Here is a 100,418-nt window from a genome sequence, read left to right on the forward strand (position 1 = left end):
AATCGAGATCGACTCGCATGAGCGCATGCTGCTCGACGCGCTGGTGAAACTCAAGGCGCTCGACGAAACGCTGTCGTTCCGCCGTTCGTGCCGCGAAGGCGTGTGCGGTTCGGACGCGATGAACATCAACGGCAAGAACGGTCTGGCGTGTCTGACGAACCTGAACGACCTGCCGCAGAAGATCGTGCTGCGTCCGCTGCCGGGGCTGCCGGTGGTGCGCGACCTGATCTGCGACTTCACGCAGTTCTTCAACCAGTATCACTCGATCAAGCCGTACCTGATCAACGACACGCCGCCGCCGGAGAAGGAGCGTCTGCAGTCGCCGGAAGAGCGCGACGAGCTCGACGGTCTGTACGAGTGCATTCTGTGCGCGAGCTGCTCGACGTCGTGCCCGAGCTTCTGGTGGAATCCGGACAAGTTCGTGGGTCCGGCGGGTCTGCTGCAGGCTTATCGTTTTATCGCGGATAGCCGTGATGAGGCGACCGGCGAACGTTTGGATAATCTGGAAGACCCGTACCGTCTGTTCCGTTGCCACACGATCATGAACTGCGTCGACGTCTGCCCGAAGGGGCTCAACCCGACCAAGGCGATCGGCAAGATCAAGGAATTGATGGTTCGCCGTACTGTCTAGAGTGAAGTGAATAACCCACGCTTCGTGTCGTTGGCTGCCCGAAAGAGCGGTCGGAGCGCCGCGGAGCGACCCGGCAAGTATTGACATGAACGATGCATCGCATCAGTCCGATCCTCTCCGCCGCGCGCGTCTTCGCTGGCGCGCGCGGCGGGGCCTGCTGGAAAACGATCTGATCTTTGAACGTTTTTTCAGCCGATATGAGCATGACCTCAGCGATGCCGATGTGGGCGCACTTACGCGCCTGCTCGAGCTGAGCGATAACGACCTGATGGACTTGCTTCTCGCGCGCAAGGAACCTGAAGGCGAGCTTGCCGACCCCGATGTGATTCGGGTCCTGGAGCTGCTGCGCAACGCTTGAGCGCCGCGAGTGCGTTGTTCCAGGCGTGCAATTATCGAAACCCTGTTTACATACTTCGATTGAGGATGTGCTATGACCCCGTCAGATGTTAAAGCCACGCTATCGTTCAGCGACAATTCGCCGAGCGTTGAAATGCCGATTTACAAGGGCACTCTCGGCCCGGACGTGATCGACATCCGCAAGCTGTACGGCCAGACCGGCAAGTTCACGTACGACCCGGGCTTCATGTCGACGGCGGCGTGCAATTCGGCGATCACCTACATCGACGGCGATAAGGGCGAACTGCTGTACCGCGGCTACGCGATCGACAACCTCGCGCAAAACGCCGACTTCCTCGAAACGTGCTATCTGCTGCTGAAGGGCGAACTGCCCAACACGGAGCAGAAGGCCGAGTTCGTGAAGACCGTCACGAATCACACGATGGTGCATGAGCAAATGCACTTCTTCTTCCGTGGTTTCCGTCGCGACGCGCACCCGATGGCGATTCTGGTTGCCGCAGTCGGCGCGCTGTCGGCGTTCTATCACGACTCGCTGGACATCAACAATCCGCGTCACCGTGAAGTGTCGGCCATTCGCATGATCGCAAAGCTGCCGACGCTGGTCGCGATGGCGTACAAGTACAGCATCGGCCAGCCGTTCGCGTATCCGCGCAACAACCTGTCGTACAGCGCGAACTTCATGCATATGATGTTCTCGAACCCGTGCGAGGAGTACGAGGTCAACGACGTGCTGGTGCGCGCGCTCGACCGTATCCTGATCCTGCACGCTGACCACGAACAGAATGCGTCGACGTCGACCGTGCGTCTCGCCGGTTCGTCGGGCGCGAATCCGTTCGCGTGTATCGCAGCGGGCATCGCCTGCTTGTGGGGCCCGGCGCACGGCGGCGCGAACGAAGCAGCGCTGAACATGCTGGAAGAAATCGGCTCGGTCGACAACATTCCTGAGTTCATCAAGCAGGTGAAGGACAAGAACTCGGGCGTGAAGCTGATGGGCTTCGGTCACCGCGTCTACAAGAACTACGATCCGCGCGCGAAGCTGATGCGCGAAACCTGCCACGAAGTGCTGAACGAACTGGGCCTGCACGACGACCCGCTGTTCAAGCTCGCCATGGCACTGGAAAAGATCGCGCTGGAAGACGAATACTTCGTGTCGCGCAAGCTGTACCCGAACGTCGACTTCTACTCGGGCATCGTGCAGCGCGCGCTGGGCATTCCGACGTCGATGTTCACGTGTATCTTCGCGATGGCGCGTACGGTCGGCTGGATTGCGCAGTGGAACGAAATGATCGCCGATCCTGAGCAGAAGATTGGCCGTCCGCGTCAGTTGTTCATCGGCGATACGCCGCGTGAAGCGAAGCCGATCGGGCAACGCTGAGCGGTTGAGTCTGCCTGGCCTGCTACGGGCTTGAGTGGGCTTCAACGTTTGAGATAGAAAACGCCCCAACGGGTACACCGTTGGGGCGTTTCCGTTTTCGACGCGTATTGCGATGGGTGTTGCGTGCGGCGAGCCGTTCGTCCTGGAAGCTCATTCGCGCCGCTGCCGCCTTCCCGATCTCTCGAGCGAAGGCGGACGCATCTGCAAATTATGCGGCGTCGCGGCTGCGTCTTTCGCGGTCCGGCCATGCGTCTCGAAGAAGCGTCGATACGCGCTCGGCGTCATGCCGCGCGCGGACAGAAACTGTCGATTGAAATTGGCCAGATTCGCAAAGCCGGCCTTCGCTGCGATCAGCGCGATGGGCCATGTCGTGTCCGTCAGTTGACGCGTCGCGTAGCCGATCCGCAGACGGTTCAGATAGCGCCCGACGCTTTCGCCGAGATGCCGCACGAAGTAGCGGTGCAACGAGCGCTCGGACAGGTTCGCTACCTCGCACAGTTCGGTGATCCGCAGCGGCTCGTGAAAGCGCCGGTCGAGCAGATCGAGGACGCGGTTCAGCCGCTCGGCTTCGGACGCGCTTGCGCCCGGCGTGACGGTAACGCCTCCGACGGGGCGACGCGTTCTTGATTCTGCTTCACCTCCCGCTCCCGCCTCGACGGAATCGGCCGGTCGGCCCGCCCCGGCAAATCGCACGGCGCTATACGTTGACGCACCGCCTCGCTTCGTTGCACTCCGATACGCCGCCGGCGACGCCAACGGCTCCGAAGTGCCTTCCGCAAGCCGCGCGAGCACGTCGAGCACAGCGCCAAGCCGCACGCGCGGCGACGGGTCCAGCAACGCCTCCATTCGTTCGCGCATCGACGCAGCGGCCTCGCTCGGAAAGCGCAGCCCCGGCGCGGCGCGCCGCAGCAGCGTGCGCAGCGACGCGAACTCCGGGCAGCAGTCCGCGATTCGCCGCGCCCAGTCGCCGCTGAACCACACGACGATCGCCACCTGAGGCGCGCTTGCGTCGATCGGCGCCGTCGACGCCCACGTATGCGGCATGTCGGGCGGCACGAGCACGAGATCGTCGCCGCTGTAGTCCGCGATGTGGTCGCCGATAAAACGGCGGCCGCGGCTATTCATCGTCAGCGTGAGTTCGTATTCCGGGTGGTGGTGCCACTCGAACGGTATCTGCGCGAGCTGCCGATGGTAGACGCGGATCGAGCAGCCGTCCGGAATGGTGACGCGTTCGTATTGAGGTTTCACGATAGGCAGCCTGGCCGCACTGGGGAGCCGGAAACGGCGGCGAATGTCTGGATTGTATCGGTATGTGGCCGTAAAGCATGCTTGGCGATGGCCGAACATCCTTAATCTGCAGGAAGGCCGTAGCACACAGATCATCTCAAGGAGACAAAACCATGCCGCTCGTCATCGACAATCTTCCCGAGGCTATTCGCAGCACCAAGCGCACGTTGCGCGCCGCGCTGCCGAACCACAAGCAAGTGTTCGAGCAGGTGGAAGGCGCGATCCGCCAGCAGATCGACGCGATTCACCGCGACCGCGCGCAGGGGCGCGATGCGATTCCCGTGTTCGATTATTCGTCGATTGTGTCCGGCGCTGTCGATCAGGCGACGATCGCCAGCATCAAAACGCGCGGCGCATGCGTCGTGCGCGGCGTTTTCGACCGGCAGCAAGCAAGCGACTGGAACGACGAAATCGCCGAATATGTGCAGCGTAACGACCTCGACGCCAAGCTGGCGCATCGCGCGGAAGACAAGTATTTCGGCAACCTCGCGTCGAGCAAGCCGCAGATTTACGGCGTCTACTGGTCGAAGCCGCAAACGGCCGCGCGCCAGTCGCCACAGCTAACTAATACGCGCGTGTTCCTGAACCGCCTGTGGACGTCGGAGAGCGAAGGCCGGCGGCACTTCGATCCCGAGCGCGTGCCGGTGTACGCGGACCGGATTCGTCGCCGGCCGCCGGGTTCCGAGTCGCTCGGTTTGTCGCCGCATGTGGATGGCGGCTCGGTCGAGCGCTGGCTCGACACGAATTTTCAGCAGGTTTATCGGCATGTGCTGTCAGGCAACTGGCGCGCGTATGACCCGTTCGACGCCGCGTATCGGCCGGACGTGCAGGAAATTCCGTCGCCGGCCGTGTGTTCGATGTTCCGCACTTTCCAGGGCTGGACTGCGCTAACGCCGCAAGGCCCCGGCGACGGCACATTGCAATTGATCCCGATCGCCAACGCGATGGCTTACGTGATTCTGCGAGCATTGCAGGACGACGTTCCCGACGACGAACTATGCGGCGCTCACCCCGCCCGCGCGCTGTCGATCAAACCTGAATGGCACGGCCTGCTGCTCGAAGCAGTCACGCCGATTCCGCACATGCAGCCGGGCGACGCGGTGTTCTGGCACAGCGACGTCGTGCATTCCGTCGAAGACGCGCATCGCGGCAGCGGCTACAGCAACGTGATGTACATCGCTTCGGCGCCGTGGTGCGCGAAAAACGAGGCCTACCTGAAGCGTCAGTTGCCGAGCTTCTTGCGCGGCGAAAGTCCGCCCGACTTTCCCGCCGACCACTTCGAAACGGACTTCGCCGGCCGCGCTCAGGAAAGCGATTTGACGCCGCTTGGCCGCGCGCAACTCGGCTTCGATCTTTCGCGCTAAAGCATCGGATGCCCGCCGGCGACGACTCGGTTTATTCGCTTGCAGACCAGAGCCGACTCCGGGCGGGCGCGTCGCGTCACCGCCAGGCGCTCATGCCCGGCGCCGCACGATTCCATAAATGACCAGCAGCACGATCGCCCCAATCACCGACGCCACCCAGCCTGCCGGCTGCCCCGGCTGATACCAGCCCAGCGCACGTCCGACGTAGCCCGCAATCAGCGAGCCGGCAACACCGAGGATGATGGTCATGATGAGACCCATGCGGTCGTCGCCTGGCTTCAGCGCGCGCGCAATCAATCCGACGACCAGCCCTACGATCACTGTACCAATGAAGGAAAACATGCTGACCTCCCAAAGAGTGTGAGTACTTCAGTCTTCTTTACTACGAGCTGCCGCTTTCCCGGCGACGCTTTTCGGAGCATACGCGAGACGCGGGATAGGACCAAAAAAGGCGCATTGGTTTGTGCATCGCGTGCGCCGTCGCAACAATCGCGCCCAGGTCCAGGCGCGACTAGGACGTTCGGGAATGTCCCGCACTTGCCGTTGAGCACTGCATTGGACTGTCGGTGATGCGGGTATCGATTGTCGGCTCGACCTGGCCGCGCGATAGGCGAATTGCGTTCGAGCCCGACGGCGTGGAAATCATCGCGGAACCAGGAGCCGCCGCCGCAACGTCGGACGAAGCGCTTAGCGCTGCTGTCCCTCAGCGCGCCAACTCGTCCGTCTCGTCCGCAGCGTAGATGATCTGCGTGCCGTTATCGCCGAGCCACTTTGCGAAGTCCTCGGTCAGGCCCCCGTCGGTGACAAGATAGTCGATCCTGTCCATCGCCCCGAACGCCGCGAACTCGCGTTTTCCGAACTTGCCCGAGTCGGCGAGAAGGTAGACGGTCTTTGCCGCATCGATCATCGCCCGCTTAACGTGCAGGTCGATGAAGTCGGGGTACGAAATACCGGATTCTTTCGACACACCACCGGCAGCCAGAAACAGCTTGTCGACGAACATGCCCTGGAAAAAGGCCGACGCCTTTTCTCCCGAGACCGCAATGGTTTCCGGCTTGAATTCGCCGCCCGTCAGCATGATCCGGTTGGTAGGCTCCGCGCCGAGAATGATCGCGATGTTGAGCGCATTCGTCACGATCCGCAGGTTCTGACGATCAAGAAGATTTTTCGCAAGTTCGGTCGTCGTCGCACCGCAATCCAGAATGATGGAGTCGCCGTTCTTGACGAGGCTCGCCGCCATCCGTCCGATCAGCGCTTTTTCCGGACTTGTGGGAAGGATGTTGGCCCGATCGACAAAATGGCGCCTCGGACCCGCCTCCGACGTGACCAGGCGGACGTTGCCGTGCACGCGTTCAACGCGGCCCTGCTTCTGCAGCTCATCAATGTCTTTTCGAATAGTTGGCATCGAAACGCCAAACTCGCTGGAAAGCTCGGAAAGCTTTACCAGCCTGGCGGCCTGCACTTTCTCAAAGATCTTCTCTGTTCTTGTCCGTTGGTCCATTTGCTCATCCCGCAAAGCGTCGGTGCGGCTTCACAACACCCGTCGATATTGTGCCCTAAACGGCAGCAGTATGGCCCGGCCAGGGGTTTTCCCGCTTTCCATCTATTTCTCTTTGACTTTCTAAAGAAAGTAACAGAAACTGAATCTCAAGCAAACGGGAAGTTCGGGAGTTGGGAATGGAAAACCCCTACAAGCAGTCTGGCGACGCCCTACATCGGCGGGCGCAGGAAATCCGTAAAAAAATCTGCGTGATGAATTCCGCTGCGAAGAGCGGCCATACGGGCGGCGACATGTCCGAGGCCGATGTGCTCGCGGCCCTGTACTTCCATGTGCTCCGCTACGAGGTTCAGTCGGACCGCACCGTCAAATGGCACGACGAATTCATCCTCAGCAAAGGACACGGCGTAGGCGGCCTCTATTCCTGTTTTGCCGAACTCGGCTGGCTGGCTGACGAAGAACTTCTCACGTATCTCAAGGACGGTTCGCGTCTGCCGGGACATCCGGTCAGGCAAAAGCTGCCGTCGCTGGTGACAGTCAACACGGGCGGGCTCGGACACGGCTTCCCGATCGCGGCAGGGCTCGCGATGGCTAAGCGGCGTCATGCCGCTAACACGCAAGGCTCGGTCGGCCGCGTTTTCGTTCTCACAGGCGACGGCGAACTGGAAGAGGGTTCGAACTGGGAAGCCGCAATGGCGGCGGCGCATTTCGAACTGGCCAATCTCGTGGTGATCGTCGACCGCAACCGGCTGCAACTGGCGGACTTCACCCACAACATCATGGACATGGACCCGCTCGACGAAAAATTCCGGGCCTTCGGCTTCGAAGTGCACGACGTCAACGGCAATCAGGCCGACGCCATCTGGAAACTGATCGAAAGTCTGGACTACGAAAACGGGAAGCCGAAAGTCCTCATCGCTCATACGATCAAGGGCCGCGGCGTGTCGTTCATGGAGAACGTGCCGGCATGGCATCACAAGGTCCCGGACGAAACGCAACTGAAGCAGGCATTGGAGGAACTGGACCATGCGTGAGTACGCCGATTTGCGGGACGGTGCGGTCAGCGCGCTCGGACGGTTGACGGCCGAAGGCCGCGACATTGTCGTGATGGTCGCGGACTCCACGTCCACGTCGAAGATCAGCCCGTTTCTCGAGACGTACCCCGAACGGGTCATCAATGTCGGCATCGCGGAACAGAACATGGTCGGTATGGCCGCGGGCCTGGCCCTGGGCGGCCATGTCGTCTTCACGGCCAACGCGGCGCCGTTCCTCGTGGCTCGCGCTAACGAGCAGGTGAAGAACGACGTCTGCTATAGCGCAACAAACGTGAAGATGCTGGGCCTGAACGCCGGTGTCGCGTACGGCCCGCTGGCCTCGACGCACCATGCCATCGACGACATATCCATCATGAGCGGATTCGGCAACGTGCAGATTCTTGCGCCGTGCGACGGGATCGAAGTCGTGCAGATGATCGAATACGCCGCGGCCGTCGAAGGTCCCGTATATATCCGGCTCGATAACGCGAAGTTCCCGATCGTTCACGAGGCGAGCTACCGTTTCGAGCCTGGTCGCCCGGACGTGGTGATCGAGGGCAGCCGCGTCGCGGTGATTGCGTTGGGCTCCGTGGTCGGCGAGGCGCTCGAAGCGTGCGAGTCGCTGAAGGCAGAGCATGGCATTGCGCCGACGCTCGTCAACCTCTCTTCGATCAGGCCGCTCGATGCCGATGCGCTCGCAAAAATCATTGCGGCTCATGACTCGATTGTCACCGTTGAGGAACATTCGCTTCATGGCGGCATCGGCGCGCTTACCGCTGTGCTGATGGCTCGGCGTCAACTCTCGAAACCGCTGACCATGCTCGGCATCACCGAAGGCGAATTCGCAAACTACGGTACGCGCAAAGGCATCCGGCGCCATTACGGAATCGACGCGGCAGGTATCGCCGACGCAATTCGCGCCCAGTGCGCGCATTGAACGTATAGCAAAGACCTCAAGGAGACACTGGAATGGCAATTCAGTACGACATGTCGCTGCGTCATGGCGTCGACTTCGACTTCCGGCTCGACGGCAAGGTCGCCGTCGTCACGGGTGGTCTGGGCGGTATCGCGATGGCGACGAACGCAGCGCTTATCGCTAAGGGTGCCCGCGTTGCGATCTTCTATCCGAGTTTCGAAGAGCCGCGCGTGCAGGCCGCGATCGAAGAACTCGGGGCCACTAACGCCCGCGCGTTTCCATGCGACGTCGCTAACGAGGCCGACGTCGAAAAGGCAATGAAGGCTGCGCTCGGCCACTTCGGCGATCTTCATCTGCTCGTCAATGCTGCCGGCTGCATCACGCTGACGGCAGCCGAAGACATCGGTGTCGACGAGTGGCAACAGCAGATCGGCGTGAACCTCACGGGTCCGTTCCTGTGCGCGAAGCATTTCGCGCGGCATGTTCTCGCGAGCGGCCACGGAGGCAAGATCGTCAATATTGCTTCGCAGGCTGCAACCGTGGCGATCGACAAGCATTGTGCGTACACGTCGGCCAAAGCCGGGTTGATCGGTATGACGAAAGTGCTGGCGAAAGAATGGGCGTTGCGCGGAATAACAGTGAATACCGTTTCGCCGACCGTTGTACTGACGCCGATGGGCGCAGCCGCTTGGGAGGGCGAAAAGGGCGAAGCGATGAAGAAGCTAATACCCGTCGGACGCTTTGCGTACACGGATGAGATTGCCGCGGCCATTCTGTTTCTGCTCTCGAATGGAGCGGACATGATCACCGGCGCTGACATCATGATCGATGGGGGATACACCATCTGCTGATGCAGTTCGAGCGCAGCCGGTCCGAGGCTGCAACACGTTAAGAAAGAGATCAATCTGGAGACAAAAAATGCTGAAGAAGATCGCACTTGTTGCTGCCGTCGCTGCTTCGTTCGCAGCGGTTCATTCCGTCGATGCACTCGCCGCTTCGAAAGGAACCATCGCCATTCTGGTGAACGCGCTCGACAATCCGTATTACGCCGCCGAAGCCAGGGGCGCCGACACCGAGGCGAAGAAGCTTGGCTACGACACCATCGTGCTGTCGCACGGCGAGGATGTGAACAAGCAGAATGAACTGGTCAATCTGGTGATCGGCAAAGGCGTGAAGGGGATCATTCTCGACAATGCGGATTCGAACAGTAGCGTCGCCACGGTTCGCACCGCGCAGGAAAAGAAGGTGCCGGTCGTGCTGATCAACCGCGAGATCCCGAAGGATGGCATTGCCATCGCACAACTGAGCCACAACAATCTGCAGGCGGGTACCGAAGTCGCGCAGAAGTTCGTGGAAGCGATCGGCGAAAAGGGCGAATATGTGGAGCTCACCTGCAATCAGGCAGACAAGAATTGTGTGACCCGTTCGCAGGCTTTCCACCAGGTGCTTGACCAGTATCCGGACCTCAAGATGGTTGCGCGTCAGGATGCGAAGGGCGCGCTGCTGCCCGGCAAGCAGGCAATGGACTCGATCCTGCAGGAACATCCGAACATCAAGGGCGTGATCTGCGGCAACGGGCCCGTGGCCCTCGGCGCGATTGCGTCGCTCGAGTCCGCCGGCAAGAAAGACGTTGTCGTGATGGGTATCGACGGCAGTAATGACGAGCGCGATTCGCTGATGCAGGGCAAGTTGAAGGCAAGCGTCATGTTGCAGGCGCAAGGCCTTGCGATTCACGGCGTCGACCTGCTCAACAAGTACATCACGACGGGCAAGACCGGCGAACCGGAGCGCCAGCTCACGCGCGGCATCCTGATCACGAAGGACAACGCGTCGCACGTCAAAGACTTCTACTACAACAAGTAAGCGCGCCAGCTTTTCAAGTAGGCGGGTGCGGCCGGCGCTGCACCTGTTGACGTGTCGTCAGGAGAGGTTGTCATGGTTTTTTCCCCATCTGTAGCCAGGTTCGCGCTGGTGGTCGTCGCTCTCGTTTCAGTTGCCGGGTGTCACGTCGTGACGGATACCGAGCTGGCCCAGATTCGCAGTCAGGGCCAGCATCAAGGCCCGGACCCGGAAAAGATCCTGAATGAACAACTGATTCCGTATGCGGACAAGAATGCCAGGCCCGCTGCACAGGTGATCGGCGCTGCCGGTCAGAACTTCGATAACGCCTGCAAGGAGTACGGCTTTCGCCAAAGCGCGGCTTTCCCATGCAACTTCTGGATACGCGTGCAGGGCAAGGTTATCAAGGTCGACACTTCGTCGCGCGTTGGGAAGGTATTCGTCGATGTCACGCCCGCTTCGGGCGGCGAGCCCGTCCATGTCGCACTCGAGACGGGGCCGGTCGTGATCGGTACTGGCGTGCGCGACGGATTCCCCGGCGTCAAGTACAGCGACTTCGACGATCAGACGCGTTTCGCCGTATTCGGACAGGACCTGAACAAGCTGGTGGTCGCGCGAGCGCAAAAGTCGCTCAAGCCTAAAGTGGGCGACACGGTCGACGTAGCCGCGGTATTCAGCAGCTGGAGCGAACCGACGGGCGAAATCCGCGCAATTCCGGTGACATGGAAATGAACCAACCGCACACCATGAATCCCGCCAACGTGATCGAGACGCGCGGACTGTCGAAAGTCTATCCGGGCACCGCTGCGTTGGTCGAAGTCGACTACAAGGTGCGACGCGGCAAGGTCAATGTGTTGATCGGCGAAAACGGCGCCGGCAAATCGACGCTGATGAAGCTGCTCGCCGGTGCCGAGACGCCGACATCGGGAGAGATATGGGTCGATGAAAAGATTGCCCACATCACGGACGTGCGTACCGCCGAAAAGCACGGCATCGGCATCATCTTCCAGGAATTGAACCTCTTTCCCGATATGACCGTGGCGGAGAACATCTTCGCCGGGAACGAGTTGACGAGTTCCGGCGTAATCCGCACGAAGGACGAGAACCATCAGGCGAAAGTACTGCTTAACCGTCTGCAGATTCCAATCGACCCGCGCATGCGACTGGGCGATCTCTACGTCGGGCAACAGCAACTGGTCGAAATTGCAAAGGCGCTCTCCAAGCACATCAAGGTGCTCATCATGGACGAGCCGACTTCCGCGCTCTCGAAGACGGAAGTCGAGATTCTCTTCAAGATCATTGCGCAGCTCAAGGAAGAGGGCGTCACCGTCATTTACATCTCGCATCGTCTCGAGGAAATCATGGCGATCGGGGATTGCATTACGGTATTGCGTAATGGGCGCCTCGTCGCAGAAGACGACATCGCGAATATCGACATTCCCTGGATCATCGAAGCGATGGTCGGATCGTCGAAGAAGCGTTTCGCATTCGAGCAGCACGCAATCGGCGAGGAAGTCCTGAAGGTCAAGGACCTTGCGCTGAAGCGCTCGAATGGCATCTACGCGGTTGACCATGTTTCGTTTTCCGTCAGGGCCGGAGAAGTCATTGGAATTTACGGCTTGATGGGCGCCGGCCGCACTGAACTGCTCGAGTCTTTACTCGGCGCGCAGCCGCTGGCTCTCGGCGAAATAGAACTCGCCGGCAAGGCAATCGAAGATCTGCCAATTCCGAAACGGATCGAGGCGGGCATTGCGCTCGTACCCGAAGACAGACAGAAGCAGGGGATGGTGCAGCTCATGTCGATCCTCGAAAACATGACGCTGTCCAGTCTGTCCAGATTCACTCGCCGTCTCGCGTTCGGTGCACTGCGACGCGACCGGCAGCTCTCTGCGTCCAACGATATCGTCAAGCGCCTCGCAATCAAGGCGTCGTCGGTGGATGCGCCGATCACGTCGCTGTCGGGCGGAAACATGCAGAAGGTGGTGATCGGCAAGGCATTGCTGACGTCGCCGAAAGTACTGCTGATGGACGAGCCGACGCGGGGAATCGACGTGGGTGCAAAAGAGGACGTGTACAAGACGATCAGCGTGCTCGCGCAGTCTGGCATTGCAGTCGTGTATGCGACCTCGGAACTGGACGAGGCAATGGCTGTTTCCAATCGGGTCTTCGTGATGGCCAGCGGCAAGCTGACGGCGATCATGGAACGTGCACAGTTTGACAGCGAGCGCATCGTGCGCGCGTCAACGCCCGCGACAGCCGTAGTGTGAAGCACCTTGAGGTGGAAACCATGACTACTCAGAACAGCAGCACTCCTTCGATTCAACCGGTTCACGGCAAGCACAACCGGCAATCCGCTTACATGGCTTCGCGCATGGCGGTGAACCTGCTCAAGCTGCGAATCTTCATTGCGCTCTTTGCGATCATTATCGTGTTCTCGCTTGCAACCGAGAACTTCCTGTCGACAAGCAACATGCTGATCATGGCGAAACACGTGACTATCGTCGCGATTCTGTCGATCGGCATGACGCTCGTGATTCTGACGGGCGGCATCGACCTGTCCGTGGGTTCCATTGTCGGAATAAGCGGGATGGCGGCGGGCTATCTTCTGCTCGAAGGCGTGAAGATCGGTCATCACGTCGTGTTCTTCAACCCGTGGGGCGTGACGCTGATTGCATGCGCGCTGGGCGCGATCATCGGTGCGGTGAATGGTTATCTGATAACGGCGCTCAATGTCGCACCGTTCATTGCAACCCTCGGCATGCTGTATGTCGTACGCGGCGCAGCACTGCTCGTGAATAACGGCAGCACGTTCGCCGATCTCGGAGGCAATCCGGCTCTGGGCAATACGGGCTTCGAATTCCTCGGCAACGGCACAATTCTCGGCCTTTCCATGCCCGTGTGGATTCTCGTGATTCTTGCTGCCATCACCATTTTTGTTGCGAAGCGTACGCCGCTTGGCCGGCGCATCTATGCGATCGGCGGCAACGAGCAGGCGGCGCGCTTCTCGGGAATCCGCACCAACCGCGTGAAGCTGTTCGTGTACATGTTCTCGGGATTCTGTGCGGCGATCGTCGGACTGGTGATCACTGCGCAGTTGCAGACCGCTCACCCATTGACCGGCCAGACGTTCGAGCTGAACGCGATTGCCGCGGTCGTATTGGGAGGAACTGCGTTGATGGGTGGCCGCGGTACGGTCTTCGGTTCGGTCGTCGGCGCCTGTGTGATCAGCATTCTCGGCGACGGCATGGTGATGTGCGGCATCAGCGATTTCTGGCAGATGGTGATCAAGGGCCTCGTGATCATCTTCGCTGTCGTCATCGATCAGTTGCAGCAGCGCCTGCAAAGCCGCATGGTTTCGCTCACCGCGTGAGCGTCACGAGTTGAGCCGTCTTCTGGAAAGCAACATGCAATATGTTCTGGCAATCGATCAGGGCACGAGCGGTACGAAAGCACTCGTGTTCGATGCGGAAGGGCAGGTGCACGCTCGCGGTTTCGTGGCCGTACCGTGCACGCATCCGCGCAACGCATTCGTCGAGCAGGACCCGCAGCTGATTTATGAGTCGGTACTGCAAGCGGTTTCCATTTGCCTCGGTGAATTCAAAGGCGACCGGAAAGAGATAGCAGGTGTCGGCATCTCGAATCAGCGTGAGACGGTCGTGCTGTGGGATGACGAAGGTCGCCCGATCGTTCCGGCAGTGTCGTGGCAGTGCCAACGTTCTCTCGCGATATGCGAGCGTCTAAAGCAGGAAGGCAGGGCACAGGTCATTGCAGAGAAGACGGGACTATTGATCGACCCGTACTTTTCGGGAACGAAGCTCATCTGGCTTAACGAAAACGATGAGCGGGTGCGCGCGCATATCGCCGCCGGCACCGCTCGCTTCGGCACGGTCGATAGCTGGCTTCTGTACCGTTTGACAAACGGCGACGTGTATCGCACCGATTACACGAACGCGTCGCGAACCATGCTGTTCAATCTTGCAGGACTTGAATGGGATCGCGAACTGCTCGCCGATTTCGGTTTGCAGAAACTGCGGCTGCCTGAACTGCGCCCGTCGGCATCCGATTTCGGCGCGAGCGATTTCAACGGCATTTTCGATCGACCCATCCCGATCGTATCGATGATCGGCGATTCTCATGCGGCGGCCGTTGGCGAAGGCTGCCTCAGTCCCGGATTTGCCAAGGCAACAATGGGAACGGGCTCGTCGATCATGATGAACGTGGGTGGCAAGCCGTTGCCCGCGGACCACGGTCTCGTGTCGACGCTTTGCTTTGCCACCGAACAGCGGGTGGATTACGCGCTGGAAGGCATCGTCATTAGTGCCGGGTCAACGCCTTCGTTCCTCAAGGAAAAACTGCGCATCGTAAAGGATTTCGCGGAAGCGGAAGAGGCGTTCACGGAATATGACAACGGCGGCGTGTTTCTTATTCCGGCTTTTTCGGGAATCGGTTGCCCGCACTGGAAATATCCAGGCGGCGCGCAGATCGTCGGGCTGAATTTCTCGACGTCCTGGCAAAACGTCGTGCGCGCAGCTTATGAATCGATCGTCTATCAGATCAGGGACGTGATCGCAGTCATGGAGCGCGCTGCCGACGTCCCGTTGCGCGAACTCTTTCTCGACGGAGGACTGGTTCAACGGCCATTCCTTCTTCAATACCTGGCGGACACATTGAACCGGCCGGTGAGCACGCTGACGCTGAGCGAGATATCCGCTGCGGGCGCAGCAGCGCTTGCCGCGTTGAAGCTCGGGTTAATCAACTCGCTCGATGCCTATCGCGAGACTCGCGTGGTGGCACGACGCGTCGAACCAGGGCCAGGCGTCGAAGCGGCTGCAAGAAATCACGAGCAATGGTTGCAATGGATACGACGGCTTTAAGCTCCGTCGATTAGTGGAGATCGGCATATGGCATTCCAGCAGCGTTTCGAAAACAAGGTGGTGGTTGTCACTGGCGGCAGCCGGGGTATCGGATTGGGCATTGCCAGGCGCTTTGCGCAGGAGGGCGCGAAAGTGTGCGTGTCGGCGAATGAAAAAGCCGTGCACGACGCTGCCGCGCAGCTACGCGATTCCGGCTTCGAGGCCCTCGCCGTGCAAACCGATGTCACGAGCAAGGAACAGGTTGTCGCGCTCTACGAGGAAGTGGCGGCCACGCTAGGTGAGGTTGATGTTTCAGTCCAGAACGCGGGCGTCATTACGATCGCGAAGCTGGAAGATCTGACCGAGAAGGAATGGGACAACGTACTTGCGGTGAACACCAAAGGCGTTTTTCTGTGTTGCCAGGAAGCGGCGAGACGGATGCTGCGTGCCGGGAAAGCGGGCCGTCTGATCAATACGGCGTCGGGACAGGCCAGACAAGGTTTCGTCTATACCCCGCACTATGCAGCCAGCAAGTTTGGCGTTCTGGGCATCACGCAGAGCCTCGCGAAAGAACTGGCGCCCACGGGCATCACAGTGAACGCGTTCTGCCCCGGCATCATCGCGACTGACATGTGGTCGTATAACGACGAAGCGTGGGGCAAGCTGCTGGGCAATTACAAGCCTGGCGAACTCATGGCCGAGTGGGTCGAGAACATTCCCATGAAGCGTGCGGGTAGCGACAAGGATGTAGCAGGTCTGGTCGCGTTCCTGGCGTCCGATGACGCGTCATACATCACGGGGCAGACCGTGAACGTCGATGGCGGAATGTTCATGTCCTGAGGCCGCGTTCGCAGGTCGCGAGACACGTTGCCTCGCGACTTTCTATCGGACTCGGTCCGCGAGTCTCAGGCGGTCTGCAATAGCGAAAGCTTATTCACTGTGTCGCCGCAAGCGCGCGCCACTTCTGCGCCCTTCACGACGAAGTGCTCAGTGAAGAACTTCACATGCTCTTCGCCGTGGTGGAAGTGGTGCGGCGTCAGCACAGCAGAGAACACAGGAACACCTGTTTCGAGTTGAACCTGCATCAAGCCTGAAATGACCGCTTGAGCGACGAATTCATGGCGATAGATGCCCCCGTCGACAACAAGTCCGGCCGCAACGATGCCAGCGTATCGACCGCTCTGTGCCAGCCGTTTTGCGTGCAGCGGGATTTCGAACGCTCCGGGTACTTCATAAAGATCGATGTCGCCGCTCGCATAACCAAAGTCTTCGATGACCTTAAGGAAAGAGGTTTTGCATTGGTCGACGATGTCGCGGTGCCAGCACGCCTAGACAAAAGCGATGCGACCGCGGTTGCTGCCGGAAACGAATGCTGCTTGTGCTTCGATCGAGTGAGATGTGTTCATGGAGTTCAGCCTGTTTTGTGTGAACAGGGCGAAGAACAGCCGTCTCCCGCCAGTGCGGGCATTGTGGCTGTTCTGTTCTCTTTCATCCGGACTATACCGTCGGCCCCGGAATCCAACCGGGTCTGCTGACCTCTGTTATCGCAGCAATATCGAAACAGAGCGCTCGCGGGCTACGTCTGCAAAAGACGATTACCGCCGGTGGGGAATCGCACCCCGCCCCGAGAACGTGTTCTTGAAGAACGGTGCGTAAATTACCACGTATCCGGCAAATCTGCTGCGCCACCCGCACCACATTTCACTGCGTGCCTGCCTGAAATTGTTGCCCTCCAGGCAACATGGTGTACGCATTCGCGATGCTACTGGCGCTCGTCCTCGCTGACTACTATCTGTCACACGCTCCTTCGAAATGCAGGCAATACGGAGCGCGTGACACTCGTAGTCGTGCTCGTGAACCGCGTCGCGCGGTGCAGTGCGGCTCACCCCACTTAATCAATTGGACTATTGAACATGAGCGAAACAACTCGCAATATGCGGCCGGTTATCGCCAACGTCGGCAAAGAAGGGTCAGGCGAACTCGTGTCTTCCCGCTACGGCGTGCGCGTGGGCGACGTTGACGTCGTGCTGATCAGCGATGGCGTTCTGCCGCTGCCCACCTCCACCATGTCGACTAACGTGAGCGAAGCTGACCGCAACGAATGGTTCGATGGTCGTTTCCTGCAGCGCGATATGTTCGACTGGGCGCTAAATATTGCGCTCGTGCGCAGCGGCGACCGCCTGATTCTGATCGACTCGGGCGTGGGCGACGGTTTCGAATACTTCACGCGCGCCGGCCGCTCGGTAATGCGCCTGGAGTCGGCGGGTATCGACTTGGCTGCGATTACCGACATCGTGATCACGCATATGCATATGGACCACGTCGGCGGCCTGAACGTTGCCGGCGTCAGGGCCAAGCTGCGCCCGGACGTGCGCATTCACGTGTCGGCGAAGGAAGTAGAGTTCTGGAAAAATCCGGACTTCAGCAGGACGGTGATGCCGGAAACTGTTCCTCCGGCGCTACGCAAGGCTGCTGCGACGTTCGCGGAACTCTACCGCGAAAACATCGTGCAGTTCGATCAGACCGTGGAAGTTGCCAAGGGCGTGTCGGCGCGCGTGACGGGTGGACACACGCCGGGGCATTGCGTCGTGGACGTCGCATCGAACGGCGAAAAACTGACGTTCGTGGGCGACGCGATTTTCGAGGTCAACTTCGACCATCCCGACTGGCAAAACGGCTTCGAGCACGATCCTGAATTGGCTGCGGACGTGCGTATCGCGCTACTCAATGAAGCCGCTGAAACCGGCGCTCTGCTGGCCGCAGCGCACGTCGCGTTCCCATCCATCGGTCACGTTGCGAAGACGGACAACGGCTTCCATTTTGTGCCGGTGGTGTGGGACTACTGATCGGTGCCCGACGATCAACCATCGCCGTATAGATTGCACTGACGTTTGTCAGAAAACCGCCACGAGCGCACAAGGCTCACGGCGGTTTTTTGCAAACGGTCACTTGCCCTGGTGTGACCGCGGCAGATCAATGCGGTGCCGTTGATACCGGTTGCACGCATCTTTCATCCTTCAACGGAGCGCATCATGAGAGTGAAGAGTTTGTTGCCCGCAATTTTATGCACGTCGATGGCGCTGGCGGTCATCCCCGCGATAGCCGGCGCCGAGCCGTTCACGATCAGGGTCGACGACCTGCGTGACGGGCACTTTTCGAACGAGCAGGTGTACGGAGGTTTTGGCTGTCACGGTAACAACGTTTCGCCGCGCATTTCATGGGCTCACGTTCCGCGCGGCACGAAGAGCATTGTCGTGACCATCTTCGACCCTGATGCGCCGACTGGCGGGCTCGGCTGGACGCATTGGGAGATCGCCAATATTCCACCTTCCGAGTCGTCGCTCGAAAAAGGCGCTTCCGGCAATTCGAAGCTCTTGCCGGCAGGCGCCATTGAGACGTTGACGGACTTCGGCGAATCCAGATACGGCGGACCGTGTCCGCCTAAAGGGGAATCGCATCGATATGTCGTGACGGCGTCTGCTCTCGACGTGGCGCAGATCGATGTCGCCCCGGCGGCGAGTCCCGCAGTCGTCGCCTATCAGATGCATGGGAAAGTCATTGCTCAGGCGAAGTATGTCGCCAGATATCATCGCGCGTCGACTAACGATTAACGATTGACGCGTGCAAGAACCAGGATATCGGCAACCGTTCCTGGCAGCTCGGCTGCCGGTGGGACGGTTGCTGCATTTCAGATGCAAATCCTTTGCACGCCGTTCAATTGCACGATGCGTCGCTTATCGAGCGCAGGCTGATTGAGTTGTTCTCGTGCATAGATTCTTTCCGAAGCTGCGAGCCGATAACGAGGCAAGTCGTCCGGTCCGGGCTGGATGTGCAGCATGTGCTTTGCAACCAGACCTTCAACTACGTCTATCGCATTCGAAAGATCGCCCGTTCGGTTCGTTCCGTTCGCCACCGCCGCGAGAACGGCATCGAGCGTTGCGGGCTGTTCAAACGACGACAACCGGCGGAAAGCGGACCTCTCCTCGTCCGACAGCAGCGCGTAACTCCATCCAATCGATGCGGCGAGACTCCGATGCCTCGCAGGCGCATTGCGGCATCCCTGCCATTGAAGACGTGAGCGGGTTCCGAGCAGCGTCATGGTGCCGGCCAGTCCAAACGTCGCGACGCGCGCCGCAGCAAGTTCGATTGCAAGCGCGACGCCTTCCAGTTCGCGGCACATCTCCGAAATGGCTGCATAGCTCTTGCTGGTCTGCGGGAATCTCGCGCCCGCTTCCAGAGCGCGTTGAATGAATACCTGCACGGCGGGATAAGTATGCGCATGTTCGATCGAAATCACCTCAGGTCCCGGCGGGACTTCGAGCGCAGGCAGGCGGCAGACGTGTTCGTATTTCACTCGTAGCGCCTCGCGACTTGTCAGCACGAAATAGGTCGCGGATGAGACCGCGAGGATTTGCGTTGTGAGGGACGTCACCTCGTCGATGACATGCTCGCAGTTGTCCAGAATGATCAGCGCGCGCCGGGTGCAAAGATAATTGGCGATGCATGCGACGGGTATGTGGTGAAGATCGCCTAACCCAAGCAGACGAGCGAGCGTGAGCGCTACCGTATCGCCATGAGTAACTTCGCTCAAATCGGCGACGTGGATCTCCGAAGGAAACACTCCGGACAGTCTCTTCGCGAGAGCAATGGCGACTGTCGTTTTGCCGATGCCTCCAGGTCCCACAATAGATATGAGCCGATGTCTGCTCAAGTCGGACGCAAGCGTTCGCAAGACCTCGTCGCGACCTTGCGGGCAGGCGGCTCCTGGTGTGAAGTCGCCGGAATGTACTCGGGAAGACGGTTCAGCAAACAACGAACTGGATTCGACAACGATCCGTTCACGCGTAAGCTGACCAACAAAGCAGTAGCCGATGCCCTGAACGTTTTTAATGTAGCGCGCACCGTCCTCGCCGTCGCCCAGTGCTTTGCGTAATCCAGCAATGTTCACGCGCAGGTTGCTTTCGTCCACGACGATATTCCGCCACGCATGCGACATCAACATGCGCCGCTCCACGACCTGTCCGGCGTTCTGAATAAGCGCAATAAGAATATCCAGCGCGCGGCTGCCTATTTGCACGAATGAACCTGACCGTTCGAGACGCCTCTCCGCCGGAAACAGCGTGAACGGCCCAAATGATATGGCCTCGCCGTAGTCCTGCCGGTCGGTATTTGTCACCACGCCGGAACGCAAAAAATCTTCCTTGGCATTCATCTTCTCAGCAGACTCCGGATTGCGCGATTCAGGTGCATTGGAATAGACCCATACCACGGTCTCTCCGCGGCGAAACATTGCGTCACAAGCAATCCTAGTTGCGCCGCCCAGAACATGGAAGACGCCGGCGGGATATCACAGTGTTGCCGCCAGGACAACATCGGGGCCATTGAGCGATTGGCGTACTAGCCCATTCACCGGACCTCATCTGCAGAAGCGGTTGATTGGGCATAGAGTGCCAGCGAGACCTGGTCTCGAACGAGGTTTGCGCCTCCGCGTGTGGTCTGCTGGTGAAGCGAGTAGAGAAGATTAGAGAAGAGTTGATGCGGCGAGAAGCGAGAAACAACATCCAACTGTGAGACATGCCATGACAAAGATATCGGTTCCCATTATTTGCCTCGAATGCAACCCGGACGGAAGCTCCGTAGGGAATTCCGTTCTTTCTTCTGTTTTGCTGGATCTTCGACCCGACGGCGACGGAAGGTATAGATCCGAGTGCTCGCGCGGTCATCAGCAGATCGTGGCATTGCGGCAGCAGAAGTTCGAGATTCTTTTTGAACTCGCCGCTTACGCGATACGCGATGGACACTATCGACAATCGGTATCGTCCTGCACCGCGAGTCTCGAAGCCTTTCACGAATTCTTTCTGCGCGCGATGGCGTACGAGAACGGAATAAAGAAAGAGCGTTTCGATGCCGCGTGGAAGCTGCTGGGCATTAGCCCGCAGAATCGCCAGGAAGCCTACTTGCTGAACTACCGGAACTTCTGCGCGCGGCGTCCCGTTCTACTCAGCCACCAACAGAACGACTGGAAAGACTCGGTCATGCAGAAAGGAAAAATGCCGACGCGCGAAGAATGCGTGAAGTTTGGCCAGGCCGTATTGCATGTATTGCAGACGGCGGTGGGAGACACGAGGGTTGCCTTTCCCAATGGCGTAAAGCAGGCAATGCAGGAACACGCGACTGCGGCTGAACAACATGCGTCCAGATCCGAAGTGCCGTGGAGCATTCGCACCATCGTGAATCTTGCCAAGGAGGATGGCGAACATCCCCATGCGACGCTCGAAGCCGAGCTCGCCAGAACGAATTGACGACATTGAAGCCGTCGATTGTTGTCGCCGAGACAACACGGTGATCTCCTTTGCGTGCCTACTGCCATTCGAGCACCAAGTCTACGATTTGTCGTGACGGCGGGCGGCAGATGAGTCGGCCGCCGCGATCATTAGCGATCGTCGCGCAGCGCAGCAGGGCTCGGTTTGTCGTGAGTTCCGGTGCACATCGTCAACTTGGCAATTTAAAAACTTAGGGCAAGAATCATGTCGCAGAAGATCTTGATTGTGGGTGCCGGCTTCGCCGGAGTGTGGGGCGCGCTTGGCGCGGCTCGCGTGCGCGACCGTGCCGGCGCAACGGCTGGCGACATCGACATTACGCTTATCTCGCCGAAACCCGAGTTGGAGATCCGGCCACGGATGTACGAAAGCGAGCCGCATCTGATGTCCGCGCCGCTTTTGCCTCTGCTTGACGCCGTCGGTGTGAACTACGTCGAGGGCAGTGTCGATGAAATCGCTGTCCGCGAGAAGACCGTGCGTGTGATAGCCGCGAGCGGCGCAACCCGCACGCTCGGTTACGACCGGTTGCTGCTCACGAGCGGCAGCAAGCTGAGCCGGCCGTCGATTCCAGGGCTCGCCGAGTATGCATTCTCGGTCGATTGCATGGAGGACGCATCGGCACTTGAAGGCCATCTGAAGGAACTCGCGAAGCTGCCCGATTCAAGCGCTCGAAATACCGTTGCCGTGGTGGGATGCGGCTTTACCGGCATCGAGATCGCAACCGAATTGCCTAAACGAATGCGCGCGCTATTCGGCCCGGATGCGGCGATCAAAGTGATCGTCGTCGGTTCGCAGGCCGACATCGGTCCCGATCTCGGACCTAACCCGCGGCCTTTCGTCGCCGAGGCATTCGCTTCGCTGGGCATCGAAGCGGTATTGGGTTCGAGTGTCGTATCGGTCGACGCGAGTGGCGTCCGAACCGCCTCAGGTAAACATATCGAAGCGCACACGGTTGTATGGGCGGGCGGCATGCGAGCGAGCACGCTTGCAGCGCAGGTTTCGTCGCGACTCGACCCGCTTGGCCGTGTCGAAGTCGCACCTGATCTTCGTGTGGAAGAGGCGCCCGGCGTGTTCGTCGCCGGCGATGTGGCGCGAGTGCGTAGCGACGATCAAGGGCACTACGCGTTGATGTCCTGTCAGCACGCAATGGTGATGGGCAAATTCGGCGGCCACAATGTCGCGGCCGATCTGATCGGCGAATCGACGCTTGCGTATACCCAGCCGTTTTATGCAACTTGTCTCGATCTGGGCGAGTGGGGCGCGGTCTATTCAGAAGGCTGGGACCGCCAGATCAAGCTGACGCATGCAGAAGGAAAAGCACGCAAGCAGATGATCAATACGCAGTGGATCTACCCACCGGCGCCGAATCGCGCCGATGCGTTCGCGGCAGGCGACCCGCTCGCGTCATTTGGCTAATGCGTTAGTACGTTAGTGCGTTCGGGCATCGCGGTTAGTCGTTCACCATGGCTCCGGGCGGGGGCGGCATGAGTACTCGTCAGGCGCGTTTTTCCCGTCGGAGCGTCCGTGAGCGATTCGCTGGTGTTCGGTTATGCCGTCGTTCTGATCGACGTGGCACTGTGGCGTTTCAAAGTGCCGAAGCAAGACGTTTCGCGTCTATTGCTTCGGCTAGCGATCTTTGCCGTGTTCACGGCGAGCATTTTCACCGCGGGCCTCAGCCCCTTCCGACAGGCTACGCATCTTGAAGCGTCGCTGCTTCACGAAGCGGCGCAGGCCCTGAAAATATTCTGGTGGCTGACCGGTGCCCGCCTGTTCACGCTTGCTCTCGACGCACTTCTGCTGCCGCAGACCTGGCGCAAACAGAGACTGTTTCAGGACGTATTCGGCGCCGTGGTGTTTCTTGCCGCGGCAGTAGCCGCGACGGGATTCGTTCTGGAAATACCCGTTCGCGGCCTGATTGCGACGTCGGGCACATTGGCCGTTATTCTTGGTTTGGCTATTCAAAGTACTTTGCACGATGTCTTTGCGGGCATCGTACTGAATTCCACGGAACCGTACCGCGTGGGTGACTGGATCTCGATTGACGGCGCCGAAGGCAAGGTGATCGAGATGAACTGGAGAGCAACGCATCTTCTCAATTCGCACGGCAATGTAACCATCGTTCCCAATGCCGCGGCGGCAAAGGCAAATATCACCAATACGAACCGGCCGCACGCTTTGCATGGCGTGACGGTGTCTCTGGAAATTTCGCCGGACGAGCGGCCTGCAACGGTGATTGCAGCGCTTGAATGCGCACTGGCTGCGGCGCGTTCCATTCTGCCGACACCGGCTCCCTTCGTGCAGGCGAGAAAATCGACGATACATTCCATTCAGTACGAAGCAACGGCTTTCGTGGATGACACCGCGAAAAAGACGCCATTGACGAACGAACTGTACGACCTCTGCTATCGACACCTCACCGCCGCGGGAGTCGCTTTGCGGCCACCAGGCGTGCCATCTGTCACGGCCATTGTGGCAAACGCCGAGGAGCGCCTGCTTAGACGCATCGAACTGTTCGCCGCCATCAGCGACGACGAGTTGAAGATGCTTTCCAGTTGCATGGTGCGGCATGAATACGACGCGGGGCAGGTGATCTTCACGCCGGAAGTGGTGCCCGACAGTCTCGCAATCGTCGACTCGGGCGTGCTCAGTGTTTCAACGGAGCAATCTACCGGGGCCGTCGAAGTGGTGCGTCTCGGACCTGGCGATACGATGGGCGAGACCGGACTACTCGCGGGTTTGCCGGTTCAGGTGAAGATCGTGACGCTTACCCGGAGTGTCATTTACAGATTGAGTAAGGATGCTGTGACGCCTCTATTGAGGGATAGTCAGGAAGTGACTCATCGAATGTGCCGGCTGCTTTCCCAACGGCAAGACATGTTGCACAAGATGGCGATGAAGAACGCCGCTCATGCAGACGATGAGCACGCCAGCTTCCATTGGCTTCTGGATAAGATTCATCGGCTGCATGCGTTGAAGTTCTGATTGTTAAGCGTCGTTAAAGGAAACGGCTATTTTTAGTTGGGTGTACGTAGAAAGATAAACGGAGTTTTGCAGCGCTTAACTGGGCCGATAAACGCGTCGTCGTTACTCTGAATACTCGACCGGTAAGCAAGCCAATTCCCTTATCTCCCGGTCGAATAATTCCTGGACTTGAGCCATGACTAAAGACTTGGGACACGTTTCCCCCGACGCAAAACGCCGCAACCTGCTGATTGGCGGAATCGCCGCAACGTTGACGACAACGGTGGCATCGGCCGCCGGCAAACAGTCAGGACCCGGCACGACGGTCGCGCACATGTCGTCCGCAAACCATACCGGTGACGTTATCCGCACCCGGGACGGAGTGAGCCTGTACTTCAAGGATTGGGGCGCGAAAGACGCTCCCGTCGTTACGCTGAGTCATGGCTGGCCGCTCAACTCGGATAGCTGGGAAAACCAGGCCTTCTTTCTGGCGTCGCACGGGTTTCGAGTCATCACACATGATCGCCGCGGTCACGGCCGCTCGAGCCAACCGTGGGACGGCAACGACATGGACCACTACGCGGACGATCTCGCGACAGTCATCGACACCCTCGGCCTGCGCGAGATAGCCGTTATCGGGTTCTCGACCGGCGGGGGCGAGGTCGCGCGTTATGTGGGCCGGCACGGTACGTCACGCGTATCGAAGATCGGATTGATTTCAGCCGTGCCGCCGTTGATGGTCAAAACGCCCGGCAATCCGACAGGTGTACCTATTGAATCGTTCGATAGCGTTCGGGCTGCGATGATCGCCAACCGCTCGCAATTGTTCAAGGACATTCCCGCCGGTCCGTTCTACGGCTTTAACCGGCCGGGCGCCAAGGTGTCGCAAGGTCTGATCGACGCGTGGTGGCGTCAGGGAATGAGCGGTGGTTTCAAGAACGTCTACGAATCGGTCAAAGCCTATTCCGAAACTGATTTCACGGCGGATCTGCTGAAGTTCGACCGACCGACGCTGATCATTCACGGCGACGACGACCAGGTCGTTCCTATGGATGTTGGGGCCCGTTCGAGCAAGAAACTCGTGCCTCACGCGATCCTGAAGATTTATCCCGGCGCGCCGCATGGATTGACTGATACCCACAAGGACCAGCTCAATCAGGACCTGTTGTCTTTCCTGCGAAGCTAGTTTGCGGAAAGCGTGATTCAAAGCAACCAAGGAGTGAGCCGTGACAAAAGACGATATCCGCAAACACGCTTTTTCGATGCCGCTGCACAATCCGGCATACCCGCGTCCGCCGTTCCGGTTCGTCGACCGGGAGTACTTCATTATTTCCTACGAGACGGATATCGAGGCGCTAAGAGCCGTCGTTCCCGAGCCGTTGAAGGTCGACAACGCGATCGTTCATTACGAGTTCATCCGCATGCCGGATTCGTCGGGGTTTGGCGACTATACGGAGAGCGGTCAGGTCATCTCGGTTCTGGACGAGCAGGGCAGAAAGGCGAACTACACGCACTCGATGTATCTGGACGACGAAGGTCCGATCGCCGGCGGCCGGGAAATCTGGGGATTTCCCAAGAAGCTCGCTTCGCCGCGGCTTTCGATTGATGGAAAAGACACCTTGCTCGGAACGCTCGACTACGGCACGCAGCGAATTGCCACCGGCACGATGGGCTATAAGTATCGTCCGCTCGACGCCGTTGCCGAGCAACACAAGCTCGCCGACACACCTAACTATCTGCTCAAGGTAATACCGCACGTCGACGGTTCGGTTCGAATATGCGAACTCGTCCGCTTCTTTTTGCGCGACGTTCAGGTAACCGGCGCCTGGGAAGGGCCGGCTGCGCTCGAGCTTCATCCCCACGCGCTGGCTTCGGTCGCGGACCTGCCCGTTCGCAAGGTAATCGGCGCGCGTCACGTCGTCGCCAATCTCACACTCGATGTGGGCGAGGTGGCGCACGACTACCTTGCCTCCGTCGATCCGATGAAACTCGTAGTGAACCAATAACTCTCCCGGAGGATATATGGCATTGAAAGACAAAGTGGCGCTCGTCACGGGCGCGGCGAGCGGAATTGGCGAGCAATGCGCACGCAAGCTGGCCGAGGACGGAGCGACGGTCGTCGTAGCGGATCTGAATCTCCCGAGCGCAACGAAAGTGGCCGAAGACATCGTCCGCAGCGGTGGCCGCGCGGTTGCTCTCTCCATGGACGTGACGAACGAAGAGGCGGTCAATGCGGGCATTGCCGATACGGTAAGCCGATTCGGCGGCATCGACGTATTGGTGTCGAACGCCGGTATTCAGATCGTCAACCGGATCGAGGACTACTCGTTCTCCGACTGGAAAAAGATGATGGCTATTCATCTCGATGGCGCATTCCTCACGACGAAGGCAGCGGTGAAGCATATGTACGCATCGGGTAAAGGCGGCGCAGTGATCTACATGGGTTCCGTGCATTCGCACGAGGCATCGCAACTGAAGTCGGCTTATGTGACGGCCAAGCATGGGCTGCTTGGGCTTGCACGTGTTGTCGCGAAGGAAGGCGGGCCGCACGCTGTGCGCGCGAACGTGGTGTGCCCTGGTTTCGTCAGAACGCCGCTGGTCGACAAGCAGATTCCGGAGCAGGCGAAAGTGCTGGGAATTTCAGACGCGGAGGTCGTGAAAAACGTGATGCTGAAGGACACGGTAGATGGCGAGTTTACGTCGCTGGCCGATGTCGCCAATACGGTCGCGTTTCTCGCCGGCTTCGAATCGAATGCGCTGACCGGCCAGTCCGTCGTGGTGAGCCACGGCTGGTTCATGCAGTAAGGGGATAACCGTGAGATCGAGTCAGCGCAAAGAGTTGCAGCAGCCGTCTCCTTTCAGGCTGCCCCGGTACGATGAAATCGGACTTGTGCTCCAGGGTGGCGGAGCCCTGGGTTCGTATCAGGCCGGCGTATACGAAGGGATTGCCGAAGTGGGTATTGAGCCGACCCGGATCTCCGGCATATCGATCGGCGCGTTGAACACCGCGGTGATTGCGGGGAACGCGCCGGAAGACCGGGTGGAGGCGCTACGCGGATTCTGGAACACGATAAGTCAACCCGCGGATCTTTTCTCGCATGTCCGTTCCCTGCTGCCCGTCTATCCGGGCTGTGAAGACATGGCGCGCAAGTGGTCGAGCGCGTGGGCGGCAACGCGCACGCTGGTCGAGGGACAGCAGGGATTTTTCTCGCCGCGTATGCGCACGCTTGCGGCCGATCTCGTGAAGAGGCGTCCCGACGAAGTCAGCTATTACGACACCACTGCGTTGCGTGAAACGCTGATGAAGTACGCCGACTTCGACCGGATCAACGATGGAGGCATCCGCGTTTCGGTCGGCGCTGTCAACGTACGGAATGGCAATCTCGTGTACTTCGACAACTCGACGATGCGACTGAAGCCGGAGCACTTCATCGCGTCCGGCTCGCTGCCGCCAGGGTTTCCCGCCGTCGAGATCGATGGAGAGTTTTACTGGGACGGAGGGCTCGTCTCCAATACGCCGCTGACGGAAATTATCAGGGAGAGTCAGCACAGAGACACGCTCGTTCTGCAGGTCGATCTGTGGAGTTCGCGCGGCAAGCTGCCGGGTGATTTTCTCGACGTCAACGAGCGTGTCAAGGACATCCAGTATTCAAGCCGTACGCGGGCCGTCACCGCCTTCATGGCGCAGAACCAGAAGCACGCTCAATTGATCAAGGCACTGCTCGAACATATCCCCGATTCCGCGCGTCGCGATCATGCGGTCATTCAGGAAGCGCAGAAGACGGCGGATGGCAGCGCGGTGAATGTGGTGCATCTGATCTACAAGAACAAGTCGTTCGAAGGCCACTATAAGGACTACGAGTTCAGCAAGGACACAATGAAGGAGCACTGGGCGAGTGGATTAGACGACATTCGCAATTCCTTCTGTCATCCCGAGTGGTTCGATATTCCCAGCCGTGAAGTCGGCTTTATCAGTCACGACGTGCATCGATACAGGCCGGGTGTGAAATCGTGACGCGGCCAATCCACTGCGGCTCGCTCGACGCGAGCCTGATCGCGCTTCTCGAGTTGCGCGCATCGCAAATCAACGGCTGTTTGCTGTGCGTTCAGCACGGCCTGCGCCTCGCGCTCCAGGCAGCCGTCGCCACATCGAAGATCGAGCATATCGGAAGCTGGCGGCGCGCCGATGTTTTCTGTCATGCGGAGAAGGCCGCGTTGGCCTGGACTGAACATCTTTCGGGTGTCAGCGAACAATCGGCGTCCGATGAAATCTGGTCGCGCATGCGGAAGTACTTCAACGAGACGCAAATCTCAGAGCTGTTCAGGTACTGGAGCAGCAGCGCATTGTGGTCGACCGGCGAGGTCATCCGTTGTTGCACCGCCGGTATCGCGGTCAATTCCGCTGTTCCCTGGCACGTCCAATAGCACCCGGCCGTTCCCGGGTCAGGAGGCAACGTGTTTTCCCATGAACTCATCGCGCAATACGGCGCGCTCGTCGTATTCCTGAGTGTGCTTGGCGCGTCACTCGGTCTGCCTGTGCCCGCTATGCCAACGTTGATTACCGTCGGCGCCAGCATCACGATTGCAACCGGTGCCCAGCAATCGGCAGTGTCGCATTTCGCGTCGACGTTAGGGGCTGCCGCGTTGGGCGGAGTGCTTGGCGATCTCGTCTGGTATGAAGGCGGAAGACGATTCGGCGAACGCACGCTTCGAACGGTTTGTCTCTTATCGTCGTCGCGTGATAGTTGTGTGAGAAAAACCGAGCGGTTCTTTGGGCGCTGGGGCGTGCGAGTTCTGATCGTCGCCCGTTTCGTCCCCGGCCTGTCGCTCGTTGCAGTGCCGTTGTGCGGGGCAATGGCGGTGAGGTTGCGGTACTTCATCGCCTGCGATTGCGCCGGAGTGGCCTTGTGGGCTTCCATCGCGCTCACTATTGGCGGAGCTTTCGCCGCGCAGATCGACCTGTTATTCGCGGTGATTTCGCATCTCGGCTGGCGGGCGCTGGGTATCGTCGCAAGTGCACTCGCGCTGTATTGCTGCTATCGCTATTGCCGGCATCTCATGCTGTCCAAAGCGCTCGAAACGTCGCGGATCGATGCAGTGGAGTTGCACGGTTTGCTAACCGACGAACCGCGGCCGGTTATCTTCGACATTCGTTCTCCCGAGAGGCGGACGCTCGATCCGTTCGTCATTCCGGGCGCCGTATTCGCCGACGAACGCAAATGCGGCGAGATAGTACGGGCGTACGACACGAACCGGACGTTCGTCATTTACTGCTCGTGCCCGGGAGAAGTGTCCGCTGCATGGATGGCCGGCCGTTTGCGGCGTGCCGGAATCAGACTTGCATTGCCGCTGACCGGAGGCATCGACGCATGGCGCGACGCGGGTTTCAACGTTGCCCCTGTACCAGCAGCCGGCGGCGAGCGCCGTGCGCAGTAAAGATTGGCGGAGGTGTCGGATTTCATGACGGTATACTGATCGGCGCGAATGATCGCGCGGGCGTATGTGCGCGGTTTGGTCATGCGTTTCTGCCACGGAAACGCAATAGATCCCATGTACTGTGCACAAGGACCGCTCCATGGACGACACCAGCGTTTTTGACAAGCTACGCCCGCGTTTGCAGGGCATTGCATATCGGATGCTGAGTTCGGTCGCAGAAGCGGAAGACGTGGTGCAGGACGTTTGGTTGCGCTGGCATTCGACCACACGGGAGACCATCGAGAACGCGGAAGCGTGGCTTGTCGCCGTGACGACGCGGATCTCCATCGACCGTCTGCGCGCCGCGAAAATCCAGCGCGAGCATTACACCGGCATCTGGCTTCCTGAGCCGCACGTTACCGACTATCCCGCAACGCCGGAGCAGGCGAAGGAGCGCGCTGACGATGTGTCCGTCGCCTTTCTGATGCTGCTCGAACGGCTGAGTCCTGAAGCGCGCGCGGCCTTCCTGCTGCGCGAAGTATTCGATGCCGACTACGATGAAATAGCAAAAGCCATCGGCAAGAGCGAAGCGGCGTGCCGGCAACTGGTGAGCCGCGCGAAGGCGCAGTTGCGCGACGATCGTCCGCGCTACGTCGTGTCGCGGGAGACGCATCATCGGTTGCTGCAGACTTTTGCGCACGCTTTGCAGCGCGGCGACTTTGCGGCGATCAATTCAATGCTTGCCGAAGATGCCGTGCTCATGGGCGATGGCGGCGGCCGGGTGCAGAGCTTTCCAAAACCGATGGTGGGCGGCCGGCGCATCGCGCAGCTTTTTTATGCGGCTGCGCTTCGCTACAAAAGCGGACTGCGCGTCGAACTCATCGTCCTCAACAGCCAGGCGGCACTGTTGCGCTTTTTCGACGGCGCACTCGAATCGGCGCAAACGTACGAGACGGATGGGGAGCGCATTGTGCGCATTCAGGTGCAGCGAAATCCCGACAAGCTGGCGCGCATCGCGGCCAGATTCGACGGCCGATGATCCGCGACCCCGCCAGGTCTGGACAACGTCCATACGATTAATTGCAATAGCAGCGAAATCGATGCCGCAACATTGCTGAACGGGAAGGGCGCGCCCGCCATCGCGCGGCTGAAATTGCGGGCGGACTGGCAGATTGTCTATCCCAGCGGATTCGTGAGCCGGGTTTGTCACAGATGACCGGGTTAAAACGTCTTGTCGAGTACGAAACCTTTAAATCGTGCCCGCCCATGTCCGACGATCATTCCGCCCGCCCCTTGACCGACAATTCGCTCGCGAGCAGCTTTGCCACGAGTTACGCCGGTGTCGTTTCGTTTCTCGCCGTGGCCAATGAAGGCAGCTTTGCCAAGGCGGGTGACCGCCTCGGCATTGGCCGCTCCGCCGTCAGCCGAAACGTGCAAAAGCTCGAAGCGCAGCTCGATGCGCGGCTTTTTCTGCGCACCACGCGCAGCACGTCGCTGACCCGCGAAGGCGAATTGTTTTATCAGAACTGCCATCCGGGCGTCGAACGCATCGTGCAGGCGCTCGAGGACATGCGCGAATTGCGTAACGGACCGCCGCGCGGCCATCTGCGTATCTGCTCGACACCCGGATTCGGCCGCAAGATCGTCGCGCCGCTGCTGCGCGGTTTTCGCTCGCGGTATCCAGACATAGCGCTCGAACTGTTGCTGAACGATCGTCCTGCCGACTTCATCGCGGATCGCGTCGATGTCGGGTTTCGCGACGGGCGTATGGAGGACAGCGAAGTCGTGGCAAAGCAGCTGATACCGATGCAGATGATCGTCTGCGCGTCGCCCCAGTACGCGAAAAAACATGGGGTGCCGCGTCATGTCGACGATCTCGCCCAGCATCGGTGCATCAACTTCCGCAGTGCGTCGGGGCGCGTAAGCGATTGGGAGTTCAAGGTCGACGGACTCATACAAAAGCAGTTGCCGCGAGCGCAGCACACGTTCAACGACATGGACCTCATCGTGCAGGCCGTGCTCGACGGCGAGGGCATCGCTCAATTGCCGGCCTATCAGGTCTGCGATCTGTTGCGGAAAGAGCGCCTGGTTTCCTGCCTCGCCCAATATGCGCCGGACGACCGCGGTCACTATGTCTGTTATCTCAGCCGCAAGCATTTGCCCGCCAGAATCCGCGTGTTCATCGACTACATGGCGGAACAAACGCGCGCGCTCGACCTGCAATGCCTGAGCACCATGATGGCGGTGCCGGCGCTCTGATTGGTGCTTTGGAGGCAACACGGTGCGTCGCCGCGCAAGCCTTCCCGACGGGCGGCCGCGCACCTACGATGCACTCATACGCTGACGGCGCATCCACGCCGGTCCGGCGCACTACCTACAGAGTCGCGAACTCACGCGCATGGTTCGACTGGTTGCGAGCCTCGGCGTGAGCCAACGGCTGTCGGACATACATGATGAGCCCTTTGCATCCGCCGCCCCTCACGCTGCTCGATAAGTACTTCGGGCCAGACTTTCAGTCACTGTATTCGACGACCGTGACCGCCACGGGCGGCGAGGCGAGTCATGGCCGGGCATCCGGCGTAGTCCAGTCGGACGACGGCCAACTCCACCTCGACTTGCGCCTGCCTGCAGCGCTCGGCGGTCCGGGCGGCGGGACGAATCCCGAGCAGTTGTTTGCCGCCGCCTACGCCGCGTGCTTTCACGGCGCGTTGAACCTGCTCGCCGCCAAGGCGGAGATAGCGATCGTCGACGCGAAGGTGGAAGTGACGGTCGATTTCGGGCGAGACCCCGTCGATGGCCTGTTCAGGCTGATTGCGCAGGTCCGCATTCATTTGCCGGGCGTTGAGCCGGCCATTGCGGAAGCACTCGTGCGCGACACCGAACGTTTCTGTCCGTACGCGAAGATGGCGCGCGAGGGGATCGTGAGCGTCGTCGCACTCGCGCGGCCGGACAGCGCGCCAAAGCGGTAAGCCGGCAGCGTCAGCCCGCAGCCATGAGACTCTAAAGCCAGAGGCGAAGCATTGTGCAGGCGATCGCCGCTGCAAGTCGCAGGAGAACCGGAGATGTGTGGACCCGACCCCTGGTCGCAAATTATCGGACGGCTGAGCGCGCATTGGCATGAGACTGCATCGGCGGTTTGCGAGGCGTCGGGGCGCCGCAACCGACGCAGCCGCCCGATGGCTGCGCATGCGGTGTTCAACGGCCGCCTGCCTACGATTCGAAGCATCGAATGGCAAACCGACACGACGGTGCTCGTTTCATGGAGCGACGCTACGCGCGGGAGCTATCTCGATCAGACCTGGCGCGCCGGCTATGCGCGCGTCAGAGGTGTTTGCGCGCTGAGCGGCATGTCCGTCAAGCGGGGCGATGTGGTGTTCCGGCCGTTCCACCGCGGCACCGCACCGCCGTCGAATGCGCTTGAGATGATCCTGGCTTCGGTGCTGACGGGGTATGCGGAGAGGCTGCTTGTGCTGGAGTGATGTGTGGCGCGATCGGCGCTGCATCGTTCGATCCCGGCACCAACGGCGGCATTAAACCTTGCCGGGTGCCGCCGATACAGGTATCGACACTACCACCCAACTCCCTGTTTTTTATCGCTTTTTTGCATGGTTGCGCGGCCCACGGCGTGACTTCGCGTGGCATAATCGACCGACACAGTCAGCCCGCAGTCATTACTACCCCCGCATACCATGGCACAGACTCTCTACGACAAATTGTGGAACACGCACGTGATCCACACGGAAGAAGACGGCACGACGATTCTCTACATCGACCGTCACCTGCTGCACGAAGTCACCAGCCCACAAGCGTTCGAAGGCCTGAAGCTGGCCGAGCGTCCGGTGTGGCGCATCAGCGCGAATCTGGCCGTGTCGGATCACAACGTGCCGACTACGGACCGCAGCCACGGCATCGCCGATCCGGTTTCGAAGCTGCAGGTCGACACGCTCGATTCGAACTGCGACGCGTACGGCATCACGCAGTTCAAGATGAACGACCTGCGCCAGGGCATCGTCCATATCATCGGGCCGGAGCAGGGCGCCACGCTGCCGGGCATGACGATCGTATGCGGCGACTCGCACACGTCCACGCACGGCGCGTTCGGCGCGCTCGCGCACGGCATCGGCACGTCGGAAGTGGAACACGTGCTCGCCACGCAAACGCTCTTGCAGAAGAAAAGCAAGAACATGCTGGTCAAGGTCGAAGGACCGCTGCCGCGCGGCTGCACGGCGAAAGACATCGTGCTCGCGATCATCGGCAAGATCGGCACGGCGGGCGGCACGGGCTACGCCATCGAATTCGGCGGCTCGACCATTCGCGCGCTCTCCATGGAAGGCCGCATGACGGTCTGCAACATGGCGATCGAAGCCGGCGCGCGCGCCGGCATGGTCGCTGTGGACGACACCACGATCGAATACCTGAAAGGCCGTCCGTTCTCGCCCGAAGGCGCGGAGTGGGACATCGCAGTCGATTACTGGAAGCAGTTCAAGTCCGACGAAGGCGCGCAGTTCGACCGCGTGGTCGAACTGAACGCGGCCGATATCGTGCCGCAAGTCACGTGGGGCACGTCGCCGGAAATGGTCACCGCCGTGGACGGCCGCGTGCCCGATCCCGAGCGCGAGAAGGACCCGGGCAAGCGCGAGGCGATGGAGCGCGCGCTCAAATACATGGCGCTCGAACCGAATGCGCCGATCGAGTCCATCAAGCCGGATAAAATCTTCATTGGGTCGTGTACCAACGCGCGCATTGAAGACATTCGCGCCGCGGCTTACGTCGTGAAGAAACTGGGCCGCCGCGTCGCGCCGAACATTCGCCTCGCGATGGTCGTGCCGGGCTCGGGTCTGGTGAAAGCGCAGGCCGAACGTGAAGGCCTCGACAAGGTGTTCACCGACGCCGGTTTCGAATGGCGCGAGCCGGGCTGCTCGATGTGCCTCGCGATGAACGCCGACCGGCTCGATCCGGGCGAGCGTTGCGCGTCCACGTCGAATCGTAATTTCGAAGGTCGTCAGGGCGCCGGTGGCCGTACCCATCTCGTGAGCCCCGCCATGGCCGCAGCCGCGGCTATCGAAGGGCATTTTGTCGATATTCGCAAGCTGGGATAAATCGCATGATGAAGAACATGAATCGCACTACTCTACTGCGCCGCTTCGCGCTCGGTACTCTGGCTGGGTTGCTGCTCGGCCTGGCCGGCTGCAACACGGTGCACGGATTTGGGCAGGACATGTCGCACCTCGGCAATTCGATCAGCAATCACGCTGAGAAATAACCGGTTTTTGATTTTTTGCCGGCGACGCAGCGAGCGGCTTTCGTGCCGCCACGCGCATCGCCGGTCCTGAAACAGGCGCAAGCGTCATGGATAAATTCATCGTACACACCGGCGTCGTGGCGCCGCTCGATCGCGAGAACGTCGACACGGACGCGATTATTCCCAAGCAATTCCTCAAGTCGATCAAGCGCACGGGCTTCGGTCCGAACGCGTTCGACGAGTGGCGTTATCTCGACCATGGCGAGCCGGGTCAGGACAATTCGAAGCGTCCGCTGAATCCCGACTTCGTGCTGAACCAGCCGCGTTATCAAGGCGCGTCGGTGCTGCTCGCGCGCAAGAACTTCGGCTGCGGCAGCTCGCGCGAACACGCGCCGTGGGCGCTTCAGCAATACGGCTTCCGCGCGATCATCGCGCCGAGTTTCGCCGACATTTTCTATAACAACTGCTTCAAGAACGGCCTGTTGCCGATCGTGCTGACCGAGCAGCAAGTCGATCACCTGTTCAACGAGACGTATGCGTTCAACGGCTTTCAGTTGACCATCGACCTCGACAAGCAGGTCGTGCGCACGGCGGACGGCGGCACCGAGTATCCGTTCGAAGTGGCGGCATTCCGCAAATACTGTTTGCTGAACGGTTTCGACGACATTGGCCTCACGCTGCGTCACGCCGACAAGATCCGCCAGTTCGAAGCCGAACGCATCGCGAAGCAGCCGTGGCTCGCTCACCGCATCGTCGGATAAGACTCGAAGTCTCGAAGAAATCACCAAGGAATTCGCATGAAGATCGCAGTGTTGCCGGGCGACGGCATCGGCCCCGAAATCGTCAAGGAGGCCGTCAAGGTTCTCAACGTGCTCGGCGAAAAGTTCGAACTGGAAGAAGCGCCGGTTGGCGGCGCGGGCTACGAGGCGAAGGGTCATCCGCTGCCCGATTCGACACTCGCGCTCGCGAAGGAAGCCGACGCGATCCTGTTCGGCGCCGTCGGCGACTGGAAATACGACAAGCTCGAGCGCGCGCTGCGCCCGGAGCAGGCCATTCTCGGCCTGCGCAAGCATCTGCAACTGTTCGCGAACTTCCGCCCGGCCATCTGCTATCCGCAGTTGACCGGCGCTTCGTCGCTGAAAGAAGAGATCGTTTCGGGTCTCGATATCCTCATCGTGCGCGAACTGAACGGCGACATTTACTTCGGCGCGCCGCGCGGCGTGCGTGAAGCGCCGGACGGTCTTTTTGCGGGCGCGAAGGAAGGCTTCGACACCATGCGTTATTCGGAGCCCGAAGTGCGCCGCATCGCGCACGTCGCGTTTCAGGCAGCGCAAAAACGCGGCAAGAAGCTGACGTCGGTGGATAAAGCGAATGTGCTCGAAACGTCGCAGTTCTGGAAAGACGTGATGATCGACGTCTCGAAGGAATACGCGGACGTCGAGTTGTCGCACATGTATGTCGACAATGCCGCGATGCAGCTCGTGAAGGCGCCGAAGTCGTTCGACGTGATCGTGACCGGCAACATGTTCGGCGACATTCTCTCCGACGAAGCCGCGATGCTCACGGGTTCGATCGGGATGCTGCCGTCGGCCTCGCTCGACAAGAACAACAAGGGCTTGTACGAGCCGTCGCACGGTTCCGCGCCGGACATCGCCGGCAAGGGCGTGGCGAATCCGCTCGCGACTATTCTGTCGGCTGCCATGATGCTGCGTTATTCGCTGAACAAGGCGGAGCAGGCGGACCGCATCGAGAACGCGGTGAAGAAGGTGCTCGAGCAGGGCTACCGCACTGGCGACATTCTCACGCCCGGTTGCAAGCAGGTCGGCACGGTGGCGATGGGCGACGCAGTGGTCGCAGCACTGTAAAAGAGGCTCGTGCATGTGGGGCGTAGATGGCCGCGCCCCGCGTTCAAGTCGGCGGTAATCAGGTCGTTAAAATGATCTTTAATACGCGAATCGGCCTGCAACAGGCCGATTCGTGCGTGTAATACGGGCGGCAGCGACGGTTAGGGACGTCGCCGGATTCCGGTTTTCGTGTATATTGTAGCGATGGCACAGATGGCTCAAATCTCCTCGATTTCGAAACTGCACGGCAAAACGGCCCGTGTGGTTGAGCTCGCCATTACCACCAAAGCGCTGATTAAAACGATTACCCCGAAAACGATCACGAAACGCTGATCGTCCGTCGTGCCCGCTCATCTTCCCCGCGCGGTCACTGCGGGCAAAGATGCGGGGAAGTTTCCACTCGAAGGGTATGAAGTCATGAACGTAGGTCTCGTAGGTTGGCGCGGCATGGTCGGCAGCGTCCTGATGCAGCGTATGCAGCAGGAAGGCGATTTCGACTTGATCGAACCGGTGTTTTTCAGCACCAGCAACGCGGGCGGCAACGCGCCGTCGTTCGCCAAAAACGAGACCAAGCTCAAAGATGCGACAAGCATTGACGACCTGAAGAAGTGCGAAGCAATCATCTCCTGCCAGGGCGGCGACTACACGAACGAAGTGTTCCCGAAGCTGCGCGCGGCCGGCTGGAACGGCTACTGGATCGACGCGGCTTCGTCGCTGCGCATGAAGGACGACGCGGTCATCATTCTCGATCCGGTCAACCTCGACGTGATCAAGAACGCGCTGGTCAAGGGCCAAAAGAATTTCATCGGCGGTAACTGCACGGTCAGCCTGATGCTGATGGCGCTCGGCGGCCTGTTCCGCGAAAACCTCGTCGACTGGATGACGGCCATGACGTATCAGGCCGCCTCCGGCGCGGGCGCGCAGAACATGCGCGAACTGCTGTCGCAAATGGGCACGCTGCACGGCGCAGTGAAGAACGAACTCGCGGACCCGGCTTCGGCGATTCTCGATATCGACCGTCGCGTGCTCGAAGCGATGAACAGCGACAGCATGCCGACCGATCACTTCGGCGTGCCGCTCGCCGGCTCGCTGATTCCGTGGATCGACAAGGATCTCGGCAACGGCATGTCGAAGGAAGAGTGGAAGGGCGGCGCCGAAACCAACAAGATTCTCGGCAAGCCGGCCATGGGCACGCCGGGTTCGATCCCGGTCGACGGCCTGTGCGTGCGGATCGGCGCGATGCGTTGCCACTCGCAGGCGCTGACCATCAAGCTGAACAAGGACGTGCCGCTTGACGAAGTGAACAGCATCCTCGCTTCGGGCAACGACTGGGTGAAGGTGGTGCCGAACGAACGCGAAGCGTCGATGCGCGATCTGTCGCCGGCAGTGGTGACGGGCACGCTGACGGTGCCGGTCGGCCGCGTACGCAAGCTGGCCATGGGCGGCGAATATCTGTCGGCATTTACTGTCGGCGATCAGCTGTTGTGGGGCGCGGCCGAGCCGCTGCGCCGCATGCTTCGCATTGTGCTCGACAAGTAAAGTAAACTACGCGCTCACGACGCGTAGAAAACTCAAGAAGCGTCGCGCTTGCGCGGCGCTTTTTTCATTTGTGTGCTCCGATTATCTTGTCTCTTTATAACCGCAAAAAAGGGCCGCGCGCTGACGCGCCAGGAGTCCCGATGAAACCTCGACTCTCTTCCCTTCGGGCCATGTTTGCGCGCCCACGTACCGGCCGCCTCGCGGCCACGGCCGCTTTGGCGTTGATGCTGACGGGCGCCGGTTTGGGCAGCGCGATGGCCGCGCCCGGCGACGCCGCGAGCGCGCCCGAAGGCGCCACGGCATCTGCGGCTCAAGCCGCGTCGGCCTCTTATTCGGCGGGTGGGCAATACACGGTCAAGCCGGGGCAGTCGCTCAACGACGTGGCAATTGCCGTCACCCAATCACACGATCGCGCCACGCTCGCACGCGCGGCACGCGCTGTCTTCGACGCGAACCCGAACGCCTTCATGGGCCACGATCCGAGCCGGATGCGTCTGGGGGCGGTGCTGACGGTGCCGCCGCTGGACGCGTCGGGCGCAGTGGTTGCGGCGGCGGGTGCAACGCCAGCGGCTGCTGCTTCGGGGCCGGCGGCTGGCAGCGGGTCGTCGTCGAATGCTTCGGTCGCGGCGGCCGCGAGCGGCGCCGCGCAAGGCAATGCGGCGGCGAGCGCGCCAGGGGCGGAAACTCCCGCGACGCAGGCTGCGCCGTCGGCAGCGCCTGCGGTTCAGGCCAACGCCAATGGGGCATCGGACGCGGGTTCGGAAGCGTCGGCCGGGGCCGGCGCCGCGTCGTCGGAGGCTGCTGCTGGTGCGCAGCCGACGTCCGCCGCGAGCGGCACGCATGTTTGGGCGGGGTCCGTCCAGCCGTCAGCGAGCGAAGCCGCCAGCGCGGGCACGGGTGCATCGCAGCCGCGCGCGCAGGTGTCGAGCTTGCAGCAACTGCTCGCGCTCAAGAATCGCGTGCTGATGGAGTTGCAGAAGCATGGCATCGGCGGCTCGCCCGCGGCGCCGGCTGTGCAGTCGTCGGCGAGCGGCGTGCAACCGGCGGCGGGCGCATCGGCCCCGGCTGTCGTGTCGGGTCATCCGGGCGCTGCTGTGTCGACGTCGAACCAGGCCGGCCTTTCGCAGACGAACCTCGCCGTGGGCGCGGCGGTCGGCGCGGCGCTGGTCGTGCTGCTGACTGCGTTGCGTCTCGGTCGGCGCAAGCGCGAGCGTTTGGCCGACGCGCAGCGAGCGGAGGCGTCGGAGGCATCCGAGAAGGCTGCGGCGGCCAATGACGCCGCGCCGGTAGTTCCGGCTGCTATTCCCGTTGACATCGCCAAACGCGAACCCGAAGCCGACGCCGAAGACGCCGCGACCGCGCGCCACGCCGCAACGATGGCCGAGACGGAGCGCGAAGCGGCTGAAGGCGACGCCGCCGCCCGGGAAATGTCGGAGCGCATCGCGGCCGAGCGCGAGGCGGAAATCCGCACGGCGACCGCACGCGAGGCGGAGGCGAGCGAAGCGGCGGAGCAGGCGGCTGCGCAAGGCGCCGTCGAGCGCGAAGCGGCAGAACGCGCGATAGCCGACGAGGCTGCGCATGATCGCATCGCGGCTGAACAGGACCTCGACGCAGCGCGCCTGGCGGCTGAGCGATTGGCAGCGGAAAACGCCGTAACTGGCGCTAGCGCCAGCGAGGAAACCGCAGCCCAGCAAGCCGCGGCAGACGAGGCAACTGCAAGGCAAGTCCAACTCGCGTCGGAGCAGCCCGCGGCTGAACGCGTAGCGGCGCACGAGCCTGCATCGGAACAGGCAGATCGAGCGGCGCCTCATGAACCATCGGCGGCTTTCGAATCACACTCGCCGGAACAACCCGCTGCCTTCGACCAAAGCGGCCTCGCACCAGAAGAACACCGCCACAACCTGGACGACGCGACGACAGCCGCGAGCCTCGACGCCGCCGCCGAACTAGGCGCCGACGCGTTGCCGCGAGCGCCGCTTCAGCCGTTCAACGAGGCGTGGGAGCCCGAGCCGGTGTCCCATCGTCTGGAATGGGATGACGAGCCGTTGCCGCCCGAGCCGATGGAGCCGTCAATCCCGGAAGCACCGGCAACGCGCGCCCAAGTCGATCACGACCAGCCGCGCGCGCCCGCATCGGCGGAATTCCCGCGCGACGCGCTCACCGCGTTCGGCAGCCTCGATATGCCGTTGCCGCCGCGCGTCGGGTCCGCAGCTGAGACCGTGGGCGCACCGCAGTCGCTGAGCAGCCAGCCTGTCGCGTCGCCGGAAGCCACCGCGCGTCAAGCGGTGCCGCCGCCACCCAACGCCGAACAAGCGCCGCATGCCGCCGACGAAATCGCGGCCGGCACCGCCGGCCGTGGCGCCGTAGCGGGTCTCGGCGCGGGCACATTGGGCGCAGCGGGTTTCGGCGCGCTCAAGCTCGACTTCGACTTGGAACTCCCGCCGAGCCCCGCGCAGCCGCTGCCCGCGTTCACGCCGGCGGATCTTGCCCGCATCGCGCGAAACAAGCTCGATCTGGCCGCCGAGTACATCGAGCTGGGCGATCTTGCCGGCGCGCGCACGCTGATCAACGAAGTGATCGAAGCCAACGATCCGGCCACGCGCAACGATGCCCGCGCGTTGCTCTCGACGCTCGCTCCGTTGTCGTGAAGCGCATTGCTTTAGGCATTCAGTACGACGGATCGGCGTTCTGCGGATGGCAGTCGCAGCCGCATGGCAACACGGTTCAGGACGAACTGGAACGGGCGCTGCGCGAGTTCGCACAGACGCCTGTGCATACCGTCGTCGCGGGCAGGACGGATACGGGCGTGCATGGCCTCGGCCAGGTCGTGCACTTCGATACCGAACTCGAGCGGGCCGACGTCTCATGGGTCCGCGGCACGAATACGTTTTTGCCCAAGACGATTTCCGTGCAATGGGCCAAGCCGATGCCCGAGGCGTTCCACGCGCGGTTTTCCGCGTTCGAGCGCACTTATTACTATCTGCTGTACGTGCATCCGGTGCGTTCGCCGATGCTGGCGGCGCGGGCGGGTTGGGTGCACACGCCGCTCGACATTGAAGCGATGCGGGCGGCGGCGGCTCATCTGATCGGCGAGCACGACTTTTCGGCGTTCCGCTCGTCGCAATGCCAGGCGAAGACGCCGATCAAGCATCTGCATCAGATCGACATCGAACAGCACGGCGACTTCGTGCATTTCCGTTTCCGGGCTAACGCGTTTTTGCATCACATGGTGCGCAACCTGATGGGATGCCTGGTGTATATCGGCAAGAAGCGTCGTCCGGTCGAGTGGATGGCCGAGGTGCTCGCGAGCCGCGATCGCGAGTCGGCGGCGCCGACCTTCATGCCGGACGGGTTGTATCTCGCGCAGGTGGGCTATCCTGAGCACTTCGACGTGCCCGCGCCGCAGACCGGCAGCGTGCCGTGGAGCACCGTATGGAACGAGCAGGCACACACATGAGTTCGACTGAAAACCTCGCAGCAGCGTCAGAGTCAGATACGGGCGCCGCACAGCAAGCCGTGCCCCGGCGCACGCGCATCAAGCTGTGCGGCCTGTCGAATCCGGCCGACGTCAACCACGCGATCGAGTTGGGCGCGGACGCCATCGGCCTCGTGTTCTATCCGCCAAGTCCGCGCTCGGTGAGCGTCGCGCAGGCTGTCGAAATCATGCAGGATGTGCCGCCGTTCGTGTCGGTAGTCGGCTTGTTCGTGAATCCGTCGCCGGAATGGGTGCGCGAAGTGGTCAGCAACGTCGGGCTGTCGCTGTTGCAATTTCACGGCGACGAGACCGCTGAACAGTGCGAATCGCTCGCCGGCATTGCGGGTTTGCCTTGGTTGCGCGCGCTGCGCGTTGCGGCGGATACTCGACCGGCCGATTTGGTAGAATCGGCTCTCAACTATTCAGGCGCCAATGGCTTTCTGTTCGACACTCACGTCGAAGGCTATGGCGGCGGCGGGAAGGTTTTCGATTGGTCACTTATTCCAGCAGAGCTCGCGCGTCGGGCCGTTTTGAGTGGTGGGTTGAACGCGCAAAACGTCAGTGATGCGATCCATCGCGTGCGCCCGTACGCGGTCGATGTCTCGAGCGGCATCGAAGTGCCGGGCGCCAAGGGCGTGAAAGATCACGCCCGGATGGCGGCGTTCGTACGCGCAGTGCGCGCGGCGGACGCCGGATGATTCCGCGGCGCGGCGCTCCAAAAAGCTCGCCGCGCGCCACGAAAAGAGTGATCCACATGTATAACTTGCCTGACGAAAGAGGCCATTTCGGCCAGTTTGGCGGCGTGTTCGTCGCCGAAACGCTGGTTCACGCGCTCGACGAGCTGCGCGCAGCCTACGAGAAATTCCAGAAAGATCCTGAGTTTGTCGCCGAGTACGAGCGCGAGCTGAAGTACTTCGTCGGCCGGCCTTCGCCGATTTATCACGCGCAGCGCTGGAGCGAGATGCTCGGCGGCGCGCAGATTTTTCTGAAGCGCGAAGACCTCAACCACACCGGCGCGCACAAGATCAATAACGTGATCGGCCAGGCGCTGCTCGCGAAGCGCATGGGCAAACCGCGCGTGATCGCTGAGACCGGCGCCGGGCAGCACGGCGTTGCCACCGCGACCATCGCCGCGCGTTTCGGCATGGAGTGCATCGTCTACATGGGCGCCGAAGACGTGCGCCGCCAGGCCGCCAACGTCTACCGCATGAAACTGCTGGGCGCGACCGTGGTGCCGGTCGAGTCGGGCTCGCGCACGCTGAAAGACGCGCTGAACGAGGCCATGCGCGACTGGGTGACCAACGTCGAAAACACGTTCTACATCATTGGTACGGTGGCGGGGCCGCATCCTTACCCGATGATGGTGCGCGACTTCCAGCGCGTGATCGGTGACGAGTGCAAGGTGCAGATGCCCGAGCTCATCGGGCGGCAACCGGACGCGGTGATTGCGTGCGTGGGCGGCGGTTCGAACGCGATGGGTATCTTTTATCCGTATATCGACGATACTTCGGTGCAGTTGATCGGCGTCGAAGCGGCCGGCGACGGCATCGAGTCCGGTCGTCACGCCGCTTCGCTGATCGGCGGCAGCCCCGGCGTGCTGCACGGCAATCGCACGTATCTGCTGCAGGACGAGAACGGCCAGATCATCGAGACGCATTCGGTGTCCGCCGGCCTCGACTATCCGGGCGTCGGGCCCGAGCACGCGTGGCTAAAAGAGAGCAACCGCGCGCAATACGTCGGCATCACCGACGAAGAAGCGCTCAAGGCGTTCCACGACTGCTGCCGCATCGAGGGCATTATTCCGGCGCTGGAGTCGAGTCACGCGCTGGCTTACGCCACGAAGCTCGCGCCGACGCTGGCCAAAGACAAGCACCTGCTGGTGAACCTGTCCGGCCGCGGCGATAAGGACATGCACACGGTCGCGGAGCGATCGGGCATCCAGTTCTGAGCGCCGCCACGATGCGCGACGAGTTCGACGAGCCGCAGCCGGCGACCAGTGAAACGACGCCGGCCGGCGAGCTTCTGGCGCCCGAGGCGCCTGCGCTGCTGTTGCCGCAGGTGCCCGCGGGCATCCAGTTGTTGAACCGCGATTTCCTGACCGATGTAGCGAATATTCCCGACGCGTCGATCGACCTGATTCTTTGCGACCCGCCATATGGGCTCGGCAAGGACTACGGCAACGACTCCGACATGCGCACCGGCGACGACTTCCTCGCCTGGACGCGTGGCTGGCTCGAGCTTGCTATCCCGAAGCTCAAGCCGTCGGGCTCGCTCTACATCTTCTGCACTTGGCAGTACGCGCCGGAAATCTTCAGCTTCCTGAAGACAAAGCTCACGATGATCAACGAAATCATCTGGGACCGGCGCGTGCCGAGCATGGGCGGAACGACGCGCCGATTCACCTCGGTGCACGACAACATCGGTTTCTTCGCGGTGTCGAAAGATTACTACTTCGACCTCGATCCCGTCCGCATCCCGTACGATGCCGTCACGAAGAAGGCGCGTTCGCGTAAATTGTTCGAAGGCAGTAAGTGGCTGGAGCTTGGCTATAATCCAAAGGACGTCTGGTCTGTATCGAGGCTGCATCGGCAACACGCCGAACGCGTCGATCATCCCACGCAAAAGCCTTTGGAGATTGTCGAGCGAATGGTGCTGGCCAGTTGTCCGAAGGGCGGCCGCGTGCTCGACCCTTTCATGGGCAGCGGCACCACCGCAGTCGCTTGCGCCCGCCAGCAGCGCGAATTCGTCGGCTATGAGATCAATGAAAGTTACTGCGCGATAGCGCGGGAACGCGTCAGCGCGGCTGCTGCCGCGCCCGCCGCGCGTCGGCCGGCCAAAGCCAAAACGCAACGGCAAGCCGAAGTGCAATAACCCGACGCGCAGCGCAGTAGCTCAATCGAGAACAACTCCATGTCCCGTATCAAGAACACGTTCGCCGCACTGTCCGAGCAGGGCAAAAAAGGCCTGATTCCTTTCATGACGGCCGGCGACCCCGACCCGGCCCGCACGGTCGAATTCATGCATGCGCTCGCCGCCGGCGGCGCGGATGTCATCGAACTCGGTGTGCCGTTTTCCGATCCGATGGCGGACGGTCCTGTGATCCAGCAATCGTCCGAGCGGGCACTCGCACACGGCGTGTCGCTGCGCCATGTGATCGCCGATGTGAAACGCTTTCGCGAAACCAACGACACGACGCCGGTCGTGCTGATGGGCTACGCCAATCCGATCGAGCGCATGGGCACCGAAGCCTTCGCGCAGGCGGCGAAGGAAGCCGGCGTCGACGGCGTGCTGGTGGTCGACTATCCGCCCGAAGAATGCGCTAACTTCGCCGAAAAAATGCGTTCGGCGGGGATCGATCCGATCTTTTTGCTGGCGCCCACGTCGACTGACGAGCGCATCGCCGAAGTCGGCAAGATCGCGAGCGGTTACGTCTATTACGTGTCGCTGAAAGGCGTGACCGGAGCGGCAAATCTGGACGTTTCCAGCATCGCGAGTAAAATCCCGGCGATCAAGTCGCGCGTGCCCCTACCGGTGGGCGTCGGTTTTGGCATCCGTGACGCGGAAACGGCGCGTCTCGTGGGCGAAGTTTCCGATGCCGTCGTGATCGGTAGCCGTATCGTGCAATTGCTCGAGCAGGCGGCCCCCGAAACCGCTGTCGAAACGCTCACGCGTTTCATCGCAGAGGTGCGCGAGGCGCTCGATAGCGTCGCGACTGCCCGATAACAGTGATTTTGTCGTCTGTAGTGTGAGCGGCGGGTTTGTCCCGCCGTTTGCGCAACCGTTGACCCCAGAAGGATTCAATATGAGCTGGCTCGATAAGCTGCTGCCGCCAAAAATCAAACAAACCGACCCGAAGAGCCGCAAGGGGATTCCGGAAGGCCTGTGGATCAAGTGCCCGTCGTGCGAAGCCGTGCTGTATCGCAACGACGTCGAGGCCAATCTGCATGTTTGCCCGAAGTGCGACCACCACATGCGCATTGGCGCGCGCGAGCGGCTCGACGGCCTGCTGGACCCGGAAGGGCGCTATGAAATCGGCCAGGAGATCGTTCCGGTCGACGCGCTCAAGTTCAAGGACAGCCGCAAGTACCCGGACCGCCTGAAAGAGGCGATGGACGACACCGACGAAACCGACGCGATGGTCGTCACGGGCGGCGCGATCCACACGTTGCCGGTCGTGGTGGCCTGCTTCGAGTTCTCGTTCATGGGCGGCTCGATGGGCTCGGTGGTCGGCGAGCGCTTTGCGCGCGGCGCGCAGAACGCGCTCGAGCAAAAGGTGCCGTTTATCTGCTTCACCGCATCGGGCGGCGCGCGGATGCAGGAAAGCCTGCTCTCGCTGATGCAAATGGCCAAGACCACGGCGATGTTGACGAAGCTGGCCGAGGCCAAGCTGCCGTTCATCTCGGTGCTGACCGATCCGACCATGGGCGGCGTGTCCGCGAGTTTCGCGTTTCTCGGCGACGTCGTGATCGCCGAACCCAAGGCGCTGATCGGCTTCGCCGGCCCGCGCGTGATCGAACAGACCGTGCGCGAAAAGCTGCCTGAAGGCTTCCAGCGCGCGGAGTTTCTGCTGACGAAGGGTGCGATCGACATGATCGTGGACCGCCGCAAGCTGCGCGAGGAACTCGCTCAATTGATGGCGCTGTTGAGCCATCAGCCGGCGGACGCCGTCGCGTAAGCTGCGAAGGCCAACGACAGACGTCTTCGTCGTCGGGAAAAACGCAAAAAACAGCGCGCCGCTTGAGCAATCAAGCGGCGCGCTGTCATTTCCGGGATAATCACGGTCTCACATACTGCGCGAGGCGCTGCGCCGCGCATGTTTGCCACACCGCTCAATGATTTTCTCGCGATTCACCCGATGACCACATTCCCCACCCTCGACGCGTGGCTCACGCATCTCGAATCCGCGCATCCGGTCGGCATCGACATGGGGCTCGCGCGAATCAGCCAGGTTCGCGACGCGATGCAGTTCTCGTTTGCGTGCCCGGTCATCACGGTTGGCGGGACGAACGGCAAGGGCTCGACCTGCGCGATTCTCGAATCAATCCTGCTGCGCGCCGGTTTCACGGTGGGCTGTCACACGTCGCCGCATTTGCTGTCGTTCAACGAGCGCGCGCGGATCAACGGCCAGATGGCGACGGATGCCGATCTGCTCGAGCACTTCGAGAAGGTCGAGGCCGCGCGTTCAAGCCTCGCCCAACCGGTGTCGCTAACGTATTTCGAATTCACGACGCTCGCGATCATGAGCCTGTTCGCGTCGCGCGGACTGGACGCGGTGATCTTCGAAGTGGGCCTCGGCGGGCGCCTTGACGCCGTCAATATTCTCGACACCGACTGCGCGATCATCACCAGTATCGACATCGATCACACCGAATATCTCGGCGACACGCGCGAGAAAATCGCGCTCGAAAAGGCGGGCATTTTCCGCCCCGGCAAGCCGGCGATCTGCGCGGACCCGGTGCCGCCGCAAACGCTGATCGACCACGCGGAGCAGATCGGCGCCGAACTGTGGCTATTCGGCCGCGACTTCCGCTACGAAGGCCAGGCCGGCAGCGAGCGTCAGCAATGGAATTACGTCGGCCCGACGCTGCGGCGCTCGGCGCTTGCCTATCCGGCGTTGCGCGGCGCGAATCAATTGATCAACACGTCCGCTGCATTGGCCGGACTCGAGGCGCTGCGCGACCGGTTGCCGGTTTCGGCCCAGGATATCCGGCTCGGGCTCGCGAACGTCGAGTTGCCTGGCCGTTTCCAGGTCCTGCCGGGCAAGCCGGCGGTCGTGCTGGACGTCGGCCACAATCCGCACGCGGCCGCCGTGCTGGGCCAGAATCTCGGCAATATGGGCTTTTTTCCGTACACCTACGGCGTGTTCGGCATGATGGGCGATAAAGACATCGCCGGCGTGCTCGCGCATCTGAAGGGCGAAATCGATCACTGGTGCGTGACCGATCTGCCCACGCCGCGAGCGGCCTCGGCCGGGCAACTGGAAGCCGCGTTGCGCGAGCAGGGCGTGGAAGACAGCGCCGACAGCAGCGTCACGCGTTACGCCAACCCCGCCGACGCGTACCAAGATGCGCTAAAGCGGGCGTCAGAGAATGATAGAATCGTGGTTTTCGGCAGTTTCTATACGGTAGCAGGCGTGATGGCCTACCGTAAATCGCAGCAACACTGAACGGGCGCCACGCTCGAACCAAGCGATTCATGGGAATTTTCTCGTTCGGCAAGAAAGACGACGCGCCAAGCCGGCGCGGCGCAAACACCAGTTCCACCCGGGCCGCCCGTAGCGAGCGCGTGGAGCGGCGGACCCGCCGCACCGAGCGCACCGTCGATGCCGATGCGATGCTGCTCGACCCCACGTTGCCGGAAAAGCAGCGCGCGCGGCGGCGGCTCGTCGGCGCGATCGCGATGGTCGTCGCGGCAGTGGTCGTCCTGCCGATGGTGCTCGACTCGCACCCCAAGCCCGTTACCGACGACATTTCCATCGACATCCCCAGTCGTCCCGCACCGAAACTCGCAAAGCACGAAATCGACACGCAGGCTGGCGTCGCGCCGGACAATCCGACGCCGGACGCGGCACTCGCCGCTTCGAGCCTCGCGCCGGCCGCGCAAGCGCCGTCGAAGGACACCAGGCGGGCCGACGCGAACGCAGCTTCGGCGTCCGCCGCGAAGCCTGCTACGAAGCCGCAGGCGCCCGCCGTCGCAGCCAACACCGCGCCGACACCGGCGCCCGCCACATCGACAGCGCCCGCCGTGACGGCGAAGCCGACCAGCAAGCCGGCAACCCGCAGCAATGCCACGGCCGCCGCGCCATCCGCGGATGAAAACAACGTCGCCGCGAGTGCAGACGCGAATTCGGGCACGCCAGCCTCGCCGCCAGGCAACCGTTTCGCCGTCCAGCTCGGCGCTTTTGCAAACGAAGCCAATGCGCGCAACTGGGCAAGCAAGTTGAAAGCGGCGGGAGTGCCCGCATATACCGAACATCGGAAGCAGGCTGACGGCTCGACGCTCACGCTGTTGCGCGCCGGACCATTCGCGGATCGCGCGGCGGCAAGCGCCGCCATCGCGAAGGTTCGCGAGGCAGGTCTGGGTTCGGGCACGAACAACGGCGCTAGCCAGTAAAGCGAGCGATGTTCACTGCCTTCGACTACGCTGTAATGGCGGTGATCGGTTTGTCGGCCTTGCGCGGCACATGGCGCGGGTTTTTGTCCGAGGTGTTCGGGCTGATCGGCTGGATCGCGGCGTTTTTCATTGCCTGCCGCTTCGTCGGTTATGTCGTGCCGTATATCCCGTCCACGTGGCCGGGCGGCGCGCTGACCCAGTGGCTGTTGGCCTTCGCGCTCGTGGCGATCGGCGTGGTGCTGGTGGCGAGCGTGCTGAATGCGCTCCTGAGCCGCATCGTGCAGGCTTCGGGCTTGAGCGGCGTGGACCGCTCGCTCGGTTTGATGTTCGGCCTCGTACGAGGGGTCGTTCTGGTGCTGATTCTGGTCGCCCTCGCAGGCCTGACCGAACTGCCCCAACAGGAATTCTGGCGCAACGCCTTGCTGCGGCCATATGCGGTAGAGGGCGTGCACGTAATGAAACCGCTGCTTCCGGAAACGCTCGCTGCGTACGTCCGCGTGTGACGATCAGTTAAGCGAAAAGGGAACGCGGCAGGACTCCGGCTCAAACCGGTTGCCTTGTCATCATGTCGCGAACCGTCGCGGCATATCGCGCGCGCTTCGCGAGGCACCGGCCGCTCTGACGAATTTCGTACCTTTGAAGGACATGCCATGTGCGGCATCGTAGGCGTAGTTTCCCATTCTCCGGTCAACCAGCTGATCTATGACAGCCTGCTGCTTTTGCAGCACCGCGGTCAGGACGCCGCCGGCATCGCGACAGCGAACGGCAGCAATTTCCACATGCACAAGGCCAACGGCATGGTGCGCGACGTGTTCCGCACGCGCAACATGCGCAGCCTGCCGGGCAACACCGGCATCGGCCAGGTGCGCTACCCGACGGCCGGCTCGGCGTCGAGCGAAGAAGAAGCGCAGCCGTTCTACGTGAACGCGCCGTTCGGCATCATCCTCGCGCACAACGGCAATCTGACCAACTGGCAGCAGTTGAAAGATGAGATGTTCCGCATCGACCGCCGCCACATCAACACCAATTCCGACACGGAAGTCATGCTCAACGTGCTCGCGCACGAATTGCAGCTTTCGAGCTCGGGCCTGCAGCTCGATCCGGCGGCGCTCTTCAAGGCGGTGTCGGGCGTGCATCGGCGGGTGCGCGGTTCGTATGCGATTGTTTCGCTGATCGCCGGTTACGGCCTGCTCGCTTTCCGCGACCCGTTCGGCATTCGCCCGCTGTGTCTCGGCAAGCAGGAGACGGCGGAAGGCGTCGAATGGATTCTGGCGTCGGAATCGGTGGCGATCGAAGGTATCGGCTTCGAATTCGTGCGCGACGTGGCGCCGGGCGAAGCGGTGTTTATCGACCTCGACGGCAACCTGCACTCGCAGCAATGCGCGACGAACCCGAGCCTGAACCCGTGCATTTTCGAACTCGTGTATCTCGCGCGTCCGGACTCGGTGCTCGACGGCGTGCCGGTTTATAACGTGCGTCTGCGCATGGGCGATTATCTCGCCGAGAAAATCAGGCGCGAATTGCCCGACGTCGCGATCGACGTCGTTATGCCGATTCCCGATTCGTCCCGTCCGGCCGCGATGCAGGTCGCGAAGAAGCTGGGCGTCGAGTACCGCGAAGGCTTCTTCAAGAACCGTTACGTGGGCCGCACCTTCATCATGCCGGGCCAGGCGGTGCGCAAGAAGTCGGTGCGCCAGAAGCTGAACGCAATGGGCATCGAGTTCAAGGGCAAGAATGTGCTGATCGTCGACGATTCCATCGTGCGCGGCACCACCTCGCATGAAATCGTGCAGATGGCGCGCGATGCCGGCGCGAACAAGGTGATCTTCGCTTCGGCGGCGCCGCCGGTGAAGTTCCCGAACGTCTACGGTATCGACATGCCGACGCGCGGCGAGCTGGTCGCGCATGGCCGCTCGGACGAAGAAGTCGCGCGCATGATCGGCGCGGATCATCTCGTGTATCAGGACGTCGACGCCCTCAAGCAGGCCGTGCGCGACATCAATCCGGCGCTGAAGGAGTTCGAGGCTTCGTGCTTCGACGGCAACTACGTGACCGGCGACGTGACGACCGAGTATCTCGACCGCATCGAAACCGCGCGCCTTGCGCCGTCGTCGCAATCGGATCGCGACGCCGCGAGCGAAGCCATCGACGGCGGCGGTCCCGCTCGCTCGCAGTTGCACTTGCAGTTGTCGGTAGGTTAAATGCCGACCGCGCGTTCGCGGCATCGCGTGCGTCGCTGCACGCCGCGCCGCGAGCGTGTTAGCATGATGGCTTGCGTCGATTTGATCTCAGCTTGCGGACGCGGGGCAACCCGAAACAGCTAAAGCGAATGGTGGAAAAGCCGCACTTGTCCGCCTCCGCTCCAGCTTTCCCCGCACATGAAGCCCGTTTGTACCGACGCAAAAAGCGCCGGCGCAAAGCGGGCTTTTTTGTTACTGCCGTTCGACCACGCGGTCTGGTTGCATGACGCAAGCCGCGCGCCGAATGCAGTCATGGAACTTTGGAAACCACAACGACTATGGACGACTCCCTGAACTTCGATACGCTGGCAGTCCGCTCCGGCACGGTGCGCAGCGACTTCAACGAGCATTCCGAAGCGATCTTCCTCACTTCGAGCTTCGTCTTCGCGAGTGCCGCGGACGCAGCCGAGCGCTTCAAGAAGTCCGAGGACTATTACACGTACTCGCGTTTCACGAACCCGACCGTCTCGATGTTCCAGGACCGTCTGGCCGCGCTCGAAGGCGGCGAAGCCTGCATGGCGACGGCTTCGGGAATGGCCGCGATCATGTCGGTGGTGATGTCCACGCTGCAGGCCGGCGACCATCTGGTCAGCTCGCAGGCGCTGTTCGGCTCGACGCTCGGCATGTTCTCGCAGATCTTCAGCAAGTTCGGCATCACGACGACGTTTGTCGATCCGACCGATCTCGATGCGTGGAAAAACGCCGTGCGTCCCGAGACGAAGATGTTCTTCCTCGAAACGCCGTCGAATCCGCTGACCGAGATCGCCGACATCGAGGCGATCAGCAAGATCGCGAAGGCGGCGAATGCGCTCTTCGTCGTGGATAACTGTTTTTGCAGCCCGGCGTTGCAGCAGCCGCTGAAGCTCGGCGCGGACGTGGTCATGCATTCGGCCACCAAGTTCCTCGACGGCCAGGGGCGCGTGCTCGGCGGCGCGCTGGTCGGCTCGAAGAAGTTCATCATGGAAAAGGTCTTTCCGTTCGTGCGCAGCGCCGGGCCGACGCTGTCCGCATTCAACGCGTGGGTGCTGCTCAAGGGCCTGGAAACGTTGTCGCTGCGCGTCGAAAAGCAGTCGGCGAATGCGCTTGAACTCGCGCGCTGGCTCGACTCGCATCCTGCCGTGAAGCGCGTGTTCTATCCCGGTCTCGAATCGCATCCGCAACACGCGCTCGCGATGCGTCAGCAGAAGGCGGGCGGCGCGATCGTTTCGTTCGAGTTGAAGGGCGACACGCCCGAGCAGATGCGCGCGAACGCGTGGCGCGTGATCGACAGCACGAAGATTTGCTCGATCACGGGCAACCTCGGCGACACGCGCACGACCATCACGCATCCGGCGACGACAACGCATGGCCGGGTGACGCCCGAAGCGCGAGAAGCGGCCGGCATCACCGAGGGTCTGATTCGTCTCGCGGTGGGATTGGAGAATCCGGCGGATATTCGCGCCGATCTGGAGCGCGGCCTCGCTGGCTGAGTGCTGAGTTATCGCAGAGAGTAGGTATAGGGCGCGCTGAGCTTATTGGCCAGCGCGCTTTTTTATGCGGCAAGGTTTGATGCTTCGATGCGGCAGCGCCTGAAGCGTCTGAAGCTCAACGCCCTCGACCCAAAACCGCTCAATGCCGCAACGCCCGCCATTGCCCAGGCGCTAACCCAAACCGTCGCGTGAATGCGTGCGTATAAGCGCTCTGATCGCCGAAACCGATGTCGAGCGCGATGTCGGCCAGCGAAAGCCGCGGATCGGCGAGCAGCGTGAGCGACGTATCGAGCCGCAGCCGCTGCAAATAGCGATGCGGCGTTTCGCCGAACGCGTCGATAAAAAGTTGATGGAAGCGCCGCATGCCGAATCCGCAATGCGCGGCAAGGTCGGCAATACGCAGCGGTTCGGACAGATGCGCGCGCAACCAGCGGTCGATCCGCGCGAAGTCGAGCCCGGCCGCGGGCGCTTCCGCGCCTTGGATGCCGGCGCCGGCAATCAACGCTGCGCCGAGGCGCGCAGCCGCGTCCCAATGAAAACGCCGCACATCGAGATCGTCCGCCGGCGCGTCGTGCGTGTCGTCCACGCCCTGCGCCGCGTGTGACGCAATGCGCTGCACGAGTTCGGTAAACGGCGCATCGACGACAACAGCCCGTGCCCGGTCGAACAATCGCTCGGGCACGGCGAGCGTCGCGGCCGGCAAGTCCAGCACCAACTGCCGGTTTTCGCCGAGCCCCGCGTAATCGTGCCGCGCGCCTGCTGGAATCAGCCACGCGCAGCGCGCGTCGATTCGTTGCGCGACGCCGTCCACCGCCATCACCATCGCGCCGTCGAGTCCGAGCACGACCTGGTGGAAGTCGTGCACGTCCGACGCCTGCGCCGCGCCGAAGCGGCGCAGCGAAACGCTAGGTGCGGTAACGGCGGCGTGCGTCATCGAAAATCAGGCAACAGACCAGCGGCGAAACGGATGGCCGAAGCCTCAAACGTCGAGCAGTTCGACTTCGAACACGAGCGTCGCATTCGGCGGAATCACGCCGCCCGCGCCGCGCACGCCGTAGCCGAGTTGCGGCGGAATGGTCAGCTTGCGCGTGCCGCCGACCTTCATGCCTTGCACGCCTTCGTCCCAGCCCTTGATGACCATGCCGCCGCCCAGCACGAACGCGAACGGATCGTTGCGATCCTTGCTCGAGTCGAACTTCTGGCCGTCGGTCAGCCAGCCGGTGTAATGCACGCTGACGGTCTTGCCAGCAACCGCTTCCGCGCCCGTTCCTTCAACGATGTCTTCATACTTCAAGCCGGATTCGGTAGTCACAGTCGACATATGTCGCTCCTTGGTTCACAAACGTAAAACCGACATTGTAGGCGCGTTGACGCAGGCCAGTCGAACAGCGCGGCGTGGCACGCGGATTGCGGCCAGCAATAGCCATCCGGCCAGGCTGGTGGCGTCCGGTGGCATGCCTATAATGGGACTTTCCCAATCATGATGCATTGCCTGAGAGGTCGATCGTGACAACGTCTACAACGGGAACGGCCGGGGCAACCGGGACCCAGCCGGCGGCTTCCGCGTTCGCCGTATCCGAACGCACCGCGCATCTGCGCGCCGAAGCCGCGCTTTTCATGCGCGACCATGTGCTGTCGCTCGTGTCGCACGACCTGCGCGGTCCGTTGAACGCTATTCATAGCTGGGCTTATGTGCTGGAACGCAAGCTCGATCCCAACGATCCGAATTCGCAGCGTGCGGTGACCGGCATTCGCAACGGTGTCGATCAACAGGTGAAGTTGCTCGAAACGGTCGTCGACGCCACCCGCGCCGAAACGAAATCGCTCGCGCTCGCGTATGCGCCGTTTCCGCTGCATCCGCTGCTCGACGAAACCGCGGAAGAAGTGCGCTCGGGCCTCGCGCGCACGCGCGGCGTCGAAGTCGTCGTCAATTCTCAACTCGGCACCGAGCAACTGAATGGCGACCGCGAGCGCCTCGCCGCCGCGTTATGGATGATGCTCACCTTTGCGGTCGAATCGAGCGCGCAAGACTCGGCTGTCACGCTTGAAGCGCGTGCGGATGCAACGGCCTGGCATGCCGCGGTCACGTACGAGGCGAGCGCCGCGCTGGTCGATGCGTCGCTGCCTCATCTGCTCGAAGCGTTTGCGCGGAAGCAGGCTCGCGAGCCGCGCGAAGCCAATCGCATCGCGTGGGTGCTCGCGCTGTGCAAGCGCGTCGCGGAAGCGCATGGCGGCGGCTTCGAGCAACAGGACGCCACCGACGCCGCTCCCGCCACCCTGTCGTTGCGCGTTCCGTTGAGCGCCCCGGCAGCGCGATGAACGCTTGCAGCGCTTACGGCGCTTACGGCGCTTACGGCACATACTCATGGCACGCGTCATCGGCGATTAACTTTTCGACGAGCTTTCACCCTCTATACTGACAACTTTTGTTGCCGGAGCCCGCCGCTTTGATCCAGGTTGTCGCCCTTCTCGGGGCATTGCTTCTCGTCGCCCTCAACGGTTTTTTCGTTGCCGCCGAATTCGGCCTGGTCAAGTTACGGCAGACGCGCGTGCGCAGTCTCGCCGAACACCACGGCATGCGCGGGCGCCTGCTCGCCAAGGTGCATGGCCGCCTCGACGCGTATCTGTCCGCGTGTCAGTTGGGCATTACGCTCGCCTCGCTCGGGCTTGGCTGGATCGGCGAGCCCGCGTTTGCCGAACTGCTGACGCCGCTCTTCAGCATCGCCGGTGTGCAGTCCGAGCAGTTGATTCACGGCATTTCGCTGTTCTTCGCGTTTTCGTGCATTTCGTTTCTGCATATCGTGGTCGGCGAACTCGCGCCGAAGTCGCTCGCAATTCGCGAAGCGGAAAAGGTCTCGCTATGGGCCGCCACGCCGCTGTACGGTTTTTATTGGGCGATGTATCCGGCGATCTGGCTGCTCAACACGAGCGCGAACGCGGTCCTCAAACTCGCCGGCCTGCACGCGGAGCATGCGCACGACTCGCACTATTCGACCGACGAACTGAAGCTCATCCTGCGCAGCCGCCGCAATGTCGCGTCGGAGCGCGGCGCGCCGGAAGACGCGTACAGTCAGGACGAGTGGAACACCATCGCGCATTCGCTGGATTTTTCGCGCATGACCGTGTCGGACCTGATGCGTCCGGCCTACGAAATGATCGGCCTGCGCGTCGATCTGCCGTTGCGTGAAAACATGCAGGTGGTCGCGCGGCATCGCTTCAGCCGCTACCCGCTTTTCGAGGATGCGTCTGGCGAACGCGTGGCCGGCATGATCCACCTGAAGGACTTGCTGCTCGCGCGCCATGCCGGCAGCACGCTCGACGATCTGTCGCACTACGCGCGGCCCGTTCAATACGTGAAGCCCGATATGCCGGCACTCGAACTGTTTCGCCGGTTCCGCAAGGGCGCGCCGCATTTCGCGCTGGTGGGCCACAAGAATTCGAAGCCCATTGGTTTTCTCACGCTCGACAATCTGCTCGGCGCGCTAGTCGGCCAGATTCACGACGAATTCCGCCAGGGCGACGCCGACTGGTCGCGCATGGACGACGGCACGTTGATGGGCAAGGGCAGCTTGCCGGTCGTGTCGCTCGAACGCGCATTGGGCATCGACATCGACGAAGGCAAGGCCGAATCCGTTGGCGGCCTCGTGATTCAGGCGCTCAACGATTTGCCGACCGAAGGGCAGCGCGTCGAATTCGACCGCTTCGACGTGGTCGTGAAAAAGATGAAGGGACCGCGCATCGTGCTCGTGCGCGTGTACCCCAAGGTGTTCGACGACGAAGGCGGTTAGCGAAAGCGCTAAACCCGCCATCAACTCCGCGGCACACCGTCTTCAACCAGCACCGCAATCGGCATCGCGGCGAGCGCATCGCGCAGACACAACAAGCCGTTCTCATCGACCTTCGGCGCGGCCGGACTCAGCCAGTCGAAGAGCGCTCGCGCGGACAGATCGGCGGGCATCTCGACGGCGGTGTCCTGCCACTTCTCCGGGTCCACCATCGGCAGATCGCCTTCGCCGCCGAGCAGCCCTGCCGCAAGCCGGCTCGCGACGACAACCGCCCACGCATTGCCATGCCGCCGCGCAAACGCGATCACATTCGACGCATGCGCGCCGCGCACGGTCAGCGGCAGATAAGTGCCCTGGCTCAGCAACTCCGGCAAATGCGCGCGCAGCGCGAGCACGCGCTGCACGACCGCGAGCTTCACGCGTCCGTTGCGCCACGTCGATAGAAATTCGGACGGCGGCGTTTGCGCGAGCAACGCGGCGCGCGCGTCGAAATCGACTGGCCTGCGATTGTCCGGATCGACGAGGCTGAAGTCCCACAACTCGGTGCCTTGATAAAGATCGGGAATCCCAGGCGATGCAAGCCGCAAGACGGTCTGCTGCAGACTGTTGAGCGCGCCGGCGCGCGAGATGCGTGCGACAAACGCGGCCAGTTCATGGAGGAACCCGTCGCGCCGCTGCGGCGCGAGAATGTCGAACAGGAAGTCGCGGCAACCGGCTTCGTAGGCTTCGTCTGGCGTGAACCAGTTGGTTTGCAGCTTCGCCTCGCGCAGCGCCTTCAACTGCCATTGCGCGACGCGCTCGGCCAATGCCTTGACGCCCGCCTGGTCGTCGGGCTGCAGGTCGGGCGGCCAGCAACCGACCAGCGTCTGATACAGCATCGCCTCGGCGGCGGGACCTGGCGCCCAGTCGTAGCTCGTGTCCTGGCCGACGCTGCTGATCGGCTTGCCGTCGAGCGAGCGGCGCTGCGGCGCGTTCAATGTCGACCATGCGCGCAACGTCGCCGTCCACTCGTCCGGAATTTCGCTCAGCACCGCGAGCCGCGCGCGCACGTCTTCACCGCGCTTGTGATCGTGCGTGGCGGTGGTCAGCATTGCGTGAGGCAATCGCTGCGAGCGCTCGACGTTGCCCGCGTGAAACTGCTCAACCGACAACGCAAACTCGCCCGGATCGGCGCCGACTTCACACCGCGACAACAGCCGGCCATAGCGATAGCAGGCCGTGTCCTCGACGGCCTTCGCGGCAACCGGCGCGGTCAACTGCGAGAACAGCGTTTGCGCGGTGCGCCGCGCGGAGCCGGCGTGATTGGGCGGCGCGCCGTTCTGGCCTTGCTGCGGCTGACTGTGGCGCGCGCTCTGCGTGTCGTCGACGCCGCCGCCGAGCCACGCATCGACACGTTCGAGCACGCCATGATCGGCGCGCGAAAGCGTCGCGCGCGCGCCCGCCAGCGCCTGTTCGAAGAACACGTTGTCGGCGGCGCTGCGCAAGCCGCTTTGCGGATAGATGCGGTACACGGGAAAATGCACGACCAGTTCGGTCAACACGCGGCGCAAGCTGGTGAACGTGTAATCGCGTGTGGCCAACGAGTCGCGCGCAATGCGATGCAGCGCGCGCGCCGCGCGGTCGAGTTCCGCCGACAGATTCTCCCCGACGATCTTGCGCCGCGCGGCCAATGCCTCGTCCGCGAAATTCGGGCTGCGGCCCGTGAGTTCGGCCCACGCGTCGGCAAGCGGCTCTGCACCTGCCGGGTCGTGCAGAAGCGCGCCCACGTCGTTCATGAAGTCATAGCCGGTCGTGCCGTCCACCGGCCAGTCGTCGCGCAGCGGTTCGCCGCGCGCCAGAATCTTTTCGACGACCACATACGGCGTCGTATCGCGCAATTCCGTCAGACGTTGCCGCAGCCGCTGACAGTACTCGCGCGGCTCGGCGAGGCCGTCGACGTGATCGATCCGCAGACCGTCGATCACGCCTTCCTGATACAGACGAAAAACCAGCGCATGCGTCGCTTCGAAGACCTCGGGCCGTTCGGCGCGCACGGCGGCGAGCGTCGAGATGTCGAAGAAGCGCCGCCAGTTGACTTCGTCGGCGGCGGTGCGCCACCACGCGAGGCGGAAATGCTGGCGTTCGAGCAGCCGATGCAGGCGGTCGCGCGTCAGCGGATCTTCGGGCGAATAGGTTTGCAGCGCGAACTGAATCGCCGACTCGCCGTTTAGCGCAACGAACTCGCGCAGCATCTCGCGGCCTTCGGCGGCGCGCGGCTGATCGGTGGGCTGCGTCGTCAGTCCCTGGAAGCGCTCAGCAAGCGCGCTGAGATCGGCGCGATCGGCGCTTTGCAGGATCGACGGGTAATCGACCGGACACACCGGAAACACGTGCGGTCCGTAGCCGACATAAAAGCGCCCGCTGTCCGCGGCGAAATGCAGCGCGATGCGGCCCGACGCCAGTTCGTCGCCATACGGCGCGCCGAGCGTCGGCAGCAGCACCTTGCCGCGCAACGCCGGATCGGGCGAATGCCAGTCCACATCGAAGTGACGTGCGTACGTGCTGTGACGGCCCCATTCGAGAATATCGAGCCACCACACATTGCTCGAGCCGCCGACGCCCATATGGTTCGGCACCATGTCGACGATCAGCCCCATGCCGTGCGCGTGCAATTTTTCGACGAGGCGCTTCAGGCCCGCCTCGCCGCCGCATTCGGCGCTCACATGCGTGTAATCGACGGTGTCGTAGCCGTGCATCGAACCGGGCTCGGCCGTGGTGATCGGCGACGCGTACACATGGCTGATGCCGAGCGCGGCGAAATACTCGACGTGCTTCGCGGCATCGTCGAAAGTGAAGCCCCGATGAAACTGGAGGCGAACAGTGGAGCGTGGGACGGTCATGGCGTATCAGGCTCCGAAGCGGTATTGGCTGAAGGAGTGGAAACGGTTGCGGCGCTGCGCGCCCGGTCGACTGCGAGCAGCCGGTCGCAGAAGGCGTCGTCGAGAAACATTTCGTCGATGGGCAGATTCATGCGGCGGCGCCAGTTCGGATGCTCGTCGATCGAACCGGGCAAGTTCGGCTGTTCGCTCTGCGCGAGCAGGTCTTCGAGCGGAAACGTGACGAGCGGGCCGGGCGTTGCCGCGACAAAGGCGAGGGCTTCGTCGACGGGCGGGCTCTCGAGCGGCGGCGCGTCGACATCCGGCGCGGCCACGCCGGCTTCCTGGAACGCGCGCCACAAGTCGGCGCGGTCGCTCGCGCGCTCTTCCTGCGCGGCTTCTTCGGGATCGCGGCCATCGGGGCGCGCCATCGTCTGGCCGATCTTGTTGCGCCAGCTAATGTCGCTGCCGGCCCACCAGCCGGCGACGGTCGGCAGATCGTGCGTGGTCGTCGTGCCGACCGCATTGCGGTCCCACGCCTGCGGCGGCTTGAAGCCTGTGCCGTCTTCGCCGCGTTCGAACCACAGCACACGGATGCCGGCAATGCCATGCTCGTTGAGCCGCTCGCGAAAGCCGGGCGGCACGGTGCCGAGATCTTCGCCGATCACAATCGCGCGATGCCGCCACGATTCGAGCGCGATCAGACGCAACTGGTCTTCGAGCGGATAGCGCAGATACGCGCCGTTGCGCGCGCTCTCGCCTTCCGGCACGAGCCATAGACGCCGCAAGCCGAGAATATGATCGATGCGAATTCCGCCAGCGTGTGCAAAGGCGGCGCGCAGCATGTCGATGAACGCGGAGAAGCCTTGCGTGCGCATCGCGCGCGGCGAGAACGTGGTGAGGCCCCAGCTTTGTCCCGCCTGATTGAAGAGGTCGGGCGGCGCGCCGACGGACACGCCTTGCAGCATGTCGTCGCGGTAGGACCATGCATGGCTGCCCGCGCTGTCGCATCCCACGGCGAGATCGGCGATCACACCGACCGCCATGCCCGCTTCACGCGCCGCGTGCTGCGCGTGCGACAGACCTTTCGCGGCAAGCCATTGCAGAAAGAGATGAAAGTCGACTTCATGGCGATGCGCTTGCGCGAACGCATCCACTTCCGGGCTGCGCGGATCGCGCAATGCTTCCGGCCAGTCGCGCCAATGACCGTTGCCGCCTTGCGCGAGTTGCGCGGCCTGCAGTGCTTCGAAGCGCGCATGATCTTCGAGCGCTCGTCCCGCGCGTTCGCAAAAGCCGTGAAATTCGAGCGCGCGCGGCGTATCGGGCGTGCCGTCGTGGGCCCGCTCATGCGCGCAGAAATTCTCGAACAACGCGCGCAACACCTTCAGCTTCAGCACGACCGCCTTCGGCCAGTCGATCAGCGGCAAGCCTTCGAGTCCGGTCCACGCATCCGCGGCTTGTGCGGATTCCATCGCGGCGCGCGCAGCATCCGCGCCGAACACCGCTGCCGGATCGATATGCGTGACGTTCAACCACAAACGCGACGACGGCGAATACGGACTGAAGCGGTTCGGCTCCGCGCTGAACATCGCGTGCGTCGGGCTCACGGCGAGCGCATGCGCGCCGCGTTTTGCGCTCTCCGTCGCAATGCGGGCGAGCGCCGAATAATCGCCGATGCCGCCGTCGCCCACGCGGCGCAAGCCATACAACTGGGCGGCCACACCCCATAGCGGCGGCGCCTCGGCGCGCTCGTCGTCACGCAACGTGCGCCATGCGTCGGCGACGGTATAGCAGCGCGACGGCGCGATCGCGAGCGTCACGCGCTGTTCGTGAATGACGAGCGTGTGATAGCCGGGTTCGTCGATGGGCGCGAGCAACGCCTCTTCGCCTTTGGGCGCGGTAAAGCGTCCGTCGATGATGGAGCCGCTTTCCAGTTCGATGCGGTAATGGCTGCCCGACTTGAGCGCGGTCGCGGGCAACGCAATGCCGCGCCCGACTTCGGCGGTCATCAGCGGCGGCAGTTTGCGGCCCGACAATTCGGCGTCGAGTGCGGCCGCGCTTTGGCGGATCTGCGTCGCGTTGCCGCACGGCAAGCCCATGCGTTCGAGCAGAACCGCGAGCGTCTTCTCGGGCACGCGATGTACCTTGTGATGCGCGTCTTCCCACTCCACCTCGAAGCCGGCGCGCGCCGCGAGCGTGTCGATGGTATCGCCAGAGCGTCGGGTACTCACGAGCGGCGCTCCTCTTTCCCGACTATGCGAGCATCATGACCGATCGCATAGTCGTTGATGTCGCCGGTCAGCCACGCGACGAACGCATTCGGCGGCAGCACGTTCGCGTCGATCTGCTCGCGCACGCGCGGCGGCGTTTCGAAAATGACCTTGCCGGCAGGCACATCGTTAAACGGCACGCTTTGCTTCGACAGATTGAGCGCGAGCGACAGCGTCTCGCCATCGCCGAGTTTCCAGCGTGCTATTAGCGCATTCGCGTCCGTGCCGTTTTCATCCACAAGCACCGTTGCGTTGAGCGCCTTGCCGTGCTTCAGACGCGGCGTGATCAGTTTTGCGCGTACCGTCAGCGCGGATTTGTAGAAGTGCATCCAGTCGAGGCGGTCTTTTGCTTCGTCATCCTGCGCAGTAGAAGACGAGGCGGTCAAGGGCTCGGGCGGCGACGATGCGGCAAACGTCTTCACGTCGTTCGGATCGGGAATCTGCGCGCGACGCTTTTCGTCGCTGAACGACGAGAAACGCGCGAACTCGCGGCGACGTCCTTCGCGCACGGCGTCGGCGAGATCGCCGGTGTAATCGGTGAAGAACAGGAACGGCTGCGTCGAGCCGTATTCCTCGTCCATGAAGAGCAGCGGAATTTGCGGCGACAGCAGCAGCAAGCCGGTGGCCGCGCGCAAGGCGTCGTCCGACGTGAGCTTGCGCAGACGCTCGCCGAATGCGCGATTGCCGATCTGATCGTGATTCTGCAAAAACATCACGAACGACGTGGGCGGCAAATGCCCGCTCGATTCGCCGCGCGGCGCGCCGTCGTGCAGCGGCGACGGATCGCCCTGATACGCGAAGCCCTCGGAGAGCACGCGGGCAAGACGGCGGATCGGCTGATCCTCGTACGCGTGGTAATAGCCTTCGGTCTCACCGGTCAGCAGCACATGCAGCGTGTTGTGCGCGTCGTCGTTCCATTGCGCGTTGAAGTGGTTCTCCAGCAGGCTTGCACTGTTGTGCTCGTTTTCCAGCACCAGATGCACATGGCGGCCATGCTGCACATGGGCGCGGATATGATCGGACAGCTCGCGCAGCCAGCGCTGATTGTCGATCGCGTGAACCGCGTCGAAACGCAGGCCGTCTATCCGGTATTCGTTGATCCAGTAGACGGCGTTGTCCATGAAAAAGTCGCTGACTTCACTGCGCTCGAAGTCGATGGCCGGGCCCCACGGCGTATGCGTGCCTTCGCGGAAAAACGAGCGCGCGTATTCGTGCAGATAGTTGCCGTCAGGGCCGAAGTGGTTGTAGACCACGTCGAGAAACACCATCAGGCCGAGACCGTGCGCGGCGTCGATCAGCGCCTTCAGTTCCTCGGGGCGGCCGTATGCGGAATCGGGCGCGTAGGGCAGCACGCCGTCATAGCCCCAATTGTGCTTGCCCGGAAAGTCGTTCAACGGCATCAGTTCGATCGCCGTCACGCCGAGCGCCGCGAGCGCGGGCAAGCGTTTTTGCACGCCCTGATAGCCGCCCATCGCACCGACGTGCAGTTCGTACAACACGGTTTCTTCCCACGGCCTGCCATGCCAGTCGCAATGTTCCCAGCGATAGGCGCGCGGGTCGATGACTTCGCTCGGACCATGCACGTCTTGCGGCTGAAAGCGCGACGCCGGATCGGGCACCGCATTGCCGTCGTCGAGACGAAAGCGGTACAGCGTGCCCGCGCCGCTCTCGACGCTCGCTTCGAACCAGCCGTTGCCGGCCGGCGTCATTTCATGCGCGCCTTGCGCGGCGCCGTTCTCGATTTCGACCTGCACGCTTTTGCACGAAGGCGCCCAGAAACGAAAACGCGTGCGCGGATTCGCGCCCTTGGGCCCGAGCAATTGCGCGCCGAACGGCAGGCAATGCGCGTAATGATGCGCGTGAGGATCGATTGGATGTTCGGACATGACTCTTCACCATTCGGTTTTGCTGTCGGATTGCTCACGCATCGTTCGCAAACGGATGCTCGCCCGGACGCGGCGGCAACGCCGTCAATAGCCGCTGCCCGTGCTGCGCGCCGGCTTTCCAGCCCGCTTGCCAGTCGGCTTCGCCGACCGGGTGCGCGGCGAGTATCACGAGCCCGCGAGCGGCCACTTCCAGATCCATTGCGGCGAGCCGGTGCGGGGCGCCTTGCGTATCCGCAGTGTCTAACAGCACGTGCCATTCCAGGTGCGGCGGAGGCGGTGTAAAACGCAGAGTTTCCGCGCTCGCGTTGAGCATCATCAACAATACTTCGGTTTCGCCGTTCAGACCTGGGCCCGCGCGCCGCAAGGTGAACGCGCGGCCTTCCGGGTCTTCCCATGCTTCGATCGTCAGCGGCTCGCCGTTTTCGTCGAACCAGCCGATGTCGAAAAGACCCGGCAGCACTTCGCGGTCGCCGAACAGAAAACGCGTTTCGCGCAACAGCGGATGCTGCTTGCGCAGCGCCACCACGCGCGCGACGAAATCGGTCATCTGGCGTCCGTCCGGCGAATCGGCGCGTTCCCAGTCGATCCACGATATTTCGTTATCCTGGCAGTACGCATTGTTGTTGCCGTTCTGCGTACGCAACGATTCGTCGCCGGCAAGCATCATCGGCGTGCCGAGCGCGACGAACAGCGTCGCCATCATCGAGCGCGCCACGCGTTTGCGTGTCTCGAGAATCGCGGGGTCGTCGGTGGGTCCTTCGACGCCCCAGTTGCTGCTGCAGTTTTCGTTATGGCCGTCGCGGTTGTCTTCGCGATTCGCCTCGTTGTGCTTGTCCTCGTACGCGGTCATGTCGGCGAGCGTAAAACCATCATGCGACGCGACGAAATTGATCGACGCCCACGGCTTGCGAAAGCGGCGGTTGAAGAGATCGGCGGAACCCGTCAGGCGCGCGGCCAGGTCCTGGCGCAGGCCCGCGTCGCCGCGCCAGAAGCGGCGCACGGTGTCGCGGAAACGGTCGTTCCATTCGCCGAAACCCGGTGGATGGTTGCCGAGCTGATAACCGCCCGGACCGATGTCCCACGGTTCGGAAATCAGCTTGCGTTGCGAGAGGACCGGGTCCTGGCGCAACGCGTCGAAGAAACCGGAGCCTGGATCGAAACCATGCGGCTCGCGCCCGAGCGTCACGCCGAGATCGAAACGGAAGCCGTCGATGTTGAACGCGGTCGACCAGTAACGCAGCGAATCCATCACCATCTGCAACACGCGCGGATGCAGCAGATTGACCGTGTTGCCGCAGCCCGTGTCGTTGATGTGATGCCGCTCGTCGCCGGGAATCAGGCGGTAGTAGCTCGCGTTATCGAGACCGCGCCACGAAACGGTCGGGCCCATTTCGTTGCCTTCGCACGTGTGGTTGTAGACCACGTCGAGAAACACTTCGATGCCGGCCGCGTGCAACTGGCGCACGGCAATGCGCATTTCGTCCAGCCGGTGCGTGCTCAGATACGACGGCTCGGGCGCAAAAAACGCCGCCGTGTTGTAGCCCCAGTAATTGCGCAGGCCGCGCTCGACGAGAAAGCGGTCGTTCAGAAACGCATGAACGGGCAGCAGCTCGACGGCAGTCACGCCGAGCTTCAGCAGATGCTCGATAAATTCCGGCGACGACAGCGCGGCAAACGTGCCGCGCTCATGCTGACGCAGATCGGCGCGCAGCATCGACGCGCCGCGCACATGCGTTTCATAGATCACAGTTTCGCCCCAAGGCACATTCGGGCGCTTGTCGTGCGACCAGTCGAACGCTTCGTCGATCACCACGCATTTCGGCATGGCAGGCGCGGAATCGCGCCGGTCGATGGAAAGATCCGCGCGATTCGAATGCACGCGATAGCCGAACAGCGCGTCCGACCAGCGGAATTGCCCGACCAGTTTGCGCGCGTACGGATCGAGCAGCAGCTTGTGCGGATTGAAGCGATGCCCGTGCTGAGGCTGATACGGCCCATGCGCGCGAAAGCCGTAAGCGGTGCCGGGATGCGCGTTCGGCAGATAGCCGTGCCAGACCTCATCGGTGCATTCGGGCATCGGGTAGCGTCGGATTTCCTTGCGGCCGGTGGGATCGAACAGACACAGTTCGATTTTCTGCGCGTTCGCCGAGAACACCGCGAAGTTGACACCTAGACCGTCCCAACTCGCGCCGAGCGGATACGGCGAGCCGGGCAGAAGCCGGTCGGGCATTGCATGCGACATGGTTCCCCTTCCTTGTTCTGATTCGATGGAGCGCGAGCGCGGTGCTTCATGCGACGAGCGCGCGGCCTGTCATCGCACAGGCCGCGCGCTCGCCTTCTGCGGACTCGGGCGGAATCGGGCGGCGCTGCCGGATTCCGCGGTCAGTGCCGCTCAATCGGCGCGCAGCACGATCGTCGCCAGCGGCGGCAAGGTCAGTGAAGCCGAATGCGGCCAGCCGTGGCTCGAGATCGCCTCGGTGTGAATCACGCCGCCGTTGCCCATGTTCGAGCCGCCGTACACGCCCGCATCCGTGTTCAACACTTCCGACCAGCGCCCTTCGCGCGGCAGGCCGATGCGATAGCCGACGCGCGGCACCGGCGTCATGTTGCAGGCCACGACGAGCTCGCGGCCCGCGCCGTCGGTGCGTCGATACGCGAACACGCTGTTGGCGCTGTCGTCGCCGATCAGCCACCCAAAGCCGCCTGGCTCGCTGTCGAGCAGATGCAGCGCCGGCTCGTCGTGATACAGGCGATTCAGGTCGCGCACCAGCAATTGCACGCCGTGATGATGCGCGTCGTCGAGCAGATGCCAGTGCGGCGACGCGTCGTGATTGAACTCGGCGATCTGACCGAATTCGCCGCCCATGAACAGCAGCTTCTTGCCCGGATGCGTCCACATGAAGCCGAAATACGCGCGCAGATTGGCGAACTTCTGCCATGTATCGCCTGGCATCTTGCCGAGCAGCGAGCCTTTGCCGTGCACTACTTCGTCGTGAGAAAGCGGCAGCACGAAGCGCTCCGAATACGCGTACACCATGCCGAACGTCATGTTGTGGTGATGGTATTGGCGATACACCGGATCTTCGTGCATGTAGTGCAGCGTGTCGTGCATCCAGCCCATGTTCCACTTGAAATGGAAGCCGAGGCCGCCGTCTTCGACGCGCGCCGTCACGCCCGGCCATGCCGTCGATTCCTCGGCGATGGTGATCGCGCCAGGCACGCCCGGCACATAACCGACTTCATGATTCAAACGCTTGAGGAACGCGATCGACTCGAGATTCTCGCGTCCGCCATAGATGTTCGGCACCCACTCGCCGGCGGCGCGCGAGTAATCGCGGTACAGCATCGACGCGACCGCATCCACGCGCAGGCCGTCGACGTGATAGCGCTTCAGCCACGCGAGACCGGAGGCGACGAGGAACGCGCTCACCTCGTTGCGGCCGAGGTTGTAGATCATCGTGTTCCAGTCCTGGTGGTAGCCTTCGCGCGGATCGGCATGCTCGTAAAGCGGCGTGCCGTCGAACTCGATCAGACCGTGCGCGTCGTTTGGAAAGTGCGCGGGCACCCAGTCGAGAATCACGCCGAGCCCGGCTTCGTGTGCCTTGTTGACGAACGCGGCGAACTGCTCCGGCTTGCCGAAGCGCGCGGACGGCGCGAACTGCCCGAGCGGCTGATAGCCCCACGATCCGCCGAACGGATGCTCCGCGACCGGCAGAAATTCGACGTGCGTGAAGCCCATCGTCTTCACATACGGAATCAGGCGCTCGGCGAGCTCTTCCCAATTGAGACCGCGCTGACCTTCTTCGGCGACGCGCAGCCACGACTCCGCATGCACCTCGTAGATCGAGATCGGCGAACGCGGCGTCTGCTTCGCGCCGCGCGACTGAATCCACTCGTGATCGGTCCACGGAAACTGCTCGATCTCGTCGACATGCGCGACCACCGACGCCGTGCCTGGCGGCTTCTCGCTTTGCATCGCGCAAGGGTCGGCCTTCAACGGCAGCGGATGACCATCGCGCGAGAGCAACTCGTATTTGTAGCGCGTGCCCGGCCCGACGCGCGGCACGAACAGTTCCCACACGCCGGCCTGATGACGCAGACGCATCGGATGACGACGGCCGTCCCACGCATTGAAGTCGCCGACCACGGAGACGCGCCGCGCATTCGGCGCCCACACGGCGAAGCGCACGCCGGGCACGCCGTCGATTTCCATCGGACGCGAGCCGAGGCATTCGAGCACCGCATACGGATCGCCGCCCGCGAGACGGCCGAGCGGTTCATCGCCGAGAACTGGGCCGTACGAGTAGGTATCCTCGATTTCCTGCACGACGCCATGCCAGTCGATGCGCAAGCGATACGGCGCCGCCGAACTCACGCGGCCCGCGAATAAGCCCGGACGCAACTGCTGAAGCTCGCCGAGCAGCGCGCCGTCGGCGCGCGAAATCACGCTGACGTGCGAGGCATTCGGCAACAGCGCGCGCACCACGGGACCGCTGTCGGTGTGATGCGGCCCGAGCTGCGAGAAAGGATCGGGATGGCGCGCCTCGACGAGCGCGTCGATGTCGAGCGGCTGGAGGCCTGCGGCCGGATCGTGTTCACTCATGATCGCCCTCGGCCGGATGAGGCGGTGTGGCGGCGTCTGGCGCCTGGGTTGAGGAATCGTGCGGCGCGCCGGTGTCGCCGAGCAGCCGGCTGGCGAGCGCCGCAAGGCCTCGCACCGGCAAGCTGAGCCACGTCGGACGGTTGGCCGCTTCGTAGCGGATTTCATACGCGGCCTTCTCGATCAGGAACAGATCGAGGAGCGCCTGCTCCGCCTCGGGCGCGACGAGCGGCGTCGGCGCTTCGGCGGTGGCCGCGCGGTATTCCTTCAGGAAGACGTTGGTGGCTTCCGCGCGGAAACGGTCGAACAGCGCGCGCTTGCGGTCCGCGGTCTGTTGCGGCGCGGCTTCCGTCGTGGACTGCGCCGCGGCGCTCGCATACGACAGCGAACGCATCAGGCCGGCCACATCGCGCAGCGGGCTCGACTTCTGCCGACGCTCTTCGAGCGAACGCGCGGGCTCGCCTTCGAAGTCGATCAGATACGCGTCGCCCTGCGCGACCAGCACCTGGCCCAGATGGAAGTCGCCGTGAATGCGAATGCGCAGCGCCTGCGTGTCCGGCGCGATGAGCTTGTCGACAGCTTCGACGAGCGCCGCGCGCCGGTCGATCAGACTTTGCGCGAGCGCCTTCGTGTCCGCATCGAGCAACTGGTCGATGCGCGGCGCGAGCAGATCGAGCGCGCTCGCGAGCATCGACTGCGTGCCGTCGACCCACGCCTTGACCTGCTCGGCGCTCGTCGGTTCGGGGGCGAACGCGGGGTCGTCGGTCGGCGAAGCGAGCGCGACGTGCAACTCGCCAAGCCGTCTGCCGATGATGCCGGCCAACGCCGCGTAGCCTTCGAGCAGAATCGCCTCGTTGCCGCGATCGGGCGCAGACGACGCTTCCGTATCGATCGTGATCGCGAGTTCGTCGACGGAGCGGCGCAGATAATCGAGCGACCAGTTCCACGCATCGCCCTGGTTGTCGACGAAGCCTTGCACGATCGCGAGCGTATGCGGCACGCCCTCGGGGTCGACGCGCACCACTTCGCCAAAGAGCGGCGCCGTGTTCGCATAGCCGAGTTGCGTCAGATAGCGGCTGATTTCCGCTTCCGGATGAATGCCGCTCACGAGACGCCGCACGAGCTTGAGCACCGCGGCATCGGCAATGATCAGCGAGCTGTTGCTTTGCTCGGCAGCCAGCCAGCGGATTTCGGGGCGTTCGCCGAGATTGTCGAGTTCCGCGAAACGGTCGGTTGGAATGAACCTGATTTCGCTCTTTTGCACGGTCGGCACGACCGCGCGTTCGCGCAATTTGCGCAGCACGCCGTGCGCGAAGATCGGCAGCGCGAACGCGTCGGTGAGATGCCCGACGTTGCGGCCGCGCCGTACGCGCGCCAACGCAAGCTGGAGAAAGAGCGGTGTCGTCGTCTCGCCGCCCCACGTGATCGCGATCGGCACCACGTAGCGTTCCGTGTGCTTGCCGACGTCCGCTTCGATTTCGGTGAACGCGAAGCCGCCGTTCGGGATCGTGGTCAACGCGGCGAGCCGCACCGCATGCATCTTTTGATCCTTCGATGCAAACCAGCGGCGCCGGCTCAACCACGAAGGCAGCACTTCCGATTCGAGCAGCCGCACGTTTTCAGGCGTCGGGCCGGCCTGGCCTTCGCGGATCACGATGGTCACGAATTCCGGCAATGGCTCGGGATGCGCCTGCGCCCACGTCGGACGCTGACCGCCTTCACACAGCAGGAACCACAGGAAGCCATACGGCGGGAAGGTCAGCAGATAAGTCAATTGACCGATCGCGGGGAACACGGAATCGGCGGTCATTTCAATCGGCACCGCGCCGTTGAATTCCGACAGATCGAGTTCCACCGCTTGCGGCGCACGCGACAAATTCGCGACGCAAAGAATCGGCGGCTCGCCGGGCAATTCGCGCAGATACGCGAGAATCTTGCGGTTCTCCGGCTTCAGGAAACGGATCGTGCCGCGCCCGAACGTTTGTTTCGCGCGACGCGTGGCGAGCATGCGCCGCGTCCAGTTGAGCAGCGAATGCGGATCGCGGCTTTGCGCTTCGACGTTCACCGCGTCAAAGCCGTAGAGCGAGCCCATCACCGGCGGCAGCACGAGTTGCTCGGGATCGGCGCGCGAGAAACCGCCGTTGCGATCCGACGACCATTGCATCGGCGTGCGCACGCCGTCGCGATCGCCGAGGTGAATGTTGTCGCCCATGCCGAGCTCGTCGCCGTAATAGATCACGGGCGTGCCGGGCATCGACAGCAGCAGCGAATTGATCAGCTCGATGCGGCGGCGGTCGCGCTCCATCAGCGGCGCGAGACGGCGGCGAATGCCGAGATTCAGGCGCGCGCGGCGATCGCTTGCGTAGGTGTTCCACAAGTAGTCGCGCTCGGAATCCGTGACCATTTCGAGCGTGAGCTCGTCGTGATTGCGCAGGAAAATCGCCCATTGATTCGACGGCGCGAGGTCCGGCGTTTGCCGCATGATGTCGGTGATCGGAAAGCGGTCCTCGCTCGCAATCGACATGTAGATGCGCGGCATCAGCGGGAAGTGGAAGGCCATGTGGCATTCGTCTTCGTCGCCGAAATATTCCTTCACGTCTTCCGGCCACTGGTTGGCTTCGGCAAGCAGCATGCGGTTCGGATACTCGGCGTCGATGGTCGCGCGAATCTTCTTCAGCACTTCGTGCGTTTCGGGCAGGTTCTCGTTGTTCGTGCCTTCGCGTTCGACGAGATACGGCACCGCGTCCAGACGCAGCCCGTCGATGCCCATATCGAGCCAGAAGCGCATGATCTGCAACACCTCGCGCAGCACCGCGGGATTGTCGAAGTTCAGATCGGGCTGATGCGAGTAAAAGCGATGCCAGTAGTACGCGCCCGCGACCGGATCGTGTGTCCAGTTCGAAGGCTCGGAGTCGATAAAGATAATGCGCGTTTCCTGATACTTCTGATCGGTATCGGACCACACATAGAAGTTGCGATGATTCGAGCCTGGCTTCGCGCGGCGCGCGCGCTGAAACCACGGGTGCTGGTCCGACGTGTGGTTAATTACCAGTTCGGTAATCACGCGGATGCCGCGCGCGTGCGCTTCCTGAATGAAGCGCTTGACGTCGGAGAGCTGGCCGTAGTCCGGATGCACGTTGCGGTAATCGGCGATGTCGTAGCCGTCGTCGCGGCGCGGCGACGGATAGAACGGCAGCAGCCAGATCGCATTCACACCGAGTTCGGCGATGTAGTCGAGCTTCGCGATCAGGCCGGGAAAATCGCCGACGCCGTCGTTATTCGCATCGAAGAACGACTTGATGTGCACCTGATAAATGATCGCGTCCTTGTACCAGAGCGGATCGTCGCTGAGCGCTGCCGGCTTGCCGCGGCGACGCGTGCGCGCGTTGGTTGCGCTGGCGGTCGCCGTGCTCGCATGGGCTTGCGACGCGGCCTGAGAGGGATCGTCACGCTTCATATCGCACCTTCCGTCGGGGTAGGGTTGCCGGCGTCTGCGTGAAAGGCGCCAGGCGGGGCACTGCTCGAATCGCTGTCGGCTTCATCGGGACGTTCGGCGGGCAGGCCGCCGAGCGGCGCGATGCGCCAGATCGAAAAAGGCTGACCCGTGCCGAGCCGCACATGCTGCCAGCGGCCATGCCATTCGAAACGGGCACCCGTCATCTGGTCGGTCACTTCAAGCGGGCCGTGGTCATGCAGATTCCATTTCTGGAAGGTCTCCCACGACAGCTCGATGTCCGCGCCCTGTTCGTTGAACGGATCGAGATTGATCGCGACCAGGATCACGTTATCGCGCGCTTCGGTCGCCTTTTCGAAGAACAGAATGTTGTCGTTGTGCGCGGGCAGGAACGTGAGACCGAGATGCGTTTGCAGCGCGGGATTGGCGCGGCGAATGCGGTTCAGTGTAGTGATCTCGGCCATGATGTTGCCGGGCCGGTTCCAGTCCCACGCGCGCAACTGGTACTTCTCGGAGTCGAGGTATTCCTCGCTGTTCGGCAACGCCGCGGCCTCGCATAGTTCGAAGCCGCTATACACGCCCCACAATCCGGCGAGCGTCGACGCGAGCGCCGCGCGAATCAGAAAGCCGGTGCGTCCCTGCGATTGCAGATGACGCGGGTTGATGTCCGGCGTATTCACAAAGAAGTTCGGCCGATAGAAATCGCGCGCGCCGGTTTGCGTGAGCTCCGTCAGATACTCGATGAAATCGCGCTTCGACTCGCGCCACGTGAAGTACGTGTACGACTGCGAGAAGCCGATCTTGCCGAGCCGGTTCATCATGCGCGGCCGTGTGAATGCTTCGGCGAGGAAGATCGTGTCGGGATAGCGCGAACGCACGTCGTTGATCATCCACTCCCAGAACGGCAACGGCTTCGTGTGCGGATTGTCCACGCGGAAAATATGCACGCCCGCTTCGATCCAGAACAGGATCACGTCGCGCAATGCGAGCCACAAGTCGGGCTTAGCGTCGTGTGCATAGAAGTCGGGATTGACGATGTCCTGATACTTCTTCGGCGGATTTTCCGCGTAACGCAGCGTGCCGTCGGGACGCCACGCGAACCATGTCGGATGCTCCTTCAGCCACGGATGATCCGGCGAGCACTGAATCGCGAAATCCAGCGCGATTTCGAGTCCGTGCGCGTGCGCGGCCGCGAGCATCGCCTTGAAGTCGTCGAGCGTGCCGAGCTGCGGATGCACGGCGGTATGGCCGCCTTCCGCGGCGCCGATTGCATACGGACTGCCCACGTCGCCCGGCTGCGCGTTCAGCGTGTTGTTGCGGCCCTTGCGATTGGTCACGCCGATTGGATGAATCGGCGGAAAGTACAAAACGTCAAAGCCCATGTCGCGAATGCGCGGCAGCTTCTTGGTGACATCGGAGAAGGTGCCGTGGCGCGCTTCGTCGTCGCTCATCGAACGAGGGAAGATCTCGTACCAGCTTGCAAAGCGCGCGGCCGTGCGTTCGGCGTCGATCTTGTAGGTCACCGGATCGCGGCTCAGGAACGGGCGATGCCGCGCGGCGGTCATCGCCTTCGCGGTGGCCGGATCGAGCAGCAGCTTGAGCTTCGTCTCGTCGTCGGCCTTCGTGAAGTCCTTGACGATGTGTTCGAGCGGTTGCCTGTCCGCGCCTTCGGCCGTTTCCACTTCGGCGAGCACGAGCGCGAACAGATGCGCGGCTTCGTCGAGTTCGGTTTCGACCGTTTGCCCCGCCTTCAATTTCTTCTCGACATGTTCGACGAGCGAAGCGAAGTCGTCGCGCCACGCAATCACCGTGAATTCATGACGGCCCATGCGTTCGAGTGGAATGCGCGCCTTCCAGATGTCGAGGCCCGCGGGTTGCGCGGGAGTCATCAGCACTTCGTGCCATGTGTTTTCGTCGGCGGCGCGCCACAGCACCGCGGCGGCAATCTTGTCGTGGCCTTCGGCGAAAATCGCGGCGCTGATCTCGGCACGCTCGCCGACGCTGCGCTTCGCGGGAAAGCGGCCGTTGTCGACGGAAGGCATCACGCTTTCGATCGCCACGCGCGGCGCGTTGAGTGCTTCGAGCACGGTCTTGCGGCCGCTGCGCTTGCTGTTCGCCTTGTCGATGGGCGGCGCGAGACAGATCGGTTTTTCCGTCACGGCCTGAAAGAGCCGCACCGCGCCGGGCGCCAGCGTGAACGGCGTCAATGTCGTGGGCGACGCGTGGCCCGGCGCATCGAGCGGAATGAAGCGCGTGAAATTGCCGGGCACGCCGGCGAGAAAGCGCGCCGGGTCGACACGAACCGGCGCGCCGAGTTCGGGATTGATCGCGATCAGGACCGCTTCCCCGGCATCGCGCACGTCGGGTCGATCCGCGCGCAGCAGCACGGCGGCGGGCGCGCCCGGTCCGCTCAACGGACGCAACTCGCCGTTCGCGTGCAGCGCGCCGGCCGTGCGTGCGAGTTCGTTCGCGCGCGAGATCTGTTGCGAGAGGTCGAATCGTTTCGACTGGCAAGCGAGCGCGAATTGCGACGCGTCGCCGCGCGTTTGCGACATCGGTTCGCTTACGCCGTATTCGAAACCCATCGGCATCATCCAGCCAGCGCCGATTGACGCGGACGTGAAAAGCGCGCGCCGATAAGCCCGTTCGACGATGCCCGAATCGTGCGGATCGCTCAGCTCGGCGGCGAGCCTCGTACCGTAAGGCGCTTCCGGAAAAGCAATGGGTCCGCCGATGCGCGCGAGCGCCGCGTATTCGTCGGCCATCCAGCTCTCGCGATAGTCCCACCAGCGCAGCGACGAGAACACACTGTCGAAGCCGGCGCCTTCGAGCGCGGGAAGGTCGCTGCGGGAGAGGCCGGGCGTCGCGGCGAGAAAGCGCACGTCGGGATGCGCGGCGCGCACGGCATCGCGCAACTGCCGCCACACGTCGGCGGGAACGCGATGCGGCGAGTCGAAGCGAAAGCCGCCGATACCCGCATCGGCGAGCGCGAGCAACTGCTGCGTCCACCATGAGACGAGCGCGGCGCGCGTGCCGGCATCGCCGAAGTTGGCGTACGCGACGTTGTCCTCGCGATGCACGTGGCGCGGATCGAGGCGCGCCTCTTCGGTCTCGAGTGGATGGAACCAGTCGTGATGCTCGGCGTAAAGCGCGCCATCAGCGGCCACGCGATCGATCACGAGATCCACCAGCAATGTCAGGCCATGCTGGTGCGCGGCGTCCGCGAGCGTGCGGATAGCGTCCGTGGCGGACTGCCCGGCTTCGAACACCGGATGCAGGCGCGCATGATTGCCGACCACCTGGCCATGACTCGCCCGGCCCGGCTCGAACAGACTGCCGACCAGCGCATGATCGAAGCCGAGCGCGGCCGCGTGGGCGAACTGCGCCGGCCACGCGTCAAGCGGCCCAACAAGAAGTGAATGAAAAAAATAGATCCGCGGCGCGTACCCTTTTGGAGGTTCCATCGGTCGTTTCCAGATTTGTCCTGCTGCGGTGTGGATGCAGTTGGCATGCGATCACAGCGCTCATTGGGCTTCCAGAGCCGGCGGCCGCGCGATTCGTGAACTGTCGGCGCGTACTTGGTCAATGTAGTGCAAAGATCGTCACGCCGCTGGCCAGTTACGGGTGCCTCGCCGCCAGGCGTCGCGACGCGAGCCGGCCAGAACGTCTGCGGAAGTCAGCAAGGCCTGTGCCAGTGAACTCGGCCGGCGCGCGATGAAGGGGTGCGGGTGCCCTTATGGGGACGCTTGCTCCGGGGCTTGCGGCCCGACGCTGCCGCAGAGGGCGGGCGCGTGTAAAAGGCGCTGCAATCGTCCGCGTTTTACACGGGACTCGTCTGCGCGGAATTCAGCGGAGCGGAAAAGGAGAGGTTGCCGGGCGGCGATGCGCGCGCCCAGCGGAGCAGGTCACGAGCCGAGCAAGCCCGCTGCGATGTTCACGCACAAGCCGAGCACGGCAACGTTGAAATAGAACGACAGGATGGATTGCGCGAGCGCCGCGCGGCGAATGGTGCGTGAGCGCAGCACCACGTCCGACGTCTGCGAAGCGACCGCGATCGTGAACGAGAAGTACAGGAAGTCCCAATAGTCGGGCGTGAGCGAGCGGTCGGGAAACAGGAGCGGCGTCTCGGGCACGTCGGTGTCGTAATAGAGCCGCGCATAGTGCAGCGTGAAGATGGTGGGAATCATGAACCACGCGCCGATCATCGTGAGTCCGGTCAGCGTGTAGTGCCATACCGTCGACGCGCCCGCCGTGCCTTTCGCCGACGCAAGCTCGAGCACGATCGCGGCAATGCTGGCGACGGTGGCGGCGCAGATCACGAACAGCACGACGCCTGCGTTCTCATCGTCGCGGCGCGCGGAATCGCGCACGTTGCCTTCGTCGGCGCGGACCATGTGCGCCCAGATCAGCACGAGGTAACTCCACACGGTAATGTCCCAGCCGACGAGGACGCGCGCCATCGGGCGTATGTGCGCGGGGATCAGCACGGCAGCCGCGACGCCGAACGCGAGGGCGATCAGCATGCGTGGGCGGTTGCGAAGTGTTTGCGGATAATATTTTGTGAACATGGAATGGCGAGCGAGGCGCTGAAGTGGCGCTGAAGTGGCGCGGGGTCTGTTGATGCGCCCGTAGTGTTCCGTAACGGCCTTGCGGGCCGCTTTCAATCGAAAGCGCATTGCAGGCCGAGCCTACGCGTGGCGCTTCCCGCAACTTTAGCCGCGCATGGGCGTCGAATCGGCGTTTATCGGCCAATGCGCATAGCCAGTTGGCAGTTTGCGAAGCCAGCAAGGACGCGCCTTCAAGTCGGCCATTTTCCGGCAAAATCTGCCCGGAACCTGTCGTTTTCGCGTGATTTTGTGTCAACTTTGCGCTTTCGATTGCCGCGCTACGAGAGGCAGCGCGCATACGCGTCGGACATTGCGCATTATCATGGGCTTATGGCTTCCGTACTCGACATCTCTGTTCAGCACCACCCGGCCAACCGGAGCGGCCGCGACTTCGTCGTCGGCGACTTGCACGGTTGTGTCGATGCATTGCGCTATCTGCTGCGCCTGGTTTCGTTCGACCCGGCGTGCGACCGGCTCTTTTCAGTCGGCGATCTCGTGGATCGCGGCGAGCATTCGGAGCAGGCGCTCGCGCTGCTCGACAAGCCGTGGTTCTTCGCCGTGCTCGGCAATCACGAAGACGCGCTGTGCGCCGTCGCCGATGGCCGCTTGCGGCGTCAGTGGTGGTACGGCATAGGCGGCGCATGGGCCGCCAACCTGCCCGACGAAAGTTTGCGCCGCTACGCGGAGCGGCTGCGCACGCTGCCGCTCGCGCGCGTGGTGGGCAGCGGGCCGGAGCGCTTCAATGTTCTGCACGCCGAATTTTTCGGCACCGACGCCGAACTCGACGCCGGCAATTTCTCTTCCGACACGCGCCAGCAAATGCTGTGGGGACGCGAACTCGCGATGGGCAACGGCGATCCGCAACGGCAACGCGGTTTGTCGCTCACTTACTGCGGCCATACGCCGATGCGCGACATCAAGCAGATCGGCTCGCAGGTGTTCGTCGATACCGGCGCGTTTGGGCCTGGCGGCAGGCTGACTTTGGTCGAGCCGAGGGCGCTGCGGCGCTGGTCCATTTCCGTCGAAGAAGCGCGCGCGGAAGGCGCGGCGGCGTTGGCGCTGCCCTGATCGCGCGTTGCTCGACGCGTGTCAGCCGACCTGGCTGAGTTCGAACACCATATCCACGCTGCTGCCGTTCCAGTTGTATTCCAGGTACGCCGCGTGATGGCAATCGCGCAGCAGCGTCGTTCTGAACGCGGCGAGGCATTCGCCTTCGGGGTCGCGCACCGACGGATACGCGATGCCCGGCGCTCCCGCTTCGCGCACCGCACGTCCGAGCGACTGGCCGGCGAGATAGTCGTCCGGCGACAGCACCGCGAGGTCCAGCTTCGGATCGCCGCGCAGATCGACCACTTCGCCTTGCGCCGCCACGGTATAGAGACGCATCTGCTGGCGCATGGGCGGCTCGGCGGTGGCTTCCAGGAATTTTCCCGTGTGATAACGCGTTTCGGCGATGGCGGTCGCGCGCGAGCGGGCGCAATAGAACACGCCGTACGTGCCGTCGGAAAAACGGCTGCCGAGCGGATTGAGATGCGTGAGCGCGGCCATGATCGGTCCATAACCCGGCCCGAAGCGGCGTTCTTCGTGCGGCACGAGATCGAGTTCGCCGATTTCGGTGCGCAGGCGGTCGTTGGTCATGGCTTCGAGCGCGTAGAGCGCGTCGAAATCTTCCGCCGATGCAACCCGGTCGAACAGATTGACGGCCGGAAAGCGCGTGGGAATCACGCGATACGCGGGCGACCAATCCAGTGGCGCGCTGCGCCAGCGGTCCTGCCAATGCGGTTGTGTCACGCCCAGCCGCCTCGCATTGCGTCGAGATACTGGCGCACGGCGACGAGGTCGCTAATGTTGCCGGCCAGCATGCGATCCAGCGCGCGGCGGCCGCCGAACGGCGGCGCGCTGTTGGGACGCTTGACCCAGTTGTCCGCGGCGCTGGGTTGCGGCAAGAGAATTTGCAGCGCCTTGTAGATGCCTAGCAGCAGCGACAGACGTTCCAGCGTGTCGCGGCCTAGCCGCGCCGTTTCGGGCGCCTGCTTCCATTTGAAGAAAGTCGAGCGGCCCGGCGAGCCGAGCAGCACGATCTGCTCGTCCGCGCTCAGATCCCAGTCTCGTGCGATGTTGAAGAACGCGCGCAATCCCGCTGCGGACATTTCTGCAAACGAGGGTTCCGAAAGCGGCCGACGAATCGGCGCTTCAGCTTGGGCGGCGCGGGCGGCATGTGCCATGAGCGGGTAAGTCCTTATATGTACTTATTTCCTATGCTAGTCCATTTCGGGATTTTTGCAAGGGAATATAATCCCGGCTCGTCGTAAAGCAAAGAATTCAGGAGTTCAGGAGATGAGGTTTCGTGCAGTAGCAACGGCGGTTGCGGTGTGGTGCGCGTCCGGCGCGGCAATGGCGAGCGGTTATACCGAAGTGTGGAATCCGCCTGAGGCCGCGGCGCACGGGAAGCATGGGGCGGCGAAGGGGCGGGCGAAGAGTGCTGCGAAGCATGTGGCGTCTGCGGGGGCCGCTAAGTCGAAGACAGACGTAAAGCATGTGGCAAGCGCGGGCGCTAATAAAGCTTCCGGCCTCGCGAGCGGCAGGGCAAAGCCGAAGAGCGCGGGCGTCGCGGATGCCGCCAAACGCCCGGCCCAAGTCGTTCAGACGAAGTCCGTTCACGCGAAGGCCATTCACGCAAACATCGCGCAAGGTCAGAGCGCGCATGGCGGTGTAGTGAAGGTTGCCGGCACAGCGAAAGGCGCGGCTGCCCGCCCGGCGCCAGCGGACCACAAGACGCCGGCGCTCGCCGCTAACACTTCCGCCGATCAGTTAGACGCAGTCGCCAATCCTGCGACAGCCCGCAGCGGCTCCCTTCCGCCGATCTTGCACTGAACGGCCGAGCCGGCGCGCGCTCAACCGCCCGCCAGCCCGCTCGTCACCAGCCGCAGCGTTTCCCTCAAACGCGCGTCCTTCACGCGCGAGTGCAGCGTCACGCGCGATTCCGGCAACGACGGCAAGCCGAGCCGCGTACCGACATCGACTAAACCGCGCGGCGCAACTCTTCTCGCCAGCGGCGACACCGCGAGCCCGGCTGCAACGGCCGCGCCGACAGCCGCGACGCCACCGCCGACAAACACCTCCTGCCATGCCACCGACGCCTCCGTCAGCGTCCGCAGCGCCACGTCGCGCACATTGCACGGCGCGCTCAACAGCGCCAGCGGCAACGGCTCGCCGACGCGCGGCAGCCATGCCGGCGTCGCGAGCCAGCAGACCGGTTCGCTGAACAGCACCTGTGCGTCGTCGCGCGGCGGCTCGTCGGCGCCATAACGGACGATGACCGCGTCCAGCCGGCGCTCGTCGAACTGGGCCAGCAGCGCGGCGGACGTGCCGAGGTGCAGTTCCACCACCAGCGCCGGATCGTGTGCGTTCAGCCGCGCGAGCAATTGCGGCAGATCGGGCCCCGCGACGTGTTCGCTCAACCCGAGCGCCAGCCGCCGACGCTCCACCGACAGCGACCCCAGCGCCCGCTCATGCGCGCCCAGCAGTTCGCGCGCGGCGCCGAGAAACGCCTTGCCGTCGACGGAAAGCCGTACGACGCGCGGCGTGCGCTCCAGCAACTGCTTGCCCAGATGCGCTTCCAGCCGCTTCAGCTTGAGGCTGACGGCGGATTGCGTGGTGCCGAGCGCGTCGGCGGCGCGCGTGAAACTGCACAGGTCGGCGACGAGCACGAACGCGCGAACGGCGTCCAGATCGAGGACCTTCATTTCAATCCAACATAGATGAAATAGCGAAAGATGTCTGTTTATTATGGCTGAGCGCGCCTACGCTGTGTGCATGTATTCACCACCTCGAAGGAGAACGTCATGCCTTTCACCCGCATCGCTTTGCGCGCCGGCAAACCCGTCGAATACCGGAAGGCGCTCACGGACAGCATCCAGCGCGCGCTCGTCGCCACGTTCAACGTGCCGAAAGACGACATCTTCATGCTCATTAGCGAGCACGACGCCGCGAACTTTGTCTATGACAATCAGTATCTGAACGTCCAGCGAACGGACGATCTCGTGATGATTCAGCTCACCGTGAGCAACACCCGCACGCTCGAGCAGAAGAAGGCGCTCTATCAGCGCCTGGTCGACGAACTGCACGAGTCGCCGGGACTGCGGCGCGAAGACGTGCTGATCAGTCTCGTGGAAGTGCTCAAGGAGAACTGGTCGTTCGGCAACGGGATTGCGCACTACGCGCTGTGAGCGGTGGCCGGAAGGCCGGTCGCTATAATGATCCGCTGCCTTTCCTCATTCCCGACCGCTCATTCCCGACCGCCCGCGCTATGGCATCCGACCGCAACGATTCGTCCCACGAGCCGCTGGAACTCGGCGGCTCCGTCTGGTTCCAGGCGGGCGCGAACACGCTCGGCGGCGCGTCGCGAATCGCGCTGCTCGCGGCGATCGGCGAAACGGGCTCCATCACCAGCGCCGCGAAAGCCGTTGGCATGAGCTACAAGGGCGCGTGGGATGCCGTCGACGCCATGAACAATCTCGCTGGCGAGCCGCTCGTCATGCGGCTCACCGGCGGCAAGGGCGGCGGCGGCACGACGCTGACGCCGCGCGCGGTCAAGCTCATCGAGACGTTTCGCGCAGTGGAGCGCGAGCATCGGCGCTTTCTGGAGCGCGCGGGCGCGGCCATCGAAGGCTTTGCGACGGACTGGGATCTGATCGGCCGCATCGGCGTCAAGACGAGCGCGCGCAATCAGCTCTATGGCACGGTGTCGCAGATCACGCGCGGCTCCATCAACGACGAAATCTCGCTGACGCTGCCCGGCGGCCACACGATCGTCGCGGTTCTCACGCACGAAAGCACCGAGGCGCTTGGCCTCACGGTCGGCGCGGCGGCGTTCGCGCTGATCAAGGCGTCGTGGGTCGTGCTGCTCGTCGACGATGAAAGCGGCGCGCCGCTGAAACTGTCGGCGCGCAATCAGTTGCGCGGCAGCGTGCAAAGCGTGAAGCGCGGCGCGGTCAATGCGGAAGTGTCGCTAGTGCTCGAAGGCGGCGCGGTCATTACCGCCGTCGTCACGAACCAGAGTGCCGAGGCGCTCGGTCTCGTGGAGGGCGCGAGCGCGGTCGCGGCCTTCAAGGCATCGAGCGTGATACTCGGCGTAAAGGAATGAAGCGGACTGAAGCGGTGAAACGCGCGACGAAAGTGCGCGCTCAGGTCATGCTCACGTCTCGCTGCGCACGTAGCCGCTGAATGCCTGGTGTTCGCGGACGCGGCCGTCGCTGATCTGCACGACCTGATCGCCGAACGCGGCGACGTCGTCGGGATCGTGCGTGATCAACACCATCGGAATGTCGAGCCGCGTTTGCAACTCCGATAATTCCTGGCGCATGCGCTGGCGCAAATGGCTGTCCAGCGCGGAAAACGGCTCGTCCAGCAATAGCAGTTGCGGGTTTGCCACCAGCGCCCGCGCCAGTGCGACACGCTGCTTTTGTCCGCCGGAAAGCTGCGCCGGATAGTGGCCGCCGACGCTGCGCAACTCCAATGCATCGAGCCAGTAATCGACTTGCGCGGAGCTGTTGCGCGCGCGCGGATTGAACCAGCCGCGCTGCAAGCCGAAGCCGATGTTCTGACGCACGTTCAGATGCGGAAACAGCGCGTAGTCCTGAAAGAGATACGCGACCTGGCGCGCTTGCGGCTTCAGATCGATTTCGCGCGCGCTGTCGAACAGCGCTTTGCCATGCAGCGTGATCGTGCCTTCGTCGGGACGCAGCAGGCCGGCGATCGCCTGCAGCGTCAGGCTCTTGCCCGCGCCCGACGGGCCGAACAGCACCACCCGCTGCGTGGTCGCGGTAAAGGCGACGTCGAGCGTGAAGCGGCGCTCGGCGCTCTCGAAAGTCTTGCGGATGTCGACCGTTAGCGGCATATCAGCGGGAAACCAGAAGCGTGCGTTGCGGCACGAGGCGGCCGGCGAGCAGCAAAATGACGACGCACGTCACCGAAGTCACGACCACGAGGAAATTCGCGGTGCTGTCGTCGCCGGCTTGCACGGCTGAGTAGACCGCGACCGAAAGCGTCTGCGTGCGCCCCGGCAAATTGCCCGCGATCATCAGCGTGGCGCCGAATTCGCCGAGCGCCCGCGCGAACGCCAGCAAGCCGCCCGCGAGAATGCCGCGCGCGGCAAGCGGCAGGCTCACGCGAAAGAACACCGCCGTTTCGCTGACGCCGAGCGTGCGCGCGGCGCGCTCGAGTTGCGGATCGACGGCTTCGAATGCGGCGCGCGCGGACTTGAGCACGAGCGGGAAGGCGACCACCGTCGACGCGATCACCGCGCCTTGCCAGGTGAAGACCAGTTGAATGTCGAAGCGGTCGAGCCACGCGCCGAACACGCCGCGCCGCCCGAGCAGAACCAGCAGGTAGTAGCCGAGCACGGTCGGCGGCATCACGAGCGGCAGTGTCAGCAACGAATCCACGATGTCGCGCGCGCCCGAGCGCCAGCGCGACAAGCCGAAACCCGCCGCGACGCCGAACACGAGATTCAGCGCGGTCGCCCAGCCCGCCACTTTGAGTGACAGCATCAGCGGAATCCAGGCTTGTTGCATGACTTGCGGTTCCTGTGGGCGTAAGTGGATGGGCGGTGATGGCCGGTCAGTGAGCGGGCTTGAAGCCGTACTTCGCCAGCACCGCCTGGCCCGCCGGCGACAACACGAAGTCGACGAAAGCCTGCGCATCCGCGGCGTGACGGCTGCCTTCCACTTGCGCGATCGGATAGGTAATCGGCGTTTGCGTCGGCACGCTCAGCGCGACTTTTACCTTGCCCGGCACGATCGCGGCGTCGGTGCCGAACACGAAACCGGCGTCCACTTCGCCGCGCGACACGTAGTCGAGACTTTGACGCACGTTCGCCGCCAGCACGGCTTTGGCGCTGACCGCGTCCCACACGCCCGCAGCTTGCAGCGCGCCTTGCGTGTAGCGGCCCACCGGCACGGACGCCGGATCGCCATACGCGATCCGTTTCACGTTCGACGATGCCAGTTCGTTCAGGCTCGACGGCGCAAAACGGCTGTCCGCCGGCACGATCAGCACCAGCGAGTTGGCCGCGAAATCCTTGCGCGTGGCCGGCACGATGACTTTTGCGGCGGCGGCCTTGTCCATCGCCTTCTGATCGGCCGAGGCGAACACGTCGGCGGGCGCGCCTTTGGCGATTTGCTGCATCAACACGTCGGACGCGCCGAAGTTGAGCAGCACTTTGGTGCCGGCGTGCTGCTTTTCGAAGGCGTCGCTGACGGCCTTGAATGCGTTGGTCAGACTCGCGGCGGCCGAGACGATCAACTCATCGGCGCGTGCGTTGGCGCTCAAGGCAACGGAAAACGCGCTGGCGACAAACAGCGCTTGTTTCAGCAGGCGGCGGGAAGGCGTCATGAACGTGTGAGGCTCGGGCGTGTGCCGGAGCGGTGGTTAAAACGCTTATCGTAATATAGACGAGGTTATAGCGCTGGCATGACCGACATTCGGCCGGTCAAATACAGCAGCGAGCCGGACCGGAAACGCGTTTAAACGTGGGAAGAACTGATGAGCGCGAGCGTGCCGCGCGTCTGCGAGACAGGCGCGGCGCCCGGCTGGACATCGCGCACGGCCTTCCATTTTGCGCGGATGAAAGGCCGGTCATGCCCCGACACTTTCAGCGCGATGTGCGTCACCCAGCGCTGCGTCGGCACGTGCACGCCGTGCATCAGCACCGCCAGCACCATCAGGCTGACCGCGACCGGAACCGCCGAAAGGCGCTCGGGCTGGGCCTTCCATGCCATCCGCACGAAAAGCAGCGCGGCAACGGCGCCGACGAGACAGCCGGTGATCGCTTCCGAAGGCGAGTGCGCGCTCAGGACGACGCGCGACACGCCCACGGCCATGCCTGCGGCGAGTCCGAGCAGAACGCCGAGCACGCGAACCGGCGGACGCGTCCACAGCAGCATCAGGAACAGCGCGACGGGATAGACCGCCGTGGACAGCATCGCGTGGCCGCTGACGCCCGTGAAATCCAGCTCGCGCACGCCGACGCCCCAACCGAGGAACGCCAGCTTCGTGACGGTCACGACGCCGATCGCCGCGCCGAGCAGCACCAGCCAGCCCGCCGCCATGCGCCACGTATAGCCGACCGCGAGCCACAGCGCGATGGCGAACGCGAGCGGCAGCGTCATGCCGGCACCGCCCAGGCTGGTGATGGAGTACCACAGATAGTCAGGCAATTCAGGCATCGGAAAAGGCGATCAGGGCCGCATAGAATCGTTCATATCAGACTGCAACGCGCGAACCGGGCAAACCGACGACGCGCGGGACAACCGCCAGTATAGACGGCGGCCATCGACGGCTCGCGCCGTACAAAAAGCCTTTTTGTTCGGGACGTTAGGTGGCCAACAGGGGCCGGCAGCGCTGCGCGCGCGTCGTCACCGCACGGGTTCATCGCAAAAAAACGGGGCGGCGAATTCGCGTGACGCGTTCTGCATCGCTGCTCGATTGATGTTATTGTGCATTGCACAAGAAGCCGGTTTCACCCGGCAGTCCTGCCCCTTTTTGCGAGGTTTTTGCGCCGATGGCAAAAAGTCTATCGAAGATCTGGCTCGGCGGTCTTAAGCGCCTGCTGGCGATTCAGAGCGAGCACGCCCACAAGACCACCAAGCGCACCACGACGCGCCCGGCCCGGCCGGCGTCCAGCAAGCCGTCGACGAAAGTTCGTCCGCTCAAGTCCGCCGCGCTCCGTACTCCCGCCAAACGCGAGACGCCGCACGCTGCCGCGCGCGAATCGCGGGTGCGTCCGCGCGCGGCAGCGTGGGCGAGCGGTGCGTGGACGCGTTCGTTTCATTCGGCGCCCGCGGCGCCGGGACGGCTCGTCAACCATCTCCAATATGGCCTGTACGTGCCGTCGGGCCATGCGTTGGAGAGCATGCCGCTCGTCGTGATGCTGCACGGCTGCACCCAGTCCATCGACGAATTCGCGCAAGGCACACGGATGAACGTGCTGGCGGATCGCTACGGCTTTGCCGTCGTTTATCCCGAGCAATCGAAGCACGCGCACTCGCACCGTTGCTGGCACTGGTACGACGCGGGCGAGAACGCGGGCGGCGCGGAGGCGCGCGCAGTGGCGTCGCTCGTCGATTCGTTGATCGTGCAGCACGGCTTTGACAGCGAGCGCGTATATGTCGCCGGCATTTCCGCCGGCGCCGGGCTGACGGCGTTGCTCGCGCTGCGTTATCCCGAGCGCTTCGCCGCGGTCGCGCTGCATTCGGGCCCCGCTTTCGGCGAAGCCCGCTCGGGCATCACAGCGATGGACGTGATGCGGCGCGGCGCACGGCGCGATCCCGTCGAACTCGCCGACGAAGTGGCCGACGTCACCAATTATCCGGGCATGCCGGCGATCATCCTTCACGGCGACGCCGACCATGTCGTTGCGGCGGTCAACGCCGACCAGCTCGCGACGCAGTTTCTGCGGCTGAACCGGATGGTCGATCCGAAGGGCGCGCGCAAAGCCGGCGAATTGCGCGAAGAGCGCAAAGGCGGCGTGACGATTCGCGACTATTTCCGCAGCGGCCGGCGCGTGGTGCGCATGTGCCGCGTGCAGGGACTCGCGCACGCGTGGGCCGGCGGCGACGACGCCGTGCCGTTCCATTCGTCCAAGGGTCCGGACGCGAGCGCAATGGTGTGGGAGTTCTTCAAGCATCAACGGCGAGTGGGCGCGGGCGTTGTTGAAAGCACCGCCGACGAGGCCTCTGCTCAGGCCCGGTGACATCCGAGCAACACTTCGAAAATGAATGCTGGCGCGCGCCTAGGGTTTTCCCTATAATACGGGTTATCCCCTAGGCGTTAACACCAAGCGAACGCCAACACTCATTGCCGAGGTTCACCATGTACCTGCTTAGCCGCCTGTTCCTGTTTCTGACGAAGTCGCCCGAACAACTCGCCAAAGAACGCGCTGACGCGTTCCTCGCCGAAGCCACTGACCTGTACGACCTGGAATTCCGCATGCGCAAGCTGGATCGCGAAGCGAACTTCCGTCAGCCGTCGTGGATGAGCCAGCACTAAGCTGCGCGTCAGTTGAAGCATCGGCGGTAGTGAAGGACGCCGGTGCGGGGCTTGAGCGACTTTGCTTTTTGCCCCCGAGCTCTCAAGCTTTTGAGCTTTCGAACTCAATTAAGCCGAAGCGAGCCATCCTCCGGCTGCATCGTTAGTTTCACGTGAGCGTGTGCTCACTTGCCGAATCGGGCCAACGTCCGCGCCCTTGCTTGCGCGTGATCCACGATCGGCTGCGGGTAGTCTTCGCCCAGCACCACGCCGAACGCCGCCAGTTTTTGCGCGCCAGCCAACCACGGCGCATGAACCCATTTGGCCGGCAACTTCGCGAGTTGCGGCAAATAGCGCTTGATGAACCGCCCGTCGGCATCGAATTTCTCCGACTGCGTAATCGGATTGAAGATGCGGAAATAGGGCTGAGCATCGCATCCCGTCGACGCCGCCCACTGCCAGCCGCCGTTATTCGCTGCGAAGTCGTAGTCGTTCAATTGGTCGGCGAAATAGCGTTCGCCGCGCCGCCAGTCGATACCCAGATCCTTGACCAGAAAACTCGCCGTCACCATGCGCAGGCGATTGTGCATGTAGCCGGTGCGGTTCAGTTGCAGCATCGCCGCGTCGATCAGCGGGTAGCCCGTGCGGCCTTCGCACCATGCGGCGAACGCAGCATCCGCTGCCGGGCCTTGCTCCCAGCGCAGCCCGTCATATTCCTGCTTGAACGATGCGCCGCCCGCGAGCCTCGGGTGATGCGACAGGATCATGAAGTAAAAATCCCGCCAGATGAGTTCCGACAACCACGTCGCCGCTCCCAGGCCATCCGGCTGCAGCGATATCTCGTGAGCGAGTCGCGCGAGCGTGCGGATCGACACCGTGCCGAAGCGCAGATGCACCGACAAGTAGCTCGGCCCCCTGGCCGCCGGAAAATCGCGCCGCTCGGCGTAGCTGGCGATTCGCGTCACGAAGTCGTCAAGCAGACGCTGTGCGCCGCTCATGCCCGTAGGCAAGTCCAGTTCCGCGAGGTTGCCCGGCGCGAAGCCGAGTTGTTCGAGCGTCGGTAACTGTCGGTTCAGCCCCGGCGGCAGCGCGGCGAGACGATTCGCGTAAGTTTCGACCGGGTAGGGCTTCAGATAGAAGCTCGTCAACTGCTTGAGCCAGGCATTTTTGTATGGCGTGAACACCGTGAACGGCTTGTTCTGGCCGGTCAGCAATTCCGTGCGCTCGAAGATCACCTGGTCCTTGAACGTCAGGCACGCGCGGCCCGCTTCGGCGAGCCGCTCGCGCACGGTCTCGTCTCGCTCGATTGCGGCGGGTTCGTAGTCGTGGTTCGCAAACACCGCGTCGACGCGAAGCTTGTCGGCCAGTTTCGGCACGAGATCCGCCGGATCGCCGTATAACACGATGAGACCGCCGCCTTGCGCGCGCAGCGCGTCGTCCAGTTCGCGCAGCGACGCAAGAATGAACTCGACGCGCCGGTCTTGCGCCGGCGCACCCGCATGGCGGGCCTGCCATGTGTCGACGAGCGGTTGCAGGATCGTCGTATCGAACACGAACACGCACCAGACGCGCTCGCAGTGTTTGAGCGCGTGGTACAGCGCGGCGTGGTCGGTGGTGCGCAGGTCGCGGCGGAACCAGACCAGCGCGGTGTCGAAAGTGTCGTTCACGACGGACGCGCGGCGCCCTCAGGTCGCCGGTGTGCTCGGCAGATCGGGCGTCTGCGGCGCCTGTACGCCGTAGCAGCCGCGATATGTCGCGTAGAACGAGCAATACAGCATGGTCGTGACGATCATCGTGGCCGGCATGAGCACGGCGAACGCGAAGTCGCCGGCGCCGAGCGCCTGCATCAGCACTGACAAGCCGAGCGATACGGTTGTCGCCACCGCGAACCACAGCGCGCCGAACACGACAAACGCGCCGCGGTTGCGCCAGCAACTGACGAGGCTGAAGAACATCGCCTTGATGGGCGGCACGTCATGCCAGGCAGCAAGAATCGGCGAGAACCAGAAAAGCATGGCTACCGGAATGTAGAACGCGAAGGCCGTGACCACGGCAAGCGGCATATTGCTGTTGGCCATCGCCTCGGGGTCCATTGCGCCGGCCGCGCCGAGCATCACCTTGAGCAGCATGCCGCCGTCGGCGAGCGCCGAGCCCGCCAGCACCAGCGCCATCGCGATCACATAGAACACGCCGAGCACGATCAGCCGGCGCGCGACTACCGAGCCGTAGGAACGGAAACCGTCCGCGAGAATCGTCGGGAACACCGGCTTGCCGGCGATCGTGTTGCGGCACGCGGCCATGAAGCCGACCGCGACGCCGGGAATGAACGCGAGCGGCAAAACGCTGCCGATCAGCGGAATTTGCGCGACGAGCGTCATCACCAGCAGATAGGTGAAGAAGAGCGTCAGGAACGCGAGCGGATTCTTGCGGAACAGCCAGATGCCTTGCCGGAACCACACATAGCCGGTTTTCGCGGGGACTTCGATCAGTTGCATGAGGTATGGATGCCAGGAAGTGCGACGCCGGACAGGCGCTCGCGCAGAATGCGCTCGAAATGGCAGGGGTCGTGCGGCTTGAGCAACTCGGCCGCGCGCGGCAAATAAAAATCATACAGGCGCGACACCCAGAAACGGTACGCGCCCGCCCGCAGCATGTCGCCCCAATGACGGTTTTCCTCGACGGTGAAAGGACGCACGGTTTGATATGCGCGCAGCATCGCCTCGGTACGCGCGTGATCGAGCTTGCCCGTGGCGAGGTCCACGCACCAGTCGTTGACGGTGACCGCGACGTCGAACAGCCACTTGTCGCAGCCGGCGAAGTAAAAATCGAAGAAGCCGCCGAGCCGCACTTCGTGGCCGGTGTCGGGCGCGGCGTGCGCGAACATCGCGTTGTCGCGGAACAGATCGGCGTGGCACGGGCCTTCGGGCAACGCCGCGTAATCGGCGGATGCGAAGAACGCTTCCTGATACGCGAGTTCCGACGACAGCAGTTCACGCTGCTCGCCTTCGAGAAACGGCACGATGGTCGGCACGGTTTCCTTCCACCACGGCAGGCTGCGCAGATTCGGCTGATAGCCGCTGTAATCGCGCCCGGCGAGATGCATGCGCGCCAGCATCTGGCCGACTTCGATGCAGTGTTCGACGCCCGGCGCGAGCTCGGGCGCACCTTCCAGTTTCGTCACGATCGCCGCGGGCTTGCCGTGCAGCATGCCGAACAGCGAACCGTCCTCGCGCGGCATCGGGTCCGGCACGGGTACGCGGTGCGCCGCCAGATGGCGCATCAGGTTCAGATAGAACGGCAACTGCCCGGCCGTGAGCTTTTCAAAAATGGTGAGGACGTATTCGCCGCGCGTCGTCGTCAGAAAAAAATTGCTGTTCTCGATGCCGGATGTGATGCCGCGAAATTCGACGACGTCGCCGAGATCGTAATGGCGCATCCATTCTGCAAGTTGGGATTCGGTGACAGCGGTGAAGACAGCCATGCGGGGAACGTCGGATCAGGTTGGTCGGGCTGGCGCGGTGCGGCCAGCAACATACGTGCGGTGGTCAAGGCAGTGGCGAACGCGCGAACAGCGGGTCCGCAAACGGCAGCGGGATTCACGGCAACAGCGGCATCGAAACGGTTACAGCGGCTAAAGCAGCGGAAGCCGCACAAGCGGTCAGGCGGTCAACTTCGCGGCGCCATAACCGCGCGCGCGTTGGCCAAGGCGGGGCGAGGCCACTGCCCCGCGATTCATCAGTACCTCAGATTCACCGACGGCAAGCGCGTGCTCGCGCGACCGTTGTCGCGCACGGATGGCGACGTGTCGAGCGGCGCGCTCATCTGATAGCGCGTGCCGAGGTTCGAATGCACATTGATTTCGACCGGCTTGCCCTTGTCGCGGTATTCGGTGATTTCGGTGCCGTTCGCGCTGCGCTCGTAAAAGCTCGGCGTGCGCGGGACGTTGATCTCGACCTTCGAGCTGACCTCGGCGGCCGGCCGGTTGATCTTGTCAAGGTCGGGCAGACCGGCGCGTTCGTTGGCGGACTGCGGCGCGCCCGGAGGCGGCGTGGCGTCGACAGGCTGAGCAGCCATCGCGGCGTTGCCAAAGGCAAGGGCCAGTGCAACGGCGACGGGAAGGAGCGGCTTCATGGTGATTCTCCGGAAGGGTGCCCCGATTCTAGCAAATCCAGACCTCTGCCACGGGCGCGATCCCTTATTTTGCGCCGCTTTCGCGCGACGCGTCCGCGATTGCGCGAACGCCGCGACGGCGTGTGTCGACGAGCGGCGCGGTCATTTGGCGATCACGGGTTCCGTGGTAATGTCGTCTCATCAATCGAGGCGAACGAAGATGAACAACGATACCAATCAACGCGCGGTGCAAACTCCCGCGAACAGCTTCCCGACCGAATCCTTCGACGACGCTGCCGAAGCTGTCACCCGCCTGTCGGCGATCTACGAAGCGAACACCTCCTTTTTGCGCGACGCCTTCGCGCGCTATCGCCGCAACGAACTGTTCGAGCGGCGGGTGCGCGCATGCTATCCGTTCGTGCGCGTCTGCACCGAAGTGAACACGCATATCGATTCGCGCCGCTCGTATGGGTTCGTCGCGGGGCCTGGCGTGTTCGAGACCACGGTGACGCGGCCGGATCTGTTCGGCAACTACTATCGCGAGCAATTGCGGCTGCTGGCGAAGAACCATCATGTGAAGATCGAAGTCGGCGTATCCGATCAGCCGATTCCGATTCACTTCGCGTTCGCCGAAGGCATTCACCTCGAGGGCGATCTCGATCGCGAGCGTCTGTTCCTGATGCGCGACGTGTTCGACACACCGGACCTCGCGCTGCTCGACGACCGCATCGTCAACGGCACGTATGAGCCGTTGGCTGGCGATCCGCATCCGCTCGCGCTCTTCACGGCGGCGCGCGTCGATTTCTCGCTGCATCGGCTGAAGCATTACACGGCGACTTCGCCCACGCATTGCCAGAACTACGTGCTGTACACGAACTATCAGTTTTATATCGACGAGTTCGTCAAGCTGGGCCGCACGATGATGGCCCATACCGACGACGAGGAACTGCGCGCCTATCGCAGCGAATACACGTCGTTCGTCGAACCGGGCGATGTCGTCATGTACAACGAGAATCTCGGCGAGCAGGCGCAGGAAGGCACGGCGCCGCCGCGTCTGCCGCAGATGCCCGCGTATCACCTGAAGCGCGCGGACGGCAGCGGCATCACGATGATCAACATCGGCGTGGGGCCGTCGAACGCGAAGACCATCACCGATCACATCGCCGTGCTGCGTCCGCATGCGTGGATCATGCTTGGCCACTGCGCGGGTCTGCGCAATACGCAGCGTCTGGGCGACTATGTGCTCGCGCACGGTTATGTGCGCGAAGACCATGTACTCGACGCCGATTTGCCGCTGTGGGTGCCGATTCCGGCGCTCGCCGAAGTGCAGGTCGCGCTCGAGCGCGCGGTCGCGCAGGTCACGCAACTCGACGGTGTGGAACTCAAGCGCGTGATGCGCACGGGCACGGTCGCGAGTGTGGACAACCGTAATTGGGAGTTGCGCGATCATCGTGAGCCGGTGCAACGGCTGTCGCAAAGCCGCGCGATTGCATTGGATATGGAGAGCGCGACGATCGCCGCGAACGGGTTCCGTTTCCGTGTGCCTTACGGCACCTTGCTATGCGTGTCCGATAAACCGCTGCACGGTGAACTCAAACTGCCCGGCATGGCGGACCAGTTTTATCGCGCGCAGGTCGATCAGCATCTGCAAATCGGCGTGAAGGCGATGGAGCTTTTGCGCGAGAACGGGCTGCATCGTTTGCATAGCCGCAAGCTGCGCAGTTTCGCGGAAGTGGCGTTTCAGTAACGCGGCGTTTTCGGGAGCGCGCAGTGGTTTTCGCTGCGCGCTTCTGCGTTTGCAACCGCGACCGCAACCCGCCTTACTGCCCGAAGCCCGTAAGCCCGATCAAGCTCCCGGCGGCCAGCAGCCACAGCGGATGAATGCGCGTCTTCAACGCGACCGCCGCGGTCAACGCGGTGATCGCCCATGCGATCGCCGTCGAATCCGACGCTTGCGCAATCAGCGCCGCGCTCGCCGCGACGATGCCGGCCGTCACCGGCACGAGTCCGACTTGCGCGTAACGCCGCCACGGGCGGTCCTTGAAACGGTCCCACGCGTGCAGCGCGAATATCGTCACGATCGACGACGGCCCGAACTTCGCAATCGACGTGACCAGCATGCCCGGCCAACCGGCCACGTGCCATCCGATCAACGTGACGATCATCAGGTTCGGCCCCGGCGCGGCTTGCGCGAGCGCGAACAGCGCGCTGAATTCGCTGGCCGGCATCCAGTGATGCACCTCGACCACCTGACGCTGCATCTCCGGAAGAATGGTGTTCCCGCCGCCGAATGCGAGCAGCGAAAGCTGGCTGAAAATGATCGCGAGGGAAATCAGCGTGTCGTTCATTGCGCGTTCCTCGATGCGACGTAGATGCTGAGCGGCGTCAGCACCAGCATGGTGGGCAAGAGCGGCAGCCGCATGATCGCAATCGCGATGAAGCCGAGCGCGGCGATCAGCGCGGCCATCGGTTTATTGCGCAACGGCAGCACGATCTTTATCGCCATCGAAATTAGAAGGCCCGCCGCGGCAGCCGCAAGCCCCGCGAACAGATGGCGCACATGCGGGTCGTCTTGCGTGCGTTCGTACAGCACGCCCAGACCGATCACGACCAGCGACGGCCCCGCGATCAACCCAAGCAATCCAGCAAGCGCGCCCGCAATTCCGCGAAAGCGCATGCCGACGGCGACCGAAAGATTGATCACATTGCCGCCTGGCAGGAACTGGCAGAGGCCGAGCAGGTCGGTGAAGTCTTCGGCGCTCAACCAGCGGCGTTGCTCGACGAGCGCGCGGCGCGCGAGCGGCAACGCGCCGCCGAACGAGATCAGGCCCAGGCCGAGAAAGCCGCTAAAAATTTCCCGCACGGTGGGCTTCGGGCCCGTGGCGGAATCGAGTGAGGTGAGGTTGTGGTCCATGGCGCTTCGCTTCCAGTTCAAGCTCAGAAGGTTAGCGCCGAACCGCCGCGCCACAAAACGATTTTTGGGCCGCGCCTTGTGATCTACAATCACAAGCATGGCTCGCAATCTTCCTCCTTTCCCTGCGCTGCGCGCCTTTGAAGCTGCGGCGCGTCACGAAAGCTTCAGCGCCGCCGCGAACGAGCTGCATGTGACTCACGGTGCAATCAGCCGGCAGGTCGCCGCGTTCGAGTCCTGGCTCGGCGTGCAGGTGTTCCAGCGTCACGGCAAGCGTGTGCGGCTGACGGCCGACGGCCGCCGCTATCTGTCGACGGTGCAAGCCGCGTTCGACAGCATCGCGCACGCCACCGACCAGTTGCGCGACACCGGCGTCGTGCATGTGCTGCGCGTGAATGCGCTGCCCACGTTCGCGATGAAGTGGCTGCTGCCGCGTCTGCACCAGTTCCAGCGCAAGGTGCCGAATGCCGAATTGCGGCTCGCAACGTCGAATGCGCCCGTCGAGACATTGGACAGTTTCGACGTCGCCGTACGGCGCGGTCCCGCGCATTGGCCGAACTGCGTGAGCGGCCATTTTCTCGGCGAGAGCGAGCTGCCCGTGTGCAGTCCCGCGTTGCTGCAGCGCTCGCCGATCCGAATCGCGGACGATCTCGCGCGGCATGTGCTGCTGCATTCGGACACGCGGCCCGATGCGTGGAGCAACTGGTTATCGGCGGCGGGCGTGACGGCCAAGTGCCGCAAAAAGCAATCGTTCGATCACTTCTATCTGGCGTTGCAGGCCGCGGTGGATGGGCTCGGCGTGGCGCTCGGCCCATTGCCGCTGCTCGCCGACGAACTCGCGTCGGGCCGGCTCGTCGTGCCGCTCGCCGGACCGCGGATCGACGCGCGCGGCTATTGGTGGGTCGCACGCAGGGAGGTCGCGAATGCGCCGCTCGTCGCACAATTCTGCGAATGGTTGCAGGCGCAAGGCGATCAGACCGACGAGATGCAAATGCAGGTGCAGGCGCAGACGTAGGCTGTTAAACATTAAACATGAAGCACAAACGCAAAACGGGCAGCACAAAGGCTGCCCGTTTTGTTTAAAGCTCGCGCGTGCGTACGTTACAGATAGAACATTCGGTCTTCTTCCGACTTGGTCGGCTGCGGCTCGGCGCCTTCGCGATCTTCGTAGAACTTCAGCACCGCTTCGAGCACCTGGTCCGGATCGTCGATTACCTGCATCAGGTCGATGTCGGTCGGATTGATGAGACCCATTGGCGTCAGCGAATTCTTGAACCACGCAAGCAGTCCTTCCCAGAACTCGGCGCCCACCAGAATGATCGGCACGTGGCGCGACTTCTTGGTTTGAATGAGCGTGAGCACTTCGGCGAGTTCGTCCAACGTGCCGAAACCGCCGGGCATGACGATCACCGCGTCGGAGTTCTTGACGAACGTGACCTTGCGCGTGAAGAAGTGACGAAAGCGCAGCGAGATGTCTTGCCACTGATTGCCCGATTGCTCGTGCGGCAACTCGATGTTGAGGCCAACCGAAGGCGCCTTGCCTGCATGCGCGCCTTTATTCGCGGCTTCCATGATGCCGGGGCCACCGCCGGAGATCACGGCGAAGCCCGCATCCGACAGCTTGCGCGCGATTTGCGTGGCGAGTTTGTAATACGGCGAGTTCGGTTTCAGGCGCGCTGAACCGTAGATGCTGACAGCCGGGCGAATCTCCGAGAGGTACTCGGTCGCCTCAATAAACTCTGCCATAATCGTGAACATCTGCCACGATGCGCGGGCCTTTTTTGCCGTTGCGCGCTCTTGATCTGCGAGTGATCGCAGACTCGGAATCACTTTTCTCTTAGTCATAATGCCTGAAGAACGAAGCCTTGAAGGTAAGACCCTGCTATTGGTCGACGGTTCGAGTTATCTGTACCGGGCCTACCATGCGATGCCTGATCTGCGCGGGCCCGACGGTGGTCCCACGGGTGCGCTCTATGGGATGATCAACATGCTGCGGCGCATGCGCAAGGAAGTCACAGCAGAGTATAGCGCGTGCGTGTTCGACGCCAAGGGCAAAACGTTTCGCGACGACTGGTATCCCGACTATAAGGCGAATCGTCCTTCCATGCCCGACGATCTGTCGCGGCAAATCGAGCCGATTCACGTGGCCGTGCGCGCTCTCGGCTGGCCGCTTCTGATGATCGACGGCGTGGAAGCCGACGACGTGATCGGCACGCTTTCCACCGAGGCGGAAAAGCGCGGCATGAACGTGATCGTGTCGACTGGTGACAAGGATCTGGCGCAGCTCGTGTCGGATCATGTCACCCTCATCAATACGATGACCAACGAAAAGCTCGACCGTGCCGGCGTGCTCGCCAAATTCGGCGTGCCGCCGGAGCGCATTGTCGACTACCTGTCGTTGATCGGCGATACCGTCGACAACGTGCCGGGCGTCGAGAAATGCGGACCGAAAACCGCGCTCAAATGGCTGACGCAATATGAGTCGCTGGATGGCATCGTCGCACATGCGGACGAGATCAAAGGTGCGGTAGGAGACAATCTGCGACGCGCGCTCGACTTTCTGCCGATGGCGCGCAAGCTCGTCACCGTCGAACGCAATTGCGATCTGACCGAACATATCGCGTCGATCGGGGAAAATTTGCAGAGCCGCCCTGAATCGCGGGAGGAATTGCGCGACGTGTTCACGCGCCACGGGTTCAAGACCTGGCTGCGCGAGGTGGAAATTGTCGACGCGGTGGAAGGTCCGGAAACCGACGTGCCGCCGGCGCTCACCGTCGATCACGAACGGCACTACGAAACCGTGCAGACGTGGGAGCAATTCGACGCGTGGCTGCAAAAGATCAACACAGCGGAGATCACTTCGTTCGATACCGAAACCACGTCGCTCGATCCGATGGTCGCGCAAATCGTGGGCCTGTCGTTCTCGGTTGAGGCAGGTCATGCCGCTTATGTGCCGGTCGCGCATCGCGGCCCGGACGCGCCCGTGCAACTGCCGCGCCATGAAGTGCTCGCGAAGCTCAAGCCGTGGCTCGAAAGCGCGGAGCATAAAAAAGTCGGTCAGCATCTGAAGTACGACGAACAGGTGCTCGCCAATTACGGCATTGAAATGCGCGGCGTCGAACACGACACGCTGCTGCAATCGTACGTGCTGGAATCGCATCGTCCGCATGACATGGACAACCTCGCGCTGCGCCATCTCGGCATCAAGACGATCAAGTATGAAGACGTCGCGGGCAAGGGCGCGCAGCAAATCGGTTTCGACGAAGTCGCGCTCGACAAGGCCGCCGAATACGCAGCCGAAGACGCCGACATCACGTTGCGTCTGCATCAAACGCTGTATCCGCAGCTCGCAGCGGAAGAGACGCTCGAGCATGTGTATCGCGACATCGAAGTGCCCACGTCGCGCGTATTGCGCAAGATGGAGCGCAGCGGCGTTTTGATCGACGCGGAAAAGTTGCGTCAGCAAAGCAGCGAAATTGCAACGCGGCTTATCCAGTTGGAGAGCGAGGCGTATGTGCTCGCCGGCGGCGAATTCAACCTTGGTTCGCCGAAGCAGATTGGCCAGATCTTCTTCGAACGACTCGAGTTGCCGGTCGTGAAGAAAACGCCGAGCGGCGCGCCTTCGACGGACGAAGAAGTGCTGCAAAAGCTCGCCGAAGATTATCCGTTGCCGAAAATTTTGCTCGAACATCGCGGCTTGTCGAAGCTGAAGTCCACGTACACCGACAAGCTGCCGCGCATGGTCAACGCAAACACGGGCCGCGTGCACACGAACTATGCGCAGGCCGTCGCGGTCACGGGGCGTCTTGCGTCGAACGATCCGAACCTGCAGAACATTCCTGTGCGCACCGGCGAAGGCCGCCGCATTCGCGAAGCCTTCATTGCGCCGCCGGGACACAAGCTCGTTTCCGCGGATTACTCGCAAATCGAACTGCGCATCATGGCGCACATTTCGGGCGACGAATCGTTGCTACGCGCCTTCTCGGAAGGTGAAGACATTCACCGCGCGACCGCCGCGGAAATTTTCAGCGTGACGCCGCTCGAAGTGTCGAACGATCAGCGGCGCGTGGCGAAGGTCATCAACTTCGGACTGATCTACGGCATGAGTTCGTTCGGACTCGCGTCGAATCTCGGCATTACGCGCGATGCCGCCAAGCTTTATATCGACCGCTATTTCGCACGTTATCCGGGCGTCGCGCGTTATATGGACGAGACGCGCTTAAGCGCGAAAGCCAAGGGTTATGTCGAGACCGTTTTCGGCCGACGGCTGTGGCTGCCGGAAATCAACGGCGGCAACGGTCCACGTCGTCAGGCCGCCGAGCGCGCGGCTATTAACGCGCCGATGCAAGGCACGGCCGCCGACCTCATCAAGCTCTCGATGATCGCCGTGCAGAAGTGGATCGAAGAATCGAACATCGGCACGCGCATGATCATGCAGGTGCACGACGAACTGATCCTCGAAGTACCCGACGAAGAACTGTCCGACGTGCGCAAGCGTCTGCCGGAGTTGATGTGCGGCGTCGCCGCGCTGAAAGTGCCGCTGGTCGCGGAGGTCGGCGCGGGGCTCAACTGGGAGGAAGCGCATTGACGCACGTGTGACGGCGCGCAATAGCGTCGTTTGCATGTCACACATGCAAATTGGCAGCTTGTGACAACCCGTGCGGCTCACGGACAATCGGTAAGAACGCGTGCCCGCGGCGCGCGATTACGACGCACAACCCATCGGCAAATACGGAGAGTTCAATGCATCGTTTTATCGTCGTTGGCGGAGGCGCAGGAGGACTCGAGCTGGCAACTCGCCTGGGCGATCGCTATGGTCACAACAACAAGGCGGGCACGCGTGCGCAGGTCACGCTCGTCGACCGTAACCCGACGCATATCTGGAAGCCGCTGTTGCATGAGGTGGCGGCCGGCAGCATGGACCCGTTCACGCAGGAACTCGAATATGCGGCGCAAGCGCGCTGGCATGGCTTCGAGTTTCAGCAGGGCGAGCTGACGGGGCTTGATCGCGCGAACAAGCGCCTCACGCTCGGCACCGTACTCGACGACGACGGCGCCGAACTGCTGCCCGTGCGCCAGCTCGAGTACGACACGCTGATCATCGCGATCGGCAGCACGACCGCATTCTTCGGCGTGAAAGGCGCGCCGGAATTCTCCCTTGCACTCGACACCGTCAGCCAGGCCGAGCGCTTTCGCAAGCGCCTGATCGCGGCTTGCATGCGGGCCGAGCATCAGGCGCATGAACCGGTCGAGTCGGGACCGGGCACGTCGCCTTCAACCGAGCCGCGCATTCAGGTGGCGATTGTCGGCGGCGGCGCGACCGGCGTCGAACTGTCGGCGGAATTGCGCAATACGGCGCAGGTGTTGTCGGCGTATGGTCTGCATAAGCTCGATCCGCGGCATGACGTGGGCATTGTATTGATCGAAGCGGGGCCGCGCATTTTGCCGGCCTTGCAGGAACGCGTGTCGACGGCAACGGCCGAATTGCTGACCAAGCTCGGCGTCAGGCTGATGACGAGCGAAACGGTGGCCGAGGTCGCGCCCGGCATCATCCGCACGGCAAGCGGCAAAACCGTGCGCGCCGATCTGACGGTGTGGGCGGCGGGCATCAGGGCGCCGGCTATTCTGAGCCAGCTCGACGGCCTGCCCGTCAACCGTCTTGGTCAACTCAACGTGCGCCGCACGCTGCAAACCGAAATCGACGACAACGTGTTCGCGCTCGGCGATTGCGCGGCGTGTCCGTGGCCGGGCAACGAGAAGAATGTGCCGCCGCGCGCGCAGGCCGCGCATCAGCAGGCGAGCTTTCTGTTGAAGGCGCTGGCGGCGCGGCTCGAGAACCGGCCGCTGCCCGAGTTCACGTATCGCGACTTCGGCTCGCTCGTGTCGCTCGGGCACTTCAGCGCGGTCGGCAATCTGATGGGCGGGGTGATCGGCGGCAATATGCTGATTGAAGGGCTGTTCGCGCGCTTCATGTACATGTCGCTGTACCGGCTGCATATCGCCGCGCTGCACGGCTATGCGCGCATGGTGCTCGACACGTTCGCGCACTGGCTGCGGCGCACCACGTTGCCGCGGGTCAAGCTGCACTGACTGCGCGGCATGTTGGACGTTCGCACGTTCGCGCGTGGTTGCATGTTCGCATGTTCGGATCTGCAACGGGACACGCGTGAGGCGTATCCTGTTGCCTCCACCGTTCAACGAGGAGCGCCCGCATGCTGAACCCCGATGTCGACAGCCTCGCCCCGCACGTTCCCTTCAATCGACGCACCTTCATCAAGGCCGCACTCGGCACCGGCTTCGCGGCTGCGGTGTTGCCGGTGTCGGCGCAAACCATCCATACCGATAGCGAAGGTCTCGAGGCCGGCGAAATTGCCGTGCGCTCGGGCGGCACGCTGGTGCCCGCCTATCGCGCGCAGCCGAAGGGCAAGACGCATCTGCCGGTGATCATCGTGATTCACGAGGCGTTCGGCGTGCATGAGCATATCGCCGACGTTTGCCGGCGCTTCGCCAAACTCGGCTATCTGGCCATTGCGCCGGATCTGTTTGTCCGCGAAGGCGATCCGATGGCGCTGCCGACCATTGCGCAGATCAGTCAGCAAATCCTCAGCAAGGTGCCGGACGACCAGGCGCTGGCCGATCTCGACGCGACCGTTGCATGGGCCGGCGAGCACGGCGGCGATCTGAAGCGCCTCGGTGTGACGGGCTTTTGCTGGGGCGGCCGCATGGCCTGGCTGTATGCGGAGCACGAGCCGCGGCTTAAGGCGGCGGTCGCGTGGTATGGGCGCGTAGCCGGCGATCATACGGCCACCAACCCGGCGAATCCGCTCGACCGCGTGGCCGATCTTCACGCGCCGGTGCTCGGTCTATACGGCTTGCAGGATCAGAGCATTCCGCAGGAATCGCTCGAGCAGATGAAGCAGGCGATCGCGCAAGGGCCGAACGTCGCGCGCGGTTCGCAGTTCGTTGTCTACGACGATGCGGGCCATGCGTTCTTTGCGGATTATCGGCCGAGCTACAAGAAGGCCGATGCCGAAGATGGCTGGCGCCGCGCGCTCACCTGGTTCAAGCAGCACGGCGTGGCTTGACGGGCGATTCGGAGTGTTTGGAGGCGGGTGCGTTTGCTGAAAGACGAAAGGCCG

The 100,418-nt window shown here is 62.7% G+C and carries 85 protein-coding genes, 1 pseudogene and 1 riboswitch; of the genes and pseudogenes, 57 read left to right on the forward strand and 29 right to left on the reverse strand.

Translation table 11 applies throughout. The features are described from left to right. From P0D87_RS27665 to gltA, 3 genes are all read left to right on the forward strand, one after another. Nucleotides 1–631 (forward strand): succinate dehydrogenase iron-sulfur subunit (locus P0D87_RS27665; RefSeq protein WP_408637086.1); only part of this gene is annotated, 631 nt, incomplete at its 5' end. 85 nt (nucleotides 632–716) lie between these two features. Next, nucleotides 717–989 carry an FAD assembly factor SdhE gene (locus P0D87_RS27670; RefSeq protein ID WP_006047561.1) on the forward strand — a complete coding sequence of 91 codons (273 nt, stop codon included), beginning with the start codon at nucleotides 717–719 and terminating at the stop codon, nucleotides 987–989. Between the two features lie 72 nt (nucleotides 990–1,061). Next, entirely contained in the window at nucleotides 1,062–2,363 is a 1,302-nt protein-coding gene (gltA, locus tag P0D87_RS27675) for a citrate synthase (protein ID WP_006047562.1), read from the forward strand. Between the two features lie 150 nt (nucleotides 2,364–2,513). On the opposite strand, the gene P0D87_RS27680 is transcribed toward gltA, so the two are convergent. Further along, nucleotides 2,514–3,611 (reverse strand): AraC family transcriptional regulator, encoded by a 1,098-nt coding sequence (locus P0D87_RS27680; protein ID WP_053859715.1) that lies wholly within the window; start codon nucleotides 3,609–3,611, stop codon nucleotides 2,514–2,516. 152 nt (nucleotides 3,612–3,763) lie between these two features. Between P0D87_RS27680 and P0D87_RS27685 the strand changes: the two genes are divergently transcribed. Continuing rightward, nucleotides 3,764–5,014: a DUF1479 domain-containing protein gene (locus P0D87_RS27685; protein WP_053859714.1), complete on the forward strand. Its 1,251-nt coding sequence runs from the start codon at nucleotides 3,764–3,766 to the stop codon at nucleotides 5,012–5,014. A gap of 90 nt (nucleotides 5,015–5,104) precedes the next feature. Here the strand turns inward: P0D87_RS27685 and P0D87_RS27690 are convergent, their stop codons facing one another. Next, nucleotides 5,105–5,356 (reverse strand): GlsB/YeaQ/YmgE family stress response membrane protein, encoded by a 252-nt coding sequence (locus tag P0D87_RS27690; protein ID WP_006047565.1) that lies wholly within the window; start codon nucleotides 5,354–5,356, stop codon nucleotides 5,105–5,107. 361 nt (nucleotides 5,357–5,717) lie between these two features. Further along, entirely contained in the window at nucleotides 5,718–6,515 is a 798-nt protein-coding gene (locus P0D87_RS27695; protein ID WP_053859713.1) for a DeoR/GlpR family DNA-binding transcription regulator, read from the reverse strand. A gap of 176 nt (nucleotides 6,516–6,691) precedes the next feature. On the opposite strand from P0D87_RS27695, the gene P0D87_RS27700 reads away from it, so the two are divergent. The 9 genes from P0D87_RS27700 (at nucleotide 6,692) to P0D87_RS27740 (ending at nucleotide 15,994) form a co-directional block, all read left to right on the forward strand. Next, on the forward strand, nucleotides 6,692–7,546 hold the full coding sequence (locus P0D87_RS27700) for a transketolase (RefSeq protein ID WP_053859712.1): 855 nt from the start codon (nucleotides 6,692–6,694) through the stop codon (nucleotides 7,544–7,546). Further along, nucleotides 7,539–8,483, forward strand: coding sequence for a transketolase family protein (locus P0D87_RS27705; protein WP_029971834.1), 945 nt, complete (start codon nucleotides 7,539–7,541; stop codon nucleotides 8,481–8,483). Before P0D87_RS27700 ends, P0D87_RS27705 begins: the two co-directional genes overlap by 8 nt. Nucleotides 8,484–8,515: 32 nt before the next feature. Continuing rightward, complete coding sequence (locus tag P0D87_RS27710; RefSeq protein ID WP_053859711.1) at nucleotides 8,516–9,313, forward strand: GolD/DthD family dehydrogenase; 798 nt, start codon at nucleotides 8,516–8,518, stop codon at nucleotides 9,311–9,313. Between the two features lie 67 nt (nucleotides 9,314–9,380). Continuing rightward, nucleotides 9,381–10,325 (forward strand): D-ribose ABC transporter substrate-binding protein, encoded by a 945-nt coding sequence (locus P0D87_RS27715; RefSeq protein WP_006047570.1) that lies wholly within the window; start codon nucleotides 9,381–9,383, stop codon nucleotides 10,323–10,325. A 72-nt stretch (nucleotides 10,326–10,397) separates the two neighbouring features. After that, complete coding sequence (locus P0D87_RS27720; RefSeq protein ID WP_082367132.1) at nucleotides 10,398–11,033, forward strand: DUF2291 family protein; 636 nt, start codon at nucleotides 10,398–10,400, stop codon at nucleotides 11,031–11,033. Then, complete coding sequence (locus P0D87_RS27725; protein ID WP_082367130.1) at nucleotides 11,030–12,568, forward strand: sugar ABC transporter ATP-binding protein; 1,539 nt, start codon at nucleotides 11,030–11,032, stop codon at nucleotides 12,566–12,568. The genes P0D87_RS27720 and P0D87_RS27725 overlap by 4 nt, the downstream gene beginning before the upstream one ends. Before the next feature lie 20 nt (nucleotides 12,569–12,588). Beyond that, nucleotides 12,589–13,671, forward strand: a complete 1,083-nt coding sequence (locus P0D87_RS27730) for an ABC transporter permease (protein ID WP_006047573.1) — start codon at nucleotides 12,589–12,591, stop codon at nucleotides 13,669–13,671. A gap of 34 nt (nucleotides 13,672–13,705) precedes the next feature. Next, nucleotides 13,706–15,175, forward strand: coding sequence for an FGGY-family carbohydrate kinase (locus P0D87_RS27735; protein WP_053859709.1), 1,470 nt, complete (start codon nucleotides 13,706–13,708; stop codon nucleotides 15,173–15,175). 27 nt (nucleotides 15,176–15,202) lie between these two features. Next, nucleotides 15,203–15,994: a glucose 1-dehydrogenase gene (locus tag P0D87_RS27740; RefSeq protein ID WP_171800694.1), complete on the forward strand. Its 792-nt coding sequence runs from the start codon at nucleotides 15,203–15,205 to the stop codon at nucleotides 15,992–15,994. Between the two features lie 65 nt (nucleotides 15,995–16,059). Here the strand turns inward: P0D87_RS27740 and P0D87_RS27745 are convergent. Further along, a pseudogene (locus tag P0D87_RS27745) lies at nucleotides 16,060–16,560 on the reverse strand (6,7-dimethyl-8-ribityllumazine synthase). 70 nt (nucleotides 16,561–16,630) lie between these two features. Continuing rightward, nucleotides 16,631–16,790, reverse strand: a riboswitch (FMN riboswitch). A 277-nt stretch (nucleotides 16,791–17,067) separates the two neighbouring features. On the opposite strand from P0D87_RS27745, the gene P0D87_RS27750 reads away from it, so the two are divergent. Then, entirely contained in the window at nucleotides 17,068–18,000 is a 933-nt protein-coding gene (locus P0D87_RS27750; protein WP_053859706.1) for an MBL fold metallo-hydrolase, read from the forward strand. A gap of 186 nt (nucleotides 18,001–18,186) precedes the next feature. After that, the gene (locus tag P0D87_RS27755; protein WP_029971842.1) at nucleotides 18,187–18,765 is read left to right on the forward strand and encodes a YbhB/YbcL family Raf kinase inhibitor-like protein; all 579 of its coding nucleotides are present in this window, start codon (nucleotides 18,187–18,189) and stop codon (nucleotides 18,763–18,765) included. Nucleotides 18,766–18,842: 77 nt separating this feature from the next. On the opposite strand, the gene P0D87_RS27760 is transcribed toward P0D87_RS27755, so the two are convergent. Then, the gene (locus P0D87_RS27760) at nucleotides 18,843–20,423 is read right to left on the reverse strand and encodes an ATP-binding protein (protein ID WP_321175875.1); all 1,581 of its coding nucleotides are present in this window, start codon (nucleotides 20,421–20,423) and stop codon (nucleotides 18,843–18,845) included. Nucleotides 20,424–20,733: 310 nt separating this feature from the next. Here P0D87_RS27760 and P0D87_RS27765 point away from each other — a divergent pair, with 310 nt between their 5' ends. From P0D87_RS27765 to P0D87_RS27910, 30 genes are all read left to right on the forward strand, one after another. After that, on the forward strand, nucleotides 20,734–21,456 hold the full coding sequence (locus P0D87_RS27765) for a hypothetical protein (protein ID WP_006047580.1): 723 nt from the start codon (nucleotides 20,734–20,736) through the stop codon (nucleotides 21,454–21,456). 225 nt (nucleotides 21,457–21,681) lie between these two features. Continuing rightward, nucleotides 21,682–22,890: an NAD(P)/FAD-dependent oxidoreductase gene (locus P0D87_RS27770; protein ID WP_053859704.1), complete on the forward strand. Its 1,209-nt coding sequence runs from the start codon at nucleotides 21,682–21,684 to the stop codon at nucleotides 22,888–22,890. A gap of 108 nt (nucleotides 22,891–22,998) precedes the next feature. Next, nucleotides 22,999–24,456 carry a mechanosensitive ion channel domain-containing protein gene (locus P0D87_RS27775; protein WP_006047582.1) on the forward strand — a complete coding sequence of 486 codons (1,458 nt, stop codon included), beginning with the start codon at nucleotides 22,999–23,001 and terminating at the stop codon, nucleotides 24,454–24,456. Between the two features lie 175 nt (nucleotides 24,457–24,631). Further along, nucleotides 24,632–25,621, forward strand: coding sequence for an alpha/beta fold hydrolase (locus tag P0D87_RS27780; protein WP_053859703.1), 990 nt, complete (start codon nucleotides 24,632–24,634; stop codon nucleotides 25,619–25,621). A gap of 40 nt (nucleotides 25,622–25,661) precedes the next feature. After that, on the forward strand, nucleotides 25,662–26,441 hold the full coding sequence (locus tag P0D87_RS27785) for an acetoacetate decarboxylase (RefSeq protein ID WP_082367129.1): 780 nt from the start codon (nucleotides 25,662–25,664) through the stop codon (nucleotides 26,439–26,441). Nucleotides 26,442–26,457: 16 nt separating this feature from the next. Beyond that, entirely contained in the window at nucleotides 26,458–27,240 is a 783-nt protein-coding gene (locus P0D87_RS27790; protein WP_053859702.1) for a 3-hydroxybutyrate dehydrogenase, read from the forward strand. A gap of 10 nt (nucleotides 27,241–27,250) precedes the next feature. Further along, nucleotides 27,251–28,450, forward strand: coding sequence for a DUF3734 domain-containing protein (locus tag P0D87_RS27795; RefSeq protein WP_053859701.1), 1,200 nt, complete (start codon nucleotides 27,251–27,253; stop codon nucleotides 28,448–28,450). Further along, nucleotides 28,447–28,860 carry a carboxymuconolactone decarboxylase family protein gene (locus P0D87_RS27800; protein ID WP_053859700.1) on the forward strand — a complete coding sequence of 138 codons (414 nt, stop codon included), beginning with the start codon at nucleotides 28,447–28,449 and terminating at the stop codon, nucleotides 28,858–28,860. The genes P0D87_RS27795 and P0D87_RS27800 overlap by 4 nt, the downstream gene beginning before the upstream one ends. A gap of 30 nt (nucleotides 28,861–28,890) precedes the next feature. After that, nucleotides 28,891–29,871, forward strand: coding sequence for a DedA family protein/thiosulfate sulfurtransferase GlpE (locus P0D87_RS27805; RefSeq protein ID WP_053859699.1), 981 nt, complete (start codon nucleotides 28,891–28,893; stop codon nucleotides 29,869–29,871). A 139-nt stretch (nucleotides 29,872–30,010) separates the two neighbouring features. After that, a complete protein-coding gene (locus tag P0D87_RS27810) occupies nucleotides 30,011–30,889 on the forward strand; it encodes an RNA polymerase sigma-70 factor (RefSeq protein ID WP_053859698.1) in 879 nt (292 codons plus the stop codon). Nucleotides 30,890–31,116: 227 nt separating this feature from the next. After that, entirely contained in the window at nucleotides 31,117–32,109 is a 993-nt protein-coding gene (locus P0D87_RS27815; protein WP_029971854.1) for a LysR family transcriptional regulator, read from the forward strand. 194 nt (nucleotides 32,110–32,303) lie between these two features. Next, on the forward strand, nucleotides 32,304–32,819 hold the full coding sequence (locus P0D87_RS27820) for an Ohr family peroxiredoxin (RefSeq protein ID WP_035570807.1): 516 nt from the start codon (nucleotides 32,304–32,306) through the stop codon (nucleotides 32,817–32,819). Nucleotides 32,820–33,026: 207 nt separating this feature from the next. Beyond that, the gene (locus P0D87_RS27825) at nucleotides 33,027–33,329 is read left to right on the forward strand and encodes a DUF3331 domain-containing protein (protein ID WP_321175874.1); all 303 of its coding nucleotides are present in this window, start codon (nucleotides 33,027–33,029) and stop codon (nucleotides 33,327–33,329) included. A gap of 210 nt (nucleotides 33,330–33,539) precedes the next feature. After that, on the forward strand, nucleotides 33,540–34,949 hold the full coding sequence (gene leuC, locus P0D87_RS27830; RefSeq protein WP_053859696.1) for a 3-isopropylmalate dehydratase large subunit: 1,410 nt from the start codon (nucleotides 33,540–33,542) through the stop codon (nucleotides 34,947–34,949). Nucleotides 34,950–34,954: 5 nt separating this feature from the next. Then, nucleotides 34,955–35,113 carry an entericidin A/B family lipoprotein gene (locus P0D87_RS27835; RefSeq protein ID WP_006047595.1) on the forward strand — a complete coding sequence of 53 codons (159 nt, stop codon included), beginning with the start codon at nucleotides 34,955–34,957 and terminating at the stop codon, nucleotides 35,111–35,113. Between the two features lie 86 nt (nucleotides 35,114–35,199). Further along, nucleotides 35,200–35,853 (forward strand): 3-isopropylmalate dehydratase small subunit, encoded by a 654-nt coding sequence (leuD, locus tag P0D87_RS27840; protein WP_006047596.1) that lies wholly within the window; start codon nucleotides 35,200–35,202, stop codon nucleotides 35,851–35,853. A 36-nt stretch (nucleotides 35,854–35,889) separates the two neighbouring features. Continuing rightward, nucleotides 35,890–36,957 (forward strand): 3-isopropylmalate dehydrogenase, encoded by a 1,068-nt coding sequence (gene leuB, locus P0D87_RS27845; protein WP_029971412.1) that lies wholly within the window; start codon nucleotides 35,890–35,892, stop codon nucleotides 36,955–36,957. 396 nt (nucleotides 36,958–37,353) lie between these two features. Continuing rightward, complete coding sequence (asd, locus tag P0D87_RS27850; protein ID WP_053859695.1) at nucleotides 37,354–38,475, forward strand: aspartate-semialdehyde dehydrogenase; 1,122 nt, start codon at nucleotides 37,354–37,356, stop codon at nucleotides 38,473–38,475. 140 nt (nucleotides 38,476–38,615) lie between these two features. Then, the gene (locus P0D87_RS27855; protein WP_053859694.1) at nucleotides 38,616–41,123 is read left to right on the forward strand and encodes a FimV C-terminal domain-containing protein; all 2,508 of its coding nucleotides are present in this window, start codon (nucleotides 38,616–38,618) and stop codon (nucleotides 41,121–41,123) included. Continuing rightward, on the forward strand, nucleotides 41,120–41,932 hold the full coding sequence (truA, locus tag P0D87_RS27860) for a tRNA pseudouridine(38-40) synthase TruA (RefSeq protein ID WP_053859693.1): 813 nt from the start codon (nucleotides 41,120–41,122) through the stop codon (nucleotides 41,930–41,932). The genes P0D87_RS27855 and truA overlap by 4 nt, the downstream gene beginning before the upstream one ends. Next, nucleotides 41,929–42,648: a phosphoribosylanthranilate isomerase gene (locus P0D87_RS27865; RefSeq protein ID WP_044020329.1), complete on the forward strand. Its 720-nt coding sequence runs from the start codon at nucleotides 41,929–41,931 to the stop codon at nucleotides 42,646–42,648. The genes truA and P0D87_RS27865 overlap by 4 nt, the downstream gene beginning before the upstream one ends. A gap of 56 nt (nucleotides 42,649–42,704) precedes the next feature. Beyond that, complete coding sequence (gene trpB, locus P0D87_RS27870) at nucleotides 42,705–43,898, forward strand: tryptophan synthase subunit beta (protein ID WP_029971417.1); 1,194 nt, start codon at nucleotides 42,705–42,707, stop codon at nucleotides 43,896–43,898. 11 nt (nucleotides 43,899–43,909) lie between these two features. After that, complete coding sequence (locus tag P0D87_RS27875; RefSeq protein WP_053859692.1) at nucleotides 43,910–44,821, forward strand: DNA-methyltransferase; 912 nt, start codon at nucleotides 43,910–43,912, stop codon at nucleotides 44,819–44,821. Nucleotides 44,822–44,860: 39 nt separating this feature from the next. Further along, a complete protein-coding gene (gene trpA, locus P0D87_RS27880; RefSeq protein WP_029971419.1) occupies nucleotides 44,861–45,673 on the forward strand; it encodes a tryptophan synthase subunit alpha in 813 nt (270 codons plus the stop codon). A gap of 79 nt (nucleotides 45,674–45,752) precedes the next feature. Further along, nucleotides 45,753–46,625: an acetyl-CoA carboxylase, carboxyltransferase subunit beta gene (accD, locus tag P0D87_RS27885; RefSeq protein WP_053859691.1), complete on the forward strand. Its 873-nt coding sequence runs from the start codon at nucleotides 45,753–45,755 to the stop codon at nucleotides 46,623–46,625. Between the two features lie 180 nt (nucleotides 46,626–46,805). Then, nucleotides 46,806–48,116: a bifunctional tetrahydrofolate synthase/dihydrofolate synthase gene (folC, locus tag P0D87_RS27890; protein WP_053860779.1), complete on the forward strand. Its 1,311-nt coding sequence runs from the start codon at nucleotides 46,806–46,808 to the stop codon at nucleotides 48,114–48,116. Nucleotides 48,117–48,145: 29 nt separating this feature from the next. Further along, nucleotides 48,146–49,063, forward strand: coding sequence for an SPOR domain-containing protein (locus P0D87_RS27895; RefSeq protein WP_053859690.1), 918 nt, complete (start codon nucleotides 48,146–48,148; stop codon nucleotides 49,061–49,063). Between the two features lie 8 nt (nucleotides 49,064–49,071). After that, complete coding sequence (locus P0D87_RS27900; protein ID WP_053859689.1) at nucleotides 49,072–49,566, forward strand: CvpA family protein; 495 nt, start codon at nucleotides 49,072–49,074, stop codon at nucleotides 49,564–49,566. A gap of 147 nt (nucleotides 49,567–49,713) precedes the next feature. Beyond that, the gene (gene purF / locus P0D87_RS27905) at nucleotides 49,714–51,264 is read left to right on the forward strand and encodes an amidophosphoribosyltransferase (protein WP_029971422.1); all 1,551 of its coding nucleotides are present in this window, start codon (nucleotides 49,714–49,716) and stop codon (nucleotides 51,262–51,264) included. Nucleotides 51,265–51,581: 317 nt separating this feature from the next. Continuing rightward, on the forward strand, nucleotides 51,582–52,772 hold the full coding sequence (locus tag P0D87_RS27910; RefSeq protein ID WP_053859688.1) for an O-succinylhomoserine sulfhydrylase: 1,191 nt from the start codon (nucleotides 51,582–51,584) through the stop codon (nucleotides 52,770–52,772). 139 nt (nucleotides 52,773–52,911) lie between these two features. On the opposite strand, the gene P0D87_RS27915 is transcribed toward P0D87_RS27910, so the two are convergent. Then, nucleotides 52,912–53,706 (reverse strand): AraC family transcriptional regulator, encoded by a 795-nt coding sequence (locus tag P0D87_RS27915; protein ID WP_053859687.1) that lies wholly within the window; start codon nucleotides 53,704–53,706, stop codon nucleotides 52,912–52,914. Nucleotides 53,707–53,751: 45 nt separating this feature from the next. Next, a complete protein-coding gene (locus tag P0D87_RS27920; RefSeq protein WP_006047612.1) occupies nucleotides 53,752–54,093 on the reverse strand; it encodes an FKBP-type peptidyl-prolyl cis-trans isomerase in 342 nt (113 codons plus the stop codon). Nucleotides 54,094–54,278: 185 nt separating this feature from the next. Between P0D87_RS27920 and P0D87_RS27925 the strand changes: the two genes are divergently transcribed. Both P0D87_RS27925 and P0D87_RS27930 read left to right on the forward strand, forming a co-directional pair. Beyond that, nucleotides 54,279–55,091: a sensor histidine kinase gene (locus P0D87_RS27925; protein WP_053859686.1), complete on the forward strand. Its 813-nt coding sequence runs from the start codon at nucleotides 54,279–54,281 to the stop codon at nucleotides 55,089–55,091. Nucleotides 55,092–55,219: 128 nt separating this feature from the next. Then, nucleotides 55,220–56,560 (forward strand): hemolysin family protein, encoded by a 1,341-nt coding sequence (locus P0D87_RS27930; RefSeq protein ID WP_006047614.1) that lies wholly within the window; start codon nucleotides 55,220–55,222, stop codon nucleotides 56,558–56,560. 20 nt (nucleotides 56,561–56,580) lie between these two features. On the opposite strand, the gene treY is transcribed toward P0D87_RS27930, so the two are convergent. The 8 genes from treY to P0D87_RS27970 all read right to left on the reverse strand — a co-directional run bounded on the left by treY (nucleotide 56,581) and on the right by P0D87_RS27970 (nucleotide 76,190). Continuing rightward, nucleotides 56,581–59,436, reverse strand: coding sequence for a malto-oligosyltrehalose synthase (gene treY / locus P0D87_RS27935; RefSeq protein ID WP_053859685.1), 2,856 nt, complete (start codon nucleotides 59,434–59,436; stop codon nucleotides 56,581–56,583). Then, nucleotides 59,433–61,643 (reverse strand): 4-alpha-glucanotransferase, encoded by a 2,211-nt coding sequence (gene malQ, locus P0D87_RS27940; protein WP_006047616.1) that lies wholly within the window; start codon nucleotides 61,641–61,643, stop codon nucleotides 59,433–59,435. Before malQ ends, treY begins: the two co-directional genes overlap by 4 nt. Continuing rightward, a complete protein-coding gene (treZ, locus tag P0D87_RS27945) occupies nucleotides 61,640–63,568 on the reverse strand; it encodes a malto-oligosyltrehalose trehalohydrolase (protein ID WP_171800692.1) in 1,929 nt (642 codons plus the stop codon). The genes malQ and treZ overlap by 4 nt, the downstream gene beginning before the upstream one ends. 34 nt (nucleotides 63,569–63,602) lie before the next feature. Continuing rightward, nucleotides 63,603–65,810 (reverse strand): glycogen debranching protein GlgX, encoded by a 2,208-nt coding sequence (gene glgX, locus P0D87_RS27950; RefSeq protein ID WP_006047618.1) that lies wholly within the window; start codon nucleotides 65,808–65,810, stop codon nucleotides 63,603–63,605. 150 nt (nucleotides 65,811–65,960) lie between these two features. Next, on the reverse strand, nucleotides 65,961–68,171 hold the full coding sequence (glgB, locus tag P0D87_RS27955; RefSeq protein ID WP_053859683.1) for a 1,4-alpha-glucan branching protein GlgB: 2,211 nt from the start codon (nucleotides 68,169–68,171) through the stop codon (nucleotides 65,961–65,963). After that, complete coding sequence (gene treS, locus P0D87_RS27960; protein ID WP_006047621.1) at nucleotides 68,164–71,625, reverse strand: maltose alpha-D-glucosyltransferase; 3,462 nt, start codon at nucleotides 71,623–71,625, stop codon at nucleotides 68,164–68,166. The genes glgB and treS overlap by 8 nt, the downstream gene beginning before the upstream one ends. Beyond that, a complete protein-coding gene (locus P0D87_RS27965; RefSeq protein WP_082367126.1) occupies nucleotides 71,622–75,086 on the reverse strand; it encodes a maltotransferase domain-containing protein in 3,465 nt (1,154 codons plus the stop codon). The genes treS and P0D87_RS27965 overlap by 4 nt, the downstream gene beginning before the upstream one ends. Before the next feature lie 441 nt (nucleotides 75,087–75,527). Then, on the reverse strand, nucleotides 75,528–76,190 hold the full coding sequence (locus tag P0D87_RS27970; RefSeq protein ID WP_006047623.1) for a DUF1345 domain-containing protein: 663 nt from the start codon (nucleotides 76,188–76,190) through the stop codon (nucleotides 75,528–75,530). Nucleotides 76,191–76,559: 369 nt separating this feature from the next. Between P0D87_RS27970 and P0D87_RS27975 the strand changes: the two genes are divergently transcribed. Continuing rightward, complete coding sequence (locus tag P0D87_RS27975) at nucleotides 76,560–77,297, forward strand: metallophosphoesterase (protein WP_006047624.1); 738 nt, start codon at nucleotides 76,560–76,562, stop codon at nucleotides 77,295–77,297. Nucleotides 77,298–77,318: 21 nt separating this feature from the next. Here the strand turns inward: P0D87_RS27975 and P0D87_RS27980 are convergent, their stop codons facing one another. From P0D87_RS27980 to P0D87_RS27990, 3 genes are all read right to left on the reverse strand, one after another. Continuing rightward, entirely contained in the window at nucleotides 77,319–78,020 is a 702-nt protein-coding gene (locus tag P0D87_RS27980; protein ID WP_053859682.1) for an RES family NAD+ phosphorylase, read from the reverse strand. Then, nucleotides 78,017–78,454 (reverse strand): MbcA/ParS/Xre antitoxin family protein, encoded by a 438-nt coding sequence (locus tag P0D87_RS27985; RefSeq protein ID WP_053859681.1) that lies wholly within the window; start codon nucleotides 78,452–78,454, stop codon nucleotides 78,017–78,019. Before P0D87_RS27985 ends, P0D87_RS27980 begins: the two co-directional genes overlap by 4 nt. A gap of 669 nt (nucleotides 78,455–79,123) precedes the next feature. Then, complete coding sequence (locus P0D87_RS27990) at nucleotides 79,124–79,975, reverse strand: LysR family transcriptional regulator (protein WP_053859679.1); 852 nt, start codon at nucleotides 79,973–79,975, stop codon at nucleotides 79,124–79,126. Nucleotides 79,976–80,074: 99 nt separating this feature from the next. On the opposite strand from P0D87_RS27990, the gene P0D87_RS27995 reads away from it, so the two are divergent. Together P0D87_RS27995 and P0D87_RS28000 are read left to right on the forward strand one after the other, a co-directional pair. Then, on the forward strand, nucleotides 80,075–80,458 hold the full coding sequence (locus P0D87_RS27995; protein ID WP_029971434.1) for a tautomerase family protein: 384 nt from the start codon (nucleotides 80,075–80,077) through the stop codon (nucleotides 80,456–80,458). Nucleotides 80,459–80,538: 80 nt separating this feature from the next. Beyond that, nucleotides 80,539–81,375 (forward strand): TOBE domain-containing protein, encoded by an 837-nt coding sequence (locus tag P0D87_RS28000; RefSeq protein WP_053859678.1) that lies wholly within the window; start codon nucleotides 80,539–80,541, stop codon nucleotides 81,373–81,375. Between the two features lie 51 nt (nucleotides 81,376–81,426). Here P0D87_RS28000 and P0D87_RS28005 read toward each other — a convergent pair whose 3' ends face one another. From P0D87_RS28005 to P0D87_RS28020, 4 genes are all read right to left on the reverse strand, one after another. Beyond that, a complete protein-coding gene (locus tag P0D87_RS28005; protein ID WP_053859677.1) occupies nucleotides 81,427–82,128 on the reverse strand; it encodes a sulfate/molybdate ABC transporter ATP-binding protein in 702 nt (233 codons plus the stop codon). A 1-nt stretch (nucleotide 82,129) separates the two neighbouring features. Continuing rightward, a complete protein-coding gene (gene modB, locus P0D87_RS28010) occupies nucleotides 82,130–82,804 on the reverse strand; it encodes a molybdate ABC transporter permease subunit (RefSeq protein ID WP_053859676.1) in 675 nt (224 codons plus the stop codon). A gap of 46 nt (nucleotides 82,805–82,850) precedes the next feature. After that, nucleotides 82,851–83,624, reverse strand: coding sequence for a molybdate ABC transporter substrate-binding protein (gene modA, locus P0D87_RS28015; protein ID WP_053859675.1), 774 nt, complete (start codon nucleotides 83,622–83,624; stop codon nucleotides 82,851–82,853). 131 nt (nucleotides 83,625–83,755) lie between these two features. Then, nucleotides 83,756–84,457, reverse strand: coding sequence for a phosphatase PAP2 family protein (locus P0D87_RS28020; RefSeq protein ID WP_029971437.1), 702 nt, complete (start codon nucleotides 84,455–84,457; stop codon nucleotides 83,756–83,758). Nucleotides 84,458–84,792: 335 nt separating this feature from the next. On the opposite strand from P0D87_RS28020, the gene P0D87_RS28025 reads away from it, so the two are divergent. Then, complete coding sequence (locus P0D87_RS28025; RefSeq protein WP_029971438.1) at nucleotides 84,793–85,983, forward strand: extracellular catalytic domain type 1 short-chain-length polyhydroxyalkanoate depolymerase; 1,191 nt, start codon at nucleotides 84,793–84,795, stop codon at nucleotides 85,981–85,983. Between the two features lie 119 nt (nucleotides 85,984–86,102). Then, entirely contained in the window at nucleotides 86,103–86,279 is a 177-nt protein-coding gene (locus P0D87_RS28030) for a DUF3563 family protein (RefSeq protein WP_006047636.1), read from the forward strand. A 164-nt stretch (nucleotides 86,280–86,443) separates the two neighbouring features. On the opposite strand, the gene P0D87_RS28035 is transcribed toward P0D87_RS28030, so the two are convergent. The 4 genes from P0D87_RS28035 to P0D87_RS28050 all read right to left on the reverse strand — a co-directional run bounded on the left by P0D87_RS28035 (nucleotide 86,444) and on the right by P0D87_RS28050 (nucleotide 90,389). Next, entirely contained in the window at nucleotides 86,444–87,925 is a 1,482-nt protein-coding gene (locus P0D87_RS28035; protein ID WP_053859674.1) for a cryptochrome/photolyase family protein, read from the reverse strand. Between the two features lie 18 nt (nucleotides 87,926–87,943). Beyond that, nucleotides 87,944–88,753 (reverse strand): BPSS1780 family membrane protein, encoded by an 810-nt coding sequence (locus P0D87_RS28040; RefSeq protein WP_006047638.1) that lies wholly within the window; start codon nucleotides 88,751–88,753, stop codon nucleotides 87,944–87,946. Next, complete coding sequence (locus tag P0D87_RS28045) at nucleotides 88,744–89,739, reverse strand: homoserine kinase (protein WP_053859673.1); 996 nt, start codon at nucleotides 89,737–89,739, stop codon at nucleotides 88,744–88,746. Before P0D87_RS28045 ends, P0D87_RS28040 begins: the two co-directional genes overlap by 10 nt. A gap of 254 nt (nucleotides 89,740–89,993) precedes the next feature. Next, nucleotides 89,994–90,389, reverse strand: coding sequence for a hypothetical protein (locus tag P0D87_RS28050; RefSeq protein ID WP_006047640.1), 396 nt, complete (start codon nucleotides 90,387–90,389; stop codon nucleotides 89,994–89,996). Between the two features lie 199 nt (nucleotides 90,390–90,588). Here P0D87_RS28050 and P0D87_RS28055 point away from each other — a divergent pair, with 199 nt between their 5' ends. Then, complete coding sequence (locus P0D87_RS28055; RefSeq protein ID WP_006047641.1) at nucleotides 90,589–92,115, forward strand: AMP nucleosidase; 1,527 nt, start codon at nucleotides 90,589–90,591, stop codon at nucleotides 92,113–92,115. 73 nt (nucleotides 92,116–92,188) lie between these two features. Here P0D87_RS28055 and P0D87_RS28060 read toward each other — a convergent pair whose 3' ends face one another. Both P0D87_RS28060 and P0D87_RS28065 read right to left on the reverse strand, forming a co-directional pair. After that, the gene (locus P0D87_RS28060) at nucleotides 92,189–92,716 is read right to left on the reverse strand and encodes a chromate transporter (RefSeq protein ID WP_006047642.1); all 528 of its coding nucleotides are present in this window, start codon (nucleotides 92,714–92,716) and stop codon (nucleotides 92,189–92,191) included. Beyond that, nucleotides 92,713–93,282 (reverse strand): chromate transporter, encoded by a 570-nt coding sequence (locus tag P0D87_RS28065; protein ID WP_006047643.1) that lies wholly within the window; start codon nucleotides 93,280–93,282, stop codon nucleotides 92,713–92,715. The genes P0D87_RS28060 and P0D87_RS28065 overlap by 4 nt, the downstream gene beginning before the upstream one ends. Before the next feature lie 97 nt (nucleotides 93,283–93,379). Between P0D87_RS28065 and P0D87_RS28070 the strand changes: the two genes are divergently transcribed. Next, the gene (locus P0D87_RS28070) at nucleotides 93,380–94,294 is read left to right on the forward strand and encodes a transcriptional regulator GcvA (protein ID WP_053859672.1); all 915 of its coding nucleotides are present in this window, start codon (nucleotides 93,380–93,382) and stop codon (nucleotides 94,292–94,294) included. Between the two features lie 86 nt (nucleotides 94,295–94,380). Here the strand turns inward: P0D87_RS28070 and P0D87_RS28075 are convergent, their stop codons facing one another. After that, on the reverse strand, nucleotides 94,381–95,124 hold the full coding sequence (locus tag P0D87_RS28075) for an LOG family protein (protein ID WP_013342013.1): 744 nt from the start codon (nucleotides 95,122–95,124) through the stop codon (nucleotides 94,381–94,383). Nucleotide 95,125: 1 nt separating this feature from the next. On the opposite strand from P0D87_RS28075, the gene polA reads away from it, so the two are divergent. The 3 genes from polA (at nucleotide 95,126) to P0D87_RS28090 (ending at nucleotide 100,364) form a co-directional block, all read left to right on the forward strand. Next, nucleotides 95,126–97,867 carry a DNA polymerase I gene (gene polA, locus P0D87_RS28080; RefSeq protein ID WP_053859671.1) on the forward strand — a complete coding sequence of 914 codons (2,742 nt, stop codon included), beginning with the start codon at nucleotides 95,126–95,128 and terminating at the stop codon, nucleotides 97,865–97,867. Nucleotides 97,868–98,022: 155 nt separating this feature from the next. Beyond that, nucleotides 98,023–99,369 carry an NAD(P)/FAD-dependent oxidoreductase gene (locus P0D87_RS28085; protein ID WP_006047647.1) on the forward strand — a complete coding sequence of 449 codons (1,347 nt, stop codon included), beginning with the start codon at nucleotides 98,023–98,025 and terminating at the stop codon, nucleotides 99,367–99,369. Nucleotides 99,370–99,491: 122 nt separating this feature from the next. Continuing rightward, the gene (locus P0D87_RS28090; protein WP_006047648.1) at nucleotides 99,492–100,364 is read left to right on the forward strand and encodes a dienelactone hydrolase family protein; all 873 of its coding nucleotides are present in this window, start codon (nucleotides 99,492–99,494) and stop codon (nucleotides 100,362–100,364) included. Nucleotides 100,365–100,418: the final 54 nt, after the last annotated feature.

This window comes from Paraburkholderia sp. RL17-368-BIF-A (assembly GCF_046054045.1).
Taxonomy (GTDB): domain Bacteria; phylum Pseudomonadota; class Gammaproteobacteria; order Burkholderiales; family Burkholderiaceae; genus Paraburkholderia; species Paraburkholderia graminis.

Coding starts and splice junctions, on each gene's coding strand:
- modA (WP_053859675.1), bottom strand. CDS start 83,624: ATGACGCCTTCCCGCCGCCTGCTGAAACAAGCGCTGTTTGTCGCCAGC.
- P0D87_RS27790 (WP_053859702.1), top strand. CDS start 26,458: ATGGCATTGAAAGACAAAGTGGCGCTCGTCACGGGCGCGGCGAGCGGA.
- P0D87_RS27780 (WP_053859703.1), top strand. CDS start 24,632: ATGACTAAAGACTTGGGACACGTTTCCCCCGACGCAAAACGCCGCAAC.
- polA (WP_053859671.1), top strand. CDS start 95,126: ATGCCTGAAGAACGAAGCCTTGAAGGTAAGACCCTGCTATTGGTCGAC.
- P0D87_RS27970 (WP_006047623.1), bottom strand. CDS start 76,190: ATGTTCACAAAATATTATCCGCAAACACTTCGCAACCGCCCACGCATG.
- glgB (WP_053859683.1), bottom strand. CDS start 68,171: ATGAGTGAACACGATCCGGCCGCAGGCCTCCAGCCGCTCGACATCGAC.
- P0D87_RS28055 (WP_006047641.1), top strand. CDS start 90,589: ATGAACAACGATACCAATCAACGCGCGGTGCAAACTCCCGCGAACAGC.
- P0D87_RS28070 (WP_053859672.1), top strand. CDS start 93,380: ATGGCTCGCAATCTTCCTCCTTTCCCTGCGCTGCGCGCCTTTGAAGCT.
- P0D87_RS27705 (WP_029971834.1), top strand. CDS start 7,539: ATGCGTGAGTACGCCGATTTGCGGGACGGTGCGGTCAGCGCGCTCGGA.
- trpA (WP_029971419.1), top strand. CDS start 44,861: ATGTCCCGTATCAAGAACACGTTCGCCGCACTGTCCGAGCAGGGCAAA.
- P0D87_RS27720 (WP_082367132.1), top strand. CDS start 10,398: ATGGTTTTTTCCCCATCTGTAGCCAGGTTCGCGCTGGTGGTCGTCGCT.
- P0D87_RS27750 (WP_053859706.1), top strand. CDS start 17,068: ATGAGCGAAACAACTCGCAATATGCGGCCGGTTATCGCCAACGTCGGC.
- P0D87_RS28000 (WP_053859678.1), top strand. CDS start 80,539: ATGGCATCCGACCGCAACGATTCGTCCCACGAGCCGCTGGAACTCGGC.
- P0D87_RS27990 (WP_053859679.1), bottom strand. CDS start 79,975: ATGAAGGTCCTCGATCTGGACGCCGTTCGCGCGTTCGTGCTCGTCGCC.
- P0D87_RS28065 (WP_006047643.1), bottom strand. CDS start 93,282: ATGGACCACAACCTCACCTCACTCGATTCCGCCACGGGCCCGAAGCCC.
- P0D87_RS27910 (WP_053859688.1), top strand. CDS start 51,582: ATGGACGACTCCCTGAACTTCGATACGCTGGCAGTCCGCTCCGGCACG.
- P0D87_RS27875 (WP_053859692.1), top strand. CDS start 43,910: ATGCGCGACGAGTTCGACGAGCCGCAGCCGGCGACCAGTGAAACGACG.
- P0D87_RS27985 (WP_053859681.1), bottom strand. CDS start 78,454: ATGGCACATGCCGCCCGCGCCGCCCAAGCTGAAGCGCCGATTCGTCGG.
- modB (WP_053859676.1), bottom strand. CDS start 82,804: ATGCAACAAGCCTGGATTCCGCTGATGCTGTCACTCAAAGTGGCGGGC.
- leuC (WP_053859696.1), top strand. CDS start 33,540: ATGGCACAGACTCTCTACGACAAATTGTGGAACACGCACGTGATCCAC.
- P0D87_RS28075 (WP_013342013.1), bottom strand. CDS start 95,124: ATGACTAAGAGAAAAGTGATTCCGAGTCTGCGATCACTCGCAGATCAA.
- P0D87_RS27730 (WP_006047573.1), top strand. CDS start 12,589: ATGACTACTCAGAACAGCAGCACTCCTTCGATTCAACCGGTTCACGGC.
- leuD (WP_006047596.1), top strand. CDS start 35,200: ATGGATAAATTCATCGTACACACCGGCGTCGTGGCGCCGCTCGATCGC.
- P0D87_RS27690 (WP_006047565.1), bottom strand. CDS start 5,356: ATGTTTTCCTTCATTGGTACAGTGATCGTAGGGCTGGTCGTCGGATTG.
- P0D87_RS27670 (WP_006047561.1), top strand. CDS start 717: ATGAACGATGCATCGCATCAGTCCGATCCTCTCCGCCGCGCGCGTCTT.
- P0D87_RS27765 (WP_006047580.1), top strand. CDS start 20,734: ATGACAAAGATATCGGTTCCCATTATTTGCCTCGAATGCAACCCGGAC.
- treS (WP_006047621.1), bottom strand. CDS start 71,625: ATGAAGCGTGACGATCCCTCTCAGGCCGCGTCGCAAGCCCATGCGAGC.
- P0D87_RS27715 (WP_006047570.1), top strand. CDS start 9,381: ATGCTGAAGAAGATCGCACTTGTTGCTGCCGTCGCTGCTTCGTTCGCA.
- P0D87_RS27695 (WP_053859713.1), bottom strand. CDS start 6,515: ATGGACCAACGGACAAGAACAGAGAAGATCTTTGAGAAAGTGCAGGCC.
- folC (WP_053860779.1), top strand. CDS start 46,806: ATGACCACATTCCCCACCCTCGACGCGTGGCTCACGCATCTCGAATCC.
- P0D87_RS27920 (WP_006047612.1), bottom strand. CDS start 54,093: ATGTCGACTGTGACTACCGAATCCGGCTTGAAGTATGAAGACATCGTT.
- P0D87_RS28030 (WP_006047636.1), top strand. CDS start 86,103: ATGTACCTGCTTAGCCGCCTGTTCCTGTTTCTGACGAAGTCGCCCGAA.
- glgX (WP_006047618.1), bottom strand. CDS start 65,810: ATGTCGCATGCAATGCCCGACCGGCTTCTGCCCGGCTCGCCGTATCCG.
- treZ (WP_171800692.1), bottom strand. CDS start 63,568: ATGTCCGAACATCCAATCGATCCTCACGCGCATCATTACGCGCATTGC.
- P0D87_RS27975 (WP_006047624.1), top strand. CDS start 76,560: ATGGCTTCCGTACTCGACATCTCTGTTCAGCACCACCCGGCCAACCGG.
- P0D87_RS27835 (WP_006047595.1), top strand. CDS start 34,955: ATGATGAAGAACATGAATCGCACTACTCTACTGCGCCGCTTCGCGCTC.
- P0D87_RS28090 (WP_006047648.1), top strand. CDS start 99,492: ATGCTGAACCCCGATGTCGACAGCCTCGCCCCGCACGTTCCCTTCAAT.
- purF (WP_029971422.1), top strand. CDS start 49,714: ATGTGCGGCATCGTAGGCGTAGTTTCCCATTCTCCGGTCAACCAGCTG.
- P0D87_RS27995 (WP_029971434.1), top strand. CDS start 80,075: ATGCCTTTCACCCGCATCGCTTTGCGCGCCGGCAAACCCGTCGAATAC.
- P0D87_RS27825 (WP_321175874.1), top strand. CDS start 33,027: ATGGCTGCGCATGCGGTGTTCAACGGCCGCCTGCCTACGATTCGAAGC.
- leuB (WP_029971412.1), top strand. CDS start 35,890: ATGAAGATCGCAGTGTTGCCGGGCGACGGCATCGGCCCCGAAATCGTC.
- accD (WP_053859691.1), top strand. CDS start 45,753: ATGAGCTGGCTCGATAAGCTGCTGCCGCCAAAAATCAAACAAACCGAC.
- P0D87_RS27755 (WP_029971842.1), top strand. CDS start 18,187: ATGAGAGTGAAGAGTTTGTTGCCCGCAATTTTATGCACGTCGATGGCG.
- P0D87_RS28050 (WP_006047640.1), bottom strand. CDS start 90,389: ATGAAGCCGCTCCTTCCCGTCGCCGTTGCACTGGCCCTTGCCTTTGGC.
- P0D87_RS27895 (WP_053859690.1), top strand. CDS start 48,146: ATGGGAATTTTCTCGTTCGGCAAGAAAGACGACGCGCCAAGCCGGCGC.
- P0D87_RS27725 (WP_082367130.1), top strand. CDS start 11,030: ATGAACCAACCGCACACCATGAATCCCGCCAACGTGATCGAGACGCGC.
- treY (WP_053859685.1), bottom strand. CDS start 59,436: ATGACCGTCCCACGCTCCACTGTTCGCCTCCAGTTTCATCGGGGCTTC.
- P0D87_RS28085 (WP_006047647.1), top strand. CDS start 98,023: ATGCATCGTTTTATCGTCGTTGGCGGAGGCGCAGGAGGACTCGAGCTG.
- P0D87_RS27710 (WP_053859711.1), top strand. CDS start 8,516: ATGGCAATTCAGTACGACATGTCGCTGCGTCATGGCGTCGACTTCGAC.
- P0D87_RS27810 (WP_053859698.1), top strand. CDS start 30,011: ATGGACGACACCAGCGTTTTTGACAAGCTACGCCCGCGTTTGCAGGGC.
- P0D87_RS27740 (WP_171800694.1), top strand. CDS start 15,203: ATGGCATTCCAGCAGCGTTTCGAAAACAAGGTGGTGGTTGTCACTGGC.
- P0D87_RS28045 (WP_053859673.1), bottom strand. CDS start 89,739: ATGGCTGTCTTCACCGCTGTCACCGAATCCCAACTTGCAGAATGGATG.
- P0D87_RS27820 (WP_035570807.1), top strand. CDS start 32,304: ATGAGCCCTTTGCATCCGCCGCCCCTCACGCTGCTCGATAAGTACTTC.
- P0D87_RS27865 (WP_044020329.1), top strand. CDS start 41,929: ATGAGTTCGACTGAAAACCTCGCAGCAGCGTCAGAGTCAGATACGGGC.
- P0D87_RS27735 (WP_053859709.1), top strand. CDS start 13,706: ATGCAATATGTTCTGGCAATCGATCAGGGCACGAGCGGTACGAAAGCA.
- P0D87_RS27965 (WP_082367126.1), bottom strand. CDS start 75,086: ATGGAACCTCCAAAAGGGTACGCGCCGCGGATCTATTTTTTTCATTCA.
- P0D87_RS28025 (WP_029971438.1), top strand. CDS start 84,793: ATGGCAAAAAGTCTATCGAAGATCTGGCTCGGCGGTCTTAAGCGCCTG.
- P0D87_RS28040 (WP_006047638.1), bottom strand. CDS start 88,753: ATGCAACTGATCGAAGTCCCCGCGAAAACCGGCTATGTGTGGTTCCGG.
- P0D87_RS27815 (WP_029971854.1), top strand. CDS start 31,117: ATGTCCGACGATCATTCCGCCCGCCCCTTGACCGACAATTCGCTCGCG.
- P0D87_RS28020 (WP_029971437.1), bottom strand. CDS start 84,457: ATGCCTGAATTGCCTGACTATCTGTGGTACTCCATCACCAGCCTGGGC.
- P0D87_RS27900 (WP_053859689.1), top strand. CDS start 49,072: ATGTTCACTGCCTTCGACTACGCTGTAATGGCGGTGATCGGTTTGTCG.
- P0D87_RS27700 (WP_053859712.1), top strand. CDS start 6,692: ATGGAAAACCCCTACAAGCAGTCTGGCGACGCCCTACATCGGCGGGCG.
- trpB (WP_029971417.1), top strand. CDS start 42,705: ATGTATAACTTGCCTGACGAAAGAGGCCATTTCGGCCAGTTTGGCGGC.
- gltA (WP_006047562.1), top strand. CDS start 1,062: ATGACCCCGTCAGATGTTAAAGCCACGCTATCGTTCAGCGACAATTCG.
- asd (WP_053859695.1), top strand. CDS start 37,354: ATGAACGTAGGTCTCGTAGGTTGGCGCGGCATGGTCGGCAGCGTCCTG.
- P0D87_RS28005 (WP_053859677.1), bottom strand. CDS start 82,128: ATGCCGCTAACGGTCGACATCCGCAAGACTTTCGAGAGCGCCGAGCGC.
- P0D87_RS28060 (WP_006047642.1), bottom strand. CDS start 92,716: ATGAACGACACGCTGATTTCCCTCGCGATCATTTTCAGCCAGCTTTCG.
- P0D87_RS27855 (WP_053859694.1), top strand. CDS start 38,616: ATGAAACCTCGACTCTCTTCCCTTCGGGCCATGTTTGCGCGCCCACGT.
- P0D87_RS27915 (WP_053859687.1), bottom strand. CDS start 53,706: ATGACGCACGCCGCCGTTACCGCACCTAGCGTTTCGCTGCGCCGCTTC.
- P0D87_RS27685 (WP_053859714.1), top strand. CDS start 3,764: ATGCCGCTCGTCATCGACAATCTTCCCGAGGCTATTCGCAGCACCAAG.
- P0D87_RS27770 (WP_053859704.1), top strand. CDS start 21,682: ATGTCGCAGAAGATCTTGATTGTGGGTGCCGGCTTCGCCGGAGTGTGG.